Source organism: Mycobacterium sp. Root135 (assembly GCF_001426545.1).
Taxonomy (GTDB): domain Bacteria; phylum Actinomycetota; class Actinomycetes; order Mycobacteriales; family Mycobacteriaceae; genus Mycobacterium.
Map to the genome: position 1 here is coordinate 1 of NZ_LMEZ01000002.1, position 90,861 is coordinate 90,861.

Here is a 90,861-nt window from a genome sequence, read left to right on the forward strand (position 1 = left end):
CGTTCGGCGGCGGCGCAGGCTTCGGCTCGCGCGGCGGAGCACATCCGCTGCAGCAACACCGCCACCGCACCCTGTTCGCTCATGTGTTCGATTGTAGAGAAGGGGTCCGACACGGCCCCGGAAACGGGATCTACACGACGGAGAACGAGGACGGCAACTGCTCTCGACCCGTCAGCGCCAGCAGCACCGGGGTCGCACTGCCAAGGCGGACGCTGATCCGCGCCGCCAGCACCGTTGCCTCGGCCAGCACGTCCTCGGGAAGGGTGAAGTCCAACCCCACGGCCCTGGCGACGTCGAGGCCGTGCACCGCGAGCTCGAACACCCGCGTCGGCAGATACGTGCTGAGCCGCAGGCCCAGCCCGCCAATCACGGTGATTAGCGGATCCTCAACGGCCGCAACGTCGGCGAGGGCGCGCTCGAGCAGGGAGTCCACGGAAGCGGCGGGCTGCGCGCCGAGATCGCGACCCGCCTGGCGGCCACGTTCGACGATCGCCCCTGCGTCGGCGGTGGCGAGGTGCTCGTGCACCCACGAGTAGTAGTCGGCCGGGCTCGTCACGTCTTCGCGATCGGCAGGTGCCCGAAGGTAGGTGCTGACCGTGATCAGAGAACGCGACGCGTGTCCCACCAGGGCGCGCAGATCCCAGTCGCCGAGACCCGGCCCGTCCCAGGAGGATTCGGGTATGGCGTGGACGAGATCGGCGAAAGTCGTTGCCGCCGAACGGAACGTCGTGCTCACGTCGACTTGATCAGATCCCAGCCCTCGACGGATTGCGGGCTACGTGGCTCCGGTCCGACGTAGATCGCAGCCGGGCGGACCAACTTGCCGAGCTGCTTCTGCTCCATGATGTGCGCGCACCACCCCGCGGTGCGTCCACACGTGAACATGGCGGGCATCATCGCGGGAGGCACGCCCGCGAAGTCGAGCATCACGGCTGCCCAGAACTCGACGTTGGTCTCGATGGCCCGGTCCGGGCGGCGTTCCCGCAGCTCGGCGAGGGCGGCTTGTTCCAGTGCACGGGCCACCTCGAAGCGCGGCGCCTCCAGTCGCTCTGCGGTCGCGCGAAGCACTTTGGCCCGCGGGTCCTCGGCGCGGTAGACGCGGTGCCCGAAGCCCATCAGCTTGTCCTTGCGATCCAGAATGCCCTTGACCACGGCGCGCGCGTCACCCGTCCGCTCGACCTCCTCGATCATCGGCAGGACGCGAGCCGGTGCGCCGCCGTGCAGCGGGCCGCTCATGGCGCCGACGGCCCCCGACAGCGACGCCGCGACGTCGGCACCGGTCGAGGCGATCACCCGCGCGGTGAAGGTGGACGCGTTCATGCCGTGCTCGGCAGCGGTGACCCAGTAGGCGTCGATGGCCTCGACGTGCCGGGGATCCGGGTCACCCTTCCAGCGCGTCATGAAACGTCCTGTGACGGTTGAACATTCGTCGATGGCCCGCTGCCCGACGGCGGGGCGGTGGATGCCGCGGGCCGACTGGGCGACGTAGGACAGCGCCATCACCGACGCGCGGGCCAGCTGGTTGCGGGCGGTCTCGTCGTCGATGTCGAGCAGCGGTTGGTAACCCCATATCGGCGCGAGCATCGCCAGCCCCGCCTGCACGTCGACCCGGACGTCACCGGTGTGGATGGGCAGCGGGAACGGCTCCGCGGGCGTCAGGCCCCGGCCGAAGGCTCCGTCGACCAGCAGCGACCACACGTCGCCGAAGGTGACCCGCTTGGCCACCAGGTCTTCGACGTCGACTCCGCGATAGCGCAGGGCGCCGCCGTCCTTGTCCGGTTCGGCGATCTGTGTGGTGAAGGCCACGACGCCTTCGAGGCCAGCTACGAACCCGTCGGGAATATTGGACGCGTCGGTCATGAGCAGATTCTCGCACCACGACGACCGGCTGTTGCTACCGGTCGGTAACCGGGCCCCCAGGCTCTGGGCGTAGCGTCTGGCGGGTGGTTTTCTCCGATGGCGAGCATCTGGCGCGGATGCGCGTCGAGTACGGATCGCCCGAGAAGGACGGCAGCCCCGATCTCGACGCCGACTGGCTGGCCGACGGGTGGATCACCCTGTTGCGCAAGTGGTTAGCCGACGCGGAGCAAGCTGGGATCGTGGAGCCCAACGCCATCGTCGTCGGCACGGTCGACGCCGAGGGAAGGCCGAGCACCCGAACGGTGTTGTGCAAGGGCGTGGACGAGACCGGCATCACCTTCTACACCAACTACGACTCCGACAAGGGGCAGCAGTTGGCGGCCTCGCCGTACGCGTCGGCGACCTTCCCGTGGTACGCCCTCGGCCGCCAGGTACACCTGCGCGGCGCGGTTGCGAAGGTGGCACCCGAGGTGACGGCCGAGTACTGGTCGAAGCGGCCGCGCGGGTCGCAGCTGGGGGCGTGGGCGTCGCATCAGTCCCACGCGATCGACTCCCGTGAGGCGCTTGCCCAGCAGCTCGCCGACGTCACCGAACGCTTCGCCGACGTCGAATCGGTCCCCGTGCCGCCGAACTGGGGTGGTTACCTGATCTCGCCCGAGGTCGTGGAGTTCTGGCAGGGCCGGGAGAACCGGGTGCACAACCGGATCCGGGTGAGCGGAACGCGCGTCGAGCGACTGCAGCCGTAGGAGTGGCGAACTTCCTCGCCGACACCACCCCGCTGCGGTCGCCGGACTTTCGGCGGCTGTGGCTGGCAGGCATCGTCACGGTCATCGGCGCCAATCTCACGATCTTCGCCGTCCCGGTTCAGCTCTACGCCCTGACGCAGAACTCGGCCTACGTCGGACTGTCGGGTCTCTTCGCGCTGGTGCCCCTGGTGATCTTCGGCTTGTGGGGCGGAGCCTGGGCCGACGCGATGGATCGCAGGCTGTTGCTGATCATCGCGTCCATCGGGCTTGCGGTGTCGTCGATCCTGCTGTGGGTGCAGGCGGCGCTTGAGCTGAACAACGTGTGGGTTGTCCTGTGCCTGCTGTCGGTCCAACAGGCGTTCTTCGCGATCAACAGCCCCACCCGGTCCGCCGCGATACCGCGAATGGTTCCCGCCGAGCAGTTGCCTGCGGCCAACTCCCTGAACATGACGGTCATGCAGTTCGGGGCGATCGTCGGACCGCTGCTCGCCGGGGTGCTGTTGCACTTCGTCGACCTGTCCACGCTCTACGCGATCGACGCGCTGACGTGCGTCGCGCCCATTGCCGCGACGTGGCGGCTGGCGAAGATGCCCCCGACCGGGACCGCCCAGGGCTCCTCGAAGTGGGGTTTCGCGGCGGTTCTGGACGGTTTCCGGTACCTGGCAGGCAACCGGGTGGTGCTGATGTCGTTCGTCGTCGACCTGATCGCCATGATCTTCGGCATGCCCAGAGCGCTGTTCCCCCAGATGGCGCACGAGAGCTTCGGTGGCCCGGTCGAGGGAGGCACCGCGATGGCGTACCTCTCCGCGGCCATCGCGGTCGGCGCCGTTGCGGGCGGTGTGTTCTCGGGCTGGTTGCCGCGGATCAGTCGGCAGGGCCTCGCGGTGGTGATCGCCATCGTGGTGTGGGGGGTGGCGATGATCGGCTTCGGGCTGGCTGCCGGAATGGCCAGCGGGCATGCCGGCGCCTTGCTCTGGATTGCGTTGGCATTCCTGGCAATTGGTGGTGCGGCGGACATGGTGTCGTCGGCGTTCCGTTCGACGATTCTGCAGCAGGCGGCATCCGATGACGTACGGGGTCGACTGCAGGGCGTGTTCACCGTCGTCGTCGCAGGTGGGCCGCGGTTGGCCGACACGGTTCACGGTGCGTCGGCCGCCGTCGTCGGCACGACGGTGGCCGCGGCGGGCGGCGGTGGCCTCGTCGTGGTCGGCGTCGTGATCGCGGCGCTGCTGGTGCCCGCGTTCGTCCGCTACCGGGTCTGAGTTCGCCGGGAGCCCCACTCAGATGTGCAAGCGGGTTAGCATCTGACCGTGGCCGACGTGTCGAACGAGTCGCCGAGCCTCCGGGAGCGCAAGAAGATCAGGACCCGTGCCGTGCTCGTCGACGCCGCGATGGATCTCTGTCTCAAGCAGGGCTATCAGCACACCACCGTCGAGCAGATCGCGGCGTCGGCCGGCGTGTCGCCGCGGACCTTCAGTCGATACTTTCCGACCAAGGATGCGGTGTTCCTCACGCTTCTCGAGGATTACGCCCACGAGGTGGCCATCGAGCTGGAGACGGTGGACGCCGACGTCGGTCCACTCGAAGCCATGCGCCAGGCCAACGTGGCGGTTCTGACGCGCGTCGCGACGCGCCGGGTCGGCAGGCTGACCACTGAACGAATCGTCCTGATGCTGCGCGTGATCAACGCCTCCGACACGTTGAAGCAGGCGGCGCTCGAGTTCAGACACGGCGTGACGCAGGTGGTGCTCGCCAAGCGCATGGGGGTCGACGTCGACGACCCGCGGGTGCGCCTGGCGACCGTCATCTTCTCGGCCACCATCGTCGACGCCTGCGGGGACCTGGTCGCCGACACGGACACCGTCCGGCTGGGGCCAATGATCATGGTGCATCGTCTGAACGAAGCTCTTGCTCAGGTGGCGGGGATGGCGAGCGATATTCGACGTCCGCCCGCCGATGCAGACTACGAGCCTGCCTATGGCTAGGAACCCCTCGCCGCACGGGCTGAGGGAGCGCAAGAAGAGACGGACCCGGGCGACGTTGATCGACGCTGCTGCCAGCCTGTTCCTGGCACAGGGATACGACAACACCACCGTCGACCAGATCGCCGCAGCTGCCGACGTCTCGCCGAGAACGTTCAGTCGGTACTTCCCGACCAAGGTGTCGGTCGTCGCCGCCATCACCGACGACCTGGACGAGCTGATCGCCGACGCGATGGACGGGTTGCCCGGCGAGATGACCGCCTACGACGCCCTGCTCGCCGCCTCGCTGGAGGTGTTGAGCGCGACGGACGGTGTCGAATCCCCGGGCTTTCGTCGGATGGCGATGCTGATCCAGATCATCAACGGCTCGACGTCGTATCGGGCCTCTGCTCTGGCGCTTCGGCACGACGTCACGAACAAGGCGACGATGCACGTGATGGCGCGTCGGATGAACGTCCCGGTCGACCATCGGGCGGTGACCTTGGTCACCGACGTCTGGGCGGTGATCTTCTCCGACTCCTTCGCCGGACTTGGCCAACCGGGCAACCATCCGATCGAATCCGCGGTCATCTGCGACCGGCTGGCCGCCACGGTGGCGTTGTTCCGCAGCACGTGGACACCGTGGGCGGCTATTTCGGCCGCCGACGTCGAACCCCCCACGAGCGCGTGAAACCGATAGCGACTACCTTCCACTAGTGACGGACAGCTTCGTTCCGGTCGCCAACCGTAGAAGGGGTTAACGTGCCCGAAGACTCCAGTCCCTCCGTCGATTCGGATGAGGTCGCCACCCTCCGCTACCCGGGGGGCGAGATCGACCTGGAGATCGTCAAGGCGACCGAGGGATCGGACGGCATCGCTCTGGGGTCGCTGTTGGCGAAGACCGGATACACCACGTTCGACGGTGGCTTCGTGAACACCTCGTCGACGAAGAGCTCGATCTGCTACATCGACGGCGACGCCGGCATCCTGCGCTACCGCGGCTACCCGATCGAGCAGCTCGCGGAGAAGTCGACGTTCATCGAGGTCAGCTACCTGTTGATCTACGGGGAGCTGCCGACGGCCGACGAGCTCGAGAAGTTCACCACGCAAATTCAGCGGCACACCCTGCTGCACGAGGACCTCAAGCGGTTCTTCGACGGCTTCCCCCGCAATGCGCACCCCATGCCGGTGCTGTCCAGCGCGGTGAACGCGCTGTCCGCGTACTACCCGGATTCGGTCGACCCGCTGGACAAGGAGCAGGTCGAGCTGTCGACGATCCGGCTCCTTGCCAAGCTGCCCACGATCGCCGCCTACGCCTACAAGAAGTCGGTCGGGCAGCCGTTCCTCTACCCCGACAACTCGCTGACTCTGGTCGAGAACTTCCTGCGCATGACGTTCGGCTTTCCCGCCGAGCCGTATGAGGTCGACCCGGAGATCGTGCGGGCCCTGGACCTGCTTCTGATCCTGCACGCCGACCACGAGCAGAACTGCTCGACGTCGACGGTGCGGCTGGTCGGCTCGTCGCAGGCCAACCTCTTCACCTCGGTATCCGGCGGCATCAACGCGCTGTGGGGTCCGCTGCACGGCGGCGCCAACCAGGCGGTACTGGAAATGCTCACCAAGATTCGCGACGGTGACGACGACGTCGCGACGTTCGTCAAGAAGGTCAAGAACCGCGAAGAGGGCGTGAAGCTGATGGGCTTCGGGCACCGCGTCTACAAGAACTACGACCCGCGGGCGCGCATCGTCAAGGAGCAGGCCGACAAGATCCTGGCCAAGCTGGGCGTCGACGACCCGCTGTTGGACATCGCCAAGCAGCTCGAAGAGATCGCCCTGACCGACGACTTCTTCGTGCAGCGCAAGCTCTACCCGAACGTCGACTACTACACCGGCGTCATCTACCGGGCGATGGGCTTCCCGACCCGCATGTTCACGGTGCTGTTCGCACTCGGTCGGCTGCCCGGCTGGATTGCGCACTGGCGCGAGATGCACGAGTCGCCGAGCAAGATCGGGCGCCCGCGCCAGATCTACACCGGTTACACCGAGCGGGACTACTCCGACATGGGTGGCCGCTAGCCCTTCAGGCGTGTCGACTGCGCCACATCGTTTGCATCGGTAAAGGTTGTAGGTTCACAATCGTTGCGTGAACACAACTGTTGAGCTGACGCCTCGGCGCAAGGCCATCATCCTGGTCTCCTGCTGCCTGAGCCTGCTCATCGTGTCGATGGACGCCACGATCGTGAACGTCGCCATTCCCAGCATCCGAGCGGATCTGCACGCGTCCCCGTCGGAACTGCAATGGATCGTCGACGTCTACACCCTGGTGCTGGCGTCGCTGCTCATGCTGTCGGGTGCGACGGGGGACCGGTTCGGCCGCCGCCGGGTGTTCCAGATCGGCCTCGTGGTCTTCGCCGTCGGGTCGCTGCTGTGCAGCATGGCGCCCAACGTCGACACGCTGATCATTGCGCGGCTGCTTCAGGCCGTGGGCGGCTCGATGCTCAATCCCGTTGCCCTGTCCATCATTTCGCAGATCTTCACCGGCCGCGTCGAGCGGGCCCGCGCGCTGGGAGTCTGGGGTGCGGTCGTCGGAATCTCGATGGCTATCGGGCCGGTCGTCGGGGGTTTCCTGATCGAGCTGATCAGCTGGCGCGCCGTGTTCTGGATCAACCTGCCGATCTGCCTGGCCGCCGTGATCCTCACCGCCATCTTCGTCCCCGAGACCAAGTCGAAGACCATGCGCAACATCGACCCGATCGGCCAGGGCCTGGCCGTCACGTTCCTCTTCGGTGTGGTGTTCACCCTCATCGAGGGCCCGGGCTACGGCTGGACCAACCCGCGGGTCGTCGCCGTCGCGGTGGTCGCGCTGGTCGCCTTCGCGGCCTTCCTGCGCTACGAGTCCCGGCGCGACGACCCGTTCATCGACCTGCGCTTCTTCCGCAGCATCCCCTTCGCCGGTGCAACGGTGACCGCTATCTGCGCGTTCTCTGGCTGGGGCGCGTTCCTGTTCATGATGTCGCTGTACCTGCAGGGCGAGCGCGGCTATTCGGCCATGCACACCGGGTTGATCTACGCCCCGATTGCCATTGGCGCACTGGTCTTCTCGCCGGTCTCGGGTCGGATGGTCGGGCGTTTCGGAGCCAGGCCGTCACTGCTGACGGCCGGGGTGCTGATCACCATCGCGTCGATTCTGCTCACCTTCCTGACCAAGACCACCCCGGTGTGGGGACTGCTCGTCATCTTCGCGGTGTTCGGCATCGGCTTCTCGATGGTGAACGCTCCGATCACGAACGCGGCCGTCAGCGGCATGCCGCTGGACCGGGCGGGCGCGGCCTCGGCCGTGACGTCGACCAGTCGTCAGATCGGGGTGAGTATCGGTGTGGCGCTGTGCGGTTCCGTGGCCGGGCCGGCGCTGGCGCACAGCGGTGCCGACTTCGCCGACTCCGCCCGGCCGCTGTGGTTCACGTGCATCGGGATCGGCGTCGTCATCACGGTGCTCGGCTTCTACTCGACCACCCCGCGGGCGATGCAGTCGGCCGAGCGGCTCGCACCGCTGATCGCCGGCGACGCGGAGCCGAAGGTGGCCGCCGATGTCCGCTGACCACCCAGTCGCCGACGACGTCTGGCGCGCCATGGTCGCCGTGGTGTTCGACAACCGCGAAGGCTGGCGGCGTGACGTCGTCGACGCATCCGGTTTGCCCTTCAGTCGCATTCGGGTCCTTCGCCGACTGGCCAAGCGGCCGATGACCGCCAAGGAGATCGCCGAGGCCGCCACGATGGACGCGCCCGCCACCAGTGTCGCGGTCAACGACCTGGAAGATCGCGGACTCGTTGTGCGAGAGACGAATCCGAACAACCGCAGGTGCAAGGTGATCTCGCTGACCGACGAGGGTCGGCGCACCGTCGCGAGCATCGAGCGGGTCGAGGACCCCGCGCCGCGGCCCTTCGCCGTGTTGAGTGACGAAGAACTGCAGACCCTCGAGACGATCCTGGCGAAGCTGACCGCTGGCTGACGTTCCCGACGACGTCGTCAATTCCGGCTGACTTCCCGACGCGCGCGAATATCCTGATCTCGTCCACCGGGAGGTGACGAGATGACGGTGTGCCGAGCATGTGGCTCCGAGTTGCGCGCGGCCGCCAAGTTCTGCGACGAGTGTGGTGCGGCGACCCAGCCCGCCGGGGCCGCCGAGTACAAGCAGGTGACGGTGCTCTTCGCGGACGTCGTGCACTCGATGGACATCGCGGTCGCCCTCGGTCCGGAACGCCTGCGCAGCATCATGGCGGACGTCTTCGACGTCTCGGCCGATGCGGTCAGACGATATGGGGGAACCGTCGACAAGTTCACCGGCGACGGCATCATGGCCGTCTTCGGAGCTCCGGTCGCCCTCGAAGATCACGCGCTGCGTGGCTGTCTCGCAGCGCTGAACCTGCAAGGGGAGATGCGTCGACTCGCCGTCCGGTTCGGCCGCGACGGGGTCGACGTCGCGGTCAGGGTCGGTCTGAACTCGGGTCAGGTCGTCGCCGGGAAGCTCGGCGCCGGATCGCGCGCGTACACCGCCATCGGTGAAGCGGTCGGGATGGCACAACGGATTGAGTCGGTGGCGCCCCCGGGTGGGGTGGCGATCTCGGAGTCGACGGCGAGACTCGTCGACGAGGTCGTCGACCTCGACGAAGCCGACTTCCTCGTCGTGAAGGGCTTGGCCAACCCCGTGCCCGTGCGCAGGCTGCTGCAGGTCAAGCCGCACCATGCCCTCTCCCGACGCCCCGACTCGCCGCTCATCGGGCGGAGATGGGAGATGGCCGTCCTCGAAGGGACCTTCGACGAGATCCTCGACGGATGCGGCGGCGCGAGCGTCGGATTGTGTGGGCCCGCGGGGATCGGCAAGAGCCGGGTCGTCCGGGAGATCGCGGCGATCGCCGCCACCCGGGGCGTCCAGGTGTTCCGTGCGCGGTGTGACTCGATTGCCAAGGAGGTGCCGTTTCACGTCGTCGCCCAACTGCTGCGTGCCGTCATGAAGGTCGGTGACTCCGAATCCAGTTCTGACAGAGAACAACTCAAGAGCCAAGTGCCCGACGTCAGCTCTGACGATCTGCTGTTGCTCGGCGACCTGCTCGGTATCAACGACCCCACCGTGGTCATCCCGACGCTCCATCCAGATGCCAGACGCCGGCGACTGACGGCGCTGATCCGGGGCGCCTGGACCACTCAGCGATCGCCCGCCGTGTACATCGTCGAGAACGCCCAATGGATGGACGAGATCAGTGAATCCATGCTGGCCGACTTCACCGCGGTGATTTCGCGGACCGATTCGATGGCCCTCATCACCTACCGGCCGGAGTATCGCGGCGCGTTGTCCAGGTTGGCAGAGGGGCGAACCCTCACCGTGGCGCCCTTGAGCGGTCGGGAAACCTCGGAACTGATTGCCGAGCAGTTGGGTTCAGACGACTCGCTGGCGGGCTTGGCGGCGACGATCGCCGAACGCGCCGTGGGCAATCCATTCTTCGTCAAGGAGATCGTGCGCGACCTTGCCGAGCGGGGCATCCTGCACGGTCGGCGCGGTGCATACACGTTCAACGCCGCCGTGGCGGAGGTCAGCGTGCCGCCGACTCTGTACGCCGTCATCGCGGCACGCATCGACCGGCTGGACGATGAGGCAAAGCGCACCCTCAACGCCGCCGCGGTCGTCGGAACGCGTTGCGCCGCAGACCTCTTGACCACGATCGGCGTCGAGCCGGCATTCGAGGCACTGGTGGACGCCGAGATGGTGGATCAGGTGAAGTTCTCGTCGCCGGAGGAGTACGTCTTCCGGCAGCCGATGATCCGCACGGTGGCCTACGAAACGTTGCTCCTGGCTGAACGCGCCGACGTCCATCGGCGGGTCGCGGCGGCGATCGAGGCGCGTGAGCCGGCCCTCGTGGACCAAAATGCCGCGCTGATCGGCGAACACCTCGAAGCGGCCGGAGACAACGGCGCAGCCTACGGCTGGCACATGCGTGCCGGTGCGTGGTCGAGAAACCGCGACATCGCGGCGGCGAGATTGAGTTGGGCGAGGGCGCGACACGTCGCGCAGGGTCTTCCCGCCGACGAGCCGAATCGGCTGGCCATGCGCATCGCGGCGGGTACGTTGCTCTGCGCGACGGCCTACCGCACGGCGGAGAGCATGTCCCACAGCGGATTTCGGGAAGTTCGCGAGCTCGCCGCCGCAGCGGGGGACAAGCGGTCGCTGGCGCTGGCGACGCTCGGGCAGTACACCGACCACATGGTGCACGGGCGGGTCGCCGAAGCATCCGCTCTGGGCACCGAGGTCGTGGCGCTGCTCGACGCAATCGGTGATCCCACGCTGACCGTCGGACTGTCCGTCGCCCCGATGATCGTCAAGCAGGAGACCGGCGAGATCAGCGAGCTGCTGAGGTGGTCGCAGACGGCGATCGAGCTGGCCGACGGCGATCCGACCATGGGTGACGTCGTGTTCGGGTCGCCGCTCGCGCTGGCGCTCGTGTTCCGCGGCATCGCCAGATGCTGGCTCGGACTTGCCGACTGGCAGAGGGACTTTCGCGACTCCCTGGCCATGGCCCGCACGACGGACCGCCTGACCTACAGCAAGTGCGTGGTCTACAAGCACAGCGTGACGACGTTGCAACACGTCCTGCTGCCGGATGACTCCACCGTCCTGGAAGTGGAGGAGGCGCTGAGCATCGCGACGGACCACGGTGACCACCACGCCGTCGCCCTGGCCACCTACTGCCTGGGCGGCGTCCTCCTCGAACGGGGATCCGCCGACCGCCGTCGGGGGCGGCATCTCCTGGCCGAGATCCGCGAGATGGCGGACCGCGGTCACTTCTACCGAAGCGAGCTCGCCGTCCTCGATCTCTTCGACGCGCGCGAGCTGGCGCGTGACGGTGACCTCGACACTGCCGTCGACGAGCTGCGGGACGCCGGGATCCGCGTCTTTCAGCGCGGTCAGTTCGCCCACGGCGTCATTGCCACCCGATTCCTCGTCGAGGCGCTGCTGCAGCGCGGCGGAAAGGGGGACGTGCGGGAGGCCGAAGCCGCGATCGAACGTTTGGTCTCAACAGGGAGGGACGATCTGGCGGTCGTCGAACTGGTCCTGCTTCGGCTGGGGGCGTTGGTGGCACGGGCGCGAGACGATCACGTCACCTGGCGAGGGTCGCTCACCAGATGTCGGGAGCGGGCGACGGCCCTCGGCTTCGATGGCCACCTGGCGTGGGCGGCCGCGCTGCCGTGATCAGCAACGATGTGGCCGAGACCCCGCCAACAGGGCGTCGTCGTGGCGGTGAGCGACCTCGCCGACCGAGGCCATGAAGCGGTCCAGGTCTACCCGCCGACCCGAGATCCACGTGCCCTGAAACTCCATGGTGTCCTGCAATCGCGCCGGGTCGACCAGGTAGGGGTCGGTGTTGAGCAGCGAGAGGTCGGCGAGCTTGCCCGGCTCGATCGAGCCGATGTCGTGGTCGCGCTTCTGCTGCCAGGCCGCGTTTGTCGTGTGAGCCTGCAGAGCCTCGTCGAGGGTCAGCGCCTGTTCTGGTCCGTGAACGGTCCCCGATGCACTTCTGCGGGTGACGGCATTCTGAATGTTCAACCACGGCAGCGGAGGTGACAGATAGCCGTCATTGTGGAAGGTCGGGCGGACGCCGCTGTCGTAGGCGTCGCGATAGGGCTGCCACCGCGCTCCGTACGCGGGCTCGAAGATGACCCCGTCGTAGATGTCGCCCCAGTACAGCGCCTGGAAGGGTGACATGGAGGCGGTGATCCCGAGATCTCCGGCCCTGACACATTGCGCCCTGCTTGGGGTGGCAAAGTGTTCGAGCCGCCAGCGGTGGTCCGACCCGCCGAGGCCAAGGCCGTGCAGGGCGCGTTCGTAGCCGTCGAGCACGACGTCGATTCCGGCGTCACCGTTGACGTGGGTGGCGATCTGCACGTCGTCGGCGGCGAATTGACTTATGAGCGAAAGGAATTGGTCGGCCGAGTAGTTGAGGACGGACAATCCGGGAACGGTGCCGACGGGCACGTCGGCAATGCGGGCACGGGCAGAGTCCAAGTAGGGCACGCTGATCGCCGCCGTGCCAATGGACGGACTCCCGTCCATCCAGATCTTGTAACCCGCCCGCGAAATCATCCCCGACAGCTCGCCGAAGTCCAGTTCGGCGTGCGCCTCCGAGTCATAGGTGGCCTGATAGAGCGAATAGCGCACCGGGCAATTGGGCAGAGCCGCCAGTTGCTCCATCGGTGCGCGCAACTTGCTGACGAATCCGAGGTCGCCGACGGCGGTAAAACCGTTGCGCGCCAACGTCGAGTACCACGCACCAAGGTTGAGAAGCGGCGACGGGACGACGCCTGGCAGGAAGGCGCCCATGGCCATCATCGTCGCCTGGGTTTCGAATCCGACGCCGCCGGCAGTGCCATCTGGACGACGCGTCCACCGCGCGTCGGGTGTGTCGGCCGGGGGCGTGGCACCCACCCACCCGAACAACTGGGTGGCGCGCGAGTTGAAGTACAACGCGTGACCGGTGATGTCGAAGATGAGCACCGGGTGGTCGGGGAAGTAGCGGTCCAGACTGGTCCGATCCGGCATCGGGATCGACAGCAGCAGTCGGTCCAGACCGTTGAAGAGCAACGGTTGACCGGTCGGCGTCTCCCGGCGCAACCGACCGAAGAGCGCCTCGACGTCTTCCCACGTCGGGTAGCCGACGAATGGGGCAATCCAGTGGGCCGGCTGTTCGCACAGCACCGCCGCCGGCACGGGATGGTCATGTGCCTGAATGAAACCGGGCATCAGCACGCTCGGGCCGAGGTCTTCGACCTGGTCGTCGGGGGCCGACGTCTGGCACTCGGCGAGCGTGCCCACGGCGACGATCCGGCCAGAGTCGACGTCGATCGCGACCGCCTCGGCCCGCGGCTTCGCGGGATCCATGGTGATGACCGAGGCGGCCCTCAGGATCGTCAGTTTAGATAGCCTTCGACTTCGCTTTCGGGTCGCACACTGGCCTGATCCGGGTCCTGACCGGTCTCGCGCAGGGCGCGGCGCTGGCGCAGCAGATCCCAGCACTGGTCGAGCTGAACTTCGAGGCCGCGCAGTCGGCGGTGCTCCTCGGTCTCGTCGATCTCGCCGTGCTGCAGCTTGGCGCGCAGTTCCTTCTCCTCGGCCACCAAGTCGTTGACTTGGGCGAGAATGTCGGCATCTTTGTTCGGGTCCGTAGCCACGCCCCCAGTCTGCCCGACTACCGTGGTGAACGTGGCAACTAAACCCGAGATCGAATTTCCCGACGGCCCGGCACCTGCCGAACTCGTCATCGAAGACATCGTCGTAGGCGACGGCGCCGAGGCCGTGCCGGGTGGCACCGTCGAGGTGCACTACGTCGGCGTGGAGTACGACACCGGTGACGAATTCGACAGCTCGTGGAACCGCAACGAGTCCATCGAGTTCCCTCTGCGCGGGCTCATCGAAGGCTGGCAGGACGGCATTCCCGGAATGCGCGTCGGCGGCCGACGCAAGCTCGTCATTCCGCCGGCAAAGGCTTACGGCCCGGCCGGATCCGGGCATCGGCTCTCGGGTAAGACGTTGATCTTCGTGATCGACCTGCTCGACGCTCGCTGAGTGCGTTCCGCGCTGCTGGTCGCCCTCACCCTGTTGCTCTTGGTGGCGGGGTGCGGGTCGGCCGGCAACTCCGGCGACACCGCTGACACCGGACAAACCACCGTCACCCCGGCGTCGACCAGCCCGTCGACCGTCGCGAAGAGCGGTCCGTTCGGGGCCATGTCGATCGTGCGGACGGCCGACGGGTTCACCGTGACCGGTGAAGTGCCCGACGAGTCGCTCAAGACGGGGCTTCCCGACACGCTGCGTCAGGCCATGCCCGGCGCCAAGATCGTCGACCAGCTGACGGTCAAACCCGGCGTCACCGCCCCGGAGTTCTCCGGTCTTGGCGCGTTGTTCGGGGTGGCGATGGACGTGGAGGGCTTCGCAGTGAAGCTCGTCGGCGACACCGCCACGTTGACGGGGACCGCCAAGGCCGAGGCGGCCAAGACGGCGGCCGGGACCGCGGTGACCGAGACCTGGCCGAACGTGAAGGTGGCCAACGACATTCGGGTCGGCTAGGACGGTCCAGGCAGTCGTAGCAGCAGCCGGACGCCGCCGAGCGGGCTTTCCTCCAAAGAGGCTGTGCCACCGTGCAATTCGGCTTGCTGCGCGACGAGCGCCAGCCCGAGGCCGGAGCCGGAGTGCGATGCCGTCGACCCGCGGGAGAACCGCTCGAAGACGATCTTGCGCTCCTCCTCGGGGATGCCGACCCCGTCGTCGTCGACCGCGATTTCCACGCCCGCGCGCGACGTGACCGCCGACAGCTGAACGCGAGTGGCGCCACCGTGTTTGACGGCGTTGGCGATCGCGTTGTCCACGGCGAGCCGCAGCCCGGCGGGCAGCCCCACGATTATCACCGTGGGTGCGGGCACCAACGACACGTCGAGCTCGGGATAGACCCGCATCGCGTCGTGCGCGGCGCGGTCGAGTAGCTCGGTGATGTCGACGGGCGAGTGGTCGTCCGACGTCGAGAGTTCGCCCTGGGCAAGCCTTTCGATGGCCCACAGCGTCGACTCGATGCGCGTCTGGGTCCGGATGACGTCGTTGAGGACTTCCTTGCGCTGATCCTCGGCGAGGTCGAGGGTGGCGAGCACCTCCAGGTTGGTCCGCATCGCCGTCAGTGGGGTGCGCAGCTCGTGCGACGTCACGGCGGCGAAGTCGCGGGAGGACACCAGCGCCGCCTTGGTGCGGTCCTGCTCCTGCCATATGCGCTGCACCATCCCGTTCACGGCGTCGGCGATCTCGACCGCCTCGGTCGCGCCGCGGACGTCGATGTCGGGGGCCGCGCCGCCCACGTCGATCGCCCGCGTCTGCTGGGCGAGGCGTTTGAGGGGGCGCACCGCGAACGCGGCGAGCAGCCAGCCCGCCAAGGCCGCCGCACCGATCGCGCCCGAGCAGATCATGATCACCCGGCGGTGAAGGTTGTTGGTGTCGCCGATCGTCGCGTCGTAGGTGGCGCCGACGGCGGCGGTCATCTCGCCCTGCGGACCGCTGATCTCCACGGTGCGCACGCGGTAACGAACGCCGTCGATGGTGGTGTCGGCGTAGCCGGCTGGCAGCTCGGGCAGCGTCACGTCGGAGTTCGACGTCACCTGGCCGTCGGGACGCCGGACCGTGATGATCGCGTCTTCGTCGTTGGGCGACTTGGGAATCTGGTCGAGGCCGCGCGGCAGGAACGGGATCGCGAAACCGGCCGCCTCGTCGAGTCGCCGGTCGAGACGTTCCTTGCGGTCGTTGGTGATGCCGACCCAGACAATCACGCCGACGATGCCGACCACGATGGCCGCGGCGATGGCCGTGGCGAACGCCACGCGGGTCCGCAGCGACGGCGTGCGTCGGAAGACCCGCGAGAGAAGATTCACGGCTCAGTTAGTTCTGTTCTTCGCGCAAGCGCTCATCACTACTGCTGCCTCAGGACGAATCCCACGCCCCGCACCGTGTGGAGCAGTCGTGACGCGCCACCCGCCTCCAGCTTGCGGCGCAGGTACCCGATGAACACGTCGACGACGTTGGTGTCGGCGGCGAAGTCGTAGCCCCACACAAGTTCCAGCAGCTGCGCGCGGGACAACACCGCGGTCTTGTGCTCGGCGAGGACCGCCAGCAGGTCGAACTCCCGCTTGGTCAGGTCGACGTCGACGCCGTTGACCCGGGCCCGGCGGCCGGGGATGTCGACCTCCAGCGGGCCGACGGCAATCGTCTCCGACGAGAACGTCGCCGTCGCTCCCCGGCGTCGCAACAGGGCCTTGACCCTGGCGACGAGTTCGGCGAGGACGAACGGTTTGACCAGGTAGTCGTCGGCCCCTGCCTCGAGGCCTGCCACCCTGTCGTCGACCGAGCTGCGCGCAGACAGCACGCACACCGGCACGTCGTTGTCCATGGCGCGAAGGGCCGTCACCACGCTGACGCCGTCGAGGACCGGCATGTTGATGTCGAGGACGATCGCGTCGGGCCGGGTCTCGGTCGCGCTGCGAAGCGCCTCGGCACCGTCGACTGCGGTGCTCACCTCGAACCCGGACAGGCGTAGTCCACGCTCCAGGGACGCCAGCACGTCGGGGTCGTCGTCCACCACCAGGACTCGGGGTGGCGCGGCACCGCTAGCTCCCATCTCCATGCGCCTCATCTTGCCTGATGTGCCACCGTGGATGCGGTAGGCGCGTTGCGCAGGCGGAACCGGACTGGTCGGTGCTAGCTTCAACACTCGTGCAGCCACTCGGCCCTCGCCTGATCGTTCAACCCGACGACGGTCTGGGTCCGGTGCTGGAATTCATCGGGTCGGCGCAGACGTCGCTTCTGATAAAGCAGTTCACCTTCACCGACGAGAGCCTCATCGACGCCGTCGTCGCGCGGAAGCAGGCCGGGGTCGACGTCCGGGTGATGCTGAACGCGGCCAGGTCCGGTGGCGACCGCGCGAACGACGAGACCTTCGAGCGCTTCTGCGCCGCCGGGATCTCCGTGCAGTGGGCCAATCCGAAGTTCTACGTCACCCACGAGAAGTCGATGGTCGTCGACGAGAAGTCGGCGCTGGTCGCGACGTTCAACATGTGTCTCAAGTACTTCACGCGCACCAGGGACTACGGCGTGATCATCGACGATCCCGTCCAGGTGACGCAGATCGTCGAGGTGTTCAACGCCGACTGGAACCACGACGACTGGGTGCCGACGGTGTACCGGGGTCTGCTGTGGAGCAACTCGAATTCGCGACTTCACATGGCGCGCTTCATCGACACCGCGACCCACCGCATCGACGTCCAGCATCCCAAGTTCGTCGACGCGGTCATCACCGACCACCTCGCAGCCGCAATCGACCGCGGAGTCAAGGTGCACGTCCTGTGCGGCGGCAGGCATGGCATCAGCGAGGGGGACGTGCTGGACACCTTCGCCTCGCTCCGCACGCTGCGTCGGTTTGGCGCGAAGGTGCACAAGCAGAAGAACCTCAGGGTGCACGCCAAGTTGATGATCGTCGACGACGAGCGGGCGCTGGTGGGGTCGATGAACATCGACCGCAGTGCGTTCGACCTCCGCCGCGAGCTCGGCATCACGGTCGACGACCCGGCGGTCGTCGCGCGTTTGAGAGCGGTCTTCGAGGAGGACTGGGCGCTGTCGCATCCGTACTCGCCACCGGACCCCCTCGATCCGTCGACCCACCACGAGGACGACTTCCCGCACGATCCGGAACTCGTCCACGAGTGACGTCGCCGGAGCCGGTGCCGGCGAAGGTCGGATTGTTCGAATTGGGGTTGACGTTCAACCACATCGCGCTGGCTTCCTTCGGCGGCGGACTGTCGGCGTGGTCGCGTGAGGTCATCGTCGTCGAGAAGAAGTGGATGGGCGAGGCGGAGTTCCTGTCCGCCATGACGATGTGCCGCATCCTGCCGGGAGCCAACCAGGTCAACATGGCCGTGTTCACCGGCACGAAGCTGCGGGCCGTGCCGGGAGCCGTCGCCGCGGTCGTCGGGCTGTGCCTGATGCCGCTGGTCATCGTGTTGGTGCTGGCATTCCTGTACTTCACCTTCAAGGAGGTGCCCGCGGTCAAGGGCATCCTCCACGGCGCGTCCGCGGCTGCCGTCGCGCTCACGCTGGCGATGGTGGTCAAGACCGGCAAGACGTGCCTGACTGGCCTGATCCCGGTGGGGCTGTTCGCGTTGGCGTTCGTGCTCAACGGCGTCCTGCGGTGGCCGTTGCTGGGGGTGCTGGCGATCGTCGCTCCGCTGGCGCTGCTCTGGGCGTGGCCTCGGGGGGCTTCGAGGACGGCTGCGACATGAGCACCTATCTGCAGTTGATCGTCCTGTTCGGGTCGCTGTCTCTGATGTCGATCGGCGGCGGCAACGCGGTATTGCCCGACATGCATCTGCGGTCGGTCCACCAGCATCATTGGCTCAGCGACACACAGTTCGCCGACCTGTTCTCCATCTCGCAGACCGCGCCAGGTCCGAGCATCCTGATCGTCGGCATGATCGGCTACGCCGCAGGCTTGCCGGTCGGGGGCGTGCTCGGCGGGATCGTCGGCGGTTTCGTCGCCACTGCCGCGATGGTGATTCCGGCGGCGTCGCTGGTCTACGCGATCACGCTGTTTTGGCAGCGGGCGCAAGAGTCGAAGTGGCGGATCGCCGTCGAGAAGGGGTTTGCGCCGCTCACCGTGGGCCTCATCCTGGCGTCGTCGTTGGTGATGAGCCGCGCGGCCGACCACGACTGGCGGGCGTACCTGCTGACCGCCGTGTGCACGCTGATCTTCGTGCGGTCCAAGGTCAACCCGCTGATCGTGGTCGCGGCCGCAGGTGTGATCGGTTACTTCGGCATCGTCTGAGTTAGCCGAAACGGGTATAGCTCTTCGCATGGGTGTCCCCGTTGGTACCGAATTGACCTCATCTTTTGTTGAGGTTTTACGGTGATGACATGAGCATGGAGTACGCGGCCAGCCGGGCCCTATACCGGCAGCGCAACGCGCGCGGAGGTGATCTCCGTGTGCTGGCCAACCGTGCGCTGTTGTTGCGGATCTGGCGTTTCTCCGCCCGCCACCACCGCCGCCTCGGCGCGTTCGTGGCGGTCAGCGTCGTCGGCGCGCTGCTTGCGGTGTCCACGCCGGTGCTGGCCGGGCGGGTGGTCGACGCGATAGTGCATGGCGGGTTGCCGAGCACGGTGGTGGTGCTGGCGTCGGTGATCGCGGCCGTCGCAGTGGCCGAGGCGGGCGTCGGGATGCTCACGCGCTGGCTGTCGTCGCACATCGGGGAGGGCCTGATCCTCGATTTGCGGACCGCGGTGTTCGACCACGTGCAGCGGATGCCGGTGGCGTTCTTCACCAGGACCCGAACGGGGGCCCTGGTCAGCCGGCTCGGCAACGACGTGATCGGCGCGCAGCGCGCGTTCTCCGACACGCTCTCCGGGGTGGTCGGCAACCTGGTGACGTTGGCGCTGACGCTGGCCGTGATGCTCAGCATTTCGTGGCAGATCACGCTGCTGTCGCTGCTGCTGACGCCGTTGTTCCTGCTGCCCGCCCGCCGGATCGGTCGCACGATGGCGACGCTGAGCCGGGAGAGCGCGATCTACAACGCGACGATGAATACCCAAATGACGGAACGCTTCTCGGCGCCCGGTGCCACGCTGGTCAAGTTGTTCGGCGACCCGGCGCGCGAGTCGGAAGAGTTCGCGTCGCGGGCCGACCGGGTTCGCGACATCGGCGTGCGGACGTCGATGCTGCAGGCCACGTTCATGAACTCGCTGACGCTGATGTCGGCGCTCGCGCTGGCGCTGGTCTACGGGCTCGGTGGTGTGCTGGCGATCGGCGGCGCGCTGCAGGCTGGTGCCATCGTCTCGCTGGCCCTGCTGTTGACGCGGCTCTACGCGCCGCTGACGGCACTGGCCAACGCGCACGTCGAAATCGCCAGCGCGCTGGTCAGCTTCGAGCGCGTCTTCGAAGTACTGGACCTGACGCCGCTGATTCGGGAGAAGGCCGACGCCGTACCCGTGCCCGACGGGCCGGTCGGCGTGGAATTCGACGACGTGCGGTTCGCCTACCCGTCGGCCGACAAGGTGTCATTGGCCTCGCTCGAGGAGGTCGCCGTGCTCGACGACCGCGGCGGAGACGAAGTGTTGCATGGTATTTCGTTCACCGCCGAACCCGGTCAGATGGTCGCGCTGGTCGGGTCCTCCGGCGCGGGCAAGTCGACGATCGCGTCGTTGTTGGCGCGGCTGTACGACGTCGACTCCGGTGCGATCACGCTGGCAGGCGCCGACGTCCGCGACGTGACCTTCGCGTCGCTGAAGGACACCGTCGGCGTCGTCACGCAGGACGGGCACCTCTTCCACGAGTCCATCCGCGCGAACCTGTCCCTGGCCGCGCCAGGCTCCACCGACGAACAGCTCTGGGAGGCGTTGCGCCGGGCCCGTCTGGGCGACGTGGTCGCGGACATGCCGGACGGTCTTGACACCGTCGTCGGCGAACGCGGCTACCGCCTCTCCGGCGGACAGCGCCAGCGGTTGACCATCGCGCGCCTGCTGCTCGGGAAGTCGCGGGTGGTGGTGCTCGACGAGGCGACCGCGTCACTGGACTCCGAGTCCGAAGCCGCCGTGCAGCAGGCGCTGGCCGAGGCGCTCGCAGGCCGGACGTCGCTGGTGATCGCCCACCGGCTGTCCACGATCCGGGCCGCCGACCTGATCCTCGTCGTCGAGGACGGTCGCATCGTCGAACGCGGCACCCACCGCAAGCTGCTGGCCCGCCGTGGCCGCTATACGGAGTTGTACGAGACGCAGTTCGGTGACGAGACGTCCGCCGCATGAAATCGGTTGCCGAGCATGGGAACCTTGAAGGCGTGACGCCTGTGGACGACGAGGGACTTCGGTCCGAGCCCGCCGTCGCGCCACCGCCTCTTCGCATCCGGTCGTCGTCGGACATCCTGCGGTTGCTGCCGTATCTGAAGCCGTACTGGCTGCGGTGGACCTCGATGCTGATCGCGGCCCTTCTCAGCCTGGTCGCCACGGTCGCGATTCCGCTGATGACGAAGGCCGTCATCGACGGTCCGGTGCGGCACCAGGATCAGCAGCACCTCTGGACGTTGGGCTCCATCGCCATGGCCGTGCTGATCTCGGAGGCCGTGCTGTGGTTCATCCGTCGCTGGCTGGTCTCGCGCGCCACCATGGGCGTCGAGGCCGACATCCGCAAGGACCTCTATGCGCGGCTGCAGATCCTGCCGATGTCGTTCCACGGCAAGTGGCAGTCGGGCCAGTTGCTGTCGCGGGTGATGAACGACCTCAGCACCATCCGCCAGTTCCTGTCGTTCGGGCTGCTGTTCTTGTTGCTCAACATGATTCAGATCGTCGTGGTGACGGGGATCCTGCTCGCCATGTATTGGCCGCTGGGTGTGGTCGTGGTGATCTCGATCGTGCCGATCACGGCCACCGTGCTCCACTTCCAACGTCAGTTCACCAAGCTGTCGCGGGCCGCGCAGGATCAGTCCGGAAACGTCGCCACCCACGTGGAGGAGCAGGCGCTCGGGGTGCGGGTGGTCAAGGCGTTCGGCCGCGAGCAGTACGCCTACGACCGGTTCGACCAACGCGCCACCGCCCTGTTCGACACCGAGGTGCGCAAGGTGGGGGTCTCGGCGAAGTTCTGGACGCTGCTGGAGGCGATCCCCAGCGCCAGCCTGATCATCGTGCTCGGACTTGGCGCCTACGCCGCGGGCAGCGGCCTGGTGACGATGGGCACCCTGGTCGCGTTCATCACGATGATGCTGTCGCTGGTGTGGCCCATCGCGTCGCTGGGCTTCCTGCTGTCGATGACGCAGGAGGCCATGACGGCTGCCAACCGCGTCGTCGAGATCTTCGACGCGCCACGCGAGATCACCGACGGGCCGCACCGCGAGGTGCCCCGCGGCGGTCGCCTGGAGCTGGTCGACGTCGGCTTCAAGTTCCCCGACTCCGACGAATGGGCGCTTCGCCACGTCAACGTCACCGTCGAACCGGGGGAGACCCTGGCCCTGGTCGGTCCGACGGGATCGGGCAAGTCGGTGCTCGTGTCGCTGCTGTCACGGCTCTACGACGTGACCGAGGGCGCAATCCTGGTCGACGGCAACGACATTCGCGAGCTGTCGCTACCCGCCCTTCGGAAGGCCGTCGCCACCGCCTTCGAAGACCCCACCCTGTTCTCGATGTCGGTGGCGGAGAACCTGCGCCTCGGCAGACCGCTGGCGACCGAGGAGCAGCTGGCCCAGGCCGTCGAGGTGGCCGCCGCCCAGTTCGCCTACGACCTGCCGTTCGGTCTTGACACCCGGATCGGTGAGCAGGGCATGAGCCTGTCCGGCGGTCAGCGACAACGACTCTCGTTGGCCCGGGCACTGTTGGCCGCCCCGTCCATCCTGGTCTTGGACGACACCCTGTCGGCGCTCGACGTGCACACCGAGGCCGTCGTCACGGAGGCGTTGCGTCGCGTCTTGCGGACGCGAGGAGCAGTTGGGCGGGAGTCCGAGGTCACCGGCCTGGTCGTCGCCAACCGGGCGTCGACGGTGCTGCTCGCCGATCGCGTCGCCCTGCTCGAGCGAGTCGACGGCTCCGGGGCGACCATCACCCGGGTCGGCACCCACGCAGAGCTGTTGGCGACGGCGCCGGAGTACCGGTACCTGCTGGCGGCCGACGACGAGCTCGACGAGAACCTGGAACGCGATTGCGACTGGGAACGTGACGAGGAGCGCAGCCGGCTCGAAAACCTCTATCTCGAGCAGGAAGCCGATCGGGACGGGGAGCACGGCTATGTGGGGTCGGAGGTGGAGAAGAGATGAGTACCACCGACTGGCGGGGCCGCGCCGTCACGAACGACGACGCCGACCTGCCCATCGACGAGTCGATCTCGCGCCGCAGGGAAGCGCGCAGCCTGCTTGGCGGCTTGCTGCGGCCCTACGCCACGGCGGTTGCCCTGCTGACGATCGTCATCGTGGCGGAGAACGCCGCGCGACTGTCGGTGCCACTGCTGGTGCAACGCGGCATCGACCACGGCATCCCGCCGCTCGTCGGCGGTGGTTCTGCGCGTGAACTGATCCTGATCGTCGCCGCGCTGTGCGGCGTCGTGCTGGTGCAGGCCACCAGCCGGATGTTCTTCCTACGCCGCTCGGGGCGGATCGGCCAGGAAGTGCTACTCGAGTTGCGCCGCAGGATCTTTCGGCACTTCCAGCGGCTCGACGTCGCGTTCCACGACCGCTATACCTCCGGTCGGGTGGTCGCGCGCTCGACCAACGACGTGGAGGCCATCCAGGACATGCTGCAGACCGGGTTCGACGGTCTGATCACCGCCGTCCTGACGCTGCTCGGCACGTCGGTGCTGCTGATCGTGCTCGACGTGAAGCTCGGGCTGATGTGCCTGTGCGCCTTCCCGGTTCTGGTGCTGCTGGTGTGGTGGTTCCGCACCCAGTCGGCGAAGACCTACAAGCTGGTGCGTGAGCGCGCCGCGTTGGTCATCGTGCAATTCGTCGAGACGATGACGGGCATCAAGGCGGTGCAGGCCTACCGCCGCGAGCCGCGCAACCAAGAGATCTTCACCGACGTCGCCGACGACTACAAGAACGTCAACGAGCGGGCGTTCAAACTGCTCGCGATCTTCATGCCGGCCGTCCGACTGGTCGGCAACGTCACCACCGGTGGAGTGCTGCTCTACGGCGGTTACCGGGTGCTCAACGGTGAGATGACGCTCGGCACGCTGACCGCGTTCCTGCTGTATCTGCGGATCTTCTTCGAGCCGATGCAGGAGATCTCGCAGTTCTTCAACACGTTCCAGTCCGCGGCCGCGGCCCTGGAGAAGATCGCGGGCGTGCTGGCCGAGAAGCCGGGCATCCAGGACCCGGAGCAGCCGGTCGAGCTCTCGACGGTGAAGGGCGACATCGAGTTTCGTGACGTCGCCTTCTCCTACGTTCCCGACCGCCCGGTGCTGCCGGACCTACGGCTGGAGATCCCGGCTGGCCAGACCGTCGCCCTGGTCGGCACGACCGGTGCCGGCAAGACCACCATCGCCAAGCTGATCGCCAGGTTCTACGACCCCACCTCTGGCGCGGTCACGCTCGACGGCGTCGACCTACGCGACCTGGCGCAGGCCGACCTGCGCACGCACGTGGTGATGGTGACGCAGGAGAACTTCATGTTCGAGGGCACCATCGCCGACAACATCCGGTTCGGTCGGCCCGACGCGACCGACGCCGAGGTGCGCGAGGCGGCCGAGGCCGTGGGCGTCAGCCGGTTCGTCGACGCGCTCCCCGACGGCTACGAGACCGACGTGGCGAAGCGGGGCGGCAGGCTGTCCGCGGGCCAGCGGCAGCTGATCGCCTTCGCCAGAGCGTTTCTCGCCGACCCCGCGGTGCTCATCCTCGACGAGGCGACGTCGTCACTCGACATCCCCAGCGAGCGGCTGGTTCAGCGGGCGCTGGCCACCGTGCTGGCCGACCGGACCGCGGTCGTCATCGCCCACCGCCTGTCCACCGTCGAGGTCGCCGACCGCGTGCTGGTCCTCGAACACGGCCGCATCGTCGAGGACGGGCCGCCGGGAGAGCTGATGCTCGGCGACGGCAGGTACGCGGCCTTGCATCGGGCCTGGGTCGACTCCCTGGTCTGAGTTCAGGCGCGCAGCAGGGCCTCGAGCTTGGTGTTGGCGGCTCGCAGGCGTGGCGCGATCTGAGCAGCTCCGTCCCGCGCGGCGTCGTCGTCGGATTGCATGTGACTGACCACGTTCAGCCGGGCGCGGTTGAGCCAGCGCATCAGCTCGGGGTCGTCGAACCACCTGAGCTGGTTGTGGTTGAAGTCGAGCGTCATCGTGATCCAGTCGAGTGGTTTCGTGGGATGCTCCACCGGCCTGCAGTAGTCGTTCTTGGCGTCGTCGTCGAGGTCCATCGCCTCGACGCGGGCGATGACCGCGGCGCTGAAGGTGGGTTGGCAGGTGCGCACGGACTGCAGGGTGATGTGTTCGCCCGCGAACACGGTTGTGGCAGGGCGGGTTCCGATGCCGTCGCCGGTGCAGTCGACGAACAAGGCCGATGGGTCGACGTCGACGGTGCCGTCGTCGAGGGTGATTTGGCCCGGTTCCAGCGCGACGACGCGACCCATCCGGACGACGTCGGAGATCCGTCGCAGATGGTCGAGTTCACCTCGTGAGACGATCGCGCACCGGTACATCGACGGCGTCACCGTCTCGTCGATGCGAAGCAGGCAGCCCAGCTTCTCCAACCGGACGTAGAGATCGTCGATCGAGATGGCCTGCGCGATGGCCCGCGACTGGGCCGAGAAATCCGCAAGCACCCGCCTGGCGAACGCCGGGCCCGGTTGCACGGAGGCACGGTCGAGCAGCCAGGAGTCACGCGGCTTGATCCACGTCAGCCGATCGGGTGAAATGCCGTGCCGCATAAGCCACGTGCACGCGTCCATGGAGGTCTTGCCGCCACCGACGATCACGTAACCGTCCCGGGCCTGCTGCTTGGGCAGGTCGTTGGGCGGGATGCAGTCGACCCCGGGGGCGACGTCGTAGAGCGGCGGACGCATCGACGGCACCACCACGCTGAGGTAGGTGGCGTCGACCACGCGGCACCCTACCTCGACCCGGTATTCGTCTCCGGCCAGTGTCCGAAAGCGGTTGTCGCCCAAGTATTCACTCATCGGGAAGTACGAGACCCGGCCGCTCGGCAGCAGGTGCTGGCGCATCACCTGGTCGTAGTAGGCGCACACCTCGCTGCCGCCGGCGAGCTCGTAGAAGCCCTCGTTCCAGCCGCCGGAGTCGATCGAGTCGCTGCCCAGCTGACGCGAGTTGACGCCGTAGTACGCCGAGGGTTGATGCAGCCGGACGAAGGGATAGGCGTTGACCCAGTGCCCGCCGGGCTGGTCGTTGCGGTCGACGAGCACCACGGTCGCGTCGGTCTCGGAGATCAGGGTGTCCACGAACGCCATGCCCATGGCGCCCGCGCCGATCACCAGGTAGTCGGCCTCGAGGGTCGGCACGCTAGCCCTTGGTGGGGGTGAACTGGCTGAGGACGAGTTCGGCGCCCTGCGGGTCGCGCACCGTGGCGGTCCTGGTCCACTCCGAGTCGTCGGACGACAGGATGGTGGCGCCGAGGTCCTCCGCCGTGGCCGCCGACGTGTCGCGATCTGCCACCGCGAACGTCACCTGCCACAGTTCGGGGTGGCCCTCCGGGATCAGTCGCATCCACGCGACCGCGTCCTCGAACCCGGCGGGCGCGGCGACCTCGGATTGCCGCTCCCTGATGTCGGGGTCGACGGTCTCGGCGAGGTGATCGCCGTAGCCGGGCCTGCGCACCATGGTCGCGTAGCCGACGTCGTCGACCTCCCACCCGAACACCGTCGAGTAGAACTTGGCGGACTCGTGCGGATCGGTGGTGTGCAGATCGCTGAAGTTCCAGGTGCCCGGCACGTTGACACGTTGCGCGCCAAGGCGTTTACGTGCCTGCCACAAGCGGAACTCGGCGCCGCGCGGGTCCACGCACACCGCCAGGCGTCCGCCGGGCCCGGCGTCGACCGGGGCCAGCGTGACGGTGCCGCCCGCGGCCTCCACGTCCCTCACGGTGGAGTCGGCGTCGTCGACGGCAACGTAGGTGTGCCACGCGACGACCTCGTCGTCGGAGTCGGGGGTGCCGATGGCGGCGACGTCCTCACCGCCGACGGTGGCGATCAGGTAGTTGCCTGGCGCGTCGGAGGGGATGGCGTCGGTGAACGTCCAGTCGAAGAGTCCGGCGTAGAAGCGCTTTGCCTCGTCGAGGTCGTGCGCGACGGTGTCGATCCAACTGGGGACGCCGTGCGGGTACGTCTTCGGTGTGGTCATGCCGCCATGGTTCCCGTTGGGGCCCGATCGTCAAACAACGTCTGGCGCTCAGCGGTAGACCAGACCCGAAAGGCGGGACGCCAGGGCGTGGCTGACCAGGGGGAGGCGCCCGAGGACCTTCAGCGCGGCGTTGCGGGCGGGGCGCAACGCGCGCGGCATGGTGGCGAGCCTGGTCAGCCGATCGGTCAGGGCGATTACCTGCTTGGCAATCGGACGGCGGGCGGCGGCGTACTCGTCGAGCCGCGAGTCAGGCCCGCCTGCCAACACCGCCGCCAACGCGTCGGCCAAGACGACCGCGTCCTGGATGCCGAGGTTCATGCCCTGACCGCCGGCCGGGCTGTGCACGTGGGCGGCGTCCCCCGCCAGCAGCATCCGGCCGCGGCGGTAGGTGTCGGCGACCCGATGATGGATCCGGAACCGGGAACCCCATACGACGTCGGTGACCGCGATTCCACCGGGACCTCGGCCGTCGAGGAGCTGCTGAACGAACTCGATCGAGGGTGCCTCGGGTGCGTCGTCGACTGGCGCCACGATGCGAAAGGCACCCTCGGGCAGGGGTGCGACGACGGTGAGACCCTCGCTGGCCCAGAACAGCCGGACCTCGTCGGTCGGGGCGTCGCCACGGAGGTGGACGTCCGCCAGGACGAAGGAATGGTCGTAGGCGCCACCGGTGAAACCGATTCCGGCCTGCGTGCGCACGGTGCTGTGCATCCCGTCGGCGCCGACGACGTAGCGGGCGCGGACGGTGTCGCCGTCGTCGAACGTCGCCGTCACGCCAGTGGCGTCCTCGGTGACGGTGGCGAGCACCTTGGGCCGCACGACGTCGCCGCCGAGTTCGCGAACGCGGTCGAGGAGCAGCCGTTCCGTCGTCGACTGCGGCGCCATGAGCGTGAACGGGTAGGCCGTCCGAAGACCGCTGAAGTCGACCGTGAGCAGGACGGTGGCGCCGTCGCGAATGGCGAAGCGGGGCGCTTCGATGCCCTCCTTCACCAGCCGGCGGGTGACGTCGATCCCCTCGAGTACCTCGAGCGTGCGGGCGTTGACCCCGGCGGCGCGTGAGGTGTTCGCGGCTTCCTCCTGCCGGTCGACGAGCATGACGCGCGCGCCCTTGAGCAGCAACGATGCGGCCAGCGTCAGCCCGGTCGGGCCAGCGCCCACGATGAGGACGTCGGTGTCGTGCATGGGGGTCTCCTGCGGATGCGGACAAATGCCAACGCATGTTGACTTTTCTAGCGTGCGCCGCGGTGCCGGAAAAGTCAACAGCTGTTGGCATAGAGTCCTCGGCATGGGAGCGAAGGCCGACCAGACCAAGGCCCTCATCCTGGCCGCCGCCAGGGAGCGGTTCGCCGAATCGGGATACGAGGCCGCCACCATCAGGGCCATCGCCGCGGACGCCAGCATCGATCCGTCGATGGTGATGCGCTACTTCGGCACCAAGGACCAGCTGTTCGCCGCCGCCGCCGAGTTCGACCTGCGGTTCCCGGATCTGTCCGACGTCGCACCCGAGCGCCTTGGCCACGCGTTGGCGTCGCACTTCCTGGCGCGCTGGGAGGCCGACGACGCATTGGTGGTGCTGCTGCGCTCGGCCACCACCAATGCCGATGCGGCCCAACGCATGGCCGACATCTTCGCCGGGCAGCTGCTGCCCGCGATCTCGAAGTTCACCCCCGACGACGCGCCGCGGCGGGCCGGCCTCATCGCCACCCAGGTGCTTGGGATGGCGTTGTGTCGCTTCGTCTTACGGCTGCCGCCGGTCGTCGACCTGAGCCGAGAGGAACTGGTCGAGTGGCTCGGCCCCACGCTGCAGCGCTACGCGGTCGGTTCCTGAGCTCGAGTGTGAACGTGGCGACGGACTCGCCGCGGAAGCGTCGCCGTATTCACGAACGCGGCCGTTAAGCCTCGATCTCTCCGGCGATCCGCCGCTCGATACCTGCCCTCGTCACGGCGGGCAGCACGATCAGACCGTCCAGCTCGCGCTGGGCCTTGGAGTACGCGTTGCGCCGTTCGTCGACGGTGGCCGCGCCGTCGGAGGCCACCCGCAGCAGGCGCTGCGCACGTTCCAACCGCTCCTGAGCCTCCACCGAGAAGTCGCTGCGTCGCCTGCGGACCGCTTCGGCCTCGGCGACGTCGAACGCGGTGACGTAGCCGTGGACGGCGTCGCGGTAGTCGAGCTGCGCGTCCCGGTCACCGACGAGATCCTCCGCGCTCGCGGGCCGCAAGAGATCGGCGCGGCTGCGGGCCCGGTGAAACTCTGCGGTGAGCGGCTCGCGCATGTCGGTCATGAGCGGGAAGTCCAGCAGCTTGGCGACGTCCAGCTCGTACTCCAGCCAACGCGCGTCGGTGCCGTCGTGTCGCTGCAGGACCTTTGTCACCTCGCGTCGGACGGCCGCCTCGTCGACCCGCCCGCGCCCCGAGGCCTCCGCCATCGCGACCTTCGCCTGCTGTTTGATCCGGTAGCGCTCCAGCCGGCGTTCGGCGCGGCGCTCGTTGGCGGCGGCGACGCCCTTGACCGCACCACCGATCACCCCGCCGAGCGGAAAGATCAGCCACCAGAAGTTTCCAGCGAAGTGCAGCACCGAGTCCACGGTTCCCAGGATGCCACCGCTACGCGCCTACGCGCTCAGATCGACCGTCGTCCCCACTCCGAGCTCCGCGGCGCGTGCCAGGACCAATTCGGCGGTGGCAAGGTCTTGCAACCCGAGGCCGACGGACTCGAACAGCGTGACGTCGTCGGCATGGGACCGGCCCGGACGGGCCCCGACGATCACCTGCCCGAGCTCCGTCCGTGCGTCGTCCTCGGTGATGGCGCCCTCGGCGAGGGCCAGCAGCACGCCTCCGGACTTCGCCATCGCGGTGTCGTGGCTGTCCACGACGATGCGGGAGCGCGTCATGGCCTCGCCGTCGACCTCGCGATGGTCCGGCCTCGGTGGCGCGCCCACCGCGTTGACGTGCTGGCCGGCGCGCAGCCACGCTCCGAGCAGAACCGGATCGCGCGCCGGAGTCAGCGTGCACACGACGTCGGCGGCGGCCACGACCGCTTCGGGCGACGAAACCCGTTCGACCGCAATGCCGATGTCCTGCGTCCTGGCCTCGAACGCGTCGAGCGTGGCGGTGCTCCTGGTCCAGACGACGATCTTCTGGATGTCCCTGACGGCCGAGATGGCGCGGGCGTGTTCGACCGCCAGATTGCCTGCCCCGATCAATCCGAGGACGGCCGTGTCACGCCGTGCCAGGTGGTCGGTCGCAACGGCGCTGACGGCCGCGGTGCGCATGGCCGTGACGGCACGGCCGTCGAGGATGGCCAGGCACTCGCCGGTCGACGCCGAGGTGACCATGATGCTGGAGCGTTGCACCGGCAGTCCACGCGCGCGATTGGCGGGCAGGTCGCAGAGCATCTTCACCGACACGTATCCGCCCCCGGACGCGGTCATCGGGATCGCCGAACCGTCGTCGCCCAATGCGATGGCACGTGGCGCGGGGTTGTGCCAATCGCCCCGCGCCAGCCCGGCGTGCGCCAGCTCGACCGCCTTGCGCACCTCGTCGCGGTCCAGCAGGCCGGTGATCTCGGAGTGCGTCAGGATGAGCACCATGGGATCAGGCCGAGACCGAAGCCGCGCCGACCGCATCGACGATCGTCGAGTCGACCACGTCGTCAAAGCCGGGAATGGCGCGAACCATGCCTTCCTCGAACAAGATTCGCATCCAACGCTCGGTGGCGACCCGGTCGATGCGGGGTGTCGCCCACGTCTGTGAGCGCAGCATCCGGTCGCACGCGCTGGTCAGCACCTCCGGCGGCGTCGTCGGCCAGTGCTCGGCCATCAGCGGTCGAAGCTCGTCGACGCCGACCGAGGCCAGCAGTGCCATGGATTCGTCGAGTGCCGCGGTGAATGCGGTCAGCCGCTCGGACAGCTCCTCGGTCCGCTCGGCGCGGAGGTAGTAGACGCTGTTGGGCCCAAGGCCACCGGTCACCGAGTAGTCGTTCGCGATGAAGCCGGTACCCCTGTGCTGCAAGAGTTCTGCGGTGGTGTGGTCCAACACGATCGCGTCTCCGAGACCGGACTCGAACAGCTCGACGAACATCGGGGTGGACAGGTCGCGCAGCCACCTGATCGACGCGGGGTCGACGCCGGCTTCCCGCACCAGGCCCGCGGTGAAGGCGTACGGCGCACTGCCGCCGATGCCCGGCGCGAGGACGGTCTGGCCGGTCAGATCCGACCACTGGAAGTTCGGTTGCGACGTCCGGGTCACCAGGGCCTTGGGGAACTGATGGTTGACCTGGGCGACCACCGAGAGCTTGCGGGGGGTCCCGCTGTACATCGCGGGAACCCACAGGCCGCCCAGCGCGATGTCGGCGGCGCCGCTGTCCAGATCGTCGAGCACGCCCGTCCACGGATCCTTCGCGGTGGCCGTGACCGTCAGGCCGCGCTCGGCGAAGAGGCCGAGGTGCTCGGCGTAGTACTGCGGCAGGTAGTTCAGTCCGTGGGCGGTGGCGGAGATGTTCAGTGTCAACATGTTTGGTGTTTCCTTCTCGATTGGTGACGAATCATGCGGCGTGGGCGAGGACGGGCTTTTCGGTGACGGCTTCCAGGGGCTTACCGAACGTCTCGGGGCCGAAGCGGGCGGCGACGACCAACAGCGCGTACATGACGGCGATCATGGCGAACACGCCGGCGACCCCCGCCCGGTCGAAGAAGAACAGCGCCGCGAAGGGCATGACGGCGCCTGCGACGTTGCCGATTCCGTTGACCACCGAGGTGCCCATGGCGCGCACGGACGTGGGGAAGAGCTCCGGTGACCACACCGACAGCATGGTGTTCAGCATCATGGTGAAGAACTGAAAGATCATGCCCAGCACCAGAATCAGCGCGGTCGAGTGGGCGAAGGACGCGAAGCAGACGGCCGAGATGCACCCCAGCACGGCGGCGATGCTCACGGTGAGCCGCCGCGGCGCCTTGCCTGCCAGGTAGGACGCCGCGCACGCCCCGAACAGCGATCCGATGTTCATGATCATGGTGAAGGCCAGTGAGTCCGACAGCGAGTAGCCGCGTGACACCAAGAGGATCGGCATCAGGAACAGCAGGGTGACCTGCGCGCCGAACGACATCCACGACGCCGCGCCGATCGCGGCTGTGCGCCTGAGGTTTTCGCCCTTGAACACCTCGGCGTAGCTGCTCTTCACCTGGACTGGAATATCGGCCTCGGTGACGTACTGCTTGGTGGCACCGGGCTTGCGCAGGGCCTTGATGCTGCCGCCGTCCAGCCGGGTCAGGCTCTGGTTGGCCTCGTCGACGCGGCCCTTCGACAGCAGGAAGCGGGGCGACTCCGGCAGATAGCGCCGGAAGAAGACCACCAGCAGTGCGGGGATCGCCAGCAACACGTAGGTCCAGCGCCACGCGGTGTCGTTGCCGCCGAGCACGCCGTTGAGCGGGCCGAGGACCAACCAGAAGAAGCCGAACGACGCGATGTTGCCGACGCCGCCGGAGGAGATGTTGAGCGTTGCGAGCAGCGATCCCCGATGCCGGGTGGCCACGATCTCGGCAAGGATCGCCAGGCCGACGGTGAATTCGCCGCCGAGGCCGATGCCGACGATGAACCGACTCGCCAGCAGCATCTCGTAGTTCACCGCAGCGGCGCTGATCAAGCCGCCGAGGGTGTAGACGAGAAGGTTGAGGCTCAGGGCGGCGCGACGGCCCCAGCGGTCGGCGATGTAGCCACCGATGAGGCGGCCGGCCAGCCCGCCGAGCACGGTCGCTGTGTTGATCATCGTCAACTCCGCATTGCCGATGCCGAAGGACTCCTTGAGAAGCGGTCCCATCGCACCGGTGGAGTTTTGTTCGAGGGAATCGAAGAACAATCCGGCCATCAGAAGCAGAATGAGCGCGGCTTGCACCCGGCCGAAGCCGATGCGGTCCAGGGCTGCCGTCAGACCGGGCGATGCCGCCGGGTCGGGTGGTTCGGAGTCGTGTTGAGCGGGAACGGTTTTGGTCTTCGTGCGAACGAGGGACATTGCGGTCTCCGGATGGGTGAGTCGACACCGGCGACGGTCGCGTCGGTGAGCCGACCCCACGTCGTCGATGACAGAAGCCGCGCTGCCCAATTTGTATACGAAACTCGTTACGCATCTGTTTCCCACCAGCACTGTTGCGTTACATCCACGAAAACTCTGCTTGGATTGTAATACAACCGGATGCGTGGCCGGATGGGGCGGGTGCGGCGAGACCGTCAGTCGTGCTCGAACTCTTCGGCGAAGTACCGCTCGTCGCGGCGAAGGTGCTCCTCCATCAGATAGCCCGCCTGTACCGCCGAGCCGTTCACGATCGCCTGGGCAATGGCCCGGTGGTCACTCGTCGACGCGTCGGGGTTGTGTCCCAGTCCCCACTGCACCCGGCGGTTCAGCCCGGCCAACATCTCGACGAGCTGCCGGTTGCCGGACGCCGCAGCCACGACCTCGTGGAACGACGGACCGTCCGCGTCGTGGTGCCGGTCGACGTTCTCGGCCACGGCGGCCAGCTCGTCGACGGCCTCGCCGCCGCGATTGGTGGCGGCCAACTGAGCGGCGAGCACCTCGAGGCCGCGGCGGATTTGCAGCAGCTCGCGGCCGTCCTGGACGAGCGTCTCGGAGACTGCCGCACCGCGATAGCGCACGATCGTGACGAAGCCTTCGGACTGGAGACGAGTCAAGGCCTCGCGCACCGGAACCCGCGACACCCCGTACTTCTTGGCGATCGACTCTTCGATCAACCGTTCGCCAGCCGTCAACCGGCCCGCCAGAATGTCCTGACGCAGCGCGTGGGCGATCGAATCGCCGGTCGACTCCACCCGGGACGAGGGCTCTGTCACGACGTGCAGCCTAAACCGTGCGCATGGTCAGCCGGGCAACCCGATTCCGCGGTAGTGCCGCAGCCGTGACGCCAACCGCTCCTCGGCGGGCAGGCGCCTCAGTGCCACCAGCTCGGCGGCGATGGTGGCCGACAGTCGATTGGTGAAGTCCAGCGGGGTGTCGGCGGCGTCGGTGTGTTCTCCCACGATGGCGTCGACGATCCCGTTGCGCAGCAGGTCCGCCGACCGAATGCCTTGGGCGGCGGCAAGTTCCGGGGCATGGTCGACGTCGCGGAAGACGATCGCGCTGGCTCCCTCTGGCGGCAGCGGAGCCAGCCAGCCGTGCAGGGCGGCCAGGACGCGGTCCGCGGGCACCATCGCCAGCGCCGGCCCGCCGCTGCCCTGGCCGAGCAGCACCGAGACCGTGGGCGTGTCCAGGGTGACCAGCTGCGCCAGGCACCTGGCGATCTCACTGGCCAGCCCGCCCTCCTCCGCTTCGGCCGACAGGGCCGGGCCCGGGGTGTCGATGACGAGGACGAGTGGCAGCCGCAACCCGGCGGCCAGCGCCATCCCGCGGCGTGCCTCGCGCAGCGCCTGCGGGCCGGCCAGTCCGCCGCCGACACCGCGCTGCTGACCGACCACCACCGCGGGTTGGCCGCCGAATCTGGCCAGCGCCAGCAGCGTGGTGGCCGCCTCGCCGTGGCCGCCGGTCCCCGAGAGCAGCACCCGCTCGGTCGTACCGTGGCGCAGCAGGTACCCGATGCCGGGGCGGTCCGGACGCCGCGAGATCTCGACCGAATCCCACGCCGGTACGTCGGCGACGGGCTCCGCCTCCGGTGCGTTCGGCGGGGTCCCCGGTGCGTCGGACAGCACCGTGAGTGCGCGGTCCAGCGTCGAACGCAACAGTTCGATCGGGACGACGCCGTCGATGACGCCGTGCCGGTGCAGGTTCTCCGCCGTCTGGACTCCCGTCGGAAACGGCTCGCCGTAGAGATGCTCGTAGACCCGCGGCCCGAGGAAGCCGATCAACGCCCCCGGTTCGGCCGCGGTCACGTGCCCCAGCGACCCCCACGACGCGAACACCCCGCCGGTGGTCGGATGCCGCAGGTACACCAGGTAGGGCAGATGCGCCTGCTTGTGCAATTCGACCGCGGCGGCGATCTTGACCATCTGCAGGAAGGCGACCGTGCCCTCCTGCATGCGGGTGCCGCCGGAACTCGGGGATGCGACCAGCGGCAGGGCTTCCGCCGTCGCCCGTTCGATCGCGGCGGTGATCCGCTCGGCCGCAGCCACCCCGATCGAGCCTGCGAGGAAGTCGAACTCGCTGGCCACGACGGCAACGCGGCGACCGAACACCGTGCCCTCGCCGGTCAGCACCGATTCGTCGAGGCCGGTGGCGGCCCTGGCGTTGGCGAGGTCGCGGCGGTACGCGTCGTCGGCGGCGACGTCGAGTGGGGGGCTGTCCCAGCTGACGAAAGACCCCTCGTCGAGGACGGCGTCCCGCAGTGTCATGGCACCGATCCGGCTCACGGGGCAAGGCTAGCTGTCCGCTCGTTAGGCTGGGCCCATGATCGGAATGACCCGCGAGGGCAACGTACTGACACTGGAGATGCAGCGCCCCGAGCGGCGCAACGCCCTCAACGGCGAACTTCTCGACACACTGCGCGAGGCGGTCGAGAAGGCCGCCGACCAAGGCGTCCGCGCCATCGTCCTCACCGGCCAGGGCCACGTCTTCAGTTCGGGTGCGGATTTGTCCGGCGGCCAAGGCGTCGCCGACGAACTGCCGGACAAGGCAAGGGCGCTGAACCTGGCCATCGACCAGGCACCGCTTCCCGTCATCGGCGCGGTCAACGGACCTGCCATCGGGGCCGGGGTGATCCTGTCGATGATCTGCGACCTTCGCGTCGTCGCGCCGGAGGCGTACTTCCAGTTCCCCGTCGCGAAATACGGCATTGCCCTTGACAATTGGAGCATCCGCCGACTGACGTCCCTCGTCGGAGCCGGGCGGGCCCGCGGCATGCTGCTGGCCGCCGAACGGCTCACCTCCGAGGCGGCGTTGCTGACCGGCATGGCCAACCGCTCGGGCACGCTCGCCGACGCCCAGGCGTGGGCTCAGGAGATCGCCGGGTTCGCGCCGCTGGCGCTGCAACACGCCAAGCGAGTGCTCAACGACGACGGCGCCTACGAGGACGCGTGGCCCTCGCACAAGGAGCTCTTCGACCGGGCGTGGGCCAGTGCGGACATCATCGAGGCACAGGTCGCGCGGATCGAGAAGCGGCCCGCGAACTTCACGGGGGCCTAGATGATTCGGGAAGCGGTGCGATTCATCGGCGGCACGGCCGCGCTCATCGGCGGGGGCTGGGCGTTGCGGGCGGCGCAGGGTGCCCCCGAGGCGCTCGGCGCGTCGCCGGTGGAGATCGACACGGTTGCCCGGCGCTCGCCGCACTACCGCGACGGCGTCTTCGTCAACATGGAGCCCGCCTCCGAGGCCGGCCTCACCCGCCAGCAGCAGTTCGTGCTCGCGCTCGACGTCATCGGAGGCAGCTCGGTACAGCACCCCGCGACGCCGGTCCCACTCGTCACGCCCGATCCGAGCGTGACCGCAACCGATCTCGCCGCCACCTGGTACGGCCATTCGTCGGCGTTGATCGAGGTCGACGGGTACCGCATCCTGGCAGACCCCGTGTGGAGCGACCGGTGCTCGCCGTCGCGTGCCGTCGGTCCGCAGCGGTTGCACCCGGTACCGGCCGCGCTCGAGGCGCTGCCCGCGGTGGACGCCGTGATCATCAGCCACGACCACTACGACCACCTCGACGTCGACACCATCAAGCAGCTGGCCCTGACCCAGCGCGCCAAGTTCTACGTGCCGTTGGGCATCGGTGCGCACCTGCGGGCCTGGCACATCCCGAAGGACCGGATCGTCGAACTGGATTGGAACGAGAGCGCGCACGTCGGCGAACTCGAACTGGTCTGCACGCCCGCCCGGCACTTCTCCGGGCGCTTCCTGACGCGCAACGTCACGCTGTGGTCGTCGTGGGCGATCATCGGTCCGCGGCACCGCGCCTTCTTCGGAGGCGACACCGGGTACACGAAGAGCTTCGCCGACATCGGTGCCGACTACGGCCCATTCGACCTGACCCTGATGCCGATCGGTGCCTATCACCCCGGCTGGCCAGACATCCACATGAACCCGGAGGACGCCGTCCGGGCGCACCGAGACGTATCCGACGCCGGCTTGCTGCTGCCGATCCACTGGGCGACGTTCCGGCTGGCGCCCCACCCGTGGTCCGAACCCGTCGAGCGGCTGCTCACCGCGGCCGAGGATGACGGGGTCCGGGTGGTGACGCCCAAGCCCGGTCTGCGGGTCGAACCGGCGACGGCCGAATTGGACCCATGGTGGCGGGCCTGACCGGATAGCGTGCTGGTGTGAAGACCCCGAGGCGCGTCCTGGTTTGTCTGGTTGCCGTGGCCGCGCTGGTGGCCGGGTGCGACGCCAAGCCGGCGGCACCAACCCCGGAGGTCCCGCCGCAGGAGCAGCCCGCGGAGTCGCTGCCCGAGAACGCCGTCGCCGACGCCGTGGGCAAGATCGACGGGCTGGTCGACGGCCTGATGAAGAAGTCGGGTATCCCCGGCATGGCCGTCGCGGTGGTCCACGGCGGAAAGACTGTGTACGCCAAGGGCTTCGGGGTGAAGGACGCGAACAAGGGGGACGATCCCGCCAACAAGGTCGACCCCGACACGGTGTTCCAACTGGCGTCGCTGTCGAAGCCGGTCGGCGCCACCGTCGTCGCGCACCAGGTGGGGCAAGGCGCCATCAGCTGGGACACCCCGATCGTCGAGAAGCTGCCGTGGTTTGCGCTGTCGGACCCGGCGATCACCAAACTCGTCACCGTCGGCGACATGTATTCACACCGATCCGGGCTGCCGGATCATGCCGGTGACTTGCTCGAGGACATGGGCTATGACCGGCGCTACGTGCTCGAGCATCTCCGCGACTATCCGCTCGACGCGTTCCGAACGTCGTACGCCTACACCAACTTCGGCCTGACCACGGGCGCCGAGGCCGTCGCGGCGGGGGCTGGCAAGTCGTGGGAGGACCTCAGCCAGGACGTCCTCTACCGGCCGCTGGGCATGACGTCGACCAGTTCGCGTTTCGCCGACTACGCGGCGCGACCGGACCGCGCGGTCGGGCACATCCACGTCGACGGCCGCTACGAGCCGAAGTACGTTCGCGACCCTCAGGCCCAGACCCCGGCAGGTGGGGTCAGCAGTTCGGTCAACGACATGACGCACTGGCTGAAGATGTTGCTCGCCAACGGCACCTACGACGGCAAGACCGTCGTCGACCCCAAGGCCCTGCTGCCCGCGCTGACGGCACAGAGTGTGTCGGACCGCGCGACGGATCCGTCGGCGCGGTCGGGGTTCTACGGGTACGGCTTCAACGTCGGAACGACGTCGGATGCCCGCACCCAGATGAGCCACTCGGGGGCCTTCGAGTTGGGCTCCGGAACGAACTTCCTGATGCTGCCGTCCGCGGACGTGGCGATCGTGGCGCTCACCAATGCCACGCCCGCCGGGGTGCCGGAGACACTCACCGCCGAGTTCGCCGACCTGGTGCAGTTCGGCAAGGTCCGCGAGGACTGGTTCCCGTTGTACAACAACGCCTTCCTTCAGATGGAGCAGCCGGAGGGTTCACTCGCAGGCAAGACGCAGCCGGCGAACCCGGTGCCGGCCAAGCCGTTGACGGCATACGTCGGCGACTACGCCAACCCCTTCTGGGGGCCGGCCCGGGTCACGCAGCAGGGCGACGGGCTTCAGGTGGCGGTGGGCCCCAAACTCGTCTTCCCGCTTCGGCATTGGGACGGTGACGTATTCAGCGCCAGTTTCGTCACCGAGAACTCGCCACCGGGCAGTGTGTCCACGGCGACGTTCGACGGCAACCGGCTGACACTCGAGTACTACGACCAGGACGGCAAGGGAACTTTCACCCGATGAGCGCGGTGGGGCTCTCCGACGCCGAGGTGGCGCAACGCGTCGCCGACGGCTTGGCCAACGACGTCCCGGCCAGGGCGGCGCGCAGTGTCAAGGAGATCGTTCGGGCCAACGTGTTCACCCGGATCAACGCGATTCTCGGGGTGCTGCTGGTCATCGTGCTGTCGACGGGGTCGGTGATCAACGGTCTGTTCGGCATCCTGATCGTCGCGAACAGCGCGATCGGCATCATTCAGGAGTTGCGCGCCAAGCGGACCCTGGACAGGTTGGCCATCGTCGGTCAGGCAAAACCGGTGGTGCGCAGGCAGTCCGGGACGGGGCCGCGCTCACCCGGTGAGGTGGTGCTCGACGACGTCATCGAGATCGGGCCTGGTGACCAGATCGTGGTCGACGGCGAGGTGCTCGAGGAGTCGAACCTCGAAGTCGACGAGTCGCTGCTCACCGGTGAGGCCGATCCGATGGCCAAGGATGCCGGCGACGAGGTCAAGTCCGGCAGCTTCGTCGTCGCGGGCAGCGGGGCGTACCGCGCGACGAAGGTGGGCCGCGAGGCCTACGCCGCCAAGCTCGCGGACGAAGCCAGCAAGTTCACCCTGGTGAAGTCCGAATTGCGCAGTGGCATCGACAAGATCCTCCAGTTCATCACCTACCTGTTGGTTCCCGCCGGGCTGCTGACCATCTACACGCAGCTGTTCACCACCGACGCCGGGTGGCGAGAGTCGGTGCTGCGCATGGTCGGTGCGTTGGTGCCGATGGTGCCCGAGGGCCTGGTGCTGATGACGTCGATCGCGTTCGCGGTCGGAGTGGTGCGGCTGGGCCGGCGGCAATGCCTGGTGCAGGAGCTGCCTGCCATCGAGGGTCTCGCCAGGGTCGACGTCGTGTGTGCAGACAAGACGGGGACGCTGACCGAGAACGGCATGCGGTTGGCCGATTTGAGGACCTTCGGTACGGACGACTGCGCGGACGTGTTGGCGTCCCTGGCCGCCGACGACGACCGTCCCAACGCCAGCATGCAGGCCATCGCGGAGGCCTACGACCAGCCGCCCGGGTGGACCGCCACCGCGAGTGCGCCGTTCAAGTCGGCGACCAAGTGGAGCGGAACGTCCTATGAGGGCCACGGCAATTGGGTGATCGGTGCGCCCGACGTGCTACTCGACCCGTCGTCGCCCGACGCCGACGAGGCCGAGCGGATCGGGGCGCGGGGCCTTCGGGTGCTGCTCCTAGGTTCGTCGGACCGCCCGGTCGACGCGCCCGACGCGCCGGGCGTCGTCACGCCGGTGGCGTTGGTGGTGCTCGAGCAGCGGGTGCGCCGGGATGCTCGCGACACCCTCGATTACTTTGCCGCCCAACGGGTCACGGTCAAGGTGATCTCGGGTGACAACGCCGTGTCGGTCGGCGCGGTTGCGGACAGCCTCGGTCTGCATGGTGAGACGCTCGACGCCAGACGCCTCCCAGAGGATCCCGAGGCGCTCGCGGACACCGTCGCCGAGTACACGACGTTCGGCCGAGTGCGACCCGACCAGAAGCGGGCGATGGTGCACGCCTTGCAGTCTCGCGGTCACACCGTCGCGATGACCGGTGACGGGGTCAACGACGTGTTGGCGCTCAAGGACGCCGACATCGGTGTCGCCATGGGCTCGGGAAGCTCCGCCTCCCGCGCGGTGGCGCAGATCGTGTTGCTCGACGACAAGTTCGCCACCCTGCCGTACGTCGTCGGCGAGGGCAGGCGCGTCATCGGCAACATCGAGCGCGTCTCGAATCTGTTCCTGACCAAGACGGTGTACTCGGTGCTGCTGGCCGTCTTGGTGGGCATGGCGGGACTGTCGGCCAAGGTGTTCGGCACCGACCCGCTGCTGTTCCCGTTCCAGCCGATCCACGTCACGATCGCCGCCTGGTTCACCATTGGCATCCCCGCGTTCGTGCTGTCGCTGGCGCCCAACCGCGAGCGCGCGCACACGGGGTTCGTCCGGCGCGTGATGACCTCCGCGTTGCCAAGCGGGCTCGTCATCGGGATCGCGACGTTCACCAGCTATCTGCTCGCCTACGAAGGTCGGGCGTCGACGGTGGTCGAGCAGACGCAGGCGTCGACGGCGGCGTTGATCACGCTGTTGGTGGGTGCGCTGTGGGTCCTTGCCGTGGTGGCCCGTCCGTACGAGTGGTGGCGGATCGGGCTGGTCGCCGTCTCGGCTCTGGCGTACGTGGTGATCTTCGCGCTGCCGCTGACGAGGAAGGCCTTCATTCTGGATCCGTCGAACGTCGCGGCCACCACGACGGCGCTGTCCATCGGGGTGGCGGCCGCCGTGCTGGTCGAGATCTCGTGGTGGGTGCAGGGACGCGTCCTCGGTGAACCCCGACGATTGTGGCGATCGGCCTAGCTCGGGGGAGTGGCGTCGCGCAGTGAGTCGATCATCGTGCGCAGGATCCTCGACGCGGCTGCCTGCTCGGTCTCGGTCATGTCGGCCAGCATCCTGAGTTCGACGGAGCGGACCGCCGCGGTCGCCGTCTCCAGGCTCCGTCGGCCGCGGGCGGTGAGCCGGGTGGGAAGGGCCTTGCCGACCGGTGCCTCCGTCGGCCGACTGACGTAGCCCTCTCGCTCCAGGGTCTGGAGCAGCACGTTCATCGACTGCCGGGTGACGAACGCGCCGCGGGCGAGCTCGGAGTTCGACAGGCCGGGTCGTTGGGCCAGCAGTTCGAGGCAGGCGTAGTGCGTGACGCTCATCTCGAGCGGCCGCAGCACCTCCTCCATGGCCGCGCGCAGAACGCTCGACGCCTCCTTCAGCAGATAGCCCAGCGACGTCTGCAGGTGGACCCCGTCTTGACTCATGTCAGTATTCTGACATAGGTTCATTCATGTCAGATAACTGACACGAATGGAAGGAAATCCCATGCCCGTCACCGGCCCCGACTTCATCTCGCTCCAAACCCGCGACCGCGACGCCTCGCAGGCGTTCTACGAGCAGTACCTCGGCCTCGTCCGATCCCCGGCCGGACCTCCGCACGCGGTCGTCTTCGACACGAAGCCGATCGCGTTCGCGCTGCGCGACGTCGTTCCCGGCACCGATCTCACCTCCGTCGCGCAGCCCGGAATCGGAGCCGCCATCTGGCTGCACGCCACCGACGTCCAGGCCATTCACGACGCTCTCGCCGCCGACGGTCACGCGATCGTCGCCGCACCGGTCGACGGTCCATTCGGTCGAACGTTCACCTTCGCCGACCCTGACGGCTACCAGGTGACCCTTCACGATCGCGCCTGATCGGGCCCACTGCTCCTCCGCCGCCATTGCGAGCCGGATTAGGGTGGTGTCATGGGATTTCTTGACAAGCTGAAGGACCTGGCGTCGAAGAACGCCGACAAGGTCGACGTGGCCATCGAGAAGGCCGGTGACCTCGTCGACAAGAAGACGCAGGGCAAGTACGCAGGGCAGGTCGACAAGGTGCAGGAGGCCGCGAAGAAGGCGGCCAGGGACAACGCCGGACGACCTCCCGCTGGGCAGCAGCCTCCCGCCACGCCACCTCCGGCCCCGCAGCCGCCGACCACACCCCCCGCCACCCCGGCCGGACCTCCTCCCGCCTCGTAAGCCATGGCGAAACTCTCGGTCTCCGTCGACGTACCCCTGCCACCGGAGAAGGCCTGGGAGGCCGCATCGGACCTGTCGCGGTACAAGGAGTGGCTGACGATTCACCGGGTGTGGCGCAGCACGTTGCCCGACACCCTGGAGAAGGGCGCCAAGCTGGCCTCGGTCGTCGAGGTCAAGGGAATGATGAACCTGGTCCGGTGGACCATCGTCAGCTACAAGCCACCGCACTCGCTGACCCTCGACGGTGACGGCAAGGGCGGGGTCAAGGTCAAGCTGATCGGCAGGGTCAAACCCGCCGACGACGAGGCGACCAGCTCCACCGTCACCTTCGACGTGCACCTGGGTGGGCCTGCGCTGTTCGGCCCGATCGGGATGATCGTCGCCAGTTCGCTGAAGGGCGACATCCGCGAATCGCTGGACAAGTTCAAGACCGTCTTCGCGTAGCCGTCCCCGCCGTATCGGACTGCCCCTCGTGCAACGTCTCCAGAAGTTCGCGGTGTGGGCCGACGAGATACGCGGTGTCGCCTGCGCACAAACGGGTCTCTCGGCGAGGATGGAGTTGGACGTCCCCCGGGCGGTGCTTGATCGCGATCACCCGGGTTTGGGTGGACATGTCCGCCATTCGCAGCCCGTCCAGCTTGCTACCCGGCTCCACCTCGACGCCGCCGACCATGAAGGACTGCTGTCCCACCGAGAACGTGCCGAGTACCTCAAGTCCCATCGCGGCGCCGATGAACCACGGCGCCGCGAGCTCGACGGTCGACCGCACGTTTTCGAAGCCAAAGCGTTGGGCAACAGCGCTTCCCAGCGTCCGGTCGTAAACCCGCAGCACCACCGGGACGCCCGGCTGATCCGCTGATTTCAGCCACCGCTGGCCAAGCCGTTCGCGAAGCACGATGCCCGTCTCGATGTTCACCATGTCGTCCTGCGTGAGAACCGCCACCGCCATGGCGTCGTCGATGCGGACGGAGTCGAGCGTCTCGGCCAACGTGGCATCGCCGAAGATCACCGGTACGTCGAGCTGCGCCGCCGAGGCGAGGTAGCGGTTGTCACGGCTGCGTTCGACGACCACGACGTCGTGCCCGTCGGCCTTCAGGTCGGCCACCACCCGGATGCCGAACGATCCGAGCCCGACGACGACGATGTGATCGGTCAGGTCGCGTACCTTGCGTCGACCGGCGTTCTGCCCGATGCGCCGGGACAGCAGTAGATCGGCGACGAAGGCCATCAACACGGCGGTGGTCGTGACACCGGCGAACATCAACACGATGCCGAACAATCGCAACCAGGTCGGCTGGTCGACGAAGCTGAAGTCGCCGTAGCCGACGGTGGCGATCGTCTCGGTGGAGAAGTACAGCGCGTCGACGATGCTCATGCCGGGTCGGTCGTAGGCGAAGCGCAGCAGCACCGTGGCCCCGAGTAGCAGACTCATCGACACGGCCAGGGCTTTGAAGAAGTTCGGATTCACGTCCTCGCGAAACGCGCGTATCGCGTCGGCCATCGGCTTCATCGGCGACCGTCTCTGGTGCACCGCTGTCATCCGAGACGCAGTGACGGCGATGCCTTGCGCGGCAAGCTCCTCGGCCGTGCCGATCATCGCCGTCCAGTCCCCGGGCGCCACGCGCTCGTCGCGGCCCGGGCACGGCACCACCGTCCCAGTGTCCGGTGATTGCTCGCCCCGCAGCACGGCGACCGGAGCCAGATCGCCGAAGATCTCCCGCAGCGTGGCGGCCCGTGGCGCTGCCGTGCCGGAGACGACGAATTCGATGCCTGCGACGGTGATCGAGTGCGTGGTGCGCGACAGGCAGGCCTCGACGACCGACGGCGCCGCCACGTCGGCGACGTCCAGGATGGCACCCGGGCCGTTCCCGATGGCGACGGCTTCCCGGAGAACGCCGTTGGCCAGCCGGGCGACGACGCGCACGGTGGCATTCAACTGTCGTCCCAGTAAGGCGATTTCAAGGTTGAGAGCGTCGTCGTCGGCGGCACAGATCAACGCGGCCGCAGCGGTGATGCCTGCCTCGCTCAGTTCGGCGGCGGACTCGACGACCGCGATATCTCGGCCGGCGCTGCGGAGCTGTTCGACGATCCGCGACCCCAGCGGATCGTCGCCGCAGACGATGATGTGCCCCTCCATGGAGAGACGGTACTTCGGAAAGCCCGACGGGGAGAGGCGAAGATGGACCCATGACCGCTGCGACGATCTACGTGAAGGCCTGCGTCAACGGTGCACGAACCCCCGACGAGCACCCCAACCTGCCCGTCACCCCTGAGCAGTTGGCGGCCGCGGCGCTCTCGGCCCACCACGCGGGCGCCCAGGCCGTGCACATGCACCCGAAGACGCCGGACGGCAGGGACTCACTGGAGCCCGACGTCGTCGCCGCCGCGGTGACCGCCGTCCGGGCGGCGGTCCCCGGCCTGCCGCTGGGCGTCACCACGGGGTTCTGGGCGCTGCCCGACCCCGACGCCCGCCGCCGGGCCGTGGAGGCCTGGACCGTGCTGCCCGACTTCGCGTCGGTCAACTGGGACGAACCCGGTTCGCCAGAACTCGCGGAGGTCCTGCTCGGCAAGGGGATTGGCGTCGAGATCGGGCTGTTCAACCTCGACGCGGCGGCGTCGTGGGCGGAGTCGACGATGGTTCAGCACTGCATGCGGGTCATGGTCGAGCTCGACGGGCACGAGGACGTCCCCATCGCGGACGCCATGCTCGAACGGATCGCGGCGGCGAACTCGCCGGCGCCGGTGCTGCTGCACGGCCTCGACGAAAGCTGCTGGCCGCTCCTCGAACACGCCGGTGTCCGCGGTCTGCAGACCCGCATCGGCATGGAGGACACCCTGACGCTCCCCGACGGGTCCGTCACCCCCGACAACGCTGCGCTGGTGACGGCGGCGGTCCAGCTGCTCAGTCGGTAGGCGCGCCGAGGGCGAAGTCGGCGAAGTCGAAACCGGGCACGACGACGCAGCTGACCAGAGCTGGTTCGGCGTCCCGTGGCACGGCGCGCTGCCAGTGTCCCGGCGGCACCACGAACTGTGGCTGCTCACCCGCGGTGACGTCGCTTCCGAGGAGATGCGTTGCGGCGCCGTCCTGTTCGGCCCCGACCTCGAGCAGCAGTGGGCTGCCGCGATGGTGGAACCACAACTCCGCGCTTTGCACCGTATGCCACGCCGACTGCTGTCCCGGCATCAGCAGGAACAGGATGGCGGTCCCCGCGCTCCGTGGGCCGGTGTACTCCGGCGGCAGTGCCGGTTGTCCCAAGGTCAGGTCGCTGCGCCAGGTCTCCCGGTACCACCCGCCCTCGGGGTGCGGTGCCAGGTCGAGATTCCTGGCCCACCCGGGGAGTTCGCTCATGCCGTCAGCCTACGTCGCAGCGGATGGCCGACCCGATACGCTCGTCGCATGGCTCGCCTGCGCCCCGGATGGTTCGTCGTGTTCTGCTCGACGGTGCTGTTGGTCAGTGCGTGGCTGCCGTGGCTGGTCACCAGCGCCGACGGCGGCGGCCGAGCGAATGCGATCGGTGGAAAGTACGGCTCGATCGGCGTGCCACCGAACGGGTTCGGGGTCGGCCAGCTGATCGTCGTGCTGAGTTCGGTGTTGATCGTGGCTGCGGCAATGTCGGCCAGGAGCCTCCGCCCCAAGATTGCTTCGACTGCAGCCCTTGGTATTTCGGTGATCCTGGCGGTGTTGGTGCTGTGGTATTACCGGCTGTACGTCGGCAACCCGATCGCCGCGGGTTACGGCCTCTACGTCGGAGGCGGGGCCGTCGTGGCAGCCGCCGTGCTGTCGGTGTTCGCCATGGTGGCGGCGTGGGCTGGGATGGGACGTACTCGATGACCGCTTTCGTGGAACCCGTGCACCTCGCCGGGGATCGGTGGGTGCGCTTGGAGCCCCTGACTCCTGAGCACGTTCCGGAGATCGTCGCGGCCACGGCCGACGTCCGGCCGCTGTGGTTCACCAGTGCCCCGACGCCGGAGACCGCACAGGAGTGGATCGACGGCAGGCTGGCCGTGCAGCACCCCGACACCGGTCTGACGTTCGTGGTGCGGGCGCTCGACGGCACGCTGGTCGGATCGTCGAGTTTCTGCCACGTCGACGCGCCCAACCGCCGACTGGAGATCGGGTACACCTGGTACCGCCAGGACGTGCGACGGTCCGGGGTCAACACCGAATGCAAGCTGCTGATGCTCGGGCACGCCTTCGATCAGTTGGGTTGTGTCGCAGTCGAATTCCGCACGCACTTCTTCAACTCGACCAGCCGCGCCGCCATCGAGCGGTTGGGCGCCAAGCGCGACGGCATTCTCCGCAGCCACCAACTGCTGCCCGACGGTTCCCGGCGCGACACCGTCGTGTACTCGATCCTGGACGCCGAGTGGCCGTCGGTGCGCAACAACCTTCGGTTCCGGTTGGACCGGTGACGACGCCGCGCGGGTGCCGTCACCGATCCAACGTCGGACGCTAACCGGCGTCGACGGTGTTCGCCTCGATGGACGTCTGCTTTCCGCCGTGGGCGATCTGCACCTTGCGCGGCTTCGCCCTTTCCGCAATGGGAATGGTCACGTTCAGCACGCCGTTCTCGTAGGTCGCGCTGATCGCGGAGGCGTCGACGCCCTCGCCAAGGGATAGCTGCCTGCGGTAGGTGCCGAAGAACCTCTCGTTGGTCAGCCACTGGACCGAGTCCTCGCTGCGAGCGGTCCGGTGCGCGGAAATCGTCAGCGTGCCGGCGTCGACGTCGATGTCCACCGATCCCGGGTCGACGCCCGGCAGATCGGCAGTCAGCAGATAGTGGTCGTCGACCTTGCAGAGGTCCATCGGCATGAACCGAGGACTGCGATTCGATCCGGACTGGCCGTTGAGCAGACCGCGGGTCAACAGGTCGAGGTCACCGAACGGATCAAAACGAAGCACAGTAATCCACCTCCCTTTGTCTACTCGCCGCCCGCCCCTTCGGCGGGCTATCAATCACTGTGCGACTCCCAAATTAGCACTCGACCGGTGAGAGTGCCAATAATTTTCTAGAAGAATTTTTCCCCAGTGTTGGACTGCGGCAACACCTTCGGGCTCAGCGTCGGTCCTCCACGTCGGCGCCACGCAGCGCCCCGGCGCACTGGTCGCAACTGAGCACGGCCTCGAACGCGTGACCGCACGACACGTGTCGCAGGAGTACGGCCGGACCCTCCGGGGCCGGGAACCATCGTTGCGCCCACTGCAGAGCGGTGATCAGAATCGGAAACGTCGCCCGGCCCTTCTCGGTGAGCGCGTAGCGCCCACCGGCGGCGTCCAGAACGCCACCCGCGGTGAGGCTCTGCAGCCGGTCGGTCAGCGAGCCAGGGGGAGCGCCGAGCTGGCCGGCGAAGGCGTTGAACCGCGTAGTGCCGACGAACGCGGCCACCAAGAGGGCGAACGCCCAACGGTTGCCGAGGATGGTCATGGTCTCCGGGAACAGGCCCGCCCGTCCGGCCGCTTCGGACGTCGCCCGGCGTCGCGTCGACTCGGCGGGCATGGACCGTTTCCACGACCCGCTCGGACCCCACGCGACGGTCAGCTCCTTCTCCGTGACCACCTGGTCGCACGCCCGGCAGGTGATGTGCGGCGCGAACTCGGCGTCGCAGCTGAGGTGGTGCATCGTGGGCAACCGCTCGGCGTGATCGGGCACCCAGCGGCGTTCCCACCCCCAGATCGCCGTCAGCACCGGCCACAGCGATCGACCCTTCGGCGTCAGCACGTACTCGTACCGCGGCGGGCGCTGCTGATAGATGGTGCGCTCCAGCAGGCCGTCGGCCGTCAACGCCGTCAGCCGTTTCGTGAGCACGGCGTGCGAAATCGGAAGGCGGGCAGCGAATTCGCCGTAGCGGGTCGCCCCGAGCAGCGACTGTTGAACGAGCAGCAGCGTCCACTCGTCGCCGAGCACGCCCAGCATCCGGCCGACGGCGTTGACGCCTCCCGGCTCCACTACAGACCGATCGCCTCTGCGGCGGTGTCGGTCTGCTGCCAGCGGCGCAGCTCGGCCCCAGCGGCCCACGTCGAGTGAGTTCCACTCGAAACGCGTTCCGGCAGAGCCAGTTTGCAGACCGGCCCGTCGCCAACCCTGGCGGCGTCGAACACCAGGCAGTACGAGGCGTCGGCGTTCATGTCGGTGGTGATGGTGACGAGGTAGCCGTCGTCCTCGCTGGTACTTCCGACTCGGGGCGCCATCGCCGTCTCGCTGCCGTAGACCCCGTCGGCGAAGGCGAAGCGTTCCTCGGCGCCGGTGTGCAGGTCGTGCTTGACGAGGCCGTCGAACAGGAACCAGCCGGGCTTGCCCGTCGCGGCGTACGCATAGCGGTACTTCCCGCCGGCGTACCCGGGGTTGATCATCCCGAACTCGGTGATGGAGTCCGACAACTGCTCTTCGCGCACCCCGCCGGTGACCAGGTTGAACCGCCAGCGGTGCAGGCGCGCCTGCATGCGGTCCAGCGCGAGGAAGCGGAAGGCGCGCTGCCACTTGTCGCCGAGCCCGTTGTCGCTTGGCTCCGGGTCCCCTTGGTAGAACCCGTCGAGGACGATCTCGTCGCCGTCCTCGTAGGCGTTGGTGAAGTGCAGGACGTAGGTCGGATCGGCCTCGAACCACTGGATCTGCGAGGTCTGGCCGCGCCGGGGGATGACGGCGAAACGGGACGGCATGTCGCGGTGAAAGCGTGGGACGTGCGCGTTGCGTTCAAGATATTCGGGCGCCCAGAACATCGGAAAGTCGTTGAGAATGGCGTAGTTCTCGGTGAACGCCATGTCGTGGGGCAGCCGCGGACCGGGGAGCGGCACGTCGACGTAGTGCACCAGTTCGTTGGTGGCGTCGACGACGCCGTAGTGCATGAACGGTTCCTGCTTCGAGTAGTTGAAGAACAACAGCTCGCCGGTCTTGTCGTCGGCCTTGGGGTGCGCGGACACGCCCCACTGATGGGGAAACGCGCCGTTCCATTCCTGCTTGCCGAGGGTGGCGCCGGTCAGCGGGTCGACCCGGTACAGGTCGCCACACTGGTAGAAGCTGGTCAGCGCGGTGCCGCGGTGCACGGTCACGTCGGTGCTGGACGCGTCCTTCATCAACGTCCGTGCGCCCCAGCCATGGTCGCGCTTGGCCAACCCGACCGGCTCGGCGATCCCTGGCCACAGGGGGCCGCCCGCCTCCTCTTCCTCGGCGAGGCCGTCGGTGCGGACGAACCTGTTGCGGTAGAACGCCTTTCCGTCGCGAAAGCCGACGACGTGCATCATGCCGTCACCGTCGAAGGGGTGGTAGGCCTTCAGCGCGGGGTGCAGGGGGTTCTCGGTGTTGCGGAGGTAGACGCCGTCGAGATCGCGCGGAAGCTCACCGGAGACGACGGTCAGGTCGTCGGCGTCCCACTCGGTCGACTGTGGTCGCCACGGCCCGGTGCGATACGGATGGTCGTCGTCGTCGGGCAGCGTGGTGAGGAACTTGCCGACCACTTCTACGTTCATTGCGTTACTCCTTGGCCGCTGAGGTTAGATTGCCGGCACGCCGGCGACGACGAAACTGACTGTGGTGGCGGTACTTCCGCCGAAGTTGAGGGTGCCGAAGGTGCGTGCGCCGTCGACCTGGTAGTCGCCCGCGGTGTCACTGACCTGCTTGGCGGCGTCGAGGAGCATGCGCACCCCCGACGCCCCGACCGGATGGCCGCCGCCGATGAGTCCGCCGCTGGGGTTGATCGGCAATCGCCCGCCGATTTCGATCTCGCCGTTCTCGATGGCCTTCCAGGATTCCCCAGGCCCGGTCAGTCCGATGTGGTCGATGGCGAGGTACTCGCTGGGGGTGAAGCAGTCGTGCACCTCGATCCCGTCGAGGTCGTCCAGGGTCACGTGCGCGCGGTCGAACGCGTCGAGAACGGCTTGGCGGACGTGTGGCATCACGTAGGGGTTCTCGGCGGAGCGGTCGAGTTTCTGCCGCAAACCCAAGCCCACGGTGCGGTGTCCCCAGCCGTCGATGCGCGCCAAGGGCGTCACGCCGGGGTGGTCCCGCAGGTAGCGGTCGGTGACGAGGACGACGCCGGAGCCGCCGTCGGTCATCTGGCTGCAGTCGAATCGACGAATCCTGCCCTCGACGACGGGGTTCGCGACGTCGTCGTCGGTCAGTGGGGTCGGCACCGACCAGTCGCGGGTCTGTGCGTTGGGGTTGCGGCGCGCGTTGGCGAGGTTGAGCGAGGCAATGGCGCGGAGATGGACCTCGTCGACGCCGAACCGGCGGTCGTACTCGTCGGCCACCTCGGAGAACGTCCATGGCCACATGTACCGCGCGTCTTGTCCCTCCTGGCCGGTCCAGGCGGCGGCACCCAGGTATTGCGCGGCGATGTCGCCTGGGACGGTCTTCTCCAGCTCGACGCCGACGACGAGGGCCGTTTCGTAGGCGCCGGAGCGCAGGTCCGCGATGGCGGAGAGGGTGGCGATGCTCCCGGAGGCGCAGGCCGCCTCGTGGCGCGAGGACGGGGTGTCCCAGAGGCCGTCCACCACGGTGGCGGGCATGGCGCCGAGGTGGCCCTGAGCAGCGAACATCTCGCCGAACGCATTGCCGACGTGGACGACGCCGACGTCGGCGGCGTCGATCTTGGCGGCGTGCAGCGTCGAGGTGACGATCTCTGCGGTCAACCCGGCGAAGTCGACGCCCTCGCGGGTGAGATTGCGAGCGAAATCGCTCTGGTAACCCCCGAGGATCCACACGTTCGCATCGGCCATGCTCCGGACGCTACTACAATTAGCAGAGTGACTGGACAAATCGTTTAATCAAAACGGCCCCACCGGCTCTAGTCTGAACCGGCGGGACCTAGGTTTGCTTGAGTGTCGACACTCAAGCACACCTGACTGAGCGCATTTCCCGTGCTCGGCGGTCACAAACGTGCTTGGCGACGGAGATAGAGTGCAAAATGCCATCATGAAGTTGCAGAACCACGACCTCGCCATGCGCATGGCGGAGTTGGCGCGGGTCACCGCGCTGCGGAAGGTCGACGACGTACTCGCCGACGTCACCGCTACCGCCAAGGAACTCATCCCCGGCGTCGACTTCGCGGGCGTCCTACTCATCGGCAAGGCCGGCAGTTTCGAAACCCTCGCGCCAACCAGCGAGCTGATGTTCAAACTCGACGAACTACAGATGCGCTACAACGAGGGTCCCTGCGTCGAGGCGGCGCTGGACGAGATCGTGGTCCGCACCGACGACTTCCGCGACGAGCCCCGGTTCCCGAACTACGCCCCGGAGGTCGTGAAGCTCGGCGTGCTCAGCGCGTTGTCGTTCAAGCTGTACACCGCCGACCGCACGGCGGGCGCCCTCAACCTGTTCGGGCTCGAGCCCAAGCTGTGGGACAGCGAGGCGGAGTCGATCGGCATGATCCTCGCGGCCCACGCGGCGGCGGCGATCCTGGCGAGCCGGGAGGGCGAGCAGCTGCAGTCGGCGCTGTCCACGCGCGACCGGATCGGGCAGGCCAAGGGCATCATCATGGAGCGCTTCAAGATCGACGACGTGCGGGCGTTCTCGATGCTCCGTCAGCTGTCGCAGGACACCAACACCAAGCTGCTCGACGTCGCCCAGCGCGTGATCGACACCCGCGGGGAGTAGCGGACTAGTCGTCGAGGTCGGACATGTCCAGGACGAAGCGGTACCGAACGTCGTTGCGCTCCAAGCGATCCAGTGCGACGTCGACGTCGGCCGACGGGAGAATCTCGACGTCGGATTCGATATGGTGCGCTGCGCAGAACTCGAGCATCTCGGCAGTCGCCGGGCGTCCGCCGCTGCCCGCCGAGGTGAGCTTCTTTCGACCGATCAGCAGGTCCATGGCATTGACGGACATGGGCCCGAGATAACCGAGTTGGCACAGGGTTCCGTCCAACCCGGTCAGCGCCAGGTACGGCGCCGGATCATGGTCGACCGGGATCGCGTCGATCACGACGTCGAAGCGGTCGCGCGCCGCCGCCATGGCCGCGGCGTCGGACGACACCAGGTACTCCGAGGCTCCCTGTCGCCGCGCGTCTTCGGCCTTCGCCGTAGACCGTCCGATGGCAGTCGTCTCGGCGCCGAGCGCCGCCGACATCTTGACGGCGAGGTGGCCGAGGCCGCCAATCCCGACCACCGCGACCGACGTGACGGGTCCAACGCCCAAGGTGCGCAACGGTTCCCACACGGTGATTCCGGCGCACATCAAGGGTGCGGCCGCGGCGGGGTCCAGCGCGGCGGGTAGCGCATAGGTGAAACCCTCGGCGACGACGATCTCGCGGGAGTAGCCGCCCAGCGTCGGTGATCCGTCGTGTCGATCGGTTCCGCCGTAGGTCAACGTGGGGGACTCGTGGCAGAAGTTCTCCTGGCCACGTCGGCACATCGCGCAGTGACCGCATGAGTCGACGATGTTGCCGACGGCGACCCGGTCACCCGGCGTGAACGCCGACACGGCGTCCCCCGTGGCCAGGACGACACCGGTGAACTCGTGGCCCGGGACGAGTAGCCCGGGCGACTGCGGCGTCCACGCGCGCAGGGCGTGTAAGTCGGAATGGCAGACCCCGCAGAAGTCGACGCGGATGGCCACGTCGTCGTCGCGCAGCTCTCGTCGTTGCAGCGCGACGCGACCCAGCGCGCCGTCGGGAGAGCTCGGAGCGAGCCCGGTGGTCGTCATGGGAAACCCTTCTAATAAACAGACTAGTTGGTTTGTTTGAGGCTACATCTCGCTGCAGGTGTTGGTCTAGGGTGGCGCTGATGACAGCCGCACCCGCCACTCCCCGGGGGTTCGCGACCCAGGAGCGGATCGTGGCCGCCGCCACCGCCGAGTTCGCCCAGTACGGCATCGCCGGCGCGAGAATCGACCGGATCGTGAGCGCCGCGCGCACCAACAAGGCGCAGCTCTACGGCTACTTCGGGGACAAGGACGCGCTGTTCGACGCGATCTTCGTCGCGTCGCTGGAGCGCATCATGGACGTGGTGCCGATGGACGCCACCGACCTCCCGGGCTGGGCGGTGCGGCTCTACGACGAGTACCTACGCCGGCCGGACCTCATTCGACTGGCGACGTGGGCGCGCCTCGAGCGCCAACCGTCCGGGCATCTGGTGGGAGACGCCGACCGGTTCGACACTGCGAAGCTCGCGGCCATCGCCGACGCCCAGCGCCACGGGCTGGTGCGCGACGGCGAGCCCTTCGACCTGATGGCGATGGTGATTGCCATGTCGATGGCGTGGTCACCGGTGAGCAACGTGTACTCGGCGACCAGTGCCGAGGCCGAGTCCATCCATGATGGGCGGCGAGAAATGTTGCGGGAGAGCGTGACTCGCGTCATCGCGCCTGGAGCGTCCTGAACTGCTCCGCTCGCCAGGGCTATCCGATCACTGCCTCTCCCCGCCGCGGTTTCCACCCGGGTCGGGGGACCGATGCGATGAGCTTCTTCGTGTAGTCCTCGCTGGGCGTCCGTAGTACGTCGTCGATCGGACCTCGCTCCACGATTTCGCCGCGGTGCATGACGATCACGTCGTCGGCGATGTGCCGGGCGACGGCCAAGTCGTGTGTGATGAAGAGGAATGCCGTGCCCGAGTCGCGGCGGATCTGCGCGAGCAGGTTGAGGATCTGCGCCTGAATGGACACGTCGAGCGCCGCGACGGCTTCGTCGAGAATGAGGAGCTGAGGGTCGGCGGCAAGCGCGCGGGCGATCGCGACGCGCTGACGCTGCCCACCCGACAGGGCGCGTGGCGACGCGTCAGCTTGGCGGGTGCCCAGCCCGACTTGCTCGAGCAGGTGCTCGATTCGCGCGGTGACGCCGCGATCGTCGAGGTCCGAGTCGTGTAGCGAGAGAATCTCTCGCAGCGAGTCGCGCGCGCTCTGGCGCCTGTCGAGCGACCCATACGGGTCTTGGAACACGATCTGAATTTGCCGCGCCCAACGCCGACGCAGCGTCGTCGACACCCGGCCACCGGGACGGTCGACGCCCTCGACGGTGATGGTCCCAGCGCTCGGACGTTCGAGGCCGGCGATCATTCGGGCGACGGTCGTCTTGCCGGAGCCGGACTCGCCGACGATGGCCAGCGAGCCACCCGCCGCCACCGAGAACGTGGCGCCGGCAACCGCGACGTGGTGCCCGAAGAGCTTTCGTAGCCCGTCGACCGCAAGCAGAGTCTCAGGCACGAGGCAGCCCCTCAAGCACGGTGCCGTCGGCGATCCGTTCGGCGAAATGGCATGCTGCGAGGCCGTTGTGAACTGGCGTGAGCTCGGGCCGCTCCGAGCGGCACACGGGCTGGCAATACGGACAGCGGTCTGCGAAGGCGCAGCCGTCGGGTGCCTCGTAGCCGGCCAGTGGCCTGCCGGGGATCGCTGCGAGCGTCCCCCGTTCACCGTCGACGTCGAGGCTTGGACGCGCACCGAGGAGCGCGCGCGTGTAGGGATGGGCACCGTCGCGATGGAGTCTGTCCGAAGCTCGTTCTTCGACCAGCCGCCCGGCGTACATGACCGCCGTTCGGTCGCACACTGCGGCAGCCAATTCCAGGTCGTGCGTGATGAAGACCATGCTCATTTGCCTGTCGCGGCGTAGCTCGTCGATGATCGCCATCACCTCTTCCTGCGTTGTCACGTCCAGTGCGGTCGTCGGCTCGTCGGCGAGCAGTAGTTGCGGCTCGGTGATGAGCGCCGCGGCGATCATCACCCGCTGCAGGAGACCGCCGGAGAATTCATAGGAGTACTGGCGGAGCCGCCGCTCGGCGTCGGCGACGTGCACGGTGCGAAGAGCTTCCACGGCGCGCCGCTCGGCTTCCTTGCGCCCGACCTTGCGGTTGGCGACGAGGACCTCGCACAGGAAGTCGCCGATCGGGCGAACCGGGTTGATGTGCGCTCGCGGGTCCTGGAACACCATCGCCACCCGCATCGAGCGCCACTCGCGTAGGGACTTGGCGCTCATGTCGGGAACCGACGTGCCGTCGAACCGAACGTCTCCCAGGGTGGACGCGCCGTTGGGAAGAAGTCGCATGATCGCTCGCGCGGTCATCGACTTTCCCGATCCGGATTCGCCAACCAAGCCGAGCGCCTCGCCGGCGCCCACGGAGAACGACACGTCGCTCACGACCGTCTGGGGACGGCCGTCTACGGGAAGTGTGACGCTGAGCGAGTCGACCTCGAGCAACGGTGTCGTCATCGTGCCCCCTGCGCTAGGAGCCGCTGAGACACACGTTCACCGATCACGTTGAAGGCCACCACCGCAAGCACGATCGTGAGGGCTGCATAGAGAGACTGAGCGGGGTGACCATCCACGATTGCCGGCTTGCCGTTGGCGACCATGAGTCCCCATTCTGGGCTGGGCGGCTGAAGGCCGAGCCCCAGGAAGGAAATCGCCGCGATGTCGAGCATTGCGTAGCCGTAGCCGACGACGATCTGGGTGACGATGAGTGGCGCGAGGTTCGGCACGAGGTGGCGTAGGCATATTCGCCACGGCGACTGGCCCTGCACGACGAGTGCCTCGACGTAGGGGAGGTTGCGCTCGCGCAGCGCGGCCGGACGCAGGATGCGGGCCACGTAGGGAACATTGGCGATCGACAGGGCGATCACCGGTGCGACGAGGCCGCTGCCGAAGACGGCCGCGGCGACGATCGCGAGAATCAATCCAGGGAAGCCGAACAGCAGGTCCAGGAAGCGCGCCACGATTGCGTCCCACCATCCACCGAACCATGCGGCGGACACGGCCAGCAGCGTGCCGACCACTCCGGCCAGCACCATCACCACGGCTGGGGCGACGAGGCTTGGACGGGCTCCATGGATCAGTCGGGACAACAGGTCGCGGCCGGTGTCGTCGGTTCCGAGCAGATGTGCGGGCGAGGGGCTGGCGAAGAGGTTGAGTTGGTCGAGCTCGGTGGGATCGTGCGGCGCGACGAGCGGGCCGAAGACGGCCAGCAGAATGAACAGCACGCCGATGACGGCCGCCACGGCCACCGCGACGTTGGCGGAGCCGAGCCGTCCCGTGACACGTCGGACTCGCGTGGAACCGGCGAGTGCCATTGCGCTCATCAGTCGCGTCCCTTCACGGCTTGGCGCGGATCGAGCGCGACGTTGACCACGTCGACCACGGTGTTGACCACCACGAAGGCGGCCACCATCATCAGGGACAGGATTTGGACGACGGCGAGGTCCTGCTTGGCGGCGCTGTCGACGAGCAACGAGCCGATCCCGTCGATGCCGAATGCCTTCTCGGCCACCGCCGTTCCCGCGAGAAGACCGGCGACCATCAGCCCCGACACCGCCAGGATTGGTGGCGAGGCGTTGCGCAGCACGTGGCGTCGGACGATCCACCGATTGGGCAGTCCGCGACTGCGGGCGGCGTCGACGTGCTCAGAGCCAAGCTCGCCGCGTACCGACACCTGCGTCACCCGTGCCACCCACGCGATGTAGGCCAGTGCCAGTGAGATCGCAGGCAGTGTCAGGTGCCAGAGCTTGTCGCCGAGCCCCTCTCCGGCACCGAAGACCGGGAACCAGGAGAGCTCAGTCGAGAAGATGGCGATGAGGAACACCGCGACGACGAAGGTCGGAAACGCCATCGCCACCGAGCTGCCGACGGTGATCGCCGTCTCGACCCGACCGCCGCGCAAACCGGCGAGCGTGCCGCCACCGATCCCGAAGATCACGATCAGCACACCGGCGAAGAGCACCAGCAGCAGCGTGTTCGGGATCCGCCCCGACAGCAGATGTGAAACGTCGTCCCGGTAGGCCATTGAGCGCCCCAGGTCACCGCGCAGGACTCCCGTTGCCCAGCGGCCATACTGCGAGAAGAACGGGTCGTCCAAGTGGTATTCCTGGTGAATCCGAGCAACGACTTCCGGGTTGGGCTTGCCGCCGCCGACCAGCAGGGTGGCAGGGTCACCGGGAGAGATGAACAGCAGCCCGTAGATCACCACGCTGGCGACGACGAGGGTCAGCACCAGCGCCACGATCCGTCTGAGGACGAAGCGGACGATCGTCAACTACGACGCCCCGATCATCGCCGCCCACGGCATGTTGATGTAGGCGAATGAGGCTGGCGCACCGGTGATCCGCTTGTTCATGAACAAGCGCTCGTACGGCGTGCCAATCGGAACGCGCTGCTTTTGTGCTTCCCAGATCGCCTGTGCGTCAACGTATGCCTGAGCCGATGCCACCGGATCGGTTGCCTCGCGGGACTTCGCGATGTTGGCGTCCACCTGAGGGTTGTCGAAACCGGTCCAGTTGAACAGCGCATCCTTGGGGAACAGCAGGATCGCGTACGACAGCGGGTCGGGAACCTCGACGTAACCCGCGCTGAGCACGAGGTCGACGTCCTTGCGCTTGGAGGGGTCGTAGAACAAGCTCGAGAACTCGGTCGCAGGCATCTGCTTGAGGTCGAAGTTGAGTCCGATCGACTTCGCGGACGCCTGGACGAACGTGGCGATCTGCAACTGCGACTGATCGCCGGCGGGCAGCGCCAAGGTCATGGTCTTGGTTGGCGCTCCGACCTTTGCGACGAGCGCCTTTGCGCCTTCGATGTCGGGCCTGGAGTTGTCCGGTAGCGCGTCGTAGGCCTTCTGGAACACGGCCGCCCCCGGGCCCTTTCCGAAGGATGAGGGTGGGATGACCGCCCGGTTGGGCGTCCCTGCCCCGTGCCACACGTTCTTGACGATCGCCGCGCGGTCGATTGCCTTGTCCAGTGCCTGCGCGAGTTCCGTCTTCGCCATCGGCGTCTCCGGGCTCGCGGGACTCAGGTTGAACACCTGGGTGCTGAGGCCGAGGTAGAGCTTGCCCGCGTCGGTCTTCTGAAGCGTGTCGAAGCTCGTCGAGGGTGCTTCGTACGTGCCGTCGATCTCGCCGGACAGCAGCGCGCTGGTCAGGGTGGACGTGTCTTCGAGGAACTTGAAGTTGATCGTCTTGACCATCGGCTGGAGCTTGGGATCCCAGTAGTCGTCGCGCGCCTGGAGTGTGATGCTCGAGCCGGCGTTCCAGCTGGCCACCTTGTACGGGCCGGTGCAGACCGGCGGGTGGCTCGCGGTGCCGTAGCTGGCGCCGGCGGCGGCCGCGTCGGCCACGTCGACGATGTCGCCGAACTCCGTTGACATGCCCTCCGCGAAGAGGATGTCCGGCTTGTTCATCGTCACCGTCACCTCGAGGGGGCCGGTCGCGTCGATCGACTTCACCGAGGTGAAGAAGTCACCGTTGATCGGCTCCGTCGCCGGGTCCATGTTGCGCTTCAGGCTGCCTGCGACGTCCTCGGCCGTCATGGGCTTGCCGTTGGAGAACTTCACTCCGGGCCGGAGCTTGTAGACGACGCTCGTCGGAGTCTGCGTCCAGCTCTCGGCGAGGCCGGGAGACGTGCTGTAGTCGGCGTTCATCCGTAGCAGTGGCTCGCAGACGTTCATCAGCACCGTGTTGGGCGAGTAGTCGCCCGTCTTGACCGGGTCGAGCGTCGTGGGCTCGCCGCTGGAGAGCGCCCAGTTGATCGAGTCGACGGGACCCTTGCCCGGCGGCGTCGTGGCCGAAGCGTCCGTTGGCGCCTCCACCGCCTTGGTGTTCTCGGCGGAGTCTCCGCCACCGCCGCAACCTGCCACGAAGGTGACCGCGGCGGTGACGGTGAGCAAGGCAGTCGTCTTACGAAGCATCATTACGTTCCTCCGGTAGTGCGGTTACGGTCAGGCGTGCCGGCCACTCGGCCGAGACGTGAAGCGTCTGCTGGGATGCTCGTGGTTCGACGACCGTCCACCGGTTCTCTTCGGTGCCGGAGTTCCGGACGAACAGCGGGAAATCGCTTGACGAAATATGAACGCGGAGAGCGTGATTCGGCCGAACCCGGTAGCCGGTGTGGCCCAGGTTGACGTGCGTCCGAGAAACGTTCTTGGCGTCGTCGAGTTGAACCTGCCCACGAACGATCATGTGCGCGCTGCCATCTGGGGCGACGTCGAGGAGCTTGACGAACACGTCGGCGGTGGGCGCCGTGCTGGACACGCGGGCTTCGACCTCGATCGGGCCGGCCAGGTCGAGTGGTTCGGTGAGTGGCTCACTGGTGAACGTCAGCACGTCGCCGCGGTCGCCCGTCGCGCTTTCATCTGGATAGTTGAAGAGGAAGGCGAAGGAGTTCTTGACTGCCGACGGAACCAGGTCGTCCGGATCGAAGCCCCACTGGACCTCTCCCGCCTCGCCTGCGCCGGCGTCGACCAGGTGGCCGCCCGGGGTCGCGCCGGCCGCGTTGCTCAACCCGGTGAGGTCGAAGCTTCGCGTGGTCGCTCCCGGAGGCGGCCACTGCGACGACGTCTGCCATCCCACGTGGCCGAGTTCCCATCGGACCTTCGGGAGTGTGTCCGGTGACTTGAGTCCCCGCACGAAGACGTCCAGGAAGTCCAGTGCCTGCGACGTGTAGAGGTCGAGCATCCGCTCCAACGCGTCGTCGTCGACGCCGTGGTCGTCCGCGTTTCCTACGGGGGCGAGGTCGAGGATGTAGTTCTCGTGGTCGAAGGAGCCGGCCTCGATGTATTGCACTGCCGCCCACTGGGGAAGCGATTCCAGCTCCATCACGTCGCGCATCTGAGGGATCATCAGATTGTCGAACCAGCCGACGGTCTGCAGGACGGGGACGGGTTTGGCGTCGCGTGGATGCTTGAGGTCGAACGGTCCCTTCTTGTCCGCCCGGGCCACCGGGGTCTGCGAGTCGAACGACGAGGATCGGGCGCCGATGGCCTCGAATGCCTCCTCGAACGCGTCGGTCAGGGGGCGTTTGTCGTAATCCGGGTCGTATTCGTAGGCCTCGTGGTCGACCCAGTGAGTTGCGAGGTAGTAGGCGCCTTCCATCCACGGCACGGGCTTGCCGAAGCCGCCAAGGCCACCACGATTCACTGAGTTCAACTCGTAGGTCGTCACCCGCGGGACGATCGCCTTGAGTGCTGGGTGGGCGGAGACCACGGCGGCCCACTGCGTGAAGCCGTAGTAGGAGTCGCCGAACATGCCGACCGCGCCGTCGCTCCAGTCCTGGGCGACTATCCAGTCAATGGTGTCGTAGCCGTCGTCGACCTCGTGCTCGAACGGCTCCGTCGGCCCTTGCGACCGAAACTTCCCACGCACGTCCTGCACGACCATCGCGTAACCGCGGTCGGTGAATCGTCGCGCGATCCTGTCGAAGAACACGTATCGACTGTTCTTGTCGTATGGCAGTCGGACGAGCACCGTCGGTGCATGGGCGACGTCGGCAGGCAGATACACGTCCGTTGCGAGGACGGTGCCGTCTCTCATCGGAACCTTGTATTCAGTCGCGCTCTCGCCGACGGGTTCCGCGGCGGTGCGGGCGATCTGCAATTCACTCACGTGAGCGGCTCCTCCTTGGACCCATGCTTGCGACACCGGACGAAACGCTCGAATCGAAACGTTGCCTTCGTCACTGTGGACAACACTGTTGTACAACACTGTTGTCTCGTCAAGTGGAAGGGCTAAGGTCGCACTATGCCGCCCGAAATCGACACGAGCGCACGTCTCACGGAGATCGCTCAAGCCACCCTCGACGTGGCCCGTGAGGAGGGGCCGCGCTCCGTCACGATCCGAGCCGTAGCCGCCCGCATGGGTCGGTCGACGACGGTCATCACGAAGTACGTCCCCAGCCGATCCGCGCTGCTGGTCAACGCGGTGTCGCATGTTCGTGCCGGGTGGGACGCGGCGGTGGCGGAGGTCCTGGACCGGAAGTCCGGCTTGAATCGTCTTCGCGCCCTTATGGATTGGACTCTTGACACAGAGGACTACGACGACGCAGCCCGCCGGCTGTGGCACGAGATCCTCGCCAAGGAGGAACCCGCAAGCGACCAGTGGGGGGCGTTGGTCGACGAAGCCCACGACGATCACGCATCGATCGTCACGACGATCGAAGAGTCGGCGATCGACGCGCCTCCATGGCTGGCCGACGTTCTCTTCCTGGTGTCTCGCGGTTTCTTCGTCTCGACGGTCAAGGATCCAGAGGACTGGAGTGGAGACCGGGCGCGCGTGGCCGTCAACGCGATGCTCGACGACCTCTTCCCCCAGGGCGCTGCGAAGCCCAACGGCCTGCGAAAGCGCGGAAAGGCCTGACCTACGGCTGAAGAACGTGTGGTGCCCCCGGCATGATTCGAACATGCGACACCGGCTTTTGTAGCAGTCGGGTTTCAATGCTGACTTTGCTCGGGATTGGTAGCTAGCAGCCAAGATTGGCGCTGCAAGTCTTTAGCGATTTGCGCTGTTGATCGCTGGATCCGGTTCATTAGCGATGGCTAAACGATGGGTCGAACTGTTGTTAATGGGCCCCTTACGCTCTGCTGCGGTATGCGCCGGATCGGCCCGCAGGTGTGTCGAATAATCCGCCAGCCGCCGGGGTGGCGGATTGGATCTAAGGCAGCAGTTCGGATTGGGGGGCCGTGCCGTCACCCGGCTGCGGCGCGCCGCGCGCGTGTAACTAGCCGAAGCGAATCGAGCCGCCCGTCCACTTGGAAGGGCGCTTAAGAGTGTCCCGGATGTCACCTTAATGACCCCAATTCGAATCTAAATGCTTCCTATTGCGTCTTAATCTGGTAGCTTCGGTGCATGGCTAGCGATCAGATCGTCGCCGCGCTGGAGACCCTGCGCGGCGAGTTCGCCACTGCGAAAGCAAGTGCGGGACGGCTCGAGCAGCAGCTCGCCGAGGCGAATGCACTGCTCAAGCGCCTAGGCGCCGCTATCCAATCGCTTGAGAAGCTGGTGGTTTCGTCGGCCACGGGGCCAGGTGATCCGTTCGACGTCCCCATCAATTTCGACGATGGGCGGGGACTCACTACGGACGAGGATGAGCACGGTGTACCGCGCATCTTTTCTCGCTATTTGCCGCCCGGCGGTCAGCGTCTCAAGTCGAAGTTGATGGTTTTCGATTTGTTACAGAAGCTCGGCCGACCAGTGACACGTGACGAGCTCCGGCACAGCTTCTTTGAGTTCTACGGACGCGAGAATCTTGAGCAGTACTGGCAACGGCCGGACAGTGCTTTGAATACGGCGATAGATCGAGCCAGCGCTGATGGGGTCATCTTGGAGACGCAAGCCGAGAAGGGCCGACCGGCCATGTATTTCACTGGATTTGTTGATTCCGATACGGGCACTCCGGCGATGTATTACGGGGAGGGTGACGATGCCTGAACAGACCTAGGGCTCGGCCTTGAGAGCTGCCCGGACGCGGGTGGCGCGAGCCCTACCGGGGCCGAGCAGGCGTCGACCTGCTCGGCCTCGCAGCCTCCGTTGGGAGGTGAACGGACACGCAGTCCGCAGGGTAGGCACCCTAAAGTCTCTCGGGCGACGGCCCGGGAGGCAAGCGTCATTTGCCGTAGGAGACACGTGTGTTCTGAAATTTGGTCTCTATATCCGCAGGAGAGGGGTGCGCTCGCCTACATGGCGGCACGGTGAACTCCGCGCGGCCGTTCAGCACGGCGCGACCTCGGCCAATCCCTGCGACGCCTTGGCGGCTTCGCGCGTGTCGGCGACTGCTGCCGCTTCGAGCGCATACCGCTAACGGCGACATAGGTTCCCGATCTGTGCGCAGCGGTAGACACCGCACCGCCCGCCTACCCGGGGTACAGGCTAACGATGTCTTTCTGGCTTACACCGGGCGACGTGCGAACGAGTGCGCGGGCCTGGAGGTACGTGACTTGTGTTCGCCCACGGCAGGACCGGCGCGCGCTGCTCCGCACAGGGCCGACGCACGAAGGATCCACGCAGGGGGAGTGGGTATCTCGACGCCATGTAGAGCGCACGCAGCCGTCGTAGTGTGCCGCTGCCGCCTCGGCTCGCGTTGGCGTGCGCGATTACCTCGAGAAGCATCTTCGCGCCGATGAGCCAACGGCTCCGTTGTGGCCCGGCAGAACTAGCGCAGGCGGAGACCGCACAACACGCGGCGGACCAACGACAGCCCGGCGCGCGACCGCGCTCGACTGGTCGGAGCCCGTCGACACGGGCACGTTCTATCGGTGGAGCTACCGCCCTTGTCGCCGCCGGACTGCAAGCTACGCCCCGGCTCGTAACGGGGCGGCGGCGACGCGCGAAGTCTGGGTGGACGACGTATGGCACGGCTTCGCCGTCATGCATTTCATGGCCGGCACGCACTTCATGCAGGTGTCGAAAGTAGTTGGGGCACAGCATATTTCCCATGCTTCTGAAGACGTGCGGGCGACTGTACCCCGGAGGGAGACGGTGGGCGGTCAACCACCTGCCCGAGCCTCCGAGTTTGTAGGCGGCGACGGTATGCAGTTGTTTCCTCAGAAAAGTGGATCCTGGTCGTCGGGAATCTCTTCCGCATAGTCGTCATCGATCGCGTCGTCGTCATTGGAGTGGTCGGAGATCATGCGGATGCGTGTCGGCTCGACAAGCCAGTTGTAATTGCCTTGCTTTTGGATGATGCCAGACACACGTAGGGGCACGTCACTCCTGTGGGCCTCGATCGCAACCTCGTACTGCTCCGGGCTTAGGGTCATCCGTACCGTGCGCAAGCGAGGCTGATTGGCAACGTGAAGGCGAACCGTATATTCGCCAATGTTTGCTACGTGCTCAAGCAGGGTAACTTCGCCAACCAGATTGACAGGCTCCGGTTCCGCAGTAAGACGGAGTGACTCTCCGACTTGCTCAAGCACCAGAGATTCCGTTGCCCCAAAACTGTACTCGTAGGCGAACTGAACTAGAGAATCTCGCGAGCCAGCCCGAGAGAACCTTACTGAACCGTCTCCTCGGTTTGAGAGTTCGGCCAGCGCCATGGCCATCTCGTAGGAAAATCCCACTGGCACGATCTCTTCGAAAATTGTGGTCCGAGGGTCGGTTCGAAATTCATCGAGTTTTCCGCGGGTTAACGCAACTATCTCTTCCAGCTTGTCAACGATTTCCGCGCCGCTCCGACTCTCAACATCGATCAACTTTGATGCTTGTGCCGCTTCGCTATTTTCACTGAAGAAGAATCGAGCATTGGCCGGGATATACGCGGTGACCACATAACTACCGAGTTCAGACTGGCCCATCAGCGTCGCATCTAGAAGTTTTCGCGCGATGTAGGGAGAGAAGTTTCCGTAATAGCGCCTGGGCCTCTGCGAAGCTTTGGCAGAAGCGGCGAGAGCATCGTGAGCTACTTCGTGCAGCTTTTGACCGATGTTCCATTGGATCATTCCCGTGTCCAGGAACGACTCCTTGGACCAGCGAGTGGCATCCAGCGAGGATCGGCGTTGAACTTCCAGCAGTTCGGCAGCCCGCTCGAAGTCGGCACCGTGTTGGTAGACAAGAGCCTTATAGGCGCGGTCAAGCAACTGGTCGAAGTCTGCTTTATGGGGATCGACCGGCACCAATATGTTCGAGTCAAAATTGGGGTTCGTCCAGATGTCGTACGGCTGCTCGATTGGACGCGGGGATGGCTCCCAATGGAACTGACGGAGCAGCACATAGATCGACTGCGGATCGTTGGCGCCTGGAAAGATCTCCACAGTCATGGCTTTTCCCACTGCCCGATGCGCTGCATCATCCGGCACAAAGACAGATCGTCGAATATCTGGCTAGTTGGTGCCCGCACCGTGATCGATTGCTGATCAGGATTTTCGATCGGAGGCAAGCCTTGCAAGTTCACCCAATAGGCTCGATGATGCAGCCGCAATGCAGTTTCCCCGGCTTTGACCCACTTCTCTTGGTCGTCGGGCATGTGCAAAATCACAACTATCTTGTTTATGGTGAGATCGGTTGCGCGAAAATCGTCATATCGCGAGCGTTTCAATGTGGCTGTGACGAATTTTCCCTGCTCAATGGGACCTTTGCCGCTCGACTTCATCTGCACTTCGAGGTGAGCAGTATGGTCGCCCATTTTGTGCGCGTCTGCACGATGGGTGAGGCGGAGGTCCACCCCTTCATCGATCGCTGGTATCCCCGCGATGATGCACCCCGCTGCTGCAGCGACACCGCGGACGTACGCCTCCTGAAACGACTCCATCATCTCGTCGATCCGGCTCGGCGACCCCCGGACCACTGGCGGCGTGACGATGCTCCCGCCTCTAGCATCCCCCGCCATGGCGGGAGTCTACTTCTGCTCGCCATGGGATTGATCCTCTTACGGGCTACCGACAGCGACCCGTCGTCGCATGCCGGGGTAGTGCCGGGGCCAGGTAGCCGACCGACGATCGTCAAAGCGGTAAGAAGCTGTTGCAAGGTGCCCCACCAGGGCTCGAACCGGGGACCTGCGGAATAAAGTCGCTAGGTGATCGGTGGACGCTGACCCTGTGACGGTCTAAACGATGGATCGTTTCATTTAGGCACGTTAAAGACAGCGTCTGACAGTGCCCCCGGCATGATTCGAACATGCGACACCGGCTTTAGGAGAGCCGTGCTCTATCCCCTGAGCTACGGGGGCGGACCGGATCGCAGCATACCGAAGTCATCGCCAAGTTCGTGTTTCCCCTGGTCATGGAACGGCTACACCACCCCATGAGCACTTCCAAGAAGGCCAAGAACTCCGTCGACAAGCTGGCGGGCCGCGTCAAGGAGAACTTCGGCGAGATCACCGGCAACGACCGCCTCCGCACCGAGGGCAAGGTCGACCAGGTGAAGGCTCGCGTGAAGCAGACCGGCGAGCACCTCAAGGACGCACTCCGCGGTCGCTGATCAGCGAAGCAGCGCGATGACTTTCGCGAATGCCTCCGCGTGGGGCTGCTGCACGGTGATGTAGGTGACCCCGTACGCGTCGCGGTAGCGGCGGATTTCGTCGGCGATGTCGCCGGGCGAGCCGGCCAGCACGCCCGGCGTCCGCAACAGTTCCTCGTCGCTGAGCTCCGGCAGGAACCGGCGGGTGATCGACAGGTCGGGCGTCCCGCTGTCGTCGATCGGCATGGCGGTGATCGCAATGTTGAGCTCGAGGTCCTCGAACCGTTCGCCGGCCGCCCTGCGCACGAACTCGATCCGCTCCGCGAGAGGGTCCCCCTCGGGGCCTTCCGGATCGCCTCCGGTCAGGCCGATGACGTGAGCCCGCTCCGCGGCGATCGTCAGCACCCGATTCCCATTGCCCGCGATCAAGATCGGGACGTCGGGGGCGTGCTCACCGATGTACTCCACGACGTGGCGCAGGTGGTCGACCCGCTCTCGCGCACTCGGATACGGGATCTCGGCGGCCTTGAACTCCGCCTCGACGTAGCCGGTGCCAAGGCCGAGCTCCAGCCGACCGCCGGTGAGGTCGTGCATCGCCATGACGTCGCGCGCCAACAATGCGGGCTTGTAGAACCCGGCGTTCAGCACGAACGTGCCCACGTGCAGTTTCTCGGTGGCGGCCGCCGCGGTCATCAACGTCGGGAACGGCGCGGGTGCTCCCAGATGGTCGGGAACGTGCAGGACGTCGTAGCCCATGTCCTCCGCGCGGTGCGCCCAATCCTGAACCGACGATTGCCGTGGGGCGGCGTGCAGGCCGAACCCGAACCGAAAATCTCGCGCCATGACCCGAGCCTAGATGTCGGTTCGACAACGGATGTTTGACCCCGCGGACGGCGGGGCAATTGAATTCTCAAGCCGCGCACTCACCTCGCGCGGCAGTAGGAGTGACACCCTGATCCGGCCCGTTGTGAACGATCCGATGGGCCGGATCAACACTCCCGAACCCCCGACCTACGGCGTCGAAGAAGAGTTCCTGCTCGTCGACCCCAACACTGGGGAGCCCGCGCCGCTCAACACCGCCGTCGCCGAGCACGCCAAGCACCAAGGCGTCGACCTCGAACTCGAGTTGACCAGCTGCCAGGTCGAGACGACGTCCGAGGTGGCGAGCTCCAGCGCCGACCTTCGAGCTGAGCTCATCCGGCTTCGCCGCGTCGCCTCCCAGGCTGCCGAGGAGGCGGGCGCCCGTCTGCTCGCCGTCGCCTTGCCCCCGACGCTGCCGCAGCACTTTCCCGTCACCGACAAGCCGCGCTACGCCCACATTGCCGAGCGGTTCGGGATGATCGCCCACGAACAGGGCATCTCGGGTTGTCACGTGCACGTCGCGGTCACCGACCGTGACGAGGCCGTGCAGGTCAGCAACCGGTTACGCCCCTGGCTGCCGCTGCTTCTCGCGCTGACCGCCAACTCGGCGGTGTACCGCAACGCCGACACCGGGCATGCGAGCTGGCGCAGCGTGCTGTGGGCGCGCTGGCCCAGCGCGGGTCCGCCGCCCCACTTCGACTCCGCCGACGAGTACGACGCCGCCGTTCAGGAGATGCTCGCGTCGGGCGCGATGCTCGACGACGGCATGGTCTATTGGGACGTCCGCCCGTCGGCCAACTTCCCGACCGTCGAGGTTCGGGTCGCCGACGTCCCTGCCACCGTCGCCGACACGGTCCTGTTCGCCACCCTGGTCAGGGCGCTGGTCATGACCGTCATCGCCGAGGGGGAGCGCGGCGAGCCGGTGGCACCCATCGCAGCGCATGTCCTCAAGGCGGCCTACTGGACGGCCGCCCGCTACGGACTCGACGGCCAGCTCGTCGACCTGCCGGGCGATCGCGCCCTCCGTCCTGCCGCTGAGCTGTTGCACGCCTTGGTCGACCGGCTCGAGCCGGCGCTGACCGTGCTCGGCGACCACGACATGGTGCGCACGGAGGTCGACCGCGTGCTGACCACCGGCAACGGCGCCATGCGGCAGCAGCGCGCATGGCGACGCCGCGAGGACGTGTCCGACGTCGTCGACGAGGTGGCAGCCGCCACCGTGGAGGGGCTGTGAGTCAGGCGAGCGGAAGCTCGGCGAACGCCGGGGTCGTCGGCGCCGACGAGCCGCCGCTGGGCTCCACAGTGAAGGCGAGAGTCGTCGACCCGTCCAAGTCCGGAAGCACCGCGGTGGTCGACGGGGCGACGGCCGCGGAGTCCATGGTGCCCGCCGACTCAGGACCTTTCGCGCCGACCAACCACATTTGGTAGACGGTGCCCGGCGCTGGGGGTTCGACGTTGTTCATCACCAACACCGCCGCGTTGCGTTCGCGGGAGAACACCACGGTGGCGGTACCTCCGGTCGGGATCGCACCTGAGACGGTCCTGACGTCCTTGGCCGCAAAGATCTGTTCTGCCGCAGAGGGTTTCGGCTCAGGCCGCACCGCGATACCGACGCCGACCGCACCAAGCCCGATGGCCACCGCTGCGGCAGCGGCGAGCGCGGCGGCGCGCCAACGCGTCGACTGCGGGCGCATCTCGATGACCCGCGCCTCGCCGCCCACGGCGGCGAGCAGGCGTTCGCGCAGCTGGCTTGGTGGCTCCTGCGCCGTCGACGCAGACATCTTCGCCATGGTCTCTCGTACCGCTCGAACCTCGTCGGCGAAGGCGATGGCAACGGGCGGCGGAACGTGGGTCAGTTGTCGGTCGATGTCGTCGAGCTCGGTCTGCGGCATCGCGTGCAGCGCGTACGGCGTGGCAAGGACGAGCAGGTCGTTCGACGAGAAGTCAACGTCGTGTGGTTCGGTCACGAGACCCCCAAACACTTGCGCAACCCACGAATGCCGTCGCGCATCCGTGACTTAATGGTGGCAAGGTTCGCCGCCAAACGCTCGGATACCTGCACATAGGTCAGGCCCTCGTAATACGCCAGCTGAATGCACTCGCGCTGAGGATCGGTCAGCGACGCGAGGCATTCGGTGACTTGGCGCTGTTCGTCGAGCTGGATGACGGCTTCGGCGACCCGGTCGGCTGGCAGGTCGACGTTGGCCGCGCCGTAGCGCGATTCCCGTTGGCTGGCCGACTGCTCGGACCGCACCCGGTCGACGGCCCTGCGGTGCGCCAGCGTCATCAGCCAGGCAAGGGGGGTTCCCGCCGCCGGGTTGTACGTCCTCGCGTTACGCCACACCTGCAGGTAGACGTCCTGAGTCGTCTCCTCGCTGTACCCGGGATCGCGGAGCACGCGCAGCACCAACCCGAAGACCCGTGCGCGGGTGTTGTCGTAGAACGCGGCGAATGCCTCGACGTCCTCTTCTGCCACCCGGCGCAGCAAGGCGTCGAGGTCGGCTGTCACGCCGCGAAGTGTACTGGCCTGCGCGAGGGTGGTCACGATAACCGCGGTTTGAGCGGTCGTGGCGTGAAAGGGGATGTGCCGGGGCGAGATTCGACAGCCCTCGGTCGGGTCATAATTGGCCGACCTTTTCGCGCTCCGGGATGGGGGCCTCCCGAACGACGGGCGCTCGTTGCGTCCACAGCGTGACCCCCTGAAGGCGGATCCACATTTCGCCGATCAACGGCGCCAGCGGAGCCACCAGCTGGAGCCGCAGGAGGTTGGCAATCGACGCCTTCCGCCGCGTGCCGTCGAGAGTCGCCACGAATGCGGGCTTGTTCTCGCGATGCAGGGAGATCGTGACGGCGAGCTCGGCGTCGGGCAGCGGGGCGCGCACGAGGTAGTAGCCGTCGGCCTCATTGATGGGTGAGACGAACAGTGCCTTCTTCACAGCCGCCGGCTGAGCTCCGGTGGGTGGCAGCAGGTAGGCGTGCCGGTCACCGGAGGTGCTGTGCACCTCGGCGATGACGTGGCGCAGGGTGCCGTGGCGGTCGTGGCACCAAAAGATGCTGAGCGGGTTGAACACGTAGCCGAGCACGCGTGCCTGCAGTAGCGCGGTCACGGTTCCACCCGGCAATTCGACGCCCCGGTTGGCGAGGTACTGGTCGACGCGGGCGCGCAACGTGTCTGGACCTTCGGCAGGCGGCGAAAGATGTTCGGCCGCTTCAAAACTCGCGAAGGGCTGCAGCCACCGCGGGAGTTGGGGCAGCTCGTCGACGTCGACGTACCAGCTGTACCCACCCTGTTCGAAGTAGTGGTGCACTGGCGTGCGACTCAAATGGGTGAGTCGCGTCCGGTAGAGGGCACTCAGCATGGCGCCGGCACCACTGTCTCGCTGCCCGGCACGATCGGCTCCAATGCGTCGCCGACGAGCTCTCTACGTTCCACATTTGGTATTCGGCGCTGAACACCCTGCGGATGGGCCGTTACGCCTTGCGAAAGCGTCGATGCCGCGTAGTGTGCCGATCCGTGGCAATAACGCTATTTCGCAACGGAACCATTTGGGTATGCGCCTCAGAACCGACGGAAAGCGCACTTTTGGTTCAAGACGGCGTCATTGCCGCCCTCGGTGATGAGGCGCTGACAATGGCGGCGGAGCATGCCGAGACCGTCGAGGTCGACCTCGACGGCGGGTTTCTGATGCCGTCCTTCGGCGACGGGCACGCCCACCCCATGCTCGGCGGCCTCGAGTTCGTGGGGCCCGCCGTTCGGCCGTGCGATTCGGTGGAGGAGATCGTCGCCGAGGTCCGCAAGTTCGCCGAGGCCAATCCCGATGAGGAATGGATCGTCGGCGCTTCCTACAACGGCAGCCTCGCCGAGAACAGCCTCTTCGACGCTCGCTGGTTGGACGAGGCGGTGCCGGACCGGCCGGTGGCGCTGCGGGCCTGGGACTACCACACCATGTGGGTCAATTCCGTTGCGCTGGAACGCGCAGGCATCACCCCCGAGACACCCGACCCGGTCATCGGCGAAATTCCGCACCGTGAGGACGGCTCCGTGCTCGGCACCATGCGCGAGTGGGGCGCGGTCGACCTCGTCACCGCCGTGATGCCCGAGCGCGACGAGGACGTGCGAGTGGCCGCACTCGGCACTGCAGCGGACTACTACCTCGCGAGGGGCGTCACCTGGGTTCAGGACGCGTGGGTCGAACCCGCCGACCTCGAGACGTACCTGACGGCGGCACAGCGCGACGCCCTCCGAATCCGGTTCAATCTGGCCCTCTACGCCGACCCCCGCCACTTCGACTCGCAGCTCGCCGGTTTCGCCGACGCCCGCCGCCGCGTCGAGGAGGCAGGCTCGCCATTCTTGACCGCGCACACCGTGAAGTTCTTTGCCGACGGCATCGTGGAGAACGAGACGGGCGCGATGCTGGCGCCGTACTGCACGGGGCTGCACGAGCATTCCAGGGGGCAGGAGCGCAGCGACTCGGGGGATCAGCACGGCATGACCGTGTGGGAGGGCGACAGCCTCGCCCAGGCCGCGCGTCGCGTGGACGAGCTCGGGTTCCAAATCCACATTCACGCCATCGGTGACGCCGCGGTGCGCCAGGCCCTCGACGCCATCGAATACGCGATCGAGTCCAACGGCCCTAGGGACCGACGGCCGGTGATCGCCCACGTTCAGCTCGCCGACGACACCGACCTCGAACGGTTCGCCGCCCTCGGCGTCATCCCGTGCATGCAACCCCTGTGGGCGCAGATGGACGCGCTGATGACGGTGCTGACGGTGCCGCGTCTCGGCACCGAACGCGCCGACAAGCAGTACCGCATGCGCAGCCTCGACGAATCCGGTGCACCGCTCGCGCTGGGTTCGGATTGGCCGGTGTCCTCGGGGGCGCCGCTGGACGGCATCGCCACCGGAATCTCACGCCGCACGTCGGACGGAGAACCCGAGGGTGGGTGGACGCCCGAGGAAGCCCTGACCATCGAACGCGCGCTCGGCGCCTATACCGCCGGGGTCGCCGAACAGGCCTTCGCCGAAGGCACGTGGGGGCGCCTGGCTCCCGGTGCCAGCGCGGATCTGGTGTGGCTGGCCGGCGACCCACGCGAGACGCCCGCCTCGCAGCTTCCCGACGTCGTCGTTCGGGCCACCTACCTCCGAGGCGAACTCGGATACTCGGTTACACCCTAGAAAGGGATCAGCAATGTCGGCAGTAACTCCTACCGTTGCGACGGAAGAGGGTCACCTCAAGCGGGCTCTCGGCGTCCCCGCGCTCGTGCTCTTCGGCATGGTCTACATGGTGCCGCTCACGGTGTTCACCACCTACGGCATCGTGACCCAGCTGACCGGTGGCCGGCTGTCGGTCGCCTACCTGGTGACGCTGGCGGCCATGGTGTTCACCGCGAGGTCCTACGCGCGGATGTCGGCCGCGATCCCGGTAGCGGGTTCGACCTATGCCTACACGCAGCGGACCTTCGGTGCGCCCGTCGGCTTCCTGGCGGGCTGGTCGTTGCTGCTCGACTACCTGTTCCTGCCGATGCTGAACTACCTGTTGATCGGCGTCTACATGAATGCGGCGATTCCCGCCGTGCCGAACTGGGTGTGGATCCTGGGGTCGATCGTCGTCGTGACGGTTCTCAACATCGTCGGCATCGTGTCGGTGGCGAGGGCGAACTTCCTGCTGCTGGCCTTGCAGGGCATCTTCATCGTGGTGTTCGTGGTGATGGCCTTCCTGACCATCAACAAGGTGGGCACCGTCGACTTCATGGCGCCGTTCACCGGTGACGGCAGCGTGAGCGGGGCAAACCCGATCTTCGCCGGTGCGGCAATCCTGTGCCTGTCCTTCCTCGGCTTCGACGCCGTCTCGACGCTGTCCGAAGAGGCGAAGGATCCGACCAGGACCGTTCCCAAGGCGATCATGATCGCGACGATCACGTGCGGGCTGATCTTCTTCGGCCTGTCCTACGTCTCGCAACTCGTGTTCCCCTCGAACCAGTTCGCCGACGTCGACTCGGGCTCCCTGGACGTGATGACCGCTGCGGGTGGTCAGTTCCTGAACACGTTCTTCACCGCCGCCTACATCGTCGGCTGCATCGGTTCCGCGCTGACGTCACAGGCGTCCGTTGCCCGAATTCTCTACGCCATGGGCCGCGACGGAATCATGCCGCGCAAGGTGTTCGGACACGTCTCGCTGCGCTTCGCGACGCCGACGTTCGCCATCCTGGTGGTCTCGGTCGTCTCGCTGGTGGCCATCTGGATCGACCTCGGGTTCCTCGCGTCGATCGTCAGCTTCGGGGCACTGATCGCCTTCTCTGCGGTGAACCTCACCGTCATCAAGCACTACTTCGTCGACGCGGGCGAGAAGAACGTCTTCAACAACGTCGTGTTGCCGGGAATCGGCTTCCTCCTGACTGCGTGGCTGTGGACCAGCCTGTCCTGGCTCACGTTGGAGGTCGGCTTCATCTGGCTCGCCATCGGCGTCATCTGGCTGGCCGTCGTGACGCGTGGCTTCCAGCGGCCGACGCCGGTGCTTGCCATCGAGGAGTAGCTACGGAATCCGTCGTGGCGTGCCTCTGCGCACGTCACGACGGGCCCCGTGGGTGCCCCTGAGCGGCCTTCGGTTTGCTCTCGGGAGTGGTGGCAACGGATCGCGTCGCACATCTGGCAAATCGCCCCCATGGGGGCTCGATTACCGACTTTTCCGCTGTTTGCGAATGTCGACACCCACTGCGGAATTCGTTGTACGTTCCCCCTACGTCGAGAGCACGGCGCCCCAACCGTTCTCTAATTCAGGGGGTCACCATGGCACCCATCGGAACATGTCGCGTCTACCGTCCCGATCCGAGGTCCATCGGCATCGGTGAGCATTGGGGCAGGGCCAGTGCGTCGGTGGTCCTGCAACCCGCCGTCGTCGTCTCGATCCGCGGTGAAGTCGACGCGAGCAACGCGACCCGGCTGGCGGGCTATCTGGAGCGGCACGTCGCGATTGCCGGGGCGCTCGTCGTCGACGCCACCGCCGTCGACTTCTTCGGCGCTCCCGCCTTGGCTGCTCTGCACAGGGTCGACCGGTGCTGCGCCGCGATCGGGGTCAGCTGGCGCCTGATCGAGGGTCCCGCGCTGCGACGGGTCATGCGAGTCTGCGATGCGATCGATCTGCCGCGCGCCGACGACGTCGAATCGGCGTTCCGAGAGCTGGGCGTGTCTTCGGAGGGCAGGAGCGAAGCGACCCGGGAAGTGAACGCGCCGTCAGTCGTCGGCTGACGGCCAGGCCTTCGCCGCCGCGGTCAACCCGACGACGAGTGCCCTCGTCGGGGCGCTCAAGCCGTCGTCACCGGTGGGCCCGCTGCGCGGGCTGATGCCCCGCACCCGCGGCGTCAGCTCGAGTTGCGCGCCGCCTCCGCTCGCCCGGTTCACTGGATTGTCCGGATGGAGGCCGCGCAGTTCGCGCGGGATGGCGTCCAGATCGTTGACCACCTCGAAGCCTGGCACCGACACGTACGCGGCGAGATGCGCTGCCAGAGTCCGATTTCCGCCGCCAGCCAGCAGCTCCATGGTGCGTCCCACGCGGCCGTAACCGTGCAGCGAGACCACCACGTCGACGTGGGTGAGGAAGGCGTCCAGGAGGGCGGACTCCCCGGCGCGGTACGCGGCCGACGACAGGTGGTGTGGGTAGTTCTGGGGGTGCCGGACGACGTACACCGACGCGTCGGCGGCCAGCGCCGCACGTTCGGCGATGACGTCGGTCATCCGCTCCAGCCCACCGCCGTGGATGGCGAGAAAGCCGAAGCGTGACCGCAGCGTGCTGGATTCGACGACGTCGGGATCGGCGAGCAGCTCCGAAAGCGTCTGCGGCGCAGGCAAATCCGTGTGGGGCAGGCGGCGTGGCCAGTTGACCGGATCCCATCGGTGGAGGTACTCGACCCACCGCGTCGGCAGACCGTGGTGGGTGGCGCCGCCGATGATCCGCTCCAGGTACCCGGGGCGAGGGGCGCCCGGTTCGACGCGCGGGTCGACGTAGACCCACGCCTCGGCGGGCCCGTCGTCGGTCTCCACGGTCATCCGGTCGCGTCGATACCGCACCGGGACGCCCTCCGCGCTGTCGAGCACCGTCAGGTCGTGATCACTGATCTGCCACAGCACCCCGTGCACGCGCGCCCCGTCGAGGGGTTCCACCGTCGCGACGCCGCGTTCGTTGATGAGCCAGTCGTGGTCGGCGAGTGCCGCGGGGCGCGGATCGCTCGCGTCGGGACAGCGGCGCGTCATCTGGGTCACGTCCAGGTTGGACCCGTACGCGAAGTAGGGCTGCATTCAGCCGGTAACCGTCAGGTAGATCAGGACCACGTTGAGAACACTAATGATCCCGGCGACCGTCCAGCCGAGTGCGGTCGTGACGCGATGGTTGACGTCACCGCCCATCAGGGTCCGACTGCTGGTCAGCCGGATCAGCGGCACCAGTGCGAACGGAATGCCGAACGACAGCACCACCTGCGAGAGCACCAGGGCACGGCTCGGGTCGACGCCGATGGCCAGCACGACGAGCGCCGGGATCAGGGTGACGACCCTGCGCAGCAGCAGTGGGTAGGACTTTCGCAGCAGGCCCTGCATGATCATCGCGCCTGCGTAGGCCCCGACGGAGGTGGATGCGAGCCCGGAGGCCAGCAGACCGATCGCGAAGAACAGGGCGACGGTGTGTCCCAACGAGTTCTGCACCGCGGCGTAGGCGCCCTCGATGGAGTCGGTGTTGTCCACGCCCTGCAGGTTGGTGGCGGCGACGAGCAGCATCGCGAGGTTGACCGCGCCCGCGACGAGCATGGCAAGGCCGACGTCGTAGCGGGTGGCCCGCAGCAGGTGGCGCCGCGGCGCACCCTCGTCGGGCTGGCCGTGCCGGTCGCGGGCGAGTGCCGAGTGCAGGTACACGGCGTGCGGCATGACGGTCGCACCGAGCATCGCGGTGGCCAGCAGGATGCTCTCGGCGCCGTCGAATTTCGGTACCAAGCCGCCGATCACGTCGCTCGGGGCCGGCGGGGCGACGAAGAGGCTCGTGAGGAAGCCGACGGCGATGACGAGGAGCAGGCCGGTGACGATGCGCTCGAACACGCGCTGCCCGCGGCGGTTCTGCACCGCGAGCAAGAAGATGGACACCACACCGGTAATGACGCCGCCGACCAGCAGGGGCAGGTCGAACAGCAGGTACAGCGCAATCGCGCCACCCACCACCTCGGCGAGATCGGTTGCCATGGCCACCAATTCGGCTTGCAGCCAGTAGGCGACCCTGGTTCGGGTTCGGGAGTGGTCGGCGACGGCCTCCGGCAGGGTGCGTCCGGTGACGAGTCCGAGCTTGGCCGACAGGTACTGCACCAGGCCGGCCATTACGTTGGCGACCAGGATCACCCACACCAGCAGGAAGCCGTACTGCGCGCCGGCGCTGACGTTGGCGGCGACGTTGCCGGGGTCGACGTAGGCGATCGCGGCCACGAAGGCAGGTCCGAGCAGCATCACGGTGGCGCGCTGCGGCACCTTGTTCGCGATCGACAACACCGTTCCCTTCTATCCGGACAAGCGAATAGAAAAGTTAGGTTAGCCGAAATCTGGGTCTGGTGGCTACCAGGGGAAGCCGACGACCACGCCGCCGTAGGGCCACCACGCGTTGTCGTTCATCGCCGGGGGAGACGTGGTGATCTGGGAGTGGCCCGGGGTGTCGCACTGCGTCGTCGTCGGGCCGGTGTTGACGCACTGGGGTGCCGCAGCCGCAGATGGCGCCAGTGCCACTGCGGTCGCTGCCGAGACGACCGCCAAAGCGGTTGTCAGGGAACGCATTTAACCGCGCTCGCCGCCACCGATGACCAGAGCCGAACCGTAGAACTCGTCATCCCAGGGGTAGCTCCAGGTGGGCACGTCGGGCGCCTCGGCGGAGATCTCGACGTTGCCGGGGGTCTGGCACTCGGTGGTGCTCGTGCCGGTTTCCCCGACCTGCCCGGTCGACGTGCAGGCCGGCTGGTTGGAGACTTCGTTCGGCTCGGCCGACGCGGCAGGGGCGACGACGACCGCGGCCGCGGCGCCCGCCGACGCGATCAAACCGATGAGGTAGCGCGTGCGCATGGCAGGCCCTTCTAAGCGTTGGACAGCAGATTCCCAGCGTACAACCCTTTTCCGGTCACCAGGGGCAAGTCGAGCGTCGTCCGAATGCCGGGAGGTGCGGCCACCACCTCGGGGATCGCGTTGACCACCCGCGCCGCCGTCGCCACGCAGCCGGCGTGGTTGTGGTCGCCGTTGGGGCTGCTGAGGCACAGGTCGATGGAGTAGGTCGGCTCGCCGGTGATCTCGATGCGATACGAGCCGCCCTCCTGGGCCGGTTGGGGCCAGTCCGGGCACAGGTCGTCGCGGGTTCTGGTGACGTGCTCCAGCACGACGGCTGCCTTCCCGTCGACCATGCCCCGGACCTCGAAGCGAAGGGCTGCCGCGGTGCCCTTGGCGATGCGCCCCGACGCAATGTCGAAGTCCTCGGGGGCGGGTTCGCGGACGTAGCTCTGCGTGACCTCGTCCAGGGTGACGCCGAGGCCCGCGGCGAGCTGCCGCACCACCGAGCCCCAGGCGAGGCTCAGCACGCCGGGCTGCAGCAGCATCGGGGTCTCGTCGAGCGGCTTGCCGAAGCCCATCACGTCGAACATGACGGTGGCGCTGTCATAGGTGTCGTAGTTGATGATCTCCATGCAGCGGATCTGTTCGACGCTCTGACATGTCCCGGCGAGTGCCATCGGGATGAGGTCGTTGGCGAAGCCGGGGTCGATGCCGTTGACGAAGATGCTGGACCCGCCCGCTTCGGCGGCCTCGGCGATGGGCGCGATCATCTCGTCGGGCAAGGTGCCCCAAGGGAATTGGAGGAACACCGCTGCGCTGGCGACCACGTTGACGCCGGCGGCCAGGATGCGTCGGTAGTCCTCGAGCGCCTCGACGAGTCGGTTGTCGGCCATCGCGGTGTACACCACGCACTGGGGCTTGGCAGCGAGGATGGCGTCCAGGTCGGTGGTGGCCGTGATGCCGGTCGATCGGTCGAGTCCGGCGAGCTCGCCGGCGTCCTTGCCCGCCTTGGCATCCGAGGACACCCACACGCCGGTGAGCTCGAATCGGGGGTCTCTGATCAGCTGGGTGAGCGCGTGCTTGCCGACGTTGCCGGTGCCGATGGCTGCGACCTTGATCGCCATGTGGTCGTCCTTTACAGGTCGGGGATCGGGAAGGTGAAGTTGGGGAAGGTGATGCCGCCGTCGACCTCGAGGGTCTTGCCGGTCAGGTAACTGCCGGCGGGCGACGCGAGATAGACGGCGGCCGCGGCGATGTCGGTGGGATCGCCCAACCGGCGCATCGGCGTGGCGTCCTCCATCGGTTTGCGCAGCTCGTCGTTGCTGGCCAGGACGTCGAGTGCCGAGGTGAGGATCGACCCCGGCGCGATGGCGTTGACGCGGATGCGCGGCGCCAGATCGAGGGCAGACAGCCGGGTGTAGTGGGCGAGCGCCGCCTTGGCGGTCCCGTACGCCGCGAACCCTCGGCCGGAGACTCGGCTCATGGTCGATGTGATGTTGATGATGCTGCCGCCGCCGGAGTGTTCGAGCATCAGCGGGACGGCGGCCGTGGTCAGCGCGTGGGCCGTCGTCACGTTGAACGTGAAGGCGTCGCGAAGATCCTTGGTCGAGGTGTCCAACAGTGGCGCCGGCATGCTGCCGCCGACGTTGTTGACGACGATGTCTAGTTTGCCGAAGGCCTCTACGGCCTGCTGCGCCAGCGACGCGGTGTCCTCCGGATGGGCCAGGTCGGCGACCACGACGTGCGCGCGGCGCCCGGTGGCCCTGATCTGCTCGGCCACCTCGTCGAGCTGTGACTGCGTCCGCGCCGCGATCACCACGTCGGCGCCTGCTTCGGCGAAGGCCAGCGCCATGGCGGCGCCGAGTCCGCGTCCTGCTCCGGTGACGACGGCCACCTGACCGTCGAGTTTGAACTTGTCCAGAATCACGGTCGCGACGCTACTAGAACACGTTCTAGTTTGTCAGCGGATCGCGAGTTCTGCGCCACGGTCGCGATTCAGCGGCGATCACGACCCTGCCGCAGAAATCGCGGACGTGCCTGTGCACAACTCGTTCCCCCGGGGCCTTTTCCGTCGGTGCCGACGGCCAGCATGCGAGACATGTGGCAGCCAATCGTAGGTAGTGAGGCCATCCGCGACGGCCATCTCACCCGCGGCGGGCTGCGGTGGAACTACACCGCCGCCCACCCACGCGTCTACGTTCCGAACGGCGCCGATCAGACTGTGCTGACGAACGCGCACGCGGCCTGGCTGTGGACGAGCAGACGCGGGGTGATCGCAGGGCGCGCCGCGGCGGCCTTGCACGGAGCCAAGTGGGTCGACGCGTCGACTCCCATCGAGGTGGTCACGGCGCACACCCGTCCGCGGGCTGGAGTGATCGTGCGCGAGGAGCGGATCGGCGCGGACGAGATCACCGAGGTCTGCGGTCTGCCCGTCACGACGCCGGCCCGCACCGCGCTGGACCTCGGCCGACACCTGCCGCGCAACGTTGCGGTGGCGCACCTCGACGCATTGGCCGCCGCCACTGCAGTTACGGCAACCGCCGCGCTGGAGTTGGCTGCGCGATACCGGGGAGCGCGTGGTGTGCGGCGGGCGCGAATTGCGTTGGGGCTGATGGATTCCGGGGCCCAGTCGCCGAAGGAGACCTGGCTGCGCCTCATCCTGGTGGACGACGGTCTGCCGGCGCCAAGAACCCAGATCGAGGTATCCGACGGAGTCGCTCGGGCGTTCATCGACATGGGTTACGACGAGCCAAAGGTCGGCTTGGACTACGAGGGAGCGCATCACAGTGCCGAGCGGAGGCAGTACGTCCACGACATCGGCAGAGGCGATCTCGTCGACCGCCAGGGTTGGATCGACCTCCGGGTCGTGGCCGAACACAGTCGACGATTCACGCTCGATCGAGTGCGGGCCGCGTTCGCCCGTCGCGGCTGGACTCCACCGCCTTCGCCGAGTTCTGCACCGCGGTCGTGATCTCGCGGAATCAGCAGCCCTGGTGCAGATGTCGCGGTGGGCGAAAGCAGGGATGCGCAAACACCCTGGCACGACGTCCAGCGGTGGTACCTTCCGCTCATCGACCGCCGAGCGACGGCGCGCGAAGGGGGAGTGTCATGCGTGTGAAGACATCGACGGTGGCGGGGATCTTCGCCGCCACGTGCGCCGCGGCGGCCATCGCTGCCGCGCCAACCGCCTTCGCCGACGAAAGCTGCGACCCGGCGGTCGTGAATTGCGACACCGCCGGCATCGTCGACAGCCCTGGCAACGTCCAAATCAACGACGCGCCAGCACCATCGGACAACGCGAGCTATCCCTTCGACAACGACTGGTACTTCAACCCGGCCGGCGGCGGCACGGATCTCCAGCCGAACAACGCATCGCACTCCGGCGGCGGTGGCGGTGGCGCCTCCGGCGGTGGCGGACATCGATAGTGTCGACAGTCATCCGTAGCGCCATTCACACCGAAGGAGACTCATTCATGTCGATTCCCACGCGAGCCACGCTCGGCGTCGTAGCTGCCGCCATCACCGGGGCAGTGTTGTTCGGTGCGGCGCCGTCAGCCCTTGCCGATCCGCCGCCACCGCCGGCGCCCGGCTGCTCGGCGGCCGACTTCGAACAGCTCAAGGGCGTGGTCTCGACGGCGACGGCGGACTACTTCTTCACCCACCCCGACGCCAACGCCTTCTTCTCGACGCTCAAGGGGCAACCCCGCGACCAAGTCAAGAAGCAGGTCGACGACTACTTCGCCGCCAATCCTCAGACGAAGTCTGAACTCGACGGCATCCGCCAACCGATTCGGGACATGAAGGCTCGCTGCAGCTAGTCCTTCGCGGCGGCCTTCTTGGCCGGTGCCTTCTTTGCGGCCGTCTTCTTCGCCGGTGCCTTCTTGGCGGCGGCTTTCTTGGCGGGTGCCTCGTCCGCGGGTGCCTTCTTGGCGCCAGCCCGCGCCTGCACGCTGGCCTCCAGCTTGGCCAGCAGATCCGACACGTCGTCGGTCTCGTCAAGGTTCTCCGCGGGCTGTTCCTCGACCGAGAACGCTTGCCCGCCGTCGATCTTGGCTTGGATCAGCTCCATCATCTCGACGCGGTAGTCGTCGGTGAACGCCTCGGGATGGAAGTCGTCGGTCATCGACTCGACGACCTGGCCAGCCATCTTGAGCTCGGCGGGCTTGATGTCGACCTTCTTGTCCAGCTCGGGGAAGTCGGGGTCCCGAATCTCGTCGGGCCACAGCAGGGTGTGCACGATCATCACCTCGCGCTTGCCGAAGTCCTTGACGCGCAACGCCGCCAGCCTGGTCTTGCTTCGCAACGCGAAGTGCACGATCGCGACCCGGTCGGTCTCGGCGAGCGTCTGCGCCAGCAGCATGTAGGACTTCGACGACTTCGAATCTGGCTCGAGGAAGTAGCTCTTGTCGTACATCAGCGGGTCGATCTGGTCGGCCGGAACGAACTCGACGACTTCGATCTCCCGGCTGCGTTCTTCGGGCAGCGTGGCGATGTCCTCGTCGGTGATGATGACGGTTTGACCGTCGTCAGCGTCGTACGACTTTGCGATGTCGCGATATTCGACGACCTCGCCGCACACCTCGCAGGTCCGCTTGTAGCGGATGCGACCGTTGTCCTTCGCGTGGACCTGGTGGAACTTGATGTCATGGTCTTCAGTCGCGCTGTAGACCTTGACCGGCACGTTCACCAGGCCGAAGGCAACCGATCCCTTCCAGATGGAACGCATGACCCAGTATGGCCCACGGCCTCACCCCAATTGAAGAGCGGCGCGATCCGGAAGGTCGGCCCCCGCGCGGGCGACGGTCACCGCCGAGGCGTGTGCCGCCGCTCGCAGCACGCTCTCCAGCGCGTCGACGTCGATGCGGGCCAGGTCCGCACGCCGGTCGCCGCCCAGGAGGTCCAACGACCACAGCGCGTCGATGAGACCGGTCATGAAGGAGTCGCCTGCGCCGACGGTGTCGACCACCTCGACCGGGCGCGCCGCGACGCGCACGGTGCCCGCGGTGCACACCGCGAACGAGCCGTCTCCGCCCATGGTGACCACCACGATCGACGGGCCGAGGCTCTGCCATGCCGTCGCGATTTGTTCGGGCGTGCGGGTCGGGTCGATCCAGTGCAGGTCCTCGTCGCTGGCCTTGACCACGTCGGCCTTCTCGACGAGCCGGTTGATCCGGTCGACGGCCTGATCGTGGTCCTCGATGAGGGCGGGCCGGACGTTCGGGTCGAACGTGATGGTGGCGGCGAGGCGGTAGGCGTCGAGCAGCGCGGCCGTCGCGAGGCAGCCCGGGTCGAGGAATCCGGCGATCGACCCGGTGTGGGCGACCAGCGGGGGAGCGACCTCCGGTGTCCCGCTCAGCTGCCACTCGATGTCGAATGTGTAAGTCGCAGCGCCATTTTCGTCGATGGCGGCGGCAGCCGTCGGCGTGCGCTCTGCGCCGGTGCTGCCCGGCACCAGCCGTACGCCGGACGCCTCGACGTACTCGACGATGCGCCGGCCGCGCTCGTCGTCGGCGATGTGGGTGAGGAAGTCGACGCCGCGGTCCAGCCGGCCCAGTCCGACGGCGACGTTGAGTGGGCTTCCGCCGACGTGCTCGCCGAGCACCTTGCCTTCTCGCGCGACGATGTCGATCAGCGCCTCGCCGATGACGAGGGCGCGGTTCGTCATCGCTCGTCCGAGTTCAACAGCGCCTCCAGCGTGGCGCGAGATCCCACGCGGTGCAGCGAATCCAATGCCCACAGGTAGGCCTCGACGAAGCGTGGCTCGGCGGCGAGTTCGCCGAACAGCGCGGTGTTCTCGATGAATGTCGTCGGATTCTCGAGTTGCGACTTGGCCAGTGGCACCAGGGTGTCCGCGAGGTTGTCCTGGACGTCGATCGGCTCGCCCTGTTCATCGACGCCCTCGGCGTAGCGGGCCCAGCTTGCGACGGTCGCCGCGGACAACCTCACTGGCTCACCGGAACGCAGGTTCTCCTTGATGACCGGCACCAGCCATTGCGGGATGCGGTCCGAGGAGCCGAAGCACAGCCGGACGATGGTGTCGCGCACGCTGGGATTGGCGAAGCGGTCGATGGCGGTCTGCTTGAACTTCGGGAGGTCGATGCCGGGAACGGGCTTGAGGGTCGGGGTCGCCTCCGTGTCCATGTACTCGAGAAGGAACTTGGCGAACAAGGGGTCGCCTGCCGCGTCGGCCACGAGTCGGTAGCCGGCCAGATACGCGAAGTAGCAAAGGGCTTGATGGCCCGCGTTGAGGAGTCGCAGCTTCATCAGCTCGTAGGGCGTGACGTCGTCGACCAGCAGCACGCCGACCTCGTCGTACGGCGGTCGACCGTCGGAGAAGTCGTCGTCGAGCACCCACGCGGTGAACGGTTCCGCCGCGACCGGCCACGCGTCGTCGACACCGGAGTCGGCGGCGAGGTTCTCGATCACGTCCGGCGTGGTGACCGGCGTGATCCGGTCGACCATCGAGTTGGGGAAGCGTGTGTTGGCCCTCATCCACTCGGCCAGGTCGGGTTGCGTCCGCTCGGCGTAGGTGGTGAACGCCTCTCGGGCGACGTCGCCGTTGCCCTCGATGTTGTCGCAGGACACGATCGTCGGCGACGGAATGCCTCGTTCCTTGCGCCGGGCGAGCGCCGCGGTCACCAGACCGAAGACGCTGTCCGGGCCGGCGTCGTCGACGAAGTAGCCACCCTCGGTGATGGTCAGTTCGACGATGCGGGTCGTCGGAGCAGCGATCAGTTCGATGACGGCCTCTGGGTCGTCGGGCGCGAACTTGTAGTCGACGATCGAACCGATGACCCGTGCGTCGCGGGTGCCATCGGGGTTCATCAAGATCAAGGTGTAGAGGCCGTCCTGGTCGGCCATGACCGTCGCCATCTTGCGGTCGCCGGGCAGTACGCCGACGCCGCAGATGCCCCACTCCTTGGCCTTGCCGTCGGAGAGCAGCCGGTCGAGGTACATCGCCTGGTGGGCTCGGTGAAAGCCGCCCACCCCGAAATGCACTATGCCGACGCTGATCTCACTGCGATCGTAGGACGGCTTCGAGATCGTGATCTCGGAAAGGGACGCGTTGTTGAGCTTCATGACCTGGTCACCACTTTCTCGACGCTACCCGGCGTTGGGTAGGCGTCGGCATGAAATCGGACGGTCTGAACCGTCGTTTTGCCTCGAAACGGTCGCTGCACTGAAAGTGTTGTGTAGGTCACATTCACATGTTAGCGTGATGAGCATCTACACGCGACCCCGAGCATTTGCTCACTAACTTCGCCGAAAGGGGACCGGAGATGGTGGCGACACCGACGTCGAACACCCAAGTGGCGGAACCCCCCGCGGATGCGGCCCCAAACGGCGGCGCAACGCCCGAGGATCTGCGTCTCGCCCTCCGCGCGGCCACGCTCTACTACCTCGACGGACTCACGCAGGCCGAGATCGCCGCCAAGCTTGGCGTATCACGGCCCACCGCAGGCAGGTTGATCGCCAGGGCCAAGGCCAGAGGGCTGGTGCGCATCGAAGTAGTCGTGCCGCCGACCATGAAGGACGACCTGCACGCCGACGAGGAACGCCTGCTCGAGCAGCGGTACGGGCTGACCGAAGCTGTGGTCACCGGACACTTGGGTCGAGCGGCGGGCGCCCTCCTCATGAGGCGGCTGTCCGAGAACGACGTCCTCGGCTTCACCTGGGGGCCCGAGCAGGTTGCCGCCGTCACCGCCTTGGCCCCCGGCGTGGCCAGCTGCCGCGTGGTCGTCCAACTCGACGGCGCGATGTCCACCGCCGCCTATCAGACGGGCATGGAGTTCATCCTCAGTCGCGGTGCGGACATGTTGCGCGCCAGTGCAATGCGCCTTCCTGCACCCTTGTACGCCGACCCGTCGACCGTCGTGTCCATGCGGAGCGACTCGGTGATCTCGCGGACGCTTGAGACCGGTCGGCGCGCCGACACCATGTTGTTCGGCGTCGGTTCGGTGAGCACGTCGACCACGTTGTTCGAAGGCAGCTTCCTCGACACGCGGATGCTCGACGAACTCGTGTCGCTCGGAGCCGTCGGCGAAATCGGCGGTCGCTTCTTCGACGCCGAGGGTGCGCCAGTGGTCACCGAGCTCGCCCACCGGGCGGTGTCGGTGCCGCTCGAGGACATCCGCAACTGCGACAAGACCATCCTGATTTGCAGTGGGCCACCCAAGCACGAAGCGACGCGGGCCGCTCTTCGCGGTGGATTGGGGAAACTTCTGGTATGCGACATCGATTGTGCACGTTGGCTCTTGGATCAGTAGTACTCAACGAGGAGTGAGGTGAAGATGAAAGCAACACGAGCATTGCGAAAGCTCTCGGTGTGCGCGGTGGCCCTGGGGCTGACGCTGACCGCGGGCTGTTCGGGCGCAGGCAGTCTCGGCGCATCGGACAACGAGGTGACCATCGCCCTGGTGTCCAACTCGCAGATGACGGACGCGCAGAAGTTGTCGCCGGAGTTCGAAAAGGCGAACCCCGGCATCAAGTTGAAGTTCATCTCGCTGTCGGAGAACCAGGCGCGCGCGAAGATCACCATGTCGACCGCCATGGGTGGCAGTCAGTTCGACGTCGCGATGATCAGCAACTTCGAGACGCCACAGTGGGCGAAAGACGGTTGGCTGTTGCCCCTTTCGGACTACGCGAAGAACACCCCGGGCTACGACGAGGCAGACTTCATCCCGTCGCTGCGCGACTCACTGTCCTACGAGGGCAGCATGTACTCGGTCCCGTTCTACGGCGAGTCGTCGTTCCTGATGTACCGCAAGGACATGTTCGAACAGGCTGGCATCACGGTAAACCCGGACCCGAGCTACCAGCCCACCTGGCAGGAGGTCGCCGAGTGGGCTAAGACCATCAAGGCCAAGCAGATCTCGGATGCGGGTATTTGCCTGCGTGGCAAGCCCGGCTGGGGTGAAGTGCTGGCGCCGCTGGACACCGTCATCAACACCTTCGGCGGCCGCTGGTTCGACGACAAGTGGAACGCGCAGCTCAACAGCCCCGAGGTGAAGAAGGCCGTCAACTTCTACGTCAACACGATCAAGGAATCCGGAGAATTGGGCGCGTCCTCAACGGGTTTCCAGGAATGCGCCAACCTGTTCGGTCAGGGTCAGACGGCGATGTGGTACGACGCGACGTCGGCGGTTTCGACGATCGAGGATCCCAAGACGTACCCCGATCTGGTCGGCAAGATCGGTTACCTGCCCGCACCGATCGTGGAGAAGCCCAACTCGGGCTGGCTCTACACGTGGGCACTCGGTATCCCGAAGGCGGCCAAGAACCCCGACGGTGCCTGGAAGTTCATCTCGTGGATGACGAGCAAGGACTACATGAAGCTGGTGGGCGAGAAGTTGGGCTGGGCTCGCGTCCCACCCGGCAGCAGAACGTCGACCTACACGTCTCTTCCGGAGTATGAGGCGATCTCGAAGTCGTACGGTCCGTTGACGTTGCAGTCGATCACCAACGCGACGCCGAACAAGCCCACGGTGCAACCGGTTCCGTACACCGGCGTGCAGTTCGTCGGCATCCCCGAGTTCCAGGATCTCGGCACTCGGGTGAGCCAGCAGATCAGTGCAGCCATCGCCGGCCAGATAACGGTCGACGAGGCACTGGAGCAAGCACAGAAATACGCCGAGGTCGTCGGCAAGAGCTACCAGGAGAAGTGATGACTCTTACCGCTGAAACCGAGTCGGACGCCAGTCAGGGGGCGGTCGCGGAACGGGTTCGAAAGATCCGCGAAGCCCAAGACACCGGCGTGAGTCGGGCCGAGGGATGGCGCCGACGAGGACCGCTACTGCCCGCGCTGATCTTCATGATCGCCGTGACGCAGGTGCCGTTCCTGTTCACGCTGTACTACTCGACGCTGTCCTGGAACCTGGTCCGGCCAGGGTCACGGCAATTCGTCGGAATCAACAACTACATCGCCGTCGTCAACGACAGTCAGTTCTGGTCGGTGGCGGGTAACACCGTCATCCTCATCGTCGGCGTGGTGTTGATCTCGGCGCTGCTCGGCCTCGGAATCGCGCTACTGCTCGATCGCGCGTTCCTGGGTCGCGGCGTCGTCCGCACCCTGTTGATCACGCCCTTCCTGATCACCCCGGTCGCGGGTGCCCTGGTCTGGAAGACGACGATCCTCGACCCCAACAACGGCATCCTCAACTGGGTGCTGTCGCTGGTGGGCATCGGGCCGGTGGACTGGATCGGTCAGTTCCCGCTGACGATGGTGATGGTCGAATTGATCTGGCAGTGGACGCCGTTCATGATGCTGCTGATCCTGGCCGGACTGACGTCCATGCCGCGGGACCAGCTCGAGGCGGGCCGGGTCGACGGTGCCACCGCGATCCAGCTCTTCCGGGAGTTGACGCTGCCGCACCTTCGCCGCTTCATCGAATTGGGCGTCGTGCTCGGAGCCATCTACCTGGTCAACACGTTCGACGCCATCTTCATGATGACGCAGGGCGGGCCGGGCGTCGCCAGTGCGAACCTGCCGTTCTACATCTACCAGCGCGCGTTCCTCGGCTTCGACATGGGGCAGGCGGCAGCGATGGGCGTGGTGGTCGTCATCTTCACGATGATCATCGCCAGCTTCGCGCTCCGATTGATCTTCAAATCATTCTCCGGCAAGGAAGAGGCGGCTTAGACATGACGACCACTGCCGAAAGGGCAACGGCCACAGACGAGGCCGCGCCCGTCCACAAGAAGAAGTCGAAGAAGTTCAGCCCGTGGGGGATCGTCGCCTGGCTCGTCGGGCTTGGGTTCTTCTTCCCGGTGTTCTGGATGGTGCTGACGTCGTTCAAGCAGGAGAGTGACGCGGCGACCAACCCGCCGACGCTGTTCTTCACGCCGACCCTGGATCAGTACTCCGCGGTCTTCGACCAGGGCATCGGGCCCGCGATGTTGAATTCGGTGTTCGCCACCGGGATGTCGACGATCCTGGTGCTGCTGCTGGGTGTGCCTGCCGCGTTCGCGCTGTCGTTGCGCCCGGTCCGCAAGACGTCGGACGCGCTGTTCTTCTTCATGAGCACCAAGATGTTGCCCGTCGTCGCGGCGATCCTGCCGCTCTACGTGATCGTGTCCAACCTCGGTCTGCTGGATAACATCTGGGCGCTGGTCGTCCTCTACACGTCGATGAACCTGCCCATCGCCATCTGGATGATGCGCTCGTTCTTCCTCGAAGTCCCAGGCGAATTGCTCGAGGCCGCCAGCCTCGACGGCGCCAGCCTGTGGCGATCGGTGCGGGAAGTGATCCTGCCGCTGGTCTCACCTGGCATCGCGGCAACGGCGCTCATCTGCGTGATCTTCGCCTGGAACGAATTCTTCCTTGCGGTGAACCTCACCGCGGTGAACGCCCAGACGATGCCGGTGTACCTCGTCGGCTTCATCGCCGGTGAGGGTCAGTACTGGGCCGTGCTCTCGGCCGCGGCCACGATGGCCGCCCTTCCGGTGATCCTGTGTGGCTGGTTCGCCCAAAACAAGCTCGTTCGTGGTCTTTCCTTCGGCGCCATCAAGTAGAGGAGTTAAACACAATGGCTGCAATCACTTACAAGAACGCATCGTGCATCTACGAGGGGTCGGACAAGCTCGCGGTCGACAACCTCAACCTCGACATCCAGGACGGTGAGTTCGTCGTCCTGGTCGGACCTTCGGGTTCCGGCAAGAGCACCGCGCTGCGCATGCTCGCCGGACTCGAGGACATCGACGAGGGCAGTATCGAGATCGGCGGCAAGGACATGACGGGCGTGCCGTCGAAGGACCGCGACATCGCGATGGTGTTCCAGAACTACGCGCTGTACCCCAACAAGACCGTCGCCGAGAACATGGGCTTCGCGCTCAAGCTGCGCGGCGTGTCGGCCGAGGAGCGTCGCGCGAAGGTCGAGGAGGCCGCCAAGGTTCTCGACCTGACCGAGCACCTGGATCGCAAGCCCGCCAAGCTGTCCGGTGGTCAGCGCCAACGCGTGGCGATGGGTCGCGCCATCGTGCGCGAGCCGCAGGTGTTCTGCATGGACGAGCCGCTGTCCAACCTCGACGCCAAGCTGCGCGTGCAGACCCGTACGCAGATCGCGGCGCTGCAGCGCCGACTCGGCACCACCACCGTCTACGTCACGCACGATCAGGTCGAGGCGATGACGATGGGTGACCGGGTGGCCGTCCTGCGCTTCGGTAAGTTGCAGCAATTCGCCTCTCCCAACGAGCTTTACGATCGCCCGGCGAACGCGTTCGTCGCGGGGTTCATCGGCTCGCCCGCGATGAATCTGTTCACCGCGACGGTCACGTCCGACGGGGTGAAGCTCGGCGATTCGACGTTCGAGCTGGAGCGCGACGACCTGGCGAAGATCAGCCAGGCCGGTCTTTCCGAGGTCACCGTCGGCGTTCGGCCCGAACAGCTCGAGGTCGCCGAATCCGGTGGGGTGGAGGTCGTCGTCGACCTCGTCGAGGACCTGGGTGCCGAGGCCTACATCTATGCCCACGCGGGCTCGGGCAGCGATGGCACCGAGTTGGTGGCGCGCTGCAATCCGCGCACGGCACCGCGGCTGGCCGACACGGTGCGCCTGCGCAGGCATCCGGAGGGGGCAGTGCACCTGTTCCACCCGACCTCGGGCGAGCGCCTGAACTGATGCGTGCGCCGGAGTTGCGGCTCCGCGCACCAACCCCGGATCTTCTCGGGTTGCCATGGGACAGGCCGCTTTCGGAGTGGGTGGTGCCCGACGTCCCGTTGCGCGACATCGCGGTGGGCATGAGTCGCCACCTGGTGAAGTTCGTCGACGCCGACGGTCATCTCTGGGCGGTGAAGGACATGCCGCCGCGGATCGCGATCAAGGAGTACGACGTCCTGCGGCAGCTCGAGGAGATGGGCCTGCCCGCAGTGCATCCCGCGGGGCTGGTGCTGCAGCCGGAGTTCGAGACCGCGATCCTGGTGACCCGGTACCTCGAAGGGTCTTGGCAGTACCGCCGGCTGTTCATGCGGCTGCCGCCGGACCAGCCGAGGCACCGGGCTCGGCTGCTCGACGCGATGGCGGGCTTGCTCGTCGAACTGCACCGGCACGGGGTGTTCTGGGGTGACTGTTCGTTGGCGAACACGCTGTTCTCGCGCGACGGGCAGCTCCTCCAGGCGTGGTTGGTCGACGCCGAGACCTCGGAGGTGCATCCGCGGTTGAGCCGTGGTCAGCGTCGACACGATCTCGAAATCCTGGTGGAGAACGTGGCGGAGGGCCTCGTCGACCTGGCCGAGCGGCTCGGCCTTCCCGAGGAGATCCACCAGACCCTGATCGCCGAGGCCGAACAGGTCCAGGTGCGCTACGACACGCTGTGGGACCTGCTGCACGCCGAGCCCGTGTTCGGCTTCGCCGACCGGTATCGCGTCGAGGGCACCATTCGCCGGCTCAACGACCTTGGCTTCGCCGTCGACGAATTGTCCTTGCAGCCAGACGGATCGGACCCGAGCCGCATGCGGGTGAAGGTGGCGGTTGGTGACCGCAGGTATCACGCACAGCACCTTCGGGATCTCACCGGTCTCGACGTCGGCGAGGGCCAGGCGGCCATCCTGCTTGGCGACCTGCACGCGTATCAGGCGCAGCTGGCCAGGGAGGCGGGCCACGACGTGGACGAGTCGACGGCCGCGCGCCTGTGGGTAATCGAGATCCTGACCCCGTACCAGCAATTGGCGCACGACGTCGTCGGCCAACGCGGTACCGCGATCCAGGCGTACTGCGATCTGCTCGAGGTGCGCTGGCTTCTGAGCGAGAGGGCAGGTCGCGACGTCGGCACCAACAAGGCGCTCGCGGCATTTGCCGGGGACGTCATCCCCACCGATTCCGCGGCGAAGATGTCGGTCGCCGAGGTGCCGACGGCGCCGTTCGCGGTGCTGGAGATGGACGATGACTAGCTCTTAGAGTCTTCTTACGAAAAACGTCAGAGAGTCTTCAATGTTCGAACGTATGTTCGATGTATGGACGTGGGTGGGGTGCAGGCGGCGGTGACTGCGCTGCGTGCGGCCCATGATGCGGTGGCGGCGTTGTCCTTCGACC

At 67.0% G+C, this 90,861-nt stretch carries 89 protein-coding genes and 1 tRNA gene; 45 read left to right on the top strand and 45 right to left on the bottom strand.

Going from position 1 to position 90,861, the window contains the following annotated elements:
• Window positions 1–130: 130 nt before the first annotated feature.
• Both ASD37_RS07385 and ASD37_RS07390 read right to left on the bottom strand, forming a co-directional pair.
• Window positions 131–736, bottom strand: a complete 606-nt coding sequence (locus ASD37_RS07385) for a maleylpyruvate isomerase N-terminal domain-containing protein (RefSeq protein ID WP_156720777.1) — start codon at window positions 734–736, stop codon at window positions 131–133.
• The gene (locus ASD37_RS07390) at window positions 733–1,860 is read right to left on the bottom strand and encodes a citrate synthase 2 (RefSeq protein ID WP_056550060.1); all 1,128 of its coding nucleotides are present in this window, start codon (window positions 1,858–1,860) and stop codon (window positions 733–735) included. Before ASD37_RS07390 ends, ASD37_RS07385 begins: the two co-directional genes overlap by 4 nt.
• Before the next feature lie 116 nt (window positions 1,861–1,976).
• Here ASD37_RS07390 and pdxH point away from each other — a divergent pair, with 116 nt between their 5' ends.
• From pdxH to ASD37_RS07430, 8 genes are all read left to right on the top strand, one after another.
• Window positions 1,977–2,606, top strand: a complete 630-nt coding sequence (gene pdxH, locus ASD37_RS07395; protein ID WP_056550062.1) for a pyridoxamine 5'-phosphate oxidase — start codon at window positions 1,977–1,979, stop codon at window positions 2,604–2,606.
• Window positions 2,607–2,608: 2 nt separating this feature from the next.
• Window positions 2,609–3,868, top strand: a complete 1,260-nt coding sequence (locus tag ASD37_RS07400) for an MFS transporter (protein ID WP_056550065.1) — start codon at window positions 2,609–2,611, stop codon at window positions 3,866–3,868.
• A gap of 111 nt (window positions 3,869–3,979) precedes the next feature.
• On the top strand, window positions 3,980–4,591 hold the full coding sequence (locus ASD37_RS07405) for a TetR/AcrR family transcriptional regulator (protein ID WP_156720779.1): 612 nt from the start codon (window positions 3,980–3,982) through the stop codon (window positions 4,589–4,591).
• On the top strand, window positions 4,584–5,258 hold the full coding sequence (locus ASD37_RS07410) for a TetR/AcrR family transcriptional regulator (protein WP_056550070.1): 675 nt from the start codon (window positions 4,584–4,586) through the stop codon (window positions 5,256–5,258). Before ASD37_RS07405 ends, ASD37_RS07410 begins: the two co-directional genes overlap by 8 nt.
• A gap of 71 nt (window positions 5,259–5,329) precedes the next feature.
• Window positions 5,330–6,643, top strand: a complete 1,314-nt coding sequence (locus tag ASD37_RS07415) for a citrate synthase (RefSeq protein WP_056550073.1) — start codon at window positions 5,330–5,332, stop codon at window positions 6,641–6,643.
• 85 nt (window positions 6,644–6,728) lie between these two features.
• The gene (locus tag ASD37_RS07420; RefSeq protein ID WP_056550287.1) at window positions 6,729–8,165 is read left to right on the top strand and encodes an MFS transporter; all 1,437 of its coding nucleotides are present in this window, start codon (window positions 6,729–6,731) and stop codon (window positions 8,163–8,165) included.
• Window positions 8,155–8,577: a MarR family winged helix-turn-helix transcriptional regulator gene (locus ASD37_RS07425; RefSeq protein ID WP_056550076.1), complete on the top strand. Its 423-nt coding sequence runs from the start codon at window positions 8,155–8,157 to the stop codon at window positions 8,575–8,577. The genes ASD37_RS07420 and ASD37_RS07425 overlap by 11 nt, the downstream gene beginning before the upstream one ends.
• An 81-nt stretch (window positions 8,578–8,658) precedes the next feature.
• Window positions 8,659–11,811, top strand: a complete 3,153-nt coding sequence (locus tag ASD37_RS07430; RefSeq protein ID WP_056550079.1) for an adenylate/guanylate cyclase domain-containing protein — start codon at window positions 8,659–8,661, stop codon at window positions 11,809–11,811.
• Here ASD37_RS07430 and ASD37_RS07435 read toward each other — a convergent pair whose 3' ends face one another.
• Window positions 11,812–13,497 (bottom strand): amidohydrolase, encoded by a 1,686-nt coding sequence (locus tag ASD37_RS07435; RefSeq protein WP_056550082.1) that lies wholly within the window; start codon window positions 13,495–13,497, stop codon window positions 11,812–11,814.
• A gap of 29 nt (window positions 13,498–13,526) precedes the next feature.
• The gene (locus tag ASD37_RS07440; protein WP_056550085.1) at window positions 13,527–13,787 is read right to left on the bottom strand and encodes a DUF2630 family protein; all 261 of its coding nucleotides are present in this window, start codon (window positions 13,785–13,787) and stop codon (window positions 13,527–13,529) included.
• 31 nt (window positions 13,788–13,818) lie between these two features.
• On the opposite strand from ASD37_RS07440, the gene ASD37_RS07445 reads away from it, so the two are divergent.
• Both ASD37_RS07445 and ASD37_RS07450 read left to right on the top strand, forming a co-directional pair.
• Window positions 13,819–14,181 (top strand): FKBP-type peptidyl-prolyl cis-trans isomerase, encoded by a 363-nt coding sequence (locus ASD37_RS07445; protein WP_056550290.1) that lies wholly within the window; start codon window positions 13,819–13,821, stop codon window positions 14,179–14,181.
• Window positions 14,182–14,682: a hypothetical protein gene (locus ASD37_RS07450; protein WP_056550088.1), complete on the top strand. Its 501-nt coding sequence runs from the start codon at window positions 14,182–14,184 to the stop codon at window positions 14,680–14,682. It abuts the gene before it with no gap.
• Here ASD37_RS07450 and ASD37_RS07455 read toward each other — a convergent pair.
• On the bottom strand, window positions 14,679–16,025 hold the full coding sequence (locus ASD37_RS07455) for a HAMP domain-containing sensor histidine kinase (RefSeq protein ID WP_056550091.1): 1,347 nt from the start codon (window positions 16,023–16,025) through the stop codon (window positions 14,679–14,681). The genes ASD37_RS07450 and ASD37_RS07455 overlap by 4 nt on opposite strands.
• Before the next feature lie 38 nt (window positions 16,026–16,063).
• Window positions 16,064–16,774: a two-component system response regulator PrrA gene (gene prrA, locus ASD37_RS07460; RefSeq protein ID WP_142271524.1), complete on the bottom strand. Its 711-nt coding sequence runs from the start codon at window positions 16,772–16,774 to the stop codon at window positions 16,064–16,066.
• Window positions 16,775–16,863: 89 nt separating this feature from the next.
• Here prrA and ASD37_RS07465 point away from each other — a divergent pair, with 89 nt between their 5' ends.
• The 6 genes from ASD37_RS07465 to ASD37_RS07490 all read left to right on the top strand — a co-directional run bounded on the left by ASD37_RS07465 (window position 16,864) and on the right by ASD37_RS07490 (window position 24,748).
• Window positions 16,864–17,853, top strand: coding sequence for a phosphatidylserine/phosphatidylglycerophosphate/cardiolipin synthase family protein (locus tag ASD37_RS07465; protein WP_056550094.1), 990 nt, complete (start codon window positions 16,864–16,866; stop codon window positions 17,851–17,853).
• Window positions 17,850–18,425 (top strand): chromate transporter, encoded by a 576-nt coding sequence (locus tag ASD37_RS07470; protein WP_056550096.1) that lies wholly within the window; start codon window positions 17,850–17,852, stop codon window positions 18,423–18,425. The genes ASD37_RS07465 and ASD37_RS07470 overlap by 4 nt, the downstream gene beginning before the upstream one ends.
• The gene (locus ASD37_RS07475; RefSeq protein WP_056550297.1) at window positions 18,422–18,967 is read left to right on the top strand and encodes a chromate transporter; all 546 of its coding nucleotides are present in this window, start codon (window positions 18,422–18,424) and stop codon (window positions 18,965–18,967) included. Before ASD37_RS07470 ends, ASD37_RS07475 begins: the two co-directional genes overlap by 4 nt.
• A gap of 89 nt (window positions 18,968–19,056) precedes the next feature.
• Window positions 19,057–20,937, top strand: coding sequence for an ABC transporter ATP-binding protein (locus ASD37_RS07480; protein WP_056550098.1), 1,881 nt, complete (start codon window positions 19,057–19,059; stop codon window positions 20,935–20,937).
• 32 nt (window positions 20,938–20,969) lie between these two features.
• On the top strand, window positions 20,970–22,931 hold the full coding sequence (locus ASD37_RS07485) for an ABC transporter ATP-binding protein (protein WP_235568011.1): 1,962 nt from the start codon (window positions 20,970–20,972) through the stop codon (window positions 22,929–22,931).
• Window positions 22,928–24,748, top strand: a complete 1,821-nt coding sequence (locus ASD37_RS07490) for an ABC transporter ATP-binding protein (RefSeq protein WP_056550103.1) — start codon at window positions 22,928–22,930, stop codon at window positions 24,746–24,748. Before ASD37_RS07485 ends, ASD37_RS07490 begins: the two co-directional genes overlap by 4 nt.
• A gap of 2 nt (window positions 24,749–24,750) precedes the next feature.
• Here the strand turns inward: ASD37_RS07490 and ASD37_RS07495 are convergent, their stop codons facing one another.
• The 3 genes from ASD37_RS07495 to ASD37_RS07505 are packed head-to-tail and all read right to left on the bottom strand — an operon-like array spanning window position 24,751 to window position 28,141.
• The gene (locus tag ASD37_RS07495) at window positions 24,751–26,076 is read right to left on the bottom strand and encodes a hypothetical protein (protein WP_056550299.1); all 1,326 of its coding nucleotides are present in this window, start codon (window positions 26,074–26,076) and stop codon (window positions 24,751–24,753) included.
• Window positions 26,077–26,122: 46 nt separating this feature from the next.
• Window positions 26,123–26,959 (bottom strand): VOC family protein, encoded by an 837-nt coding sequence (locus tag ASD37_RS07500; RefSeq protein WP_056550106.1) that lies wholly within the window; start codon window positions 26,957–26,959, stop codon window positions 26,123–26,125.
• A 48-nt stretch (window positions 26,960–27,007) separates the two neighbouring features.
• Window positions 27,008–28,141, bottom strand: coding sequence for an FAD-dependent oxidoreductase (locus tag ASD37_RS07505; protein ID WP_056550109.1), 1,134 nt, complete (start codon window positions 28,139–28,141; stop codon window positions 27,008–27,010).
• Window positions 28,142–28,244: 103 nt separating this feature from the next.
• Here ASD37_RS07505 and ASD37_RS07510 point away from each other — a divergent pair, with 103 nt between their 5' ends.
• On the top strand, window positions 28,245–28,787 hold the full coding sequence (locus ASD37_RS07510) for a TetR family transcriptional regulator (RefSeq protein ID WP_056550112.1): 543 nt from the start codon (window positions 28,245–28,247) through the stop codon (window positions 28,785–28,787).
• Window positions 28,788–28,851: 64 nt separating this feature from the next.
• Here ASD37_RS07510 and ASD37_RS07515 read toward each other — a convergent pair whose 3' ends face one another.
• From ASD37_RS07515 to ASD37_RS07540, 6 genes are all read right to left on the bottom strand, one after another.
• The gene (locus ASD37_RS07515; protein ID WP_056550116.1) at window positions 28,852–29,544 is read right to left on the bottom strand and encodes a hypothetical protein; all 693 of its coding nucleotides are present in this window, start codon (window positions 29,542–29,544) and stop codon (window positions 28,852–28,854) included.
• Window positions 29,545–29,571: 27 nt separating this feature from the next.
• Window positions 29,572–30,549: an ornithine cyclodeaminase family protein gene (locus ASD37_RS07520; RefSeq protein WP_056550119.1), complete on the bottom strand. Its 978-nt coding sequence runs from the start codon at window positions 30,547–30,549 to the stop codon at window positions 29,572–29,574.
• A gap of 4 nt (window positions 30,550–30,553) precedes the next feature.
• On the bottom strand, window positions 30,554–31,471 hold the full coding sequence (locus ASD37_RS07525; protein ID WP_056550122.1) for an ABC transporter substrate-binding protein: 918 nt from the start codon (window positions 31,469–31,471) through the stop codon (window positions 30,554–30,556).
• A 31-nt stretch (window positions 31,472–31,502) separates the two neighbouring features.
• Window positions 31,503–32,966, bottom strand: coding sequence for an MFS transporter (locus ASD37_RS07530; protein WP_200959789.1), 1,464 nt, complete (start codon window positions 32,964–32,966; stop codon window positions 31,503–31,505).
• Window positions 32,967–33,181: 215 nt separating this feature from the next.
• Complete coding sequence (locus ASD37_RS07535; RefSeq protein ID WP_082570018.1) at window positions 33,182–33,799, bottom strand: GntR family transcriptional regulator; 618 nt, start codon at window positions 33,797–33,799, stop codon at window positions 33,182–33,184.
• A 27-nt stretch (window positions 33,800–33,826) separates the two neighbouring features.
• Window positions 33,827–35,308: a carboxyl transferase domain-containing protein gene (locus tag ASD37_RS07540; protein ID WP_056550127.1), complete on the bottom strand. Its 1,482-nt coding sequence runs from the start codon at window positions 35,306–35,308 to the stop codon at window positions 33,827–33,829.
• A gap of 37 nt (window positions 35,309–35,345) precedes the next feature.
• Between ASD37_RS07540 and ASD37_RS07545 the strand changes: the two genes are divergently transcribed.
• From ASD37_RS07545 to ASD37_RS07560, 4 genes are read left to right on the top strand one after another with little or no spacing between them, the layout of a single operon-like run.
• A complete protein-coding gene (locus tag ASD37_RS07545; protein ID WP_056550131.1) occupies window positions 35,346–36,080 on the top strand; it encodes an enoyl-CoA hydratase in 735 nt (244 codons plus the stop codon).
• Window positions 36,081–37,187: an MBL fold metallo-hydrolase gene (locus tag ASD37_RS07550; protein ID WP_056550135.1), complete on the top strand. Its 1,107-nt coding sequence runs from the start codon at window positions 36,081–36,083 to the stop codon at window positions 37,185–37,187. It abuts the gene before it with no gap.
• A gap of 17 nt (window positions 37,188–37,204) precedes the next feature.
• Window positions 37,205–38,773 carry a serine hydrolase gene (locus ASD37_RS07555; RefSeq protein ID WP_056550138.1) on the top strand — a complete coding sequence of 523 codons (1,569 nt, stop codon included), beginning with the start codon at window positions 37,205–37,207 and terminating at the stop codon, window positions 38,771–38,773.
• On the top strand, window positions 38,770–41,142 hold the full coding sequence (locus tag ASD37_RS07560) for an HAD-IC family P-type ATPase (RefSeq protein ID WP_056550143.1): 2,373 nt from the start codon (window positions 38,770–38,772) through the stop codon (window positions 41,140–41,142). The genes ASD37_RS07555 and ASD37_RS07560 overlap by 4 nt, the downstream gene beginning before the upstream one ends.
• Here ASD37_RS07560 and ASD37_RS07565 read toward each other — a convergent pair.
• Entirely contained in the window at window positions 41,139–41,591 is a 453-nt protein-coding gene (locus tag ASD37_RS07565; RefSeq protein ID WP_056550147.1) for a MarR family winged helix-turn-helix transcriptional regulator, read from the bottom strand. The two genes, ASD37_RS07560 and ASD37_RS07565, sit on opposite strands and share 4 nt — an antisense overlap.
• Before the next feature lie 61 nt (window positions 41,592–41,652).
• Here ASD37_RS07565 and ASD37_RS07570 point away from each other — a divergent pair, with 61 nt between their 5' ends.
• Genes ASD37_RS07570 through ASD37_RS07580 form a run of 3 tightly spaced genes read left to right on the top strand, consistent with a single transcriptional unit; the run spans window position 41,653 to window position 42,789 of the window.
• Window positions 41,653–42,021, top strand: coding sequence for a VOC family protein (locus tag ASD37_RS07570; protein ID WP_056550150.1), 369 nt, complete (start codon window positions 41,653–41,655; stop codon window positions 42,019–42,021).
• Between the two features lie 51 nt (window positions 42,022–42,072).
• Complete coding sequence (locus tag ASD37_RS07575; RefSeq protein ID WP_056550154.1) at window positions 42,073–42,345, top strand: antitoxin; 273 nt, start codon at window positions 42,073–42,075, stop codon at window positions 42,343–42,345.
• A gap of 3 nt (window positions 42,346–42,348) precedes the next feature.
• Entirely contained in the window at window positions 42,349–42,789 is a 441-nt protein-coding gene (locus tag ASD37_RS07580) for an SRPBCC family protein (protein ID WP_056550157.1), read from the top strand.
• On the opposite strand, the gene ASD37_RS07585 is transcribed toward ASD37_RS07580, so the two are convergent.
• Window positions 42,770–44,482 (bottom strand): NAD-binding protein, encoded by a 1,713-nt coding sequence (locus ASD37_RS07585; RefSeq protein WP_056550159.1) that lies wholly within the window; start codon window positions 44,480–44,482, stop codon window positions 42,770–42,772. The two genes, ASD37_RS07580 and ASD37_RS07585, sit on opposite strands and share 20 nt — an antisense overlap.
• A 50-nt stretch (window positions 44,483–44,532) precedes the next feature.
• Between ASD37_RS07585 and ASD37_RS07590 the strand changes: the two genes are divergently transcribed.
• The gene (locus ASD37_RS07590; RefSeq protein WP_056550162.1) at window positions 44,533–45,258 is read left to right on the top strand and encodes a 3-keto-5-aminohexanoate cleavage protein; all 726 of its coding nucleotides are present in this window, start codon (window positions 44,533–44,535) and stop codon (window positions 45,256–45,258) included.
• On the opposite strand, the gene ASD37_RS07595 is transcribed toward ASD37_RS07590, so the two are convergent.
• Window positions 45,248–45,694 carry a cupin domain-containing protein gene (locus tag ASD37_RS07595; protein ID WP_056550165.1) on the bottom strand — a complete coding sequence of 149 codons (447 nt, stop codon included), beginning with the start codon at window positions 45,692–45,694 and terminating at the stop codon, window positions 45,248–45,250. The two genes, ASD37_RS07590 and ASD37_RS07595, sit on opposite strands and share 11 nt — an antisense overlap.
• A 48-nt stretch (window positions 45,695–45,742) precedes the next feature.
• Here ASD37_RS07595 and ASD37_RS07600 point away from each other — a divergent pair, with 48 nt between their 5' ends.
• Both ASD37_RS07600 and ASD37_RS07605 read left to right on the top strand, forming a co-directional pair.
• Entirely contained in the window at window positions 45,743–46,177 is a 435-nt protein-coding gene (locus ASD37_RS07600; RefSeq protein ID WP_056550168.1) for a hypothetical protein, read from the top strand.
• A complete protein-coding gene (locus tag ASD37_RS07605; RefSeq protein WP_056550171.1) occupies window positions 46,174–46,758 on the top strand; it encodes a GNAT family N-acetyltransferase in 585 nt (194 codons plus the stop codon). The genes ASD37_RS07600 and ASD37_RS07605 overlap by 4 nt, the downstream gene beginning before the upstream one ends.
• 40 nt (window positions 46,759–46,798) lie before the next feature.
• On the opposite strand, the gene ASD37_RS07610 is transcribed toward ASD37_RS07605, so the two are convergent.
• From ASD37_RS07610 to ASD37_RS07625, 4 genes are all read right to left on the bottom strand, one after another.
• The gene (locus ASD37_RS07610; protein ID WP_056550174.1) at window positions 46,799–47,248 is read right to left on the bottom strand and encodes an Hsp20/alpha crystallin family protein; all 450 of its coding nucleotides are present in this window, start codon (window positions 47,246–47,248) and stop codon (window positions 46,799–46,801) included.
• Between the two features lie 154 nt (window positions 47,249–47,402).
• On the bottom strand, window positions 47,403–48,260 hold the full coding sequence (locus ASD37_RS07615) for a helix-turn-helix domain-containing protein (RefSeq protein ID WP_056550306.1): 858 nt from the start codon (window positions 48,258–48,260) through the stop codon (window positions 47,403–47,405).
• 32 nt (window positions 48,261–48,292) lie between these two features.
• Window positions 48,293–49,810, bottom strand: a complete 1,518-nt coding sequence (locus ASD37_RS07620) for a carotenoid oxygenase family protein (RefSeq protein ID WP_056550179.1) — start codon at window positions 49,808–49,810, stop codon at window positions 48,293–48,295.
• A gap of 24 nt (window positions 49,811–49,834) precedes the next feature.
• Entirely contained in the window at window positions 49,835–51,058 is a 1,224-nt protein-coding gene (locus tag ASD37_RS07625; RefSeq protein ID WP_056550182.1) for an acetyl-CoA acetyltransferase, read from the bottom strand.
• Window positions 51,059–51,254: 196 nt separating this feature from the next.
• On the opposite strand from ASD37_RS07625, the gene ASD37_RS07630 reads away from it, so the two are divergent.
• On the top strand, window positions 51,255–51,935 hold the full coding sequence (locus tag ASD37_RS07630; protein WP_056550185.1) for an ANTAR domain-containing protein: 681 nt from the start codon (window positions 51,255–51,257) through the stop codon (window positions 51,933–51,935).
• A gap of 4 nt (window positions 51,936–51,939) precedes the next feature.
• Here the strand turns inward: ASD37_RS07630 and ASD37_RS07635 are convergent, their stop codons facing one another.
• On the bottom strand, window positions 51,940–52,983 hold the full coding sequence (locus ASD37_RS07635; RefSeq protein ID WP_056550187.1) for an NAD(P)-dependent alcohol dehydrogenase: 1,044 nt from the start codon (window positions 52,981–52,983) through the stop codon (window positions 51,940–51,942).
• Window positions 52,984–53,063: 80 nt separating this feature from the next.
• On the opposite strand from ASD37_RS07635, the gene ASD37_RS07640 reads away from it, so the two are divergent.
• The gene (locus tag ASD37_RS07640; RefSeq protein ID WP_056550308.1) at window positions 53,064–53,657 is read left to right on the top strand and encodes a TetR/AcrR family transcriptional regulator; all 594 of its coding nucleotides are present in this window, start codon (window positions 53,064–53,066) and stop codon (window positions 53,655–53,657) included.
• 19 nt (window positions 53,658–53,676) lie between these two features.
• Here ASD37_RS07640 and ASD37_RS07645 read toward each other — a convergent pair whose 3' ends face one another.
• The 6 genes from ASD37_RS07645 to ASD37_RS07670 are packed head-to-tail and all read right to left on the bottom strand — an operon-like array spanning window position 53,677 to window position 60,630.
• Window positions 53,677–54,477, bottom strand: a complete 801-nt coding sequence (locus tag ASD37_RS07645; protein WP_056550190.1) for an ABC transporter ATP-binding protein — start codon at window positions 54,475–54,477, stop codon at window positions 53,677–53,679.
• Complete coding sequence (locus ASD37_RS07650) at window positions 54,470–55,477, bottom strand: ABC transporter ATP-binding protein (RefSeq protein WP_056550194.1); 1,008 nt, start codon at window positions 55,475–55,477, stop codon at window positions 54,470–54,472. The genes ASD37_RS07645 and ASD37_RS07650 overlap by 8 nt, the downstream gene beginning before the upstream one ends.
• A complete protein-coding gene (locus ASD37_RS07655; RefSeq protein ID WP_056550197.1) occupies window positions 55,474–56,343 on the bottom strand; it encodes an ABC transporter permease in 870 nt (289 codons plus the stop codon). Before ASD37_RS07655 ends, ASD37_RS07650 begins: the two co-directional genes overlap by 4 nt.
• Entirely contained in the window at window positions 56,343–57,293 is a 951-nt protein-coding gene (locus ASD37_RS07660; RefSeq protein ID WP_200959791.1) for an ABC transporter permease, read from the bottom strand. Before ASD37_RS07660 ends, ASD37_RS07655 begins: the two co-directional genes overlap by 1 nt.
• A complete protein-coding gene (locus tag ASD37_RS07665; RefSeq protein WP_156720782.1) occupies window positions 57,294–58,937 on the bottom strand; it encodes an ABC transporter substrate-binding protein in 1,644 nt (547 codons plus the stop codon).
• The gene (locus ASD37_RS07670; RefSeq protein WP_200959800.1) at window positions 58,927–60,630 is read right to left on the bottom strand and encodes a CocE/NonD family hydrolase; all 1,704 of its coding nucleotides are present in this window, start codon (window positions 60,628–60,630) and stop codon (window positions 58,927–58,929) included. The genes ASD37_RS07665 and ASD37_RS07670 overlap by 11 nt, the downstream gene beginning before the upstream one ends.
• A gap of 135 nt (window positions 60,631–60,765) precedes the next feature.
• On the opposite strand from ASD37_RS07670, the gene ASD37_RS07675 reads away from it, so the two are divergent.
• Both ASD37_RS07675 and ASD37_RS07680 read left to right on the top strand, forming a co-directional pair.
• Window positions 60,766–61,380, top strand: coding sequence for a TetR/AcrR family transcriptional regulator (locus ASD37_RS07675; RefSeq protein ID WP_056550204.1), 615 nt, complete (start codon window positions 60,766–60,768; stop codon window positions 61,378–61,380).
• Between the two features lie 489 nt (window positions 61,381–61,869).
• Window positions 61,870–62,451: a hypothetical protein gene (locus ASD37_RS07680; protein ID WP_056550207.1), complete on the top strand. Its 582-nt coding sequence runs from the start codon at window positions 61,870–61,872 to the stop codon at window positions 62,449–62,451.
• A 1,112-nt stretch (window positions 62,452–63,563) separates the two neighbouring features.
• Here ASD37_RS07680 and ASD37_RS07685 read toward each other — a convergent pair.
• The 3 genes from ASD37_RS07685 to ASD37_RS07695 form a co-directional block, all read right to left on the bottom strand.
• Complete coding sequence (locus ASD37_RS07685) at window positions 63,564–64,775, bottom strand: hypothetical protein (RefSeq protein ID WP_156720783.1); 1,212 nt, start codon at window positions 64,773–64,775, stop codon at window positions 63,564–63,566.
• The gene (locus ASD37_RS07690; RefSeq protein WP_082570020.1) at window positions 64,772–65,344 is read right to left on the bottom strand and encodes a DUF4365 domain-containing protein; all 573 of its coding nucleotides are present in this window, start codon (window positions 65,342–65,344) and stop codon (window positions 64,772–64,774) included. The genes ASD37_RS07685 and ASD37_RS07690 overlap by 4 nt, the downstream gene beginning before the upstream one ends.
• Window positions 65,345–65,610: 266 nt before the next feature.
• A tRNA-Arg gene (locus tag ASD37_RS07695) sits at window positions 65,611–65,683 on the bottom strand.
• A gap of 74 nt (window positions 65,684–65,757) precedes the next feature.
• Between ASD37_RS07695 and ASD37_RS30855 the strand changes: the two genes are divergently transcribed.
• Window positions 65,758–65,934: a CsbD family protein gene (locus tag ASD37_RS30855; protein WP_079924105.1), complete on the top strand. Its 177-nt coding sequence runs from the start codon at window positions 65,758–65,760 to the stop codon at window positions 65,932–65,934.
• Here ASD37_RS30855 and ASD37_RS07700 read toward each other — a convergent pair whose 3' ends face one another.
• Window positions 65,935–66,756, bottom strand: a complete 822-nt coding sequence (locus tag ASD37_RS07700) for an LLM class F420-dependent oxidoreductase (RefSeq protein ID WP_056550217.1) — start codon at window positions 66,754–66,756, stop codon at window positions 65,935–65,937. It lies immediately after the preceding gene.
• A 136-nt stretch (window positions 66,757–66,892) separates the two neighbouring features.
• Between ASD37_RS07700 and ASD37_RS07705 the strand changes: the two genes are divergently transcribed.
• On the top strand, window positions 66,893–68,008 hold the full coding sequence (locus tag ASD37_RS07705; protein WP_056550220.1) for a glutamate--cysteine ligase: 1,116 nt from the start codon (window positions 66,893–66,895) through the stop codon (window positions 68,006–68,008).
• Window position 68,009: 1 nt separating this feature from the next.
• Here the strand turns inward: ASD37_RS07705 and ASD37_RS07710 are convergent, their stop codons facing one another.
• From ASD37_RS07710 to ASD37_RS07720, 3 genes are all read right to left on the bottom strand, one after another.
• A complete protein-coding gene (locus tag ASD37_RS07710) occupies window positions 68,010–68,741 on the bottom strand; it encodes an anti-sigma factor (RefSeq protein WP_056550223.1) in 732 nt (243 codons plus the stop codon).
• Window positions 68,738–69,319 (bottom strand): sigma-70 family RNA polymerase sigma factor, encoded by a 582-nt coding sequence (locus tag ASD37_RS07715; RefSeq protein ID WP_056550226.1) that lies wholly within the window; start codon window positions 69,317–69,319, stop codon window positions 68,738–68,740. The genes ASD37_RS07710 and ASD37_RS07715 overlap by 4 nt, the downstream gene beginning before the upstream one ends.
• A 73-nt stretch (window positions 69,320–69,392) precedes the next feature.
• Window positions 69,393–70,133 carry a DUF1365 domain-containing protein gene (locus tag ASD37_RS07720; protein ID WP_056550229.1) on the bottom strand — a complete coding sequence of 247 codons (741 nt, stop codon included), beginning with the start codon at window positions 70,131–70,133 and terminating at the stop codon, window positions 69,393–69,395.
• A 104-nt stretch (window positions 70,134–70,237) separates the two neighbouring features.
• Here ASD37_RS07720 and ASD37_RS07725 point away from each other — a divergent pair, with 104 nt between their 5' ends.
• From ASD37_RS07725 to ASD37_RS07735, 3 genes are all read left to right on the top strand, one after another.
• Entirely contained in the window at window positions 70,238–71,950 is a 1,713-nt protein-coding gene (locus ASD37_RS07725) for an amidohydrolase (RefSeq protein ID WP_200959802.1), read from the top strand.
• Window positions 71,951–71,963: 13 nt separating this feature from the next.
• Entirely contained in the window at window positions 71,964–73,307 is a 1,344-nt protein-coding gene (locus ASD37_RS07730; RefSeq protein ID WP_056550238.1) for an APC family permease, read from the top strand.
• Window positions 73,308–73,561: 254 nt separating this feature from the next.
• Window positions 73,562–74,020: an STAS domain-containing protein gene (locus tag ASD37_RS07735; RefSeq protein WP_056550241.1), complete on the top strand. Its 459-nt coding sequence runs from the start codon at window positions 73,562–73,564 to the stop codon at window positions 74,018–74,020.
• Here the strand turns inward: ASD37_RS07735 and ASD37_RS07740 are convergent.
• From ASD37_RS07740 to ASD37_RS07765, 6 genes are all read right to left on the bottom strand, one after another.
• Window positions 74,006–75,067: a poly-gamma-glutamate hydrolase family protein gene (locus ASD37_RS07740; protein WP_056550244.1), complete on the bottom strand. Its 1,062-nt coding sequence runs from the start codon at window positions 75,065–75,067 to the stop codon at window positions 74,006–74,008. The two genes, ASD37_RS07735 and ASD37_RS07740, sit on opposite strands and share 15 nt — an antisense overlap.
• A complete protein-coding gene (locus ASD37_RS07745; RefSeq protein ID WP_255354815.1) occupies window positions 75,068–76,294 on the bottom strand; it encodes an Nramp family divalent metal transporter in 1,227 nt (408 codons plus the stop codon). It lies immediately after the preceding gene.
• Window positions 76,295–76,360: 66 nt separating this feature from the next.
• Window positions 76,361–76,576, bottom strand: coding sequence for a hypothetical protein (locus ASD37_RS07750; RefSeq protein ID WP_056550247.1), 216 nt, complete (start codon window positions 76,574–76,576; stop codon window positions 76,361–76,363).
• Entirely contained in the window at window positions 76,577–76,858 is a 282-nt protein-coding gene (locus ASD37_RS07755) for a hypothetical protein (protein ID WP_056550252.1), read from the bottom strand.
• Between the two features lie 11 nt (window positions 76,859–76,869).
• Window positions 76,870–77,961, bottom strand: a complete 1,092-nt coding sequence (locus ASD37_RS07760; RefSeq protein WP_056550254.1) for a diacylglycerol kinase — start codon at window positions 77,959–77,961, stop codon at window positions 76,870–76,872.
• Window positions 77,962–77,972: 11 nt separating this feature from the next.
• The gene (locus ASD37_RS07765) at window positions 77,973–78,764 is read right to left on the bottom strand and encodes an SDR family oxidoreductase (RefSeq protein WP_056550257.1); all 792 of its coding nucleotides are present in this window, start codon (window positions 78,762–78,764) and stop codon (window positions 77,973–77,975) included.
• A gap of 171 nt (window positions 78,765–78,935) precedes the next feature.
• Here ASD37_RS07765 and ASD37_RS07770 point away from each other — a divergent pair, with 171 nt between their 5' ends.
• The 3 genes from ASD37_RS07770 to ASD37_RS07780 all read left to right on the top strand — a co-directional run bounded on the left by ASD37_RS07770 (window position 78,936) and on the right by ASD37_RS07780 (window position 80,655).
• Entirely contained in the window at window positions 78,936–79,808 is an 873-nt protein-coding gene (locus ASD37_RS07770) for a type IV toxin-antitoxin system AbiEi family antitoxin (protein ID WP_056550261.1), read from the top strand.
• A gap of 137 nt (window positions 79,809–79,945) precedes the next feature.
• A complete protein-coding gene (locus ASD37_RS31950; protein ID WP_056550266.1) occupies window positions 79,946–80,263 on the top strand; it encodes a hypothetical protein in 318 nt (105 codons plus the stop codon).
• A gap of 47 nt (window positions 80,264–80,310) precedes the next feature.
• A complete protein-coding gene (locus ASD37_RS07780) occupies window positions 80,311–80,655 on the top strand; it encodes a heme-binding protein (RefSeq protein ID WP_056550320.1) in 345 nt (114 codons plus the stop codon).
• On the opposite strand, the gene ASD37_RS07785 is transcribed toward ASD37_RS07780, so the two are convergent.
• From ASD37_RS07785 to ASD37_RS07795, 3 genes are read right to left on the bottom strand one after another with little or no spacing between them, the layout of a single operon-like run.
• On the bottom strand, window positions 80,652–81,563 hold the full coding sequence (locus ASD37_RS07785; protein WP_056550269.1) for a Ku protein: 912 nt from the start codon (window positions 81,561–81,563) through the stop codon (window positions 80,652–80,654). The two genes, ASD37_RS07780 and ASD37_RS07785, sit on opposite strands and share 4 nt — an antisense overlap.
• Before the next feature lie 21 nt (window positions 81,564–81,584).
• Window positions 81,585–82,502 (bottom strand): carbohydrate kinase, encoded by a 918-nt coding sequence (locus tag ASD37_RS07790; RefSeq protein WP_056550271.1) that lies wholly within the window; start codon window positions 82,500–82,502, stop codon window positions 81,585–81,587.
• On the bottom strand, window positions 82,499–83,917 hold the full coding sequence (locus tag ASD37_RS07795; protein ID WP_056550273.1) for a mannitol dehydrogenase family protein: 1,419 nt from the start codon (window positions 83,915–83,917) through the stop codon (window positions 82,499–82,501). Before ASD37_RS07795 ends, ASD37_RS07790 begins: the two co-directional genes overlap by 4 nt.
• A 200-nt stretch (window positions 83,918–84,117) precedes the next feature.
• On the opposite strand from ASD37_RS07795, the gene ASD37_RS07800 reads away from it, so the two are divergent.
• From ASD37_RS07800 to ASD37_RS07825, 6 genes are read left to right on the top strand one after another with little or no spacing between them, the layout of a single operon-like run.
• Entirely contained in the window at window positions 84,118–85,104 is a 987-nt protein-coding gene (locus ASD37_RS07800) for a sugar-binding domain-containing protein (protein ID WP_082570021.1), read from the top strand.
• 24 nt (window positions 85,105–85,128) lie between these two features.
• Complete coding sequence (locus ASD37_RS07805; RefSeq protein ID WP_056550326.1) at window positions 85,129–86,502, top strand: sugar ABC transporter substrate-binding protein; 1,374 nt, start codon at window positions 85,129–85,131, stop codon at window positions 86,500–86,502.
• On the top strand, window positions 86,502–87,476 hold the full coding sequence (locus ASD37_RS07810) for a carbohydrate ABC transporter permease (protein WP_056550276.1): 975 nt from the start codon (window positions 86,502–86,504) through the stop codon (window positions 87,474–87,476). The genes ASD37_RS07805 and ASD37_RS07810 overlap by 1 nt, the downstream gene beginning before the upstream one ends.
• A 2-nt stretch (window positions 87,477–87,478) precedes the next feature.
• Window positions 87,479–88,348 carry a carbohydrate ABC transporter permease gene (locus ASD37_RS07815; protein ID WP_056550278.1) on the top strand — a complete coding sequence of 290 codons (870 nt, stop codon included), beginning with the start codon at window positions 87,479–87,481 and terminating at the stop codon, window positions 88,346–88,348.
• Window positions 88,349–88,362: 14 nt separating this feature from the next.
• Entirely contained in the window at window positions 88,363–89,451 is a 1,089-nt protein-coding gene (locus ASD37_RS07820; RefSeq protein ID WP_056550281.1) for an ABC transporter ATP-binding protein, read from the top strand.
• On the top strand, window positions 89,451–90,719 hold the full coding sequence (locus tag ASD37_RS07825; protein ID WP_056550283.1) for a DUF4032 domain-containing protein: 1,269 nt from the start codon (window positions 89,451–89,453) through the stop codon (window positions 90,717–90,719). The genes ASD37_RS07820 and ASD37_RS07825 overlap by 1 nt, the downstream gene beginning before the upstream one ends.
• Window positions 90,720–90,861 lie beyond the last annotated feature (142 nt).

Coding starts and splice junctions, on each gene's coding strand:
- ASD37_RS07390 (WP_056550060.1), bottom strand. CDS start 1,860: ATGACCGACGCGTCCAATATTCCCGACGGGTTCGTAGCTGGCCTCGAA.
- pdxH (WP_056550062.1), top strand. CDS start 1,977: ATGCGCGTCGAGTACGGATCGCCCGAGAAGGACGGCAGCCCCGATCTC.
- ASD37_RS07410 (WP_056550070.1), top strand. CDS start 4,584: ATGGCTAGGAACCCCTCGCCGCACGGGCTGAGGGAGCGCAAGAAGAGA.
- ASD37_RS07425 (WP_056550076.1), top strand. CDS start 8,155: ATGTCCGCTGACCACCCAGTCGCCGACGACGTCTGGCGCGCCATGGTC.
- ASD37_RS07430 (WP_056550079.1), top strand. CDS start 8,659: ATGACGGTGTGCCGAGCATGTGGCTCCGAGTTGCGCGCGGCCGCCAAG.
- ASD37_RS07435 (WP_056550082.1), bottom strand. CDS start 13,497: ATGGATCCCGCGAAGCCGCGGGCCGAGGCGGTCGCGATCGACGTCGAC.
- prrA (WP_142271524.1), bottom strand. CDS start 16,774: ATGGAGATGGGAGCTAGCGGTGCCGCGCCACCCCGAGTCCTGGTGGTG.
- ASD37_RS07475 (WP_056550297.1), top strand. CDS start 18,422: ATGAGCACCTATCTGCAGTTGATCGTCCTGTTCGGGTCGCTGTCTCTG.
- ASD37_RS07480 (WP_056550098.1), top strand. CDS start 19,057: ATGAGCATGGAGTACGCGGCCAGCCGGGCCCTATACCGGCAGCGCAAC.
- ASD37_RS07490 (WP_056550103.1), top strand. CDS start 22,928: ATGAGTACCACCGACTGGCGGGGCCGCGCCGTCACGAACGACGACGCC.
- ASD37_RS07495 (WP_056550299.1), bottom strand. CDS start 26,076: ATGGGCATGGCGTTCGTGGACACCCTGATCTCCGAGACCGACGCGACC.
- ASD37_RS07500 (WP_056550106.1), bottom strand. CDS start 26,959: ATGACCACACCGAAGACGTACCCGCACGGCGTCCCCAGTTGGATCGAC.
- ASD37_RS07505 (WP_056550109.1), bottom strand. CDS start 28,141: ATGCACGACACCGACGTCCTCATCGTGGGCGCTGGCCCGACCGGGCTG.
- ASD37_RS07510 (WP_056550112.1), top strand. CDS start 28,245: ATGGGAGCGAAGGCCGACCAGACCAAGGCCCTCATCCTGGCCGCCGCC.
- ASD37_RS07520 (WP_056550119.1), bottom strand. CDS start 30,549: ATGGTGCTCATCCTGACGCACTCCGAGATCACCGGCCTGCTGGACCGC.
- ASD37_RS07525 (WP_056550122.1), bottom strand. CDS start 31,471: ATGTTGACACTGAACATCTCCGCCACCGCCCACGGACTGAACTACCTG.
- ASD37_RS07530 (WP_200959789.1), bottom strand. CDS start 32,966: ATGTCCCTCGTTCGCACGAAGACCAAAACCGTTCCCGCTCAACACGAC.
- ASD37_RS07545 (WP_056550131.1), top strand. CDS start 35,346: ATGATCGGAATGACCCGCGAGGGCAACGTACTGACACTGGAGATGCAG.
- ASD37_RS07550 (WP_056550135.1), top strand. CDS start 36,081: ATGATTCGGGAAGCGGTGCGATTCATCGGCGGCACGGCCGCGCTCATC.
- ASD37_RS07560 (WP_056550143.1), top strand. CDS start 38,770: ATGAGCGCGGTGGGGCTCTCCGACGCCGAGGTGGCGCAACGCGTCGCC.
- ASD37_RS07565 (WP_056550147.1), bottom strand. CDS start 41,591: ATGAGTCAAGACGGGGTCCACCTGCAGACGTCGCTGGGCTATCTGCTG.
- ASD37_RS07570 (WP_056550150.1), top strand. CDS start 41,653: ATGCCCGTCACCGGCCCCGACTTCATCTCGCTCCAAACCCGCGACCGC.
- ASD37_RS07575 (WP_056550154.1), top strand. CDS start 42,073: ATGGGATTTCTTGACAAGCTGAAGGACCTGGCGTCGAAGAACGCCGAC.
- ASD37_RS07580 (WP_056550157.1), top strand. CDS start 42,349: ATGGCGAAACTCTCGGTCTCCGTCGACGTACCCCTGCCACCGGAGAAG.
- ASD37_RS07585 (WP_056550159.1), bottom strand. CDS start 44,482: ATGGAGGGGCACATCATCGTCTGCGGCGACGATCCGCTGGGGTCGCGG.
- ASD37_RS07590 (WP_056550162.1), top strand. CDS start 44,533: ATGACCGCTGCGACGATCTACGTGAAGGCCTGCGTCAACGGTGCACGA.
- ASD37_RS07595 (WP_056550165.1), bottom strand. CDS start 45,694: ATGAGCGAACTCCCCGGGTGGGCCAGGAATCTCGACCTGGCACCGCAC.
- ASD37_RS07600 (WP_056550168.1), top strand. CDS start 45,743: ATGGCTCGCCTGCGCCCCGGATGGTTCGTCGTGTTCTGCTCGACGGTG.
- ASD37_RS07605 (WP_056550171.1), top strand. CDS start 46,174: ATGACCGCTTTCGTGGAACCCGTGCACCTCGCCGGGGATCGGTGGGTG.
- ASD37_RS07615 (WP_056550306.1), bottom strand. CDS start 48,260: ATGCTGGGCGTGCTCGGCGACGAGTGGACGCTGCTGCTCGTTCAACAG.
- ASD37_RS07620 (WP_056550179.1), bottom strand. CDS start 49,810: ATGAACGTAGAAGTGGTCGGCAAGTTCCTCACCACGCTGCCCGACGAC.
- ASD37_RS07625 (WP_056550182.1), bottom strand. CDS start 51,058: ATGGCCGATGCGAACGTGTGGATCCTCGGGGGTTACCAGAGCGATTTC.
- ASD37_RS07630 (WP_056550185.1), top strand. CDS start 51,255: ATGAAGTTGCAGAACCACGACCTCGCCATGCGCATGGCGGAGTTGGCG.
- ASD37_RS07635 (WP_056550187.1), bottom strand. CDS start 52,983: ATGACGACCACCGGGCTCGCTCCGAGCTCTCCCGACGGCGCGCTGGGT.
- ASD37_RS07640 (WP_056550308.1), top strand. CDS start 53,064: ATGACAGCCGCACCCGCCACTCCCCGGGGGTTCGCGACCCAGGAGCGG.
- ASD37_RS07650 (WP_056550194.1), bottom strand. CDS start 55,477: ATGACGACACCGTTGCTCGAGGTCGACTCGCTCAGCGTCACACTTCCC.
- ASD37_RS07655 (WP_056550197.1), bottom strand. CDS start 56,343: ATGAGCGCAATGGCACTCGCCGGTTCCACGCGAGTCCGACGTGTCACG.
- ASD37_RS07665 (WP_156720782.1), bottom strand. CDS start 58,937: ATGCTTCGTAAGACGACTGCCTTGCTCACCGTCACCGCCGCGGTCACC.
- ASD37_RS07675 (WP_056550204.1), top strand. CDS start 60,766: ATGCCGCCCGAAATCGACACGAGCGCACGTCTCACGGAGATCGCTCAA.
- ASD37_RS07680 (WP_056550207.1), top strand. CDS start 61,870: ATGGCTAGCGATCAGATCGTCGCCGCGCTGGAGACCCTGCGCGGCGAG.
- ASD37_RS07685 (WP_156720783.1), bottom strand. CDS start 64,775: ATGACTGTGGAGATCTTTCCAGGCGCCAACGATCCGCAGTCGATCTAT.
- ASD37_RS07690 (WP_082570020.1), bottom strand. CDS start 65,344: ATGGCGGGGGATGCTAGAGGCGGGAGCATCGTCACGCCGCCAGTGGTC.
- ASD37_RS30855 (WP_079924105.1), top strand. CDS start 65,758: ATGAGCACTTCCAAGAAGGCCAAGAACTCCGTCGACAAGCTGGCGGGC.
- ASD37_RS07700 (WP_056550217.1), bottom strand. CDS start 66,756: ATGGCGCGAGATTTTCGGTTCGGGTTCGGCCTGCACGCCGCCCCACGG.
- ASD37_RS07705 (WP_056550220.1), top strand. CDS start 66,893: ATGGGCCGGATCAACACTCCCGAACCCCCGACCTACGGCGTCGAAGAA.
- ASD37_RS07720 (WP_056550229.1), bottom strand. CDS start 70,133: ATGCTGAGTGCCCTCTACCGGACGCGACTCACCCATTTGAGTCGCACG.
- ASD37_RS07725 (WP_200959802.1), top strand. CDS start 70,238: ATGGGCCGTTACGCCTTGCGAAAGCGTCGATGCCGCGTAGTGTGCCGA.
- ASD37_RS07730 (WP_056550238.1), top strand. CDS start 71,964: ATGTCGGCAGTAACTCCTACCGTTGCGACGGAAGAGGGTCACCTCAAG.
- ASD37_RS07735 (WP_056550241.1), top strand. CDS start 73,562: ATGGCACCCATCGGAACATGTCGCGTCTACCGTCCCGATCCGAGGTCC.
- ASD37_RS07740 (WP_056550244.1), bottom strand. CDS start 75,067: ATGCAGCCCTACTTCGCGTACGGGTCCAACCTGGACGTGACCCAGATG.
- ASD37_RS07750 (WP_056550247.1), bottom strand. CDS start 76,576: ATGCGTTCCCTGACAACCGCTTTGGCGGTCGTCTCGGCAGCGACCGCA.
- ASD37_RS07755 (WP_056550252.1), bottom strand. CDS start 76,858: ATGCGCACGCGCTACCTCATCGGTTTGATCGCGTCGGCGGGCGCCGCG.
- ASD37_RS07760 (WP_056550254.1), bottom strand. CDS start 77,961: ATGGCGATCAAGGTCGCAGCCATCGGCACCGGCAACGTCGGCAAGCAC.
- ASD37_RS07770 (WP_056550261.1), top strand. CDS start 78,936: ATGTGGCAGCCAATCGTAGGTAGTGAGGCCATCCGCGACGGCCATCTC.
- ASD37_RS31950 (WP_056550266.1), top strand. CDS start 79,946: ATGCGTGTGAAGACATCGACGGTGGCGGGGATCTTCGCCGCCACGTGC.
- ASD37_RS07780 (WP_056550320.1), top strand. CDS start 80,311: ATGTCGATTCCCACGCGAGCCACGCTCGGCGTCGTAGCTGCCGCCATC.
- ASD37_RS07785 (WP_056550269.1), bottom strand. CDS start 81,563: ATGCGTTCCATCTGGAAGGGATCGGTTGCCTTCGGCCTGGTGAACGTG.
- ASD37_RS07790 (WP_056550271.1), bottom strand. CDS start 82,502: ATGACGAACCGCGCCCTCGTCATCGGCGAGGCGCTGATCGACATCGTC.
- ASD37_RS07795 (WP_056550273.1), bottom strand. CDS start 83,917: ATGAAGCTCAACAACGCGTCCCTTTCCGAGATCACGATCTCGAAGCCG.
- ASD37_RS07800 (WP_082570021.1), top strand. CDS start 84,118: ATGGTGGCGACACCGACGTCGAACACCCAAGTGGCGGAACCCCCCGCG.
- ASD37_RS07805 (WP_056550326.1), top strand. CDS start 85,129: ATGAAAGCAACACGAGCATTGCGAAAGCTCTCGGTGTGCGCGGTGGCC.
- ASD37_RS07810 (WP_056550276.1), top strand. CDS start 86,502: ATGACTCTTACCGCTGAAACCGAGTCGGACGCCAGTCAGGGGGCGGTC.
- ASD37_RS07815 (WP_056550278.1), top strand. CDS start 87,479: ATGACGACCACTGCCGAAAGGGCAACGGCCACAGACGAGGCCGCGCCC.
- ASD37_RS07820 (WP_056550281.1), top strand. CDS start 88,363: ATGGCTGCAATCACTTACAAGAACGCATCGTGCATCTACGAGGGGTCG.
- ASD37_RS07825 (WP_056550283.1), top strand. CDS start 89,451: ATGCGTGCGCCGGAGTTGCGGCTCCGCGCACCAACCCCGGATCTTCTC.